This window comes from Vibrio sp. MOR3 (assembly GCF_001557775.1).
Classification (GTDB): domain Bacteria; phylum Pseudomonadota; class Gammaproteobacteria; order Enterobacterales; family Vibrionaceae; genus Vibrio; species Vibrio jasicida.
Map to the genome: position 1 here is coordinate 1 of NZ_LNRD01000001.1, position 115,343 is coordinate 115,343.

Here is a 115,343-nt window from a genome sequence, read left to right on the forward strand (position 1 = left end):
TGAGGCGTTGAGCTAACCTGTACTAATTGCCCGTGAGGCTTAACCATACAACACCCAAGGGGTTTTGATGGACTCAATGCAAGAACGATTGAATGTGTAGTAGAACTTAAAATCAGTTTTCCAGATTTTTTGCCTTCAGTTTTTAGAAAAAGCTGAACGTAAAAGCAAGAATTTGCTTGGCGACCATAGCGATTTGGACCCACCTGACTTCCATTCCGAACTCAGAAGTGAAACGAATTAGCGTCGATGGTAGTGTGGGGTTTCCCCATGTGAGAGTAGAACATCGCCAGGCTTGCTTACTGTTTTTAGATTTTAAAAATCTAAAGGCAAAACTGAGATTTAGCATTATTTAAGTAAGACTAAATTTTAGTAACAATTTGTGGAGAGATGGCTGAGTGGTTGAAAGCACCGGTCTTGAAAACCGGCGTACGTTAATAGCGTACCTAGGGTTCAAATCCCTATCTCTCCGCCACTATTGAGAAGCCTCGCTAGAAATAGCGAGGCTTTTTTCATTTCTGACGTTTGAGAATTAGACGGGATTTGTATTAAGTTCCAGTTAGTCACAACCCTAGGCGAGGCATTCCCGAGCTAGGCCACTACATAGAAAGCCCGCTGAAAAATCAGCGGGCTTTCGTCGTTTTTAGCATTCGAAAGTGGTCTAAGGTTCTATCTTTTATTAGTTTGAAAACTTAGCAGGTCGCGCTGTCACCCAGTTTCTACAATGGCGATAATCCTAAGCTTAACTTGTTGAATTTGAGATACAAAAAAGCCCAAGCGTTCTGCTTGGGCTTTTTATATTTAACGGCTTAGATAGAGTTAATTAAAACTCTTTTGGTGCGAAGCCTGTCATTGCATCTAGGCGAAGTTCTTTACCAACTTTAGTCAGTGGATGAACGATAACTAGACCTTTCACACGCTTCTTAAGTTTGCCGATATCCGCTTGTTCTGCTTTTGTAATTTCACGAGAGAATGGCATATCAAGCAGGCTCTTACGCTCTTTGTTTAGCTCGTATGTTTGCTTGTGCTTAAGTTGATTCAGCTTCTTCGTTAAGTCATCAACTTCATTCGTGAATTTAGTAATCATTTCGTGATCACCACGAGAACGCGCCGCATCAAGTTTACGTTGGCAAGTATCTAAACGGTTGTGCAGCTTTTGAATGTCAGTTTTAATGCTCATGGTAATTAGACTCAAATTTTTTATGGTCGAGGAGTATAGCATAGCTGAAATTCAACGCTCTACTATACTGCTCGATATCCCCACTTTACTTGATCAATTCATTGCCTGAAGCCTGCTCTGAAAAGAACGCTTCGACGTTATTTAGCGTAACAGAGGCGATGTTGTTTAGAGCCTCATGGGTCAAGAAGGCCTGATGCCCAGTAAATAGCACATTGTGGCAAGCTGATAAGCGGCGGAATACGTCATCTACGATGACATCGTTCGATTTATCTTGGAAGAACAGGTCTTTTTCGTTGTCATAAACATCTAAGCCGAGCGCGCCAATTTTGCCTTGTTTAAGCGCTTCAATGGCAGCTACAGAATCAAGTAACTCACCACGACTGGTATTGATGATCATGACACCGTCTTTCATTTGAACGAAGGCTTTTTCATTCAATAGGTGGTAGTTTTCTTCACTCATTGGACAGTGCAGAGAAATGACGTCAGCGTTAGCATAGATCTCTTCAAGAGAGCAGTAACGCGCGCCCATCTCCAACGCAAGAGGGTTTTCATATGGGTCGTAACATAAGACTTCCATCCCCAGCCCTTTAAAGATGCGCATGGTGGCGATACCTATCTTACCTGTCCCTACGACACCAACAGTCTTGCTATAAAAGTTAAAGCCGACTAGACCTTCTAGGTTGAAGTTTGCGTCACGGGTACGCTGGTAAGCTTTATGCAAGCGTCGATTCAGACACATCATCATACCGACAGTGTGTTCCGCCACGGCTTCTGGTGAATAAGCAGGAACGCGGACAACTTGTAGGCCAAGTTCTTTCGCCGCTTCCAAGTCAACCTTGTCGAAACCTGCACAACGCATCGCGATCAGTTTCGTGCCGCCAATGGAAAGTTGTTTTAGAACTGGAGCAGACAGGTCATCGTTTACGAAGGCGCAAACAACCTCGCAACCCTGTGCCATTTTTGCAGTTTTAGACGTTAATCTAAAATCATGATAGTGAAATTCGAAGTCCCGGTTGTTTTTGATTTTGTTGAAAGAGGCTTCGTCATAGGATTTTGCACTGAAAAAAGCAATGTTGAGCATAATACCCTCTCTATTTGTGCTGAATTTGTAAAGTAATCTTCTTATAAAGTAAGCCAATTTTAGTGTAATGAGTAGTTAAATTTGCACACATTAAGTTTGCTTTAGTGTGACCATCTGACTAGCATGGTTGCTCTTTTTCGTGTTCCCCTTAAGTGGATGAGTTAGGCGTTCTGGCGATGTCAGTAAAATGGTTGTCTTTGATCTTGTGTTGTACGTTTATGTCCGGTGCTCACGCAGCGGTCGATTTGGTAAAAGTTGATAAGTCGAAGCGTAGGATGTACCTGATGGAGAATGGCGAGGTCGTTAAAGAGTATCGCATTGCATTGGGTGCTAATCCAAAAGGGCACAAGCAAGAAGAGGGGGACAATAGAACTCCAGAAGGTGATTACACGTTAGATTACGTGATCAACGATTCTGCTTTCTATCGCTCTGTGCATATTAGTTACCCTGACGCGATTGACCGTTTGGAAGCGCATCGAAGAGGTGTGTCACCTGGCGGCGAGATCAAAATTCATGGTCTTAAAAATGGCGAGACGCAATCACCTCAATTTATTCAAAGTTTCGATTGGACTAACGGTTGCATTGCCATTACTAACGAAGAAATGGACGAATTTATCAAGCTAGTCAAAATGGGAACCCCAATTACTATTGAATGGTAATGGAGCTCCCAATATCGACATCTCAGCTATTATATAAAACGACTTGGATGGTCACTAAAGATGCCATCCAAGATTGGCAGATGTTTTAGTTTGTTGGGATTGTTCACTGTGTAACACATCACCTTATAGCCTGCTTGTTGTAGCTTATTGATTTGGCGTGAGCGAACCCAGTTAATATTGAGGTTACAGCTGTAGGCATCTACTTCTTCGAGCAATAATCGGTCTTTTCGACTAAGGAATTCACTTAGCACACCTAGTCTATAACCCTCACAATGCTTGTGCAGTGCTCTAATGACGTCATGGCTAAAACTTGATAAAAGGATGCGTTCTTTAGGTAAAGGGCCGTCTAGAAGAGTTTGAGCCACCATTTGAGCAACGTCATTGGCAGAGTGATGATCTACTTTAACCTCGATGTTAAGGTTTAGGTCATTTTCTGCAGCAAGCTCTAGGAGCTCAGATAGTGTCATGATGGATTCATTGGCGAATTCATCGCTGAACCAACGACCAAAATCTAACGCTTTGAGCTCAGATAATGTCATTTGGTCAACTCGACCTTTACCGTTGCTACAACGGTTCACGGTATGATCATGGCAAACTACCAGTACATTATCTTTGGTCGGTTGTACGTCGACTTCAACCCAATTTAACCCTAAATCAATCGCAGCTTGAACGCTGACTTTTGTATTTTCGGGGAACTTACCTGCCACACCTCGGTGGCCAATCAATAGCGTTGTCATATACGTCTATTCTCAATAAGAAACTGCACAGAATTGTACTCTTTTTTATGGAAAATAGAGTGCGAGTTTTGCTTCTTGTGGTATCCAATAATTATCGATGCATATTAAAGAAAGGTATTTCATCTATAAACAGCGGCGATGAGAGCATAACTAATTGGTTTGTTTAGCCCTTTTTGATAAGGGCTTTTTTTGTATTTTTTATGCTCAAAAACCCTAAAAACTATAGTTGTTTAATCTGCAAATGAGTAATAGAATGCGAACCATTTTTATTTAACTGGTAGTGGATGATGTCACGAATTTTGGTCGTAGATGACGATGTTCCGTTGTGTGAACTATTGGAAGCCGTGTTACAAGAAGAAGGGTATACGGTCTCGTCAGTTCACTGTGGTGAAAGCGCGTTACAGTACATGGAAAAAACGCCTGTTGACCTCGTCTTACTCGATGTGATGTTACCTAACCTCAGTGGTATGCAGGTGGCTCGCCGTATTTGCCAACGATTCGCTACCCCTATACTGATGTTGACAGCATTAAACGATGAGAACTCGATGCTTGATGGCTACCAAGCTGGCGCTGACCAATACATCGGTAAGCCATTCAACGTCCCCGAACTGCTTATGCGTATTAAGGCGATTCTTCGTCGTGTTGGCTTAGAGCGTCAACGACAGGCTATGTGTTGTACTGTACAGAGCATGAGTGACCATCTCAACAGCCTTCCTTTGACTGGTACAGAGGCTGAACTATTGTGCTACCTAGTAAAAAACCAAGGCGTGGTAATCTCTAAGGCGGAACTGCAGACCAAAGTTCTAAAGAAAGAGTTGAGTCCTTTTGACCGTAACCTCGATATGCATATCAGTAATATTCGTCGCAAGTTAGTTGAAGCGGGCTTATCCAAACAGCACATCAAAACATTTCGTGGTAAGGGCTATAGCTACTTAGAGGCTGTGACTGGCTAATGCGATTTGTGTGTCCATCCTACTTTGTGAAACGAAGAGACAGCCTCGCATTTCAGCTTTTTAGTTACATGACGGCTATCGTCATTAGCATCTTGGCTGTTCAAGCGGTTGCCGAACAAGCCCTAGTCAAAGCCATGCTAAAGGTACCTGCTAGTGTAAAGACTGAAATGTTGGACTTAGCGCATCAAGCTAACGTGTTGATCGAAGAAGGTGACATGGACGAGCTGGCCGATTGGGCAAATGCACAGCACTTTTACTTGTTTGTACTCGACGAAAATCAGCGCCCTCTTACACACCGTTTGATGCATCCTCACTTTGAATTCAAGTTGAAATTTAAGCGACGTTTGGACGAACAACTGGAAGGCCGAGTAAGTCGTCCGATATTCAATATTCCTCTTGTCGGAAACAACAGCCTAGTGATTCAGTTGCCTCATCGTTTGCACCCGGCTCATGATTTCATCCTTTATTTCTCTGTATTAAAGGTTGTGATTGCGGCGGTCATCTTGGCGCTGTTCTCTTTGTTAATGGCACGGAATTTACAACAACCATTGGACCGCTTAAGAGAAGCCAGTAAAAAGCTATCGAATGGTGACTTTAACGTCAGTGTGGTGGATGAGCTTAAGTCGAACACCCGCGAATTCAACGAATTAGCGCAAGATTTCGACCACATGACAAAAGAGATTCATTCTCTTGCTGAAAAGCAGCGTCGCTTGATTCGTGATGTTTCCCATGAGTTACGTACACCATTAGCGCGCCAAAATTTAGTGTTACACCTATTGCGCAAGCGAGTAGGGGAAAATGAACAAACCCTAGTGACGCGTATGGAAGAAGAGGCCAATGAGCTGAATCATCTTATTGGTGAAATCTTGGAATTCAGCCGTTTAGAGAATGCTCGCTACGATACGGAATTAAAACGCAGCGATTTAGAAGTACTATTGGCGCCTCAAGTAGAACGTTGCAAAATCGATTTGCAAATACAGCAAAACCTTACGTTTGTTTCTGAGGCGACAAGAACAAAAGCGCAATGTGACGATACGCTCGTCGTGCGTTGTTTGAACAATTTGATTGGCAATGCCATTAAGTATGCTGGTAAGTCAGCCCAGATTGATGTCTCTCTGGCGAACAAAACAACGGACAAGCACAGCTACTTAGCCGTGACGATAGCCGACAATGGACCCGGCATTCCACAAGATAAACTGACAGATATCTTTGACCCGTTCACACGATTAGATGCTTCCCGAGACAAAAAGTTAGGTGGTTACGGTCTGGGGTTGGCCATTGTAAAAGAATCCATGCGAATGATGGGTGGGAAAGCCGTTGCAAGCAATCGTTCAGAAGGCGGGCTTGTAGTGACATTACTTTTTAGACAGTAAAATTCATGTCAAAAGTGCAGATTTAATGTGATCTAGATCTCAATTGTTGGCGAGTATGACCCTTTACCGCTTTACAAAATTTTACGAATGCAAAGAATGTAAATTTAATGCAAATAGTAATAGTTATCACTTATATTCACTCGCGAAATAACTAAGAGGGAACCACATAGCAGTTATGTGCTACCCAATAATCGGAGTGAATGGGTATGTTTTCTAAGAGCCAATTGGCATTAGTGATCGGTGCGGTGCTAGCAGCACCGGCAGTGGCAGAAGTTCAAAATACGGATGAGCACCTAGTCGTAGAAGGTCGCGAATTCGGTTACAAAGCGGATACGAATACAACAGCAATGCGCATGGAAATGACGCAACTGGAAACTCCAGGACAAGTTGCTGTGATTGATGAAGCGGTAATCGATGAGCAGCGTGCAAGCACGTTAGGTGAAGTTCTACAAAATGACGCGAGTGTTAGTGCGGGCGGTACAAGCCGTAACCGTGAGCGTTTCTCGCTACGTGGTTTTGAACTGAGCAGTTCAGACGGCTTCCTACGTGATGGTCGTCAGCATTGGTCACACTACCGTCAACCAATTGAGCTTTTAGAGCGTGTTGAAGTTCTTAAAGGTCCATCAGGTCTACTTTACGGTAAGTCAGAACCCGGTGGTCTTGTGAACATGGTTTCTAAGAAGCCAACAACAGAAACGCAAGCAAGCTTAAGCCAAGATATCGGCTCAAATGATCATTCACGAACTGTACTAGATGTCAGTGGTGCGCTGAATGATGCTGAAACATTACGTGCGCGTGCGATTCTTGCAAAAGAAAGCTACGGCTCATGGCGTAAATACGGTGATGGTACAGAGCCACAAACTGACCGCGTAGTAGGTGGTTTGGTCGTGGAATATGACATCACAGAAAACGTCATGGTTTCAGCACACTATGACCGTACGAAAGATGACGGCGGCGTTGATTCCGGTGCTTACATCGTTGATGGCAAAGCCGTTCGTGGTGACAAGTACATCTGGGATGCACAGTGGTCAGAGATTGACAACGATGTTGAAAACTATGGTATCGACATCAATGCTCAAATGACAGACAACGTGAATGTTAAAGCGGGTTACAACCGTCAAGACTTTAAACGTTTCGATGTAGAGTCTTACCCTAAATTCGATATGTACGAAGAAAACGGTACGATCAAGCACAAGGGTAACGAGCGTTCTGATCACTGGGTATTTGATACTGCTTATGTAGATGTGACGACTGACTTTTCTCTGTTTGGTACAGATAACACTTTCTTAGTCGGTGCAAACTACTTGGATTACAGCTACGACCGTTTTATGGCTTTCCATGATGGCGAGTATGTACCAGCTGGTGAGACGGTTGTGAAGCCAGAGCCAACAAGCTCAAAGAGATGGCCAACAAGCGAATATGATACTTGGGGTATCTACGCACAAAACATGATGACAATTAACGATTACTGGCAGGTACTTGCAGGTGTTCGTTACGATGAAAAACGCAGCGATGAGCTGACAGAAAGTCAGGTGTCACCAAAACTAGGTGTGATTTTCCACCCTGCAAGCAATGGTTCTATTTACGTTCAGTACTCTGAAAGCTTTATGCCTCAAGGTACGGTAAATGGCACAGATTACACCAACGATGGTGAAGAGCTTGATGCAGAACGCGGGATCTCTTATGAGATGGGTACTAAATGGGAGCTGTTTGACGAGCGTCTATTGGTCTCTGGTGCTGTGTTCGATATCACGCTAGAAAACATCGCGCTTGATGTTGAAAATGGCGTTAACGCTGGCGGTGACGTTATGTACAAGAAGACTCAAGATGGTGAGCAAGTACACCGCGGTGCAGAAATCCTAGCTCAAGGTTCTGTTACAGAAGAACTTTCGCTAACGGCTTCTGCAATGTACTTAGACGCAGAAATCACAGAAAGTGCGGATTACAAAGGCAACCGTCCAGCGGACGTTCCTGAGTTTTCAGCAAGTGTTTGGTCGAGCTACAAAGTTCAGAACAACACAGATGTGAACCTAGGTCTGATTTATGAAGGTGAGCGCTACGGTGACGCAGCGAACACATTTAAGAAAGATGGGTATGCACGTATTGATATGGGCGTTGCGTACACTCACAAGTATGATGAGAACTTAGATATTGTGGCTCGATTCAATGTAGAAAACTTGTTTGATACTGACTACCTAGCAGGTGGGGGTAGCACCAACAGTAAACAAGAAGGAGCTAGCGGTGTAGTGATAGGCGAGGGCCGAAACTACATGGCGACAATTCAGTTCAAGTACTGATAACAAACTGATTTTTAAAGGGGAAGAGTTGTCTTCCCCTTTAGTCGTTTTTGGAAAACAGAAAATATAACTCGTATGAATCTAATGAAATCAAGTATCGCTCTGTTGATCACATCGGTTTTGATTCCCGTTCAAGCGGAAAATCTTAACGATGCTCAAGCTGTGCAGAGTAAAACTAACCAAGCGTCTGCGGTAAGCCAGAAGCGTATCAATGCAAGTGCTGAGAAGTCTTTGTCACTAGAAGCTGAAATTGAACAGTTGAATGAAGAAGTCAGCAACTTGACGATTTATCGCGACCACCTTTCAAACCTTGTTGATAGCCAAAACGAGGAAGTGGCAAGTTTGAATGAGCAAATTGAGCAAATCGCTCAAACTCGTCAAGGTGTGGTCCCGCTTATGTATCACATGCTGGATGGTCTAAAGACTATCGTTGCGAATGATAAGCCGATCCGCAAAGCGCAGCGTGAGGAGCGTATTGCGAAGCTTGATGCCATGATGACTCGAGCAGATGTCGCGGATGCTGAGAAGTTCCGTCGTATTCTAGAAGCGTACCAAATCGAAATGGACTACGGCACTAAGATTGGTATCTACCAAGGCAAGATTACATTGGAAGGTAACGACCAAGTTGAGGCTGATATTCTTTACTTAGGTCGAGTGTCGCTAGTTGCACGTAGCCTATCTGGTGAACAGTTCTGGAGTTGGTCACAACAACAGAACGCATGGCAGTCCGTTGGTTCAGAACAAAAATCTGAACTCGATAAAGCGTTTGCTATGGCAAATAAACAGATCGCACCAAGCATGCTAACTCTGCCAGTGTCTCTAAACGTAGCGGAGGGCAAATAAATGATGAAGAAATGGCTATCGGTTGCATTGATTTCTACTGCTGCGCTTTTACCGCATACGACGTTTGCAAGTGACACTCTGCTGCAAAAAGCACAACAAGAAAATCGCCAACAGCAATCCCATAACGTGGCTCGTGAATCTGGTTTTAACAAGACTCAGCAAGAGCTACAGGCAATGAAGAATAAGCTTGTAGCAGAACGTGCGGCGCTACAAGCAGAAGCTGACACGCTTGGTGTTACTTTTAGTGAAAACGAAGCTGAACTGGCGCAACTAGAAGAAAAACTACGTTTAGAAACAGGTAGCTTGGGTGAGTTGTTTGGTGTTGTTCGTCAAAATGCAAAAGAGCTGGAAGCAGAACTTAAGCACTCAGTCACTGGTGTAGATGCGAACACTTTCCAACAAAACATCGATGATATCGTTGCCGCGAAATCCCTGCCTACTTTGCCTCAGCTTCAAGCGATGTGGCGCAGTATGGAAGAACAAGTTAAAGCAAGTGGTGAGATGGCGAAGGTGTCATTCACTCTGCTTGATGGTGAAGGTCGTGAACAAACGGTCAACGGCGTTCGCCTTGGCTCAATGGCACTACTGGATGATGCTGGTTACGTGAAGTGGGATGGCCAACGCGGCGATGCAGTGAGCTACCTCCGCCAACCAGAAAATGGACCAACAGCAAGCTCGTTGAACTCGGGTGAAATCGATTCTTTAGTGATTGACCCATCACGCGGCATTTTGCTTGAGCAATTGGCAAATTCACCGACAATGGCGGATCGCCTGAATGCAGGTGGTGTCGTTGGTCAGATCATTCTTGGCTTGTTAGCGGTTGGTTTGATCATCGCGTTGGTTCGTGGTGTGTCATTGATGGTTGCTCGTCAAAAAATCGCCAAACAGTTAAAGAACCCAACTCAGCCAGAAGACAACCCGCTTGGTCGTATCCTTGCTGTGTACCAAAAAGACAAACATCGTAGCGTTGAAGCATTAGAACTTCGCTTATTAGAAGCGGTAGTTGACGAGCAGACTCACCTTGAGAAGGGGTTGTCGATGCTGAAACTGCTTGCTGCTCTAGCACCGATGCTTGGTCTATTAGGTACGGTAACAGGCATGATCGAAACGTTCCAAGTGATCACTCAGTTTGGTAATGGCGATCCAAAAGTCATGGCAGGTGGTATCTCTATGGCGCTAGTTACAACTGTTCTTGGTCTTGTTGCGGCAATGCCATTGCTTCTTGCTCATAACGTCTTGAGCTCTCAAGCAGAGAACATTCGCAATATTCTTGAAAAGCAAGGCATTGGTCTTGTTGCGGAACAAGCTGAGCGCGATATGCCAAAAGGCAAAAACAACCCTAACACGACAGCGGAGAACGCAGCGTAATGGAGCAGATCCTACTCAACACATTGGGTTTGATCAGTGAGGATTGGGCCTCAACCTTGATGAGCTTTATGCAGCAAGGTGGCCAAATCCTATGGTGGCTAGCGGCCGTTGTTGCGGTGTGCTGGCTACTGGTTATGGAGCGTGTACTTTACCTGACAACGGAGTTTCCGAAGGTGAAGAAACAGCTTTGTGAGCAGTGGCTAGCAAGACCTGACCACCACTCTTGGTACGCGCATCAAATCCGCGAAGGATGGATTGCAAAAGCACACATTGAACTGCGCCAAAACCTATCAACCATCAAAGTACTCGTGGCGATTTGCCCGATGTTAGGTTTGCTAGGTACGGTGACTGGCATGATCACGGTTTTTGATGTGATGGCCACACAAGGCAGTAGCAATCCAAAATTGATGGCTTCAGGCATTTCACTTGCAACACTGCCAACCATGGCAGGTATGGTTGCGGCACTTGCAGGCATGTTTGTCCATGCACGTTTGAGCAAAGTGTGTGAGCGTAAAGCCCTCCAGTTAGAACAATCTTTAAGGAGTCAGAAGTGAGACTCGGACGTAGAAATAATCAACAAGATGAAGCGCAAATCGATCTAACATCGATGCTGGATATCGTGTTCATCATGCTGATCTTCTTCATTGTGACCAGTTCATTTGTACGTGAGTCAGGTGTAGAAGTTAACCGACCACAAGCATCGAACGTGGTTAGCCAAAAAGACGCAGGCATTTTTATTGCGGTAACAGCGGCGAACGATGTGTACATCGATAAACGTTTGGTGGATATCGAACGTGTAGAAGCGACCATTGAGCACTTGTTACTTGAGCAACCAGAGGCATCACTTGTCATTCAAGCGGATGAACATGCATACAACGGAACGGTTGTGAAGGTGATGGATGCAGCGAAAGGTGCTGGTGTGAAGAACATCGCGTTGGCAGCGGAGAAACCTTAATGGGCAGGCTACTACTCGCGCTACCAGCGTCAATTCTGATTGCGGTGAGCTTGTTTAGCTTTATGGCGTGGATGGTCGATAAAGGCAATCAACGCGCACCTGAACCATCAGAGGCGGTGCGCTTTGATATGGTGATGGTCGAAAATGATGCTGATGTTCAACGTCGTCAACGTTCTGTTCCTGAACAGCCAGAACCACCAAAAGCACCAGAGCCGATGGATTTGTCTCAAGCGGAAACCCAAGTAGAGCCGATGAGCCAAGTGACGCCAATCAGCGCATTGGGTTTGAACACTGCGCTGGATGGCATTGCGATCAGTGCTCCTAATTTAAAAGGCACGATGGGTAACCAGCAAGCATTACCTCTGTACCGCGTTGATCCTCGTTATCCGAGCAAAGCACTGAAACGTAAAATGGAAGGTTACGTCATCATGCGATTCACGATAGATGCCACGGGTCGTCCAAAAGATATTGAAGTGATTGATGCCAAGCCAAAGCGTATGTTTGAAAAAGAAGCGATTCGAGCGCTTAAGAAATGGAAATATCAACCGAAAGTTGAAGATGGTGTCTCAATTGAGCAGTTCGGACAAACCGCTAAAGTGGAGTTCAAGTTAGCCAAATGATGAAGCAATTCTTAATCGGTGCGGTATTAAGCCTAAGCGCTTTTACCACCGTCGCGAATGAACTGAGTCAATACACGGCGACTCGTGTTCAACGCGCTCATAACCTAGCGCAAGAAGAAAAGCTGCAAGAAGCCATTTCAACTCTTGAAGGCCTCGATTTATCTCGTGGTTACGATCAAGCGTTTGTGGCGCGAATGCTGGGTATTTTCTACTGGCAGAATGAGCAAGTTAAGTCTGCAATTAAACAGCTAGAGATTGCGGTAAACAGTGGTCTTCTGGAAGATGAGCAAGCTTGGCAAACGCGCAAAATGTTGGCTGATATGTTGCTCAATGAACAACAGTTCTCTAAAGCTTTGCCACATTATTACGATTTGAGTAAGTCCGTTCCTGAGAGCCAAAAGGCGCATGAAATTTGGCTGCGTATTGCACAGTCTCATTACCAGTTAAGTCAGTGGAATAAAGTTCTCTCTGCAATGGCTCGTTATGAGAAATATGGCCAGCCAGACGAAATGGCACCACTGTCCATCAAGCTATCTGCAGAGCTAGAGCTGAAAAAGTGGCAGCCTGCGATTGGCACGATCAAACGTTTGATTGCGATTGAACCTGAGCGTGTGGAATGGTGGCGTCAGCTTGTTGCTCTGTATCTACGTGTGGATGATGATAAGCGTGCTCTTGATGCTTTGGCTCTTGCGAAGCTGAAAGGCGTAGAGTTGAACCAAGATGACCTCAAACTTCTTGCTCAGCTGTATGGCAAGCGCGGTATTCCAGAGCGTGCGGCAAAAGTGCTGGGTGAGTTAAATGAAGTTAACTCAGATAGCAAACTTAAAGCGCAGCAAGCTACGTACTGGCAAATGGCGAAAGAATGGGATAAGTCGATAGCGAGTTGGCGCGTAGCCGCGAAGCTAGATCGCCAATACTATTGGAACTTGTCTCAATTGCTTGTCCAAGAAGGGCACTACAAAGATGCTCTGATTGCATTGGATAAAGTCTCGGGTCGCAAAGCGGATGTGGCATTGGTTAAGACTCGTGCCTACTACAAGCTGAAACGCATTGAAGACGCTCTTGCCAACGCAAAACGCGCCAATGAGATTGAGCCCTCAACTCAAGCTGAGAGTTGGGTGAAATACCTATCTCAGTTGCGTAAAGTGAAAGCGAGCCAGAACAGCTAAGTCCATGTGATAATAGAACATGCATCAACGATCGAAAGACCCGGGTTATATCTCGGGTCTTTTTGTTTGTAAATATTGAGTCTGGTTCGATCTCTTTTTAAATATCATGACGTTATATTACCGTTATCCAGCGATAAGACTGGAACGTCAGCTTTTTTTATAAGGATAATACAATGATTCTCGATTCTGACATCTGGCTATGGTGCCCGTTAATTTTGGCGATAGCAGCGGCTTTTCTCCGCCATACTGGAGTCGCACTCGTATTGCTTGGCATCACCTTGTTTGGCGGCTTTATTCTTGGCCGTATTGAGCTTATTGCCTTGGTCAGCTCTTTGTTTGTGCTTGTCGTGTCATACCGAATTCCCAGTCTCGCTTCAAGGCTAAAAGCGCAGCCAAAAACGAAACCCATTTTCTATTTGGGGTGGGGAATCGTGATTGTTTGGTGTGTCTTGTTGTTTGTCCATCTGATCCCGGGATTCAATAATCTGCAAGTGCTCGACAAGGTATCTGCGGGGCCGTTGAGCGCTCCGTTCTCTATGTACCTTAACTTAGACAAGCCGCTTGCCTTCTTTGCGCTCTTATTGGCTTGTCCTATTTTGTTAGGTGGTGAGTCAAAGGTAAGAGTCAAACCGGCATTGCTGGTGATGATTCCTTTGCTCTTATTGTTGCCTATTGCGTCAGCACTTGGAGCCTTAAAACCTGAATTGAGTTTGCCATCTTGGTGGTGGTTATTTGTTTTGAACAACTTAGTCCTGACTTGTGTGACAGAAGAAGCGCTATTTCGTGGATTTATACAGCAGGCGTTATCCCGTCGCTTTGACTGGCGAGTTGGCTTGGTAGTTGCGAGTCTTTTGTTTGGTTTGGCTCATTTTGCTGGTGGCCCACTATTAATGGTATTTGCCGCGCTTGCAGGGGCTGGGTACGGTTTGGTTTTCCATTTTTCTGGCCGTTTATGGTGCGCTGTGCTCGCTCACTTCGTGTTTAATTTCTGTCACTTGGTTTTCTTTACTTATCCCATTCTCGCTCGATAACGCCCCCTCTTATTTGCTCCCGTCAGTATCGACGGGAGCAATGCTTTTTGACCAAACGTAAACAATGTAAATTAAATGCCAATACGAATGATTATCACCTAAATTACTCCCTCATTTACTGGTGATGATTGTTTTCTATGTTGCTCAAAAGCAAAGGCGTCCAGACTTGGGCACGCCGTCTGCACGTTTATATTTCTATGGCTCTTTTATTGGTGACGCTGTTTTTTGCGGTAACTGGTATTACGTTGAACCGACCAGAATTGTTTGAGCGCAGTGAACCCATCATTCAGCAACACACACTCACAGTTCCTTCCGAGCAACTATTTGCGAATGAAGGAAGCTTCCAACCCAATCGCTCTGCCCTGTTAAGTTTCTTAACACAAGAAACAGACCTACGAGGCACACCATCAGCACTCGATGTGTATACCGAGGTTGAGGATGGTGAATTGATGATTGGTGAACTCTCTTTAGATTTCAAAGGCCCAGGCTACAACGCCACCGTTTTCGTCGATATGACGACGGGTGAAGCTGAAGTTGAAACCACTAACTACGGCATGGTTGCGCTGCTAAACGACCTACATAAAGGTCGCAACAGTGGCGATACGTGGAAATGGTTTATCGACATAACAGCCCTGCTAATGGTGTTTTTTGTGCTGACCGGTGTGTGTTTGCTGCTTCCAAAGAAAAAGACTTTTAGAACATCAATGCAGTGGATGAGTTTTGGGACTGCGTTATCACTCGTTATTTATTTTTTCGCTGTGCCATAACAGCCTATTCAGAGAAAAAACCAATGTTAAACATAGGCCGTATTTTTCGCCGTCACCCGTTTAGTAAAGCCGCATTGATCGCGGCTTTATCTCCTGTGCCGCTTATGGCCGCTCCATTTCCAGATAATGCCAAAGTCGACTTTGAGTTTGAGTTACCAAAGATTGATACCTCGATGTATGCAAGGCCCTATGTCGCAGTATGGATAGAAGATGAAAAGCGTAAACCAGTCAAAACCATTCAGCTTTGGGTAGGTAAAGATGAGTGGTTAAAAGATCTTCGCAGCTGGTGGCGCAAAGTAGGTCGTTACGACCGCGAATTGGTTGATGCCGTAACGTCAGCTACTCGACCTGCAGGCCAATACCGATTCGTTTGGGATGGCACTAATGATGATGGTCAACGACTCGAGCAGGGCAATTACACCTTACATGTCGAAGTCGTGCGTGAACACGGTGGCCGTAATTACTTACGTCAAAAAATGCAGTTAGCGGACAGTGAAGTACGCTACCAAATAAAACCAACGGAAGAGACGGGTGTCATTACCGTCAATTACCAAATTAAGTGATAGAGAAGGAATAACAATGAAAACCAAGATGAAAGCGGTGGCATTAGCAAGTGTAATGGCAATGGGGCTAGCGGCCGCGACAACAGCACAAGCGCACCCTCGTTGGGTTCTCCCTTCTCACTTTACGGTATCAAAAGAAGGCGGTGATTGGCTAACGTTCGACGTGACAGCGTCTCACGGTACGTTTGTATTCGATAAGCCAGCAGGTAGCGAGCAAGCGTTCGTGATCATGCCAGATGGTCGTTCTGAGCGTCCGAACTTTGTGGTACGCGGTAAGCGCCGTTCGATGTTTGACTTCTACTTCGAAGAAGAAGGCACACACAAAGTGGCTATCAATAACCAACCTAGCTACTACACCCAGTACAAAGCAGGCCGTCGTGACACGGTTAAGTGGGCGAAAGCGAGCAAAGCAGATCGCGCAAGTGTGATTTCTGAAAAGGCACGTGATGTTGTTACCCAACTTAGTTACACACGTGCAGAAAGCTATGTAACGGTTGGTATGCCAACAGAAAAGGCGCTAGAGATTGAAGGTAAGCTGTTGGAAATGAAGCCGATTACGCACCCTTCAGACATTATTGAAGGTGAAGAAGTGATATTCCAATTCTTCTTTAACGGCGAACCTCAGCAAGGTGTCACGGCGGAAATTACGCGTGAAGGTACTCTGTATCGCAACCATCAAGAGCAAATCGATGCGGTCAGTGACAAGGATGGAAAAATCACCTTCACGCCAGATGTAGCAGGTCGCTACTTAATGAAAGCAAACTACAAGGGTGAGCTGAAAAACGATCCACTTGCAGACAAAGCAAGCATGAACGTTCACCTAACGTTTGAAACTCAACTTAACTAATCAAAATTTGGCTCAGCCTTACGCTGAGCCAATTTGGATGCATCATGAAAAACGTTTCTATTCTCAAAACCTCAGTGTTGGTTGCTGGTTTTATCTCTTCTCAAGCGTTCGCGCACTTTCCATTGATGAGTTGCCATTTAGAGCAAGATAAAGTGATTTGCGAGGCAGGCTATTCAGACGGTTCTACCGCAGTGGACTATGACGTTGAAATGTACGATTACGACGACAACTTGATCGCCAAAGTAACGACAGATAAACGCTCCATTGCTGAGTTCACACATCCTCAAACCGATTTTTATTTGGTTTTCGATGCGGGGCATGAAAACCCAGTAGAAGTGGATATCGTTGAGTTAAAAGAGAAATGATTACCCAGAAGATCAGACCGGATAACGGCAGTCGAGAAGGTAAATGGGTTGCTCTAACTATCGCAGGTATTCTTGCGGTCTCCACGATTTTGCTGCCTCATCATCAGACAGAAACTGAACATACTGACGTGCAGTCTCATCAAGTGCTCATTACTGATCTTGAACAAGAAGAACTTGCGATGATTGCCGAGCTAAAGTTGGCACATGAAGAGATTCGAGATCTTCATCTAGATGCTGGCGAGTGGCCTGACGTCAGCGAATTGGAAGAATTTTGGGTTGCCCCATTTGTGCAAGACCAAAGCTGGCAGCGAAAAGGCTCTCATCAATGGCAACGCTTAGATGCTGGTATTTACCTTGGTATAAGACAAGATGAAAAAGGGGCGGCTTCAATGCTTCTTGATAGTCGTAATGTACACGCCGACATTTGGTTTATTCAGTCTACAACAAAGGCGTCTGATTTATCTCTTGTGGAGATAAGTGAACGCCAGAAGCAAGGTTGGCAACAAATTGTTCTTGTCCCTGCTACGTCTTCAAATGCTCACGCCCATTAAGCTCAATTTAAACGATAACAACTATGATGAAACGATCTTTTCTACGTCGAATTATAACGGCTAGTGCATTGCTGGCTGTAGCTTCATCGAGCTTTGCAGCAGATAAGCTCAATATTGGTATTACGCTTCAACCTTACTACAGCTATGTAAAAGCTGTAGTCGGTGACAAAGCCGAAATTCTACCTTTGGTGGATGCTGGCTTTAATCCCCACAACTATCTACCTCAACCGAATGACTTAAAGCGCTTGAAGCAAATGGATGTGATAGTCGTCAATGGTATCGGTCACGATGATTTTGCTCTTAAAGTGATTCAAGCTGCACAACGTGACGACCTCGTGGTGATAGAGGCGAACAAAGAAGTGCCACTGCTACCTGCGATGGGTCAATCAGTCGGTAAAGGCGCAGTTAACCCGCATACGTTTGTTGGCTTATCGACCACGATTCAAAAGGTTTACACGATTGCGAGTGAGCTAAGCAAGCTCGACCCAGAAAACGCGGCGTTTTATCGCAAGAATGCTCGCTCTTACGCAAAAACATTCCGCCTTTTGAAGCGTGATGCCATGTTGTCTTTAGGGCAACTTGATACAGCAGGTATGAAGGTCGCTACTACGCACAACGCTTACGGCTATATTTTGCAGGAATTCGGTGTTGACGTCGCAGCAGTTATCGAACCTGCTCATGGTGTAGAGCCAAGCGCAAGCCAGTTACAAGAAACGATAGAGAAGATTCGTCAATCTGGTATTGATGTGCTGTTTTACGAATTAAACATGCCAAACCGCTTTGTGGATACGATTGAAGAAGCTACTGGTGTACAGCTTTACCGTTTTTCTCACATGACTCATGGAGAGTATGAAGCCGACAAGGTGGAAATCGAAATGCGTGAGAACGTCGCAACTCTGATCGAAGCGATGAAGTTCGTTGCAAGCAAGCACGAGCAGGAGAAAGCTTGATGTTAGGGCCTTCTATTTCTCTCGACGGGGTAAGCCTTCAATATGGTGACAACCTGATTCTACAAGACATTCACACCCAATTTGATGCTGGTCAATGCCACGTCATCATGGGGCCAAATGGCGGTGGTAAAACATCTTTGTTGCGTTCTGTATTGGGGCTAACGCCTTTTACTGGCGATATCTCAGTTCATTGGCCGGAACCAGCGCATACGAAAAAAGCGGGCAATATTGGTTATGTTCCACAAAAAGCCATGTTTGAAGCCAGCTTACCGCTTACGGTTATGGATTTTGTTTTACTGAATCAAACTCGTGTCCCGCTGTTTTGGCGACGTAAATCTAAGCAAACTCAACAAGCGCTTGCTCAACTAGAGCGCGTTGGTATGGCTTCGCGTAGTGACCGACGAATGGGGCAGTTATCGGGTGGTGAGCAGCAGCGTGTTTTGTTCGCTCAAGCGTTATTAGACGAACCTAGTCTGCTTGTTTTGGATGAGCCAACGACAGGCATGGATGAGCAAGGGGTTCGTTACTTAGAAGGTTTGATTCATGAAGTGGTTGCTGAAGGTAAAACCGTGCTCGCAGTGCATCATGATGTGACAGCTGTACGTCGTTTGGATGCTCAGGTCCATGTCGTGAATCGTCAAATTGTGGCGTCAGGGCACCACTCAGAAGTATTGAGTCCAGAACGTATCGAGTCGTTGTTTAAGCACTACACAGCAAAAGTGGAGGCGGCGTAATGGATTGGTTAAGAGATCTCGCTCTGCATGGTGTGGAAGCTGGTTGGCTAAGTGACAGTTTTGCTTACGCGTTTATGGTCAACGCGATAGTGGCTGCACTCATTCTTGGTCCCTTACTGGGTGGTTTAGGTACGCTAGTCATTGCGAAGCGTTTAGCGTTCTTTTCTGAGGCCGTCGGTCATGCTGCACTAACAGGTATTGCGATTGGTGTACTGCTTGGTGAGCCACCAGAAAACCCATTCATTGGATTATTTAGCTTCTGCATGATCTTCGCACTGCTGCTGCATTTCGTGCGAAATCGAACCAATGTGCCTTACGATACATTAGTCGGCGTATTTCTAGCACTGGCCCTGGCCGTCGGTGCAGCCTTGCTGATGTACGTGGCACGCAAGATCAATATCCACATGCTGGAGAATGTTCTATTTGGTTCAATTCTGACGGTAACAGACAGAGACATTACGATTCTTGCCGTGAGTTGTTTGATCATCTTATTGCTTTTGATCCCGACATTTAACCGCATATTACTGACTTGCATCAGCCCAGATATTGCGCGTGTCCGTGGATTCAATACCAGCTTCTACGATTACTTGTTCGTCATGATGATCACGCTTGTGACCATTGCAGCGGTGAAGATCATTGGCGCCGTATTAGTCGGGGCATTACTGCTGATTCCTGGTGCAACAGCCCGCCTTCTTACGAAGAGAATGGGGAGCTTTGTGTTGCTCTCATCATTACTGGCGACCATCGCGTGCTTGGTTGGCACTGTCTTACCGATGGAGTTGGAACTTCCAGTTCCATCTGGTGCGTCGATCATCATTGTTTCGGCAATCTTCTTTTTAACTGCAACCATGTATCGCATTGTGCGCAAAGCTTAAATCTGGATATTCGAATATGAACACGAAAAAGATAATTATGGGATTGAGCTTGGCAATAGCGAGTACAGCAGCGCCGTTTGCTATAGCTAAAGACATCGTTACGAGTACTCCTGTGACCTACATGTTGGCTCAGCAGTTGATGCAAGGTACGGATATCGAGACGACTTACTTGCCGCCTAAACGCTACGGGATTGAGCGTTTGGTGAATTGGTTTGCAAGCAAAGGACATGAACAAGTTACCGCAGCAGGAAAAAATGCAACAGTAGCGCTCACATTGGGTGCTGTTTGGCATCAAGACCCTACATTTGTGTATGCGCGTCAGGGAAATGTGCGCTTGATAGAGATTGATGCCTCTCAAGCGATTTCACCGAGAGCGCAAGGTGTTGCGGCATTAACGTTGGATAATGGTGAGACGTCGAAATACGCTTGGATGAATCCGAGCAACTTGATTCGAATGGCGGCGATTGTCGGTGAAGATCTACAGAAGGTATACCCTCAACATCAAGCTCAAATTGAAAAGAACCAGCAAGCCTTGATGCTAGACGTGCGGGAGCTGATCAATCAACAACAAGAAGTAATTTTCGAAAAAGAGATCGATTCGGTGGTATTGTTGGGTGAATCGTTAGAAGATTTTGCATCAGGAAACCAACTGTTTGTGGTCGATCGCCAATTCAAACCAGAATTGGAATGGTCAGAGGCAGAGAAACTATCTTTAAAAGCTCAATTTGAGGAAGATGAAACTCTGTGGCTGATCACTGATAAACGCCCGTCAAAAACGTTAACTTCATTAGTTTCACAGGATCGCATACTGCAAATTGATGTTATTGACCGATGGGGCAGTAAAGGTATCAAAACTGAGAAGCCACTCGCACGCTGGCAGTTGTAACACGCAAAACACCACACAAATTATGAAGGGAACTGAAAAGTTCCCTTTTTTTATGGGATCAAGATCAAAAATCAACCACAAATAACACCAGTTGCATAAGAAAGTATTTGTTTCATTTATATTTCATTACTACTTTGTTATCTGTTCGTTGCGATTGATGCTTTTTTCTTTTGTTGTCGGGGCGAACCAGTACAAACAACTATATGGATGTTAACAATGAAAATGAAAACTCTAGCCGTTGCAGTGGCGGCACTAGCAGGTGGTTCTCAGGTCTTCGCAGCAGAAGTTTACAACAGCGACGGCACATCTCTTTCTATCGGCGGCCACGTATCTGTGGGCGTTGGTGAGTACTTTGAAGAAGAAGTTAAAGTTCACCAAGTATCTCCTCGTATTAACATCGGCGGTAAAAAAGACATCGGTAACGGCGTAACTATCGATGCTAAAGGTGAATGGGCACTTAATTACCTTAATGGTGGCGACACTTCATTCAAAACACGTTTAGGTTACATTGGCGCGACACATGAGCAATACGGACGTGTAGTTGCTGGTACTCAATGGGCACCATACTACGACGTAGCTGGCGTTGCGGATTTACCAATCGCGTTTGCCAATGACTTCTTGTACGACAACCAAGGCAACCTAGGTACTGCACGTGCGGATAAAATGCTTAGCTACCGCAAGGGCTTTCAGTTTGGTGAAGGGTTTAGTCTGAACGTTGGTCTAGGCTGGCAGGGTGAACAATCAATTTATGACCAACGCGGTCAAATCGCTCTAAGTACTGAGCTTGCAGGCTTCGGTCTAGGCTACGTATACAGTGGTGGTGACGTTGAGGTTGGTGCTAAAAACGAGTCAGCAACTTCTCACGTATTCTCTGCTAACTACGGTACTTATGGTTCAGGTTTATACGCAGCACTAGTATATGGCATGAATGACTACTTCTACGATATGCGTGAAGAAACAAGCCAGCTTGAAGGTCTATTGGCTTACGGCGTTAACAATTGGACATTCAGTGTTAACTACGAAGGCGTGGAAGACGAGAAAGACAACAAGACAGTTACTAGCGAAACGGCTCTACAAGCAGAGTATGCAGTGACGCCATCTTTCTACACGTTTGCTGCTTACCAGTTTGATCTAGGTAACGACTACAACAACGAAGAAAACGACTACTGGACTCTAGGTGCTCGTTACTACTTCTAATAAATAGGACAGTTTCTACTGCCTAAACACATTTATTGTGTTAACGCCTACTCGCTGTGAGTAGGCGTTTTTCTTTTTATATCAGCTCAAAAGCAGGCCCTAATAGAGCTTATTTCGTTTCCAACAAATCTAAGAAGAATGCGTATTCTAATGCGTCTTCTTTCAATCGTTTAAATCGACCTGATGCGCCACCATGGCCTGCTTCCATATCAGTTTTGAACAGCAGTACATTGTCATCGGTCTTCATTTCACGAAGTTTAGCGATCCACTTCATCGGCTCAAAGTATTGCACCTGTGAGTCATGCAAACCTGTTGTCACCAACATGTTCGGGTAGTTCTGAGCTTTCACATTATCATATGGTGAGTAGCTCAGCATGTAATCGTAGTAGGTTTTATCGTTCGGGTTACCCCATTCGTCGTATTCGTTGGTGGTGAGAGGTATTGACTCATCCAGCATGGTTGTTACAACGTCTACAAAAGGCACGTGCGCACCAATACCACGGTAAAGCTCTGGTGCTTGGTTGATGATGGCGCCCATCAGTAGACCGCCCGCAGAGCCACCAACCGCAAATACTTTATCTTCTGCCCCGTATCCTTCTTCCACAAGTCCCTTAGTCACATCGATGAAGTCATTGAAGGTATTCTGCTTCGTCAGCTTTTTACCATCTTCATACCAAGGGCGACCAAGCATTTCTGAGCCACGAATATGAGCGATTGCGTACACGAAACCGCGATCAAGTAGGCTGAGGCGAGTTGAGCGGAACGTTGGCTCGATGGTGGAACCGTAAGAGCCGTAACCGTATTGGTAGATTGGGTTGGTGCCGTCTTTCTTAAATAGGTCTTTGCGGTAAACCAATGAGACTGGCACTTGCTTACCATCACGAGCAGTAACCATGATGCGCTCTGATTGATAGTTATCGGCATCAAAATCACCCAGTACTGGCGTTTGCTTCATGATTTCAGATTCACCAGTAGTCAGGTCGAAATCATAGTAAGTTCCCGGTGTGGTCAAGCTGCTGTAATAGATGCGAACTTTTGAGTTATCTAATTCATAGTTGCCTGTTAGGTAAGCCGCAAACGCGCTGTCATTAAATTCAAATGGGAACTCTTTGCCCGTCGATAGTTGGCGAACCTTAACGGTAGATAAGCCGTTTGCGCGTTGCTCGTAGACAAGGTGGTCGTCGAACAAGTCGAAATCGACAAGCTGAGTGTTATCGTCGGCAGCAATGACATCAACCCATTTAGAGCGGTCGTGCATCTCTTCCGTTTTTACTTTCATCAATCGGAAGTTTACGGCTTGGTAGTTGGTGTAGATGTAATACCAATCACCCAGTTTAGCGATGCTGTATTCAATGCCAGTCTCTCTAGGATAGAAAGCTTCGGCTTTAGCGTTCGGATTGTTGGCATCAATCACGGAAACGCCACTTGTCTCTGTACTTGAGTGCCAAATGTAAACTTGCTGACCGTCTTTACTCTTACTTAAGAATGTGTAGTAAGCGCTGTCGGTTTCTTCGTAGATCAGCTCATCGCTTGTTTGAGGTGTTCCCAATACATGGCGGTAAACTTGATAACCTAAAAGTGTTTGCGGGTCTTTCTTGATGTAGTAGAAAGCTTGGTTGTCGTTTTGCCACGCAATCGCACTTGACGCGCCTTCAATTTCATCTTTTAGATATTTGCCTGTCGTGAGGTCTTTGATCTTGATGGTGTAAATACGGCGACTCAGCGTATCTTCGCCATAAGCCAACAAGTTTTCATTTGGGCTGATCGTTAAGCCGCCAATACTGAAAAACTCATGTTCTTTCGCTAACTCATTAACATCTAAGATGACTTGCTTATCTTTACCTGAAAAGTCTTTTGAACGTAGGTGAACTTCGTATTCGTTGTCACCTGTGACTTCGTTCGAATAGTAATAACTGCCTTTACGAACCGGAACGGAATTGTCATCTTTCGCTATGCGACCTTTGATCTCTTCAAAAAGTTGATCTTGCAGTGTTTCTGTATGTTTTAGCACGGTTTCAGCGTACTGGTTCTCTTGTTCAAGGTGTTGCAAGATTTCTGGATTTTGGCGCTCGTCATCTCGCATCCAGTAGTAATCATCGATTCGGGTATCACCATGAATCGTCATTGCATGAGGGACTTTTTTAGCAACGGGAGCTTGGGTTTGTTGAGCGACGAGTTGCGATTGGGAGTAATGGTTCATGGTTGGTAATCCTTGATTGCTGCATCCGGCGACTAGCGCGACCGATACGGCCAACGTGGTTAAAGTGAAACGCATCTGTGTATCCTTATTGTGTACTCTTCTCGTGTTGTTTCGCCATTCATTTATCTTGCGAGTAAAAGTACGTTTGTGTTCTTCCAGTGAATATCATTATATCGAATGGCAAACGAATAATTTCTGTATAAGCAACTGTTCTTTTTAGCAAAGATTGGATGGGATGTTAAATGCAATTGCTGGTGGATGAGAGCTAAAGGGTAAGATGTGTGCAACAAAAAAGGGACACACTTTGCAGCATGTCCCTTTTCTTTATCTTGGTTGGGATGAGAGTCAGATTTTAGATCGCCAATGGCATTTCGTTTGAGTGATCGTGTTTGCGATTAACCCAACGCAAACCAAGCATAGCTATGATCGACATGGTCATCATCAAACAACCTAGCGGCATTTGGTCTTGTGCCGGGAAGAACGAAGCCAACAGCGTCGCGATACCCGCACCTAGGTTTTGCATGCCACCCAAAATCGCACCGCCAGTGCCCGCATGGTATGGGAACGGTGAAAGTGCGCCTGTTGTTGCCGCAGGGAACAAAATGCCCGCACCCAAGAAGTAAATGGTTGCACCGCCAATCAGAGTCAACGCTGTTGTTAGACCAAACAGACCCGGAATCAATACCACTGCTGAGCCAACTAAGATAGCGACTAGACCAACATTCAAAGCACGGCGCTCAGAACGACGTTGCGCGATATAGCTCGATAGACCTGCGCCGACTAAGTAACCTGGAATCGGTAAAACAAACAGTAAGCTTACTGTGGTTGCTGGTAAACCAAGTACGCCGCCTAATAGTACACCGGCTGCTGCTTCAAATACTGCCACGCCTGCGAACGTAGCAACCAACACCAATAAGAAGCCTTGGAAGCGTTTGTCTGAAAGCACGAACTTGTAGCTCTTCGCCACAGATTCATGTTTGCGGCGCTCTTTCGGCAAGGTTTCCATCATGCTTGTCATCATGGTAATGACCACCGCGATACCAAATAGTGCGAGGAATAAGTAGCTAGAGCGCCAACCGAAAGCTTCAGTTAGGTAACCGCCCAGTACAGGGGCCATCAATGGTGAGAAAATCACACACATGCTGATCAAGCTGTTTGCACGGTGTAGCTCTGCGCCTTCAAAACAGTCACGAGTCAGAGTTCGAGACATAGCTCCACCACAGCCGATACCCAAACCTTGGATGAAGCTGCCCGCTAGAAACCATTCGTACTCATGAGCAAATAGCGCCACCAAAGTACCAAGAATGTAGATGATCAAACCAGCAACGATAATTGGTTTACGACCGAGGCGATCAGAAAGCGGACCATAGACGAATTGCGATAGACCGTAAGGGATCAGGTAACACGCCATCACGGCTTGAAGTGACGACGCTGATACCAAGAACTCACCCGCCATATGACCGATAGAAGGCACGTACATCGTTTGAGTCATTTGACCTACGGCAGTCAGAATTGCGATTAAAAAGGTAAGTTTCGCTAATGGAAACGAGGCGGACATTTGCGTATCTCTCTAAAAATTAGGACGTAAAAAGCCTTAGCGCTCCATTAAGGAGAGCCAAATGAATAAGGCGATTAGGGAATCTAGGCGCGAGATATTAGAGCTTGAGTGCCGACTTAGCAATCAAAAAGTGTGAAGTTGAGCAAGATAAAAATCTATGATTTGGATTAGAAAAACTAATCTAATTTTGAGGTGCTTTAAAAACAGAAAAGGGAGCCGAGACTCCCTTTAAAAAACAGCGTTTACTTAAAACAACTTTTGTTATTCGCGACCTGAAGCGTAGGCGTAAAGCAACTCAAGTGCGACAGTTGCGCCAGCCAATGCCGTTACATCGCTGTGGTCGTAAGGAGGGGAGACTTCCACTACGTCCATACCTACGATGTTCATGCCAGCGAAACCACGAATGATCTTCAGAATTTTATCTGAGTTCAGACCGCCACAAACTGGCGTACCTGTACCTGGAGCAAACGCAGGATCCAGACAGTCTATGTCAAAAGTGACATACACAGGCTTATCCGCAACCGTGCGACGAACCTCTGCCAGGATCTCTTCTACCGACATGTCGTTCGCTTGCATTGCGTTGATCACATTGAAGCCGTGATCTTGTTGGTCATATTCAGTACGAATACCAATTTGAACTGAGTTCTTCGCAGAAATCAGACCTTCTTTTGGTGCATGGTAGAACATAGTACCGTGGTCGTAAGAACTGCCGTTTGCGTACGTGTCAGTGTGCGCATCGAAGTGGATCAGTGCCATTTGACCATGGTGTTTTGCGTAAGCTCGTAGGATTGGTAGCGTGATGAAGTGGTCACCACCCAAGCCTAGCATTGTCTTGCCGCTCTTTAGAATCTCACTTGTTGCCGCTTCTAGGCGGTATGTGAAATCTTCAGCATCACCACAATCGAACACAAGGTCACCTGCGTCGATCACTTTCAATTTATCAAATACGTTGAAGTCCCAAGGGAACTTCTTGCCTTCCCAAGCAAGGTTTACTGACGCACGACGGATCGCATCTGGACCCATACGCGCACCAGGACGACCAGAAGTCGCCATGTCCAGAGGAACCCCTAGCACTACAACGTCTGCGTCAGCCGATACTGGATTTTTGATGTACGGTCGACGTAGAAACGACATAGAGTTGGAGTAAAGCGAATAATCGGTTTTAGTAAACAAATCATTCATATCAGAAGTCCTCTAAATAGGTGTAGCCTGCCAAACCTTGTTCTAGTTCAGCTAGGATTTGTTCTTGTTCACTGGCTTCAACACGTGCTGAAACCAATTGTTTGTAATTGTCACGAATCGCATCTACGTCGATGTGAACGTAGCGCATCATGTCTTCTACGCTATCACCTTCGTTGATGTAGCTGATCTCAAACTGACCTTCTTCATCAACGTTGACTACTGCACTGTGGGTATCTCCAAATAGGTTGTGCATGTCGCCAAGGATTTCTTGGTATGCGCCTACTAGGAAGAAGCCCATTAGGTACGGTTTGTCTTTGCTCCATGCTGGTACTGGTAGCGTGCTCTCAATGCCTTGGCCATCAACGTAGTGGTCAATTACGCCATCGGAGTCACAAGTGATGTCCAACATCACCGCACGACGCTCTTCTACATCACCGAGACCAGAAAGCGGCAGAACAGGGAAGACCTGATCAATACCCCATGCATCTGGCAGGGATTGGAAAAGAGAGAAGTTCACGAAGAACTTGTCTGCAAGACGTTCGCTCAACTCATCCAAAATAGGACGGTGGAAACGGTTCTTAGTACTCATTTGACGACTTAGTTCGAAGTAAATGCGTAGTGACAGTTGCTCTGCCCACGCACGTTGTTCAAGGTTTAGTACGCCAGTCGCGAATTGTGAGTGAACCTCTACCAAATCGCTTTGGGTATCGTTGTAAATTTCAATTAATGCACGCGCATCCGTACCATCTTGCAGGTTCTCCCAGTTTCGCCACATGTTTTGTAGCAAGAATGGAGCGTCTGCAGCTGGCTCGAACACTTCTTCCGGTTGGTATGTTTCAGTACCAATGACGTTAGAGATAAGTACAGCGTGGTGTGCAGTTAAAGAGCGCCCCGATTCAGAGATAATCACTGGCATCGGTTGTTCGTACTGCTGACACACATCACCGACGGTATTTACGATGTTGCGCGCATATTCTGCAAGGCCGTAGTTCATCGAGTTCGAAGATTGGCTACGTGTGCCGTCGTAGTCTACTGCTAAACCGCCGCCAACATCGAAGTAATCAATGTTTGCACCCATGGCACGTAATTCACAATAGAAACGTGCTGATTCGTTTACACCATTACGCACGTCACGGATGTTCGCCATCTGTGAGCCAAGGTGGAAGTGAACCAATTGCATGGTGTCCAGTTTGTCTTCGCGTTTTAGGCGATCAATCACGCTCAATACTTGAGACGCAGATAGGCCGAACTTCGATTTCTCACCGCCGCTTGCTTGCCATTTACCCGCACCTTGAGATGCAAGGCGGATACGCAAGCCAAGACGTGGTGTTACGCCCAAGCTTTTTGCTTCTTCAAGTACTAGATCAAGCTCAGATAGCTTCTCTAGTACGATAAATACTTTGTGACCTAGCTTTTCACCGATCAGTGCTAGACGCACGTATTCACGGTCTTTGTAGCCATTACACACGATCACGGAGCTGCCTTGTTGAGCCAGTGCAAGAACTGCCAATAGCTCTGGCTTACTGCCTGCTTCAAGACCCAGCTGTTTATTTTCTAGCTGTGCTTGGCTTGCTAAGATCTCATCAACCACTTCACGCTGTTGGTTTACTTTAATTGGGTACACCAGCAGGTATTTGTTTGGATATTGGTATTCTTCAATTGCTTGGTTGAAAGCTTGGCAAATGCCATGCACGCGTTGGTGTACGATTTGTGGGAAGCGTACTAACACAGGCAGATTCAACTGCTTAGCTTCTAGTTCATTTACAATCGCACTGAAAGGGATTTGGTGTGCACGGTCACTACGAGGAGATACGTATACCTCGCCTTGGTCATCAATTCCGTAGAAGCCTTGGCTCCAGTAATGAACGTTGTAGTCCGCGCGGATGCGGTCTAATTTAGTTGCTTTTTCCAACTCGATTCTCACAAAAATGTATTTAAGCCCTCATTGGAAATAGAGGAGAAAATACAAAAAAGCAAATCATGAGGCGCTAACCTCATACCCTGACACGAACTCCGTGTGCGCGCATTAACGGATAAAACCCAACCAGAGTCTAATGATTAAAATTTGTGCTTTCGATTAACAACTGTTGTCGATGGTTGGTGTAAACATTTATTTAACAGACTGTCCATTCTGCTGTTATAGTTGGTCTGACCAGTAAGGATTTGGTCGACAAAAAATAAGAACAAAGACTCAACAAAACAAGGACATGTTTTGCAGCTGCACAGAATTCAGGGATACATCCAAACCATGTATCTCGCCGAGTATCCAGACAAACTGATGCTGCTTGATGGCGCAAGTCGAGCGGATATTCCTCACCTCAAAGATTTTATCGAGCATCAGCTCAATCGCCCATTCACAGACCTAAAGTTGGTCGTCGTTACCCACATGCACCCAGACCATGCTGGTGCGGCGCACAAGCTAAGAAATTTGACGGGCTGCAAGCTATTGGCAGCCAAACGAGACACACATTGGTATGGCGGTTTTGATGGTTGGCTAATGCATCTTACGGATTTGATTTTGGCACGTTGGATGGCGAACCGAATGCGCAAACCCAAGCGCAACTTATGGTATTCGCGAAAACTAAAGCCGGATATTGAGCTGGTGGATGGAGAGGTGATTCCTGGTTTTGCTGATTGGCAGATATTGGAAACACCGGGGCATACCGACAGGGATTTATCGGTTTATCACGCCGCACAGAGTGTGTTGTACGTGGCGGATTTAATGGTACAGGTAAAAAGCCATTTGATAGCGCCATTTCCTATCTTTCATCCCAACCAATATCGCAGTTCGTTAAAACGCGTTTTTGAGATGAAACCAAGCTGTTTATTGGCGGCACATGGAGGCGAAGTGGAGTTTGATGAAGACGCGTATCAACACATCATCAATACCGCACCGGTTAGACCCATTACGCATTGGCGAGTAACGAAGATAAAACTGAAAGGATTAATGCGTTCTGTTCTGAAAAGGAAGAACGATAGACAGGAGAAGGGCAGCTAGAAAATCAGAGAAGAGCCAGATGAGCGACCACGGAGTTCGCTCATCTGAAGCTACGGGGATTATGGAGCCAATAAATGAGATTGGCTCGGGTCTACCAGAACTTTGTCTGCCATACCCTGACGACCTAACAACATCATGTAAGTCATCTTTTCACGGTTAGTTAGCGTGATGTCGATTGGCCACTCTTGGTCGCCCATGCGCAGCATCGTTGTGATCACGCAGCGGTGTTCGAAGGTACCGTTTGATGATTTCACTTTGCGGTTCGCCTTCAGTGGAGCTTTACAGCGAACGACTTGCTCTAAGTGGTAAACATCTGGGTGTAGATCGAACTCTACGTATGACTGACCGTCTTGTTCAGTGCACTCTAGGTTATCTACGTGCAGAGAAGAAGTCTGTGCGCCTGTATCAATACGCGCTTCAAGGTGAGTAATCCCTAACTCAGGTAAGCAAATTGCTTCGGCGTTCCCAATGATCATTTTCTGATTCATAGTGTCATCCTAGCGATGAGTCAAAAGAGAGCCCTTTATCAGGCCCTCACTCAAACAATTATCAGCCTTTACCGCGAGTACGGTTAGCGTTTGGTTTTGCGTTCTTCTCGATGAAGTCGAAGATCATGCCAGCAACGTCTTTTTCAGTTGCTGATTCGATACCTTCAAGGCCTGGAGAAGAGTTCACTTCCATTACCACAGGGCCATTCTTCGATTGAAGAATATCAACACCGCATAGGTTTAGACCCATCACTTTCGCTGCGTTGATTGCGGTTGCGCGCTCTTCTTTGCTTAGTTTAACAAGCTGAGCAGAACCACCACGGTGAAGGTTAGAGCGGAACTCGCCTTCTTTTGCTTGGCGTTTCATTGCTGCGATAACTTTGTTACCCACTACGAAACAACGGATGTCTGCGCCGTTTGCTTCTTCAATGAACTCTTGCACCATGATGTTTGCTTTCAGGCCCATGAATGCTTCGATAACACTTTCTGCTGCTTTCGTTGTCTCAGCAAGAACAACACCGATACCTTGAGTACCTTCAAGTAGCTTGATAACCAGTGGTGCGCCGCCAACGTTTTTGATCACGTCCTGAATGTTGTCAGGGTGGTGAGCAAAACCTGTGCGAGGTAGGCCAATGCCTTTACGTGATAGCAGCTGCATAGAGCGTAGCTTGTCACGAGAGCGGCTGATTGCTACTGACTCGTTCACACAGAATGTGCCCATCATTTCAAACTGACGTACAACCGCTGTACCGTAGAAAGTGATAGATGCACCGATGCGTGGAATAACCGCGTCGTACTTTGGCAATTCTTCACCCATGTAACGGATCTTAGGGTTGTTACTCGTAATATCCATATAACAGTGCAGAGTATCGATAACATCAACTTGATGTCCGCGCTCTTCACCCGCCTGCTTTAGGCGCATGGTTGAATATAGATTCTCATTACGAGAAAGAATAGCAATACGCATGGCAATTCCTTAGTAAGTCAGTACCAAATTAAAAATGTAAGTATAGAGTATAGTGAGTGGGTGTAATTGATGTGACAGAATCCACTCTCTTCAGCGACTTAGAATTGTGGTTGGACAACCACGTCGTCAGAGGTGCGAACCTTAGGGCGTTTTCTCAGTAGATGAAAACGAAAAAATATCGTCGATACGACAAAAATAATTTATCGAACTCTCACGCCTTGCTGCATGCGACTGTCAAGGGAATGAAAAAGAAAAATGAGTCAAAATTACATCAATTTACTATGGCATAAATCACAAAAAAGCGGCCATTCAGCCGCTTTTTGTTATTGAACTAAGTAATGACTTAAGAAGAGTTCAGCCGTTTGGGTGGCTAAACCCCTAGATTCTTCCAAGTTTAGCGAAGCTCGCATCCCCATCAATTGTGGCCAGAATGCGCTGCCTTTAATTAAGTTGTGCAATTGAATGCTTGCCACGTCCACATCATCAACCTTCAATGTGTTTTTTTCTGATTGCTGCGTGAGCCAACGGTACAAGGCCGTTTCTTGCTTCGACATGTGCTCCGCTTGTTCTTTGAGATCTTCCGGCTTAAACAAGAAATGTCCGAAAGCCACTTTCGCCAGTTCAATATAATCAGGTGCGGTTACCACGATAATTTCGCTGTACAACAATTCGACCAGTTGATCTTTTAGCGGGAGTGTTGGTAAACGTTCAATGTCGCTATCCATCATTGAAGAACGCCATAGTTCGGTTAGTAACTCTGTCACGATCGCTTCTTTAGAAGGGAAGTGGTTGTAGACCGTGCGTTTAGAGACTTGCGCGATAGCAGAGAGCTTATCCATGCTGGTGTTTTGCACCCCAAACTCTTGGAACGCTTGCTTTGCTGCGCACAGGATGGCTTCTCTTTTGGTCTCACTGCGACCTTTTCTTTTTACATTCATAAACTTGCCGAGTTAAGAAGATCATTTTTGGATCTATTTTACACTAAGTAGTTTACTTTTGATAATTAGAATGTAAACTGCACCGTGTAGTTTACTTTTGTTCGGGTTAACTTTTTATGAAAAAAACTTTGCTAGCCACAGTAGGAGCGTTCGCGATGGGTACATCAATGATTTCTTGTTCTAATGTTGATACTGAAAAAGCGCCAACATACCCGGACAAATTTGCCAACACAGAGTTGGAATACAAAAGCAGCTTGGGTGACATGTTCGGCATCATGAAAGCCTACTTTACGACTGAGCGCCCTAATCCAACGCCAACGATTGAAATTCCGGTTCATGCCATGACTGCGAATCAACTATTAGAAGAGCAAGATGACGTTATCTACCGCTTAGGTCATTCAAGCGTATTAATGAAGCTCGATGGCAAACTGGTCATGACTGACCCTGTATTCAGTGATCGCGCGTCTCCTGTGCAATGGGCAGGGCCAAAACGTTTTCACCAAACACCAATCACGCTAGAAGATTTACCAAGTATCGATGTGGTGGTGATCAGCCATGACCATTACGATCACCTAGATAAAGCTTCTATTAAAGTATTAGGCGACAAAGTGGGCACTTTCTTGGTGCCGTTAAAAGTCGGTCAGTTGCTAGTCAACTGGGGCGTGCCTAAGGAGAAAGTGATCGAGCTAGATTGGTGGGAGTCACATTCTGTCGACGGCATTGAATATACACTGACTCCAACTCAGCATTTCTCTGGTCGAGGTTTGACAGATCGTGATACGACACTGTGGGGCAGTTGGGTTATTAATGCACAACAGCACAAAGTGTTCTTCAGTGGTGACTCTGGTTACTTCAATGGCTTTAAAGAGATTGGTGAAAAGTACGCTCCGTTTGATTTCACTATGATTGAAACTGGCGCATACAATGAACTTTGGTCAGACATTCACATGTTCCCAGAGCAAAGTGTTCAAGCACACATTGATGTGCAGGGCAAAGTGATGATGCCGATTCACAACAGTACGTTCGATCTATCGATGCATGATTGGAATGAACCGATGCAATGCGCGTTAGACATTAGTGAAGAGCGCGGTGTAACGTTAGTGAGCCCTGAGATTGGTCAACGTTTGGCGATTGCGGAGCCTCAGCCTGCTAAGGCATGGTGGCAATAATGTCTGAGCTAAACAGCCAAACACCAGAATAGTTAAGTCACTTATTAGTAGTTACGTGGTATTAGTTACTTGCTATTAGTTACGTGGTCAGGGATAAGGATAAAGGTGCGATGAAAGCAAAGTGGACGTTGTTACTTACATTAAGCATTCTGCCTACCTTTGCATTAGCAGGGGTAGAGCAAGATATCTCGACGTTGATAAAGCGAGTTGAGCAATCCTCTTGCACCTTTATCCGCAACGGCAAGGCGTACACTAATCAAGAAGCGGCAGAACACATGCGCAATAAATGGGATTACGCCAAAGATGACGTTGATTCTGTAGATGTGTTTATAAAAGAGGTCGCGTCAAAGAGCTGGTTATCTGGCAAACCCTATTGGGTGGATTGCCAAGATAAACGCATTACCAGCGAAGAGTGGCTAACATCATTGATGAGCCCCACCAATCACATCCAATAATACTTCTTTGATGGTCTGGTATCGCAGTGGCAGTGTGCGGCTGCGTTTTCTCACCAAAAACAAATCTTCGTACACCGGTTGTTTTAACTCAGCCACATACAACTCTTCTCTTAATGAAAAGCTTTCCACCGCACTGTAGGGCAAAACAGTAAAACCAAGCCCTTTGCTGACGGGCAAAAGAATCTGACTGAGTTGGTTAACGTAGCCTGATAATGGCATGTCACTGACCTTGATCTCTTTGAGTAAAGGTTCTGCACATTGGTCGAAAAACAACGTCATATAATGTTCAGCATCTGGGTGACCAATCACACCGCAACTTCGAAGCAGTTCAGGCGTTAACGTTTTTCCATGATAGGACTTTGGTAAGATCAGACACAGCGCTTCTCTGCCAATTTGTTCACTTTGGAAAACACTCTTGTTGGGAGAGTAAGTCACGATGCCCATATCAATACGGCCGTCAGCAACCCCATTTAGAATTGACTGATTCGGTGCCGCTTCCAAGTGAATCGACAATCCGCGATGCTGGGTTTGGTTTTCAAGCAGTGGATCAAACAGCATCAAGGCAAGTGCTCCGGAACAAGCCAGCTTGCAATGACCTGCAAAAGGATCATCGAAGCTCAGATCTTCCAGTAAGTTTTTCTCTTTCTCTTCCAACTCTAACGCGTAGGCATACACCATTCGGCCTTGCTCTGTCAGCTCAAAGCTTTTGTTCTCGCGCTTAATCAATGGGTGCTGACAAGCTTGCTCTAGCTTTTTGATGTGCTGACTGACACCAGGCTGGGTCATATAGAGCTTTTCTGCTGTCTGAGTAAAGTGGCCGACTTCGACAAGAGTTTTGAATGTGTGTAACCAAACTGGATTAAGCATAGGACGTTGTTTGCTCAGCGTTTATTAAAGAAAGCGTTTCGAGAGAAAGTGTAGAAATAATAGCATGATGCGTGGAATAACGCAGAGGAGGATGGTAAATGACAGGCAAAATAAAACCCCGCCTGGTTTCCCAGACGGGGCTTATTCTTTTTCGCAGCAATCCGGCTACTAATAGGTGCTCCCTGCATCTATCCTTGATTGTGGCTAAGTCCTTTAACCGAGTTCCTTGTTCATCGCCTTCCTAGCGGTGTCCATTCTTGCCTATCATCCTGACGGGCGAACTCTATCCTAGAGCTTAACTACATCCTTGCTGACAACTCATCCTAAGCTATCAAATCTTCATCCTGAAGATACCCAATCCTTTAGGCTTTTTTCCTGTTCCCGCCAACATCCTGTCGACACACTTAGTATTGTTGTTTTGCTGATTACTCTCAATCAGCTAGGTAAAAAAACTTTGGCAGCGAATATTGCTTAAAAAAGGATAATTATTAATTTTCAGTTAGTTAGGTTTGTTGTTCGATTTGTTCTTAGTCAAAAATGGTCGTTTTGCTTACATCGCTTGTGAGAGATCTCGCACAAGGTGCCGAGCGAATGTACGAATCGGCGTCTTTTTCGTCTTGTTTAAGAGTTTGCTCAAGATCACAACTCGACTTATAGCCATAAGATTTGGCGATGGTATTGGATGAAATTCCCATTTCCTTTATCGCAAACGCAGCCCACTCATCACGAGTTTTTTGCATGATCTGGCGCAGCTTGGTTTTAAAGTTACTCATAAAAGCTCCTTAGTTAGCTTGTCTTTACAAGAGAAGAATAAGGAGCGTGATGAGGCTTAGTTGATAGTATGCCGCTCAATATCAATACTATTGAGGCGTGATGAAGAATATGTCGGTAATACTGATATTATTTGCGCGTGAAACAATACTATCTTGTGGGGTATCAAATGGCGCACATCGAAAAAGTACCGCAAAGGCCTGGTTTTTCTTGGCGCTACCGCCGTATTGATGAACCAGCGAAAGAATACGATTTTCATTTTCACGATGACGTTTTTGAGTTGGTCATCCACCGTCACTTTACGGGGACTTTGCACATTGGGCATCACGAGCTAGAGGTGACCCACAACCAGATGCTGTTGATTGCGCCAGGTGTGCCTCACTCTATTCACTCCACGTCGGTAGAAAGCAATTGCGAGACTCATGTGATTTGGTTTAAGCGTGAGTGGATCGCGAACCTAATGTTCTATTGTACTGAGTTACGCAAACTAGACCCGTTATTGAAAGCTGCAAATAAAGGAGTGGTGTTCTCTGAGCGAACGGCACAGCAAGTCGTGGATCTTCTGCAAGAGTTGATGAAAGTGCCTGCGATGGAACAATTGTCGAGATTCATTCATATCCTATCTTTGGTCGCCCATGACGAAGCAGCAAAAACTTTGATGACCCATTCATACCTTTCGATGAGTGAACACGAGCAACAAGAAAGAGAGCGCGTCGCAAGTGTGAACGCGTATCTTGAGCAGCATTTTGCCAGCAAGGTGACATTGGCCGATTTAGCTAATTACTTGTCGTTGAGTGAAAGTGCGGTCACACGTTTGTTTCAAAAGCACTTTAAAGAGCCGTTTAGCCAACGCTTGATGAAGCTACGAATCAACCATGCCGCGGATTTGTTGCAATCGACGGAGTTACCAATAGGAATTGTGTTTGAACGAGTAGGTTATCGCAATCAAGCTTTGTTTAATCGCCATTTCAAGACCTACAAGGGGCTGACTCCGAGAGATTACCGACAGCATTACCAGCAGCGAATCCAACCTTAGTTTGAGCATGTGCGTACTTTTGTTGTGTACTAAACTGGAATTTATGTGCAACTGGTATATTATTTGCTAGGTTATCTAAGAATCGTTATTAAGATTCGATGACAGGTTAAATAGGGAACTTGATTGCCATATTTCTGTCATAAGTGATGAGTAAGTTGACCGTATCAACAAGATAAAAGCAGTTTTACTGGTCAAAAAATGACTGCAACGCTTCTACTTTTATCATTATGTTGTGAAATTAGTCACGGTTAATTGATTCGTTCCTCGATAGATTGAAGGGGAATACAACCTTAGACAATAAGCTCAAGATGAGCGTTACCTATATAGATGAGGGAGATTGCTATGAAAAAGATGAGAAGAGCTCAGCTACATCGTGTTCGTATCCAATACTGGAAAGACACAAAGACTGAGACTGCTAAAAAAGCATAGTAAACCATACTCAATGGCACTGAGCTGGCAATGGACGGATAACCTTCCATAAAATGCCAGCTCTAAAATTATCTAGCACATCCATACTTTCCAAGACTCTAAGCTTCCTGCTTTCCTAAACAAAGCTTCCAAAACAACCAAACGTTCCACTCTTTCTAGACTCAACATTTCAGTCCAAAACCATAGCCTTAAATGCAAAAAAGCCAGTCCGAAGACCAGCTTTCTCATTACTTGCTCAACTCTGTTTATTCCAGAGTGATTCTGTAATTACAGGTAGTTTGCGTCAACCAATTCGCCAGCTTTTGCGCTGCTTACTTCTGGGCGAGCTTGTAGCCAAGCTAGAACCTGTGCTTTTTGTTCTTCAGTTGCGCTTTCGTAACGCTCTGTTGAACATAGGAAGCCTTCAAACAGCTCTAGACCGCCACCACCAAAGCATAGGTTTAGGCCATCAATGTAGTCGATAAACTCATCAACGAATGCATCGTAACGGTCGAAGTCGTTGATGTCTGTTTCACAGCTGATTTCAAAGCCTAGGATCGCGAATTCACCTAGGAATAGCTTCTTACGCAGACGACGATTTTTGTTATCGATTTTATCTAGTTTCATGATTATCTCTCGTGGATGATTTGAGTACACCTTATACCCCCAAATCTGGCTTAGCCCAAGTAAAATCGGGAGTACATAGAATAGATGGGTGCTTTATAACATTTTCTAAACACAAAGTTCATAAAGATAGACTAGTTCTGTCACTTTTCTCTTCCAAACTTCCCCTCGCTCAATGATTTACAAACCTATAATTCAACCTAACACTGGGAAAGCAACACCATGAGTAAGGAAACCTTCGACGCGACGCGTTACAACCAGAGTAATAACAAGCCTTTTGAAGAAGTACTGGAAGCGAGCCTATCTCGACGCAGTATCCTGAAAGGTGGCCTAGGTATCAGTGCGATGACCGCTTTTGGCGCATTTGGTCTATCTGGGTGCAACTCTTCTAGTTCAGGCACTTCTGCTGGTGGCGGCTCTGGCGTTTCAAGTGCAGTCCTCAATTTTGATTCGATTCCGGGCTCACTGACGGATGCAGTATCAATTCCGCAAGGTTACGTCGCACAAGTATTGGTGCCATGGGGGACGCCTCTTAACGCGCAAGGTAACGCTTGGAAAGACGACGGCAGCAACACGAGTACCGATCAGCTTAATGCATTGGGTATGCACCACGACGGCATGCACTTTTTCTCGCTAAACGACAGCGACACTGACGGCTTGTTGTGTATCAACCACGAGTACATTGATACCGCAGCTCTGCACCCAAGCGGCCCTACAGCTGTGGGCGGTGTGCGCACTATCGTCGATGAAGTTCGTAAAGAAATTAACGCACATGGTGTGTCTGTGGTTCGCGTTCAACTTGAAGACAACATGTGGAAGTTAGTGGATACCGATCCACTAAACCGCCGTTACACTGGCGCGACAGTCATGGATCTTTCTGGCCCTGTCGCGAATACAGAATTAACTGTGACTCGCTTCTCGCAAGATGGCAGCCAAGCGCGTGGCACACTGAACAACTGTGGTAATGGTTTTACGCCTTGGGGTACTTACCTAACGTGTGAAGAGAACTGGCCGGGTTACTTCGTTAACGCTGGCGTTCGTACTGAAGAACAAGATCGTATTGGTGTTGATGACACAAGCACTCGTTACCTATGGGAAACGTTAGCGGGTAATGCGGAAGAGCGTTTGGACGAGTTCACGCGATTCAATGTAGAACCAAAAGGCGCAAGCGCATTGGACGATTACCGTAACGAGGCGAACGGCCATGGTTACATTGTTGAAATCGACCCTTACACGCAAAACTCGCGTGCGAAGAAGCGTACTGCACTAGGCCGCTTCCGCCATGAAGGCTGTACATTCGGCAAGCTTGAAGAAGGCAAACCAGTGGTATTCTACTCTGGTCACGACTCTCGCTTTGAGTACCTATACAAATTTGAATCTGCGGCAGCGTGGGATCCTGCGGATGCTAACCCTGATAACCGCTTGGCTATGGGTGACAAGTACATGGATGAAGGCACACTTTATGTGGCGCGCTTCAACGAAGACAGCTCTGGTACTTGGCTACCATTGACACTAGACAGCACGACAGTTTCTGGTGGCACACTTGCAGACAGCTTCAATTCTCTAGCAGAAATCATCCTGAATACGGCGGGCGCAGCTGACCTTGTTGGTGCGACGCCAATGGATCGCCCAGAGTGGTGTACCGTTGACCCATTCACAGGCTCGGTTTACCTGACGCTAACGAATAACACTAAGCGTACAGAGGAAACTAACCCTGCAAATCCACGTTTGAACAACAAGTTTGGTCACGTAATCCGTTGGGATGAAGGCGAAGCAGCAACAGACTTTACGTGGGATATCTTCGTGTTTGGCTCTCCGGCAAATGGTGATGCGGACACTAACCGTTCGAGCTTGACCGAGCTTAACCAGTTTGCGAGCCCAGACGGCTTAGCGTTTGATCCTCGTGGCATCCTATGGATTCAAACGGACAACGGTGCAGATGAAGTGACGTCTTACACCAATGACCAAATGCTTGCGGTTGTACCTTCTAAGCTGACGGATGAAAACGGCACACAAGAAGTGATCGGTGCAGAAAACCAAGCTGAGTTGAAACGTTTCTTTGTTGGCCCTAACGGCTGTGAAGTGACGGGCTTTACCATCAGCCCAGATTACAAGTCTCTGTTTGTGAACATTCAGCACCCAGGCAACTGGCCTTACAGCGACAATGCAGCAGAAGAAACACCTGCAGGAATGACACTGCGTCCACGTGCCGCGACGGTGGTTATTCGCCGTGAAGACGGTGGTGAAATTGGTGTTTAACCAATAGGTCATACGACTGAAAATCGGGAATAAGAAAAGCCCTGAATTTGCAGGGCTTTTGTCGTTTTCTATCTAAATAAACATGCACTTTATATCTAGATAAGAACAAACTTAGCTTTCTAAGGAAGCGCCACCAGTGCGAATCACATCTTGATACCAGAAGAAGCTCTTCTTGCGTTTACGTTCTAACGTACCTTGACCATCGTTATGACGATCCACATAAATGAAACCGTAGCGCTTGCTCATCTCAGCGGTCGAGTTTGCGACCAAATCGATTGGTCCCCAACTGGTGAAGCCCATCAGCTCAACGCCATCAAGAATTGCTTCGTGTGCTTGTACAAGGTGGTCGTTCAAGTAAGCGATGCGGTAATCATCTTGAATCTCACCGTTTTCATCGAGTTCATCACGCGCGCCCAAGCCGTTTTCTACGACGAACAGTGGTTTTTGGTAGCGATCGTGAAGGAAGTTCAGCAGAACTCGAAGGCCTTTTGGATCGATTAACCAACCCCATTGGCTCTTTTCAAGGTATGGGTTTGGTACGCTATCGACGATGTTACCCACTTCTTTTTGTTTCGGATCCGCGCTCGCACAGCCACTTGCGTAGTAGCTGAATGAGATGAAATCGACACTTGCCGATGCGATCTCTTCTAAGTCGCCTGCTTCCATCTGAATTTCAATGCCGTTTTCGCGGAAGTAACGCTTCATGTAACCAGGGTATTGACCACGAGTTTGTACATCACCGAAGAACAACCACTTGTTGTTTTCATGCATAGCAGCAAGCACGTCATCAGGATTACAGGTGTATGGATAGTTGATTGCGCCAAGCAGCATGTTACCAATCTTGCCGTTTGGTACGATTTGCTGACACAGTTTTACCGCTTTTGCGTTTGCGACTAGCTGGTGGTGAATCGCTTGGTAAATCTCTTGTTCACTGGCGTCTTCTTGCAAACCAACACCGGTAAATGGTGCGTGCAGTGACATGTTGATTTCGTTGAACGTTAACCACAGCTTCACTTTGTCTTTGTAGCGTTCCAGCACAGTTCGAGCATAACGTTCGAAGAATTCGATGACGCGACGATCGCCCCAGCCACCGTAGTTTTCAACCAGTGCGTAAGGCATTTCGTAGTGAGATAAGGTCACAAAAGGTTGGATGTTGTGCTCGGCAAGTTCGTCAAAAATTCTATCGTAGAACGCCAAACCTTCTTCGTTAGGCTCTTGTTCGTCACCGTTCGGGAAGATGCGGCTCCAAGCCAAAGACAGACGCAGACAGTTAAAGCCCATCTCTTTGAACAGCGCAATGTCTTCTGGGTAGCGATTGTAGAAGTCGATCGCCACGTCTTTGATGCCCGGCGTGCGTTCTTCGCGGGTTTGATGTGGGCTCAAAATACCGTTTGGCAGCATGTCTGATGTCGATAACCCTTTACCCCCAAGGTTGTACGACCCTTCTACTTGGTTTGCAGCAATGGCACCGCCCCAAAGAAAATGTTCAGGAAACTTAATCATGTTTCTCACTCTTTATCGTTCGGAAGTTATTCGTTTTATTTGCTTGAGAATAGTGTAGGTCAAGGAGGGATTCTTGTATCGAGATCGTGTTTTTCTCAAACAGCGGGGATGCCTAGTTCTAATGATGATTTTGTAATCAATATAAACTTAAGCTGATTTGAACAATAAAGTGAAAGTCAGCCCATTTTGTTCATTCTTTTGCACGGTAATTTGTCCGTTCATATCACGCATATTATTAGCTGTGATCGCCAAACCGAGTCCTAAGCCTTCACCAATTTTCTTTGAGGTTTGGAAGGGTTCGAACATGGATTCAAGCATCTCATCTGACACGCCACAGCCATTGTCACTGACGGCTAACTCAACTTGCATTTTAGTTTGATTGACGATGAGGTTGAGCTGTGGATTTTCTGTCTCTTTCATTGCATCCAAAGCATTGGAGACCAAATTGCCAAGGACTTGAAGCAGCCTTTGTTCTTCACCCAGAATATGGGGCAAATCATGGGGAATACGAATTCGCACATCAATATCGGCTAATTGAGTTTGATACACTCGCAGGGTTTCTTCTAAAGCAGCCGTAAGGGAGAGAGGTTGGAGTCGCTCTGGTTTGTTGTAGGCGAACGTCTTCAATTGGCTCGTCATGCTCGCCATACGATCAATCAGTTTTTGCACCAGCACATTGTTGGCTTTCATCATCTCGGTTTCGCCACGTTCTGCTAACAGTTCGTTTGTTGTGAGCAGGGTGCGTAAGCCCGTCAGTGGCTGATTAAGTTCATGAGTAATCGCGCTCGACATGCGACCCAAGGCGGCCATTTTGCTTGATTCAATCAACTGGCTTTGTGCTTCTTTTAGCGCTTGAGTTCGCTCTTCTACCCGCTGCGCCAGTTCTTGGTTGATTTGTTGCAGCGATTGCTCGGCTTTTTTTCGCTTGCTGATGTCGATGATCGTCGCAAGGAAATACTGCTCGCCATGCCAGGGGAAACTGGTCAGTGAGAACAAGACAGGGAAGACGCTTCCGTCACTGCGTCTGGCAATGGTTTCGACCGTGCTGATCTCTGCGAGCTCTTTATGTTTAGGTAAATCCTTAAGCAACTTGAGTGTGGTGGAATTGGGATTGCCTGCATCGAATAACTCCCAAGCAAAAGCGTGTCGATTGACGTTTTCTGGTAAACAGAATAAACGCTTCGCCATTGGGTTGAGATCGAACAGTTGCCCTTGTTCATCAATCAATAGCAAACCAACGTGGGTCTTATTGATCATCTGTTTCAAGCGGCGTTGGGACTCTTCCAACAGAGCTTGAATTCTTTGTTGGTTGATGTGCTTTTGGCGGCGTTGTAAGCCAATGATGACGAGTAATACAACCAATAAGAGCAGCGCTGCTACGCTCCAACCAATCACATTGATGGTTTGTTGAATCGGCTTAGAAGGGGTGAGGTAGCTTACGTACCAATTCAAATCATCTAACTTTACGGTGTGCGCAAAATAGCGTTGCTGATTGAGCGTCCATAGGTTGATATTGGTGTTGTCGTACAAACGTTGAGTTTCTAATTGAACGGTGTTGCTTGGTTCGTTAAACCAATCAGCGTTGTAGAGAGAACTGCTTGATAAGAAAAAGCGTTGTTGTCGGTTCTGTAGCGTGATGATGTCTTGGCTGGTAATGGTCTGTTCGGTCAGCAAGCTTAGGTTAATTTGCACCACCACAATGCCCGCGATATCTAAACCGTCGTAAATAGGGGCTGCCAGATAATACAACGGGCTTGAACCTTTGGTTTTGTTCACCAAGGAGACACCACCGGCTTGATTGTGAATTTGTTCCACAATCGCTTTTCGGTCAGACAGGCTAAAGCGCTCTTCGATCAAACTTGAGACCAATACTTCGCCAGAGTTAGACAGGATTAGCCAACCTTCGGTATTGGCGGCTTTATCGAGTTGTGTTAACTGAGCTTGAATTGGCTCGTAATAAGTTCGGTTTCCTTTCACAAACGCGATGGTTTCAGGATTGTTGGTGACGAGGTAAGGCAGGTGGTAGAAGCGTTTAAGTGCGCGACGAACTTCACCGATATAGTCGAGTAGCTTTTGCTGAGCTTCAGTTTGAGTTTGTACACTCAACCACTGACGGGCAACCTCTCTGCTGGCGCTATAACAAGACAACATAAGCACTGTCGCAATTGCGACCACAAGCCATGTTTTGCCATTCCTTTTGCGCTGCATACTGACTCCATTCAGCTAGTGCGTTCTCACCGACAGTCATTAAAGAGTGCGCCTAACTGGTTGGATATTAAAGACTTGTAAGCAAGAAGTGAGATCTAGCTCCTTTTCTCCTCAGTGGTTTTTGCTACCGTTAATAAAGAGCGATTTCTTTCCCATCCCATAAAGCAGGCAGTAACTCATGGCTTTTGACGACATCCCTAAAATTGCACTTATCGAAGACGATGACATTGTTCGTCAGGCTACCAGCCAATGGCTGCAACTGGCGGGGTTTGATGTGACCGCATTCAGTTTAGGCAAAGAGGGCAAAGCGGCCATTCTTAGCCAAGAATTTGATGCGATTGTCAGTGATGTTCGCCTGCCAGACACCGATGGTTTGTCGATACTAGAAAGCCTGATTGCCAATCACATTCCAACGCCGATTATCTTGATCACCGGACATGGTGACGTTGATATGGCGGTAGGCGCATTACAAAACGGTGCGTTCGATTTTATCGAGAAACCTTTCCAACCAGAGCGCTTATCCCAACGAGTGACCGAAGCGGTAGAAAGCTATCGCGCACAAACTTCTACTCAAGATCGCCAAGAGTATCTATCGAGCGTGAGCGGTTTAGAGGAAGTGCTGATTGGGCGAAGCCGAGTGATGCAACAGCTTAGAGAACAAGTTGCCAAGTTAGCACGCATTGATACCAACGTGATCATTTACGGTGAAACAGGTTGTGGTAAAGAGTTGGTGGCGACCAGTTTGCATAATGAAAGCCAACGTCGAGCTCATCATTTTGTGCCAATCAACTGTGGCGCTATTCCTGAGAACCTGTTTGAAAGTGAGCTGTTTGGGCATGAAGCTGGGGCATTTACTGGAGCAGGTAAAAAGCGCATTGGTAAGTTGGAATACGCGGATAAAGGCACCTTATTTTTTGATGAAATAGAGAGTATGCCGCTATCTATGCAGGTGAAAGTGTTGCGTTCATTACAAGAACATACGGTGGAGCGCGTTGGGGGTAATCAGCAGATCTCGGTTAATTTGAGAGTGATCGCCGCCGCGAAAGAAGATCTCAATGATCATGATGAGTTTCGTCAGGATTTGTATTATCGGCTCAATGTGGCGCAGATCTATTTACCACCATTGCGTGAGCGAGAAGAAGACGCGTTGATCTTGTTCGAACACTTTGCCCTGAAAAGTAACCCTGAGAGTCGTCCATTGAGTGAAGCCGATAGAAAAGCTGTTCTGGCTTATGCTTGGCCTGGGAACGTTCGTGAGTTGAGAAATGTAGCAATGCGGTTTGCATTAGACAATACGGTTTCAGTTATGGAAGTACTCTCTAGTCGGCCATCCTCCACGACCGAAGAAACCCAATCTGGCGTGCCGTTAGCTATTCAGCTGCACAACTTTGAACGTAAGGTACTGCATGACTCGCTAGTTCGACACCAAGGACGAATTACGGATGTGATGGTCGAGCTAGATTTACCGCGTCGAACCCTCAACCAAAAGATGCAGAAGTTTGGTTTGAATCGCTCTGACTATACATAGAAAAAACGGCTTCTAAGGAAGCCGTTTTTTGTTGAGGTACTTTTTGTTGAGGTATTCGCTAATCTAGGCTTGGTTTGCCAACTCGGTATGTTGCTGAGTTGCCTTGCGGGTAAAGACTACACCCACAATCACCATCGCAATCGTCGGAACAATCCAGCTTGCAAAATAGTGGTACAGCGGCATGTTGCTGTCTAACCATTGGTTTGCGGCTTCTGGCATGTAACCTAGGATGTGCAGCGCATCAACGCAGCCAAACGTTAGAGCAGTGAACGCCGTCGCGACGACCATGATTTGCGACATCTTGTTGCGCACTGGTGCCATTATCATCAACGCAATCGCGACTGGGTGAAGCGCCACAACCGCTGGCAATGTGATCGCCAATAGTTGCTCTAGACCTACGTTAGCGATCAAACCTGCCAATACCATGGTCGTGATCACGCAGCCTTTGTAGTTCACTTTGCTGAAAGTGTTGTCGTAAAACTCACTGCCTGCTGTGGTTACGCCGATAGCAGTAGTCAAACACGCCAATACCATCACGGCACCTAGTAATAGTGAGCCAAATGCGCCGAAGTGGCTGAAGGTGAACGCCGTTAAGATGTCGCCACCATTGCTGAACTCAGAACCCAAGTACGAGCTCGTCGAACCAATGTAAGCTAATGAGATGTAAACAAATGCCATGGCAACCGCGTACATCAGAGCTGCGATTAGCGTGTATTTTGCAGTGGCTTTCGGACAATCCACACCCATGCTACGAATCGCGCGGAAGATAATCCAACCAAAACCGATAGAACCTAGCGCATCCATGGTCATGTAGCCTTGGGTCAAGCCTTCAGCAAATGCGCCAGATACGTATGGTCCTGTTGCGGCAGTTAGCTCACCTGCAGGAGAAATCAAAGCCGTCACAGACATGATGATTAAGATAGCCATCAAGGCAGGCGTTAAGCTCTTACCTAGGTTGTCGACCAACTTACCCGGATATAGGGCAAATAGAATGGTGATAGCACAGAAGGCAATAGTGAAAGGCACCAAAGCGGCATCACCAAACATTGGTGCAAAGCTGAATTGGTAAGCGACGGTAATGGCACGTGGTATTACGAACGCAGGACCAATCACGATAAACACCATTACCCAAAAACTGGTCGCCAAAGGTTTAGGTAGGGCAGCGGTTAATTTGTCTGAACCGTTCACGATAGCCACTATCACTAGTGCCATTGCAGGCAGACCTACGCCCGTCAAGAGGAAGCCAGACATCCCGCTCAGAAAGTTTTCACCTGCTTGGTAACCCAAAAATGGAGGGAAGATCAGGTTACCCGCGCCTAAGTACATGGCGAAAGTCATGAAGCCCAAAGCGGCGATATTGCGTGCGCTTAACATTGTTATTCCTCTTATGTTTCGCTTGGAAGAAACTGAAAGGAATGGGAGGAGTATGTGGTGTTCCCGTCAGCTTCTTCTCAAGCTGACAGAAAGTTTAGATATAGCCTGTCAGCTCTAAATCAGTTTCAGAGAGAGCAGGAGGATCGCAGCAGCAACGCCTGATGGGCGTTTTAAAGCGAATTGTAATTGCGCAGTTGCTGACATGGATGATCCTTAATGACGAAAAAATACCAAGGAATACGTTTGCCTTGGCGTGTTTCTACCCTAACGAACATAGGGCTATTGGCACAACCCCGAAGTAGAAAATAAGTTGATACGGTCAACGTTTGTTTCTGAACTGGTGGATCGAACTGCTTTTTAAGTTCAAAATTAGAATAAATGACTTTTCATTTCTGTAACATGGCTTGTTTTGCTGTATTTTTGTGCTATTTGTAGTCGTTTAAGCTATAAACCTCCGCTGATAAAGTGAGCAGTTTAGAATGATGCGCTTTTTCTTCTTATTGTTAAGACGCTCATTAGTTGCAGTTCAATCCAAAATTGCATCGGCAAAATATTGCTTATTAGTGAATCGTGCATTTATTTTGTCTTGATCACATTTTATTAACCTTTTGCGATCTAGGCGTACAACCTTCTTCTCTTCAATGAGCAAGATCTTGCTCATTACTTTGCTATCAAATCAGCATGATTTTGCTCATTTTTGATGTCTTTCAGCACTTAGTTCAATAAATACAAAGGGTTAAAAGTTGGCATTTCAATTGCTCTAGGGAATGTGTTGTTAATAAAGATTTAACATGATGTAAATCCCCAATCGTGAAACGACTACACGGAGAGTAATAATGAAAATGAATAAGTTGGTAAAAGCTTTGGCTGTCGCTGTGACTTCTTTTGGTATTGCTGCTAACGCTGCGGCAGAAGATCGTAGCTACATTCTTGCAACGGCATCGACAGGTGGTACTTACTACCCTGTGGGCGTAGCGTTGGCGACGTTAAGCAAAGTGAAATTGGCACCAAAGCACCACTTCTCCCTTTCTGCAATCAGCTCTGCGGGCTCTGGTGAAAACGTCAAATTGCTGAACGAAAATGAAGCACAGTTCGCGATTCTACAAGGTCTTTACGGTGCGTGGGCTTGGTCTGGCGAAGGTCCTTATGAGAAAAGCGGTCGCCAAGAGCAGCTGCGTTCGGTCTCTATGTTGTGGCAAAACGTTGAGCACTTTATTGTTCGTTCTGACCTAGCAAAAACGGGCACAGTGACTGACCTGAACAACCTAGATGGCAAGAAGTTCTCCATCGGTAAGAAGAACTCAGGTACTGAGAACTCTGGTCGCCAAATCATGAAAGGTCTGAAGGTCGACCCTGATAAATTCAATCTTGCTTACATGGGTTACGGCGGCAGTGCGAGCGCACTTCAAAACGGCACCATTGACGGCATGAACACGCCTGCAGGTGTACCTGTTGGTGCGGTTACTCAAGCTTTTGCTGCGCTGGGTAAAGACATTTCGATTCTTTCGTTTACTGACGAACAAATCAAAGAGGCGAACGGCAATTACAACCTATGGACGAAGTACGAGATCCCAGCGAACACGTACCCAGGTCTAGATAAGCCGATCACCACCATTGCACAGCCTAACTTCTTGGCAGTTCGTGAAGATATCTCGGAAGAAGACGTTTACCAGCTAACCAAAGCGATCTACGAGAACCTGCCTTTCCTACAAGGCATCCACAAAGCAACAAAAGCAATGGCGATTGAGAAAGCGATTGCGGGTTTGCCAGTGCCTCTTCACCCAGGCGCGGCGCGTTACTACAAAGAAATGGGCATCGAAATCCCATCAGATCTAATGGCGAAATAACGCCTACTTAGCCCCCGAGTTTCGGCTCGGGGCATTTTATCCCTACCGATTTCTAAGATGGAAAAAGCCGCCAGAGCTTGGAGTATGAGATGAGCGACTCAATAGAAAAGGAATTACAGAAGTTTGAGCTGCCCACGCGCACTGACTTTCCGTGGGTAACCACCACAATTACAGTGTTTGGCGTGGTGTTGTCTGCTTTGCACATTTGGTTTAATACCTTATCGACCTTACCAGAGTTATGGATTTCCGCGACCCACTTTGCTGGCTTCGCGGTGATTTGTGCGCTTTGGTATCCGGCTCATATCTCTCTCAAGCAGAGTAAGATTGCACTCGGTATCGATGTGTTGATTGCTATGGGCGCGGTCGCGTGTTTGCTCTACATTCCTTATGCCGAAGATGCGTTGTACGAACGCGGTGTGAAGTTCGTGACCAGCGATTGGGTCTTCGCCATCATGGCAATTTTGATTGTTATCGAACTGATTCGACGCACCATGGGCTGGTTTATTCCAGTGTTGATTGTGGTGTGTCTGAGTTACGTTGTGTTTTGGGGTAAGTGGGCGACAGGCATTTTCCACTTCCCGGGTTTGAGCATGGAAACCTTGCTCTACCGCAGCTTTTATTCTTCTGAGGGCATGTTTGGTTCTATCTCGCGCATCAGTTGGACTTTCGTATTCATGTTCATTCTGTTTGGTGCGTTTCTTGTTCGCTCTGGTGTTGGTGATTACATTATCAACGTTGCACGTGCTGCGGCAGGCAAAATCATCGGCGGTCCCGGGTTTTTTGCGGTGATTGGCTCGGGATTGATGGGCTCAGTATCGGGCTCCAGTGTGGCAAATACGGTTTCAACCGGTGTTATCAGTATTCCTTTAATGCAGAAAGCAGGTTTCCCTTCGCGCTTTGCTGCGGGCGTTGAAGCCGCAGCGTCAACAGGTGGTCAGCTGATGCCCCCAGTGATGGGCGCGGGTGCTTTCATCATGGCGTCTTACACTCAAATTCCTTATGTCGATATCATCGCGGTTTCCTTTATTCCTGCTCTTATTTATTTCTTGTCTGTGGCGTTCTTTGTGCGTATCGAAGCCAAACGCAGCGGCGTTCAAAAGATCACGACCAGTGATGAGTCTCTACTAAAAGTAGTGATCAGCGGATGGCACAACCTTATTCCACTGGCGGTATTAGTCACTTTGTTGGTTCAAGGCTTTACGCCGACTTACGCTGCGGGCTTGTCGATCATTTCAGTGGTGGTGGCGTCTTGGTTCTCGAAAGATCACAAGATGGGACCAAAAGCGATCATCGAAGCACTTTCGCAAGGTGCGAAAAACATGGCGACAACCGCCGTATTGCTGGTAGGTATAGGTTTGGTGGTCAACGTGATCAGCACCACGGGCATTGGTAATACGTTCTCATTGATGATCGACGGTTGGGCGAATGGTGACTTGTTCATCATGATCGTTCTGATTGCGCTCGCTTCGCTGGTATTGGGCATGGGGTTACCCGTGACAGCTGCGTATATTGTATTGGGTACATTGTCTGCCCCTGCGCTTTACAAGTTGATTGCGGAAAACCAATTGCTTGAATTGATGGTGTCGGGTCAACTGCCTGAACAAGCAAAAGCCATCTTTATGTTGGCGGCGCCAGAAAAGCTGGAACTGCTTAATGCACCAATGGCGTTGGAAACCGCGAAAGAAATGGTGGCGTTAGTGCCTGCGGACTTTATGGAAACCCTACTAGAGCAAAGTCTGGGTATGGAAGCGGTAGGTTTGGCATTGCTGGCTGCTCATCTCATCATCTTCTGGTTATCGCAAGACAGTAACGTTACTCCTCCAGTGTGTTTGACCGCATTTGCAGCAGCAACCATCGCCAAAACACCGCCAATGCGCACTGGTTTGATGGCGTGGAAAATCGCCAAAGGTTTGTATCTTGTACCGCTGTTGATTGCTTACACAGGCTTGGTGAGTTGGGATGTGACATCGGTGATCACTGTAGGTTTCTTTGCCATCATCGGTACCTATGCATTGATTGGTGCTATTGAAGGCTACTTGGAAGGTCCTCTAAACATTCTGACGCGTCTCTTGTTGGTAGTGGTGGGTACATTGCTGGTTTGGCACGACATACCAATGTTGGTTCGTGTGGCAAGCTGCGCGGTATTTGTCGCGGTGTTCATTTACAGTGGTCGCAAGTTCAAATTGCAACAATCTCAACTATCGGTTTTATAAGAGGTCGTATGAAATCAGTCTATGACTACATCATTGTTGGTGGCGGTATCGTTGGTGTGTCGACGGCATGGCAACTGCAGCAACGTCATCCAGACAAATCCATTTTATTGGTTGAGAAAGAGTCCGGTTTTGCCAAGCACCAAACCGGACACAATAGCGGCGTGATTCATGCCGGGGTGTACTACGCTCCGGGCAGCTTAAAAGCGGATTTTTGTAAGCGTGGGGTAGAGCGAACCATTTCGTTCTGTGCCGAGCACGATATTCCGGTGGAGAACTGTGGCAAGTTACTGGTTGCGACCAATGAGCAAGAAGTCGAACGCATGAATGCCCTCTATGAGCGCTGTCATGTCAACGGCATCGACGTAAAGCTACTCGATGAAGTTCAACTCAAGCTGGCTGAGCCAAACATCACTGGCTTAGGCGCGATTTATGTCAAAACTACCAGTATTGTCGATTATCGTTTGGTCACTCAGCAGATGGCGGAAGAGTTCCAAAAGCTCGGCGGGCAAATTAGCTTGAGAACCAAAGTGGTGGCTGCCGAAGAGAAGGATGAAGAAGTCCAACTGACCTGCATTTCAGACGGGCAAACCATGCAGCTCAATGCCAAGTTCTTGGTCACTTGCAGCGGCTTGATGGCGGATCGCATGACTAAGATGATGTCTATTCCAACCGATTTCCAAATAATCCCTTATCGCGGCGAATACTACCGTTTAGATAGCAAACACGACCAAGTGGTGAATCATCTTATTTATCCAATTCCAGACCCTGATTTGCCATTCTTGGGCGTCCACCTGACTCGCATGATTGATGGCAGTGTGACCGTTGGTCCAAATGCGGTGCAAGGCTGGAAGCGAGAAGGGTACGACAAGGTTAACTTCAGCTTGCAAGATACCATGCAAATGCTCAGTTTCTCCGGCTTTTGGAAGGTGACACAAAAGCATCTAAAAACCGGATTGGATGAGTTTAAGAACTCGTGGTGGAAGCCGAGCTATCTGAAATTGGTCAACAAATATTGCTCAAGCATCAAGGTCGAAGACCTCAAACCATATCCTGCGGGTATTCGCGCGCAAGCAGTGTTATCCGATGGAACCTTAGTTCATGACTTCTTGTTTGCCGAAAGCGCGAGAAGCCTGCATGTTTGCAACGCCCCCTCTCCCGCGGCGACATCTGCAATGCCGATTGGGGAGTACATTTGCGATAAAGTGAATGAGAAGATAGAGGCGAAAACCGAGACGGTTTAACAGTAAAAAGCCAAACTAGAAGTACCCCAGAAAAATAATGACTTTGTTTGTTAGGTTATTAGTGTCGGGTGTGCTGGAAGTTTGGCTTAGCCAATCACAAAGTAGACGTCGTTAAACATGAGCCTGCATGGCGACAGGAGTTTGTTGATATCGTGCGCTATTCTTCGAGTGTGGATTGTATCGCAAGATAACGTAATTTATATGTATAAAGCGATTTAAAGGTGACGTATGGCAGCGTTTAACTTACATTTTTAAGATGTTTTCTAGCTCTTTCTATTTAAATTTGTATTTATTGGAGGAGTTATGATTACGAAGCAACATCTTAGGAAAGTTTGGAAGAATGAAGCGAGAGTTTCAGATGAATATTTACTAGTTATAAGCGAAGAACTTTCATCAAAGCTAGTTGAATGTAAGTTAGATAGCGAATTACGAATATCGCACTTCATTGCTCAATTGGTAAAAGAGGTAGGTCCTTATATCACGCTTGAAGAGAATTTCAATTATTCAGTTCAGGGATTAAAAAATACATTCAAAACCTATCGTAAAAATCCAGAGCTAGCAGAAAAACATGGAAGAAACGCCGCAATCAATCAAAAAGCCAATCAACAAGCAATAGCAAACAATGCGTATGCTATGAGAATAGGGAATGGAAGTGAAAGCACTGGTGATGGCTGGAAGTACCGCGGTAGAGGAATGATACAGCTTACAGGTAAGGGGAATTATGCTGCAATAGAAGGAGTACACGCCAACATCTGGGATGAAGATGTGAGTTTTGTTTCCTCCCCAAACCTTGTGGCTAAACCAAAATATGCAGTAAGGACTGCGATGATTTTTTGGTTAAATAATAAGTTATATTTGAAAGCTGACAAAGGAGCCTCTCGTACTGTCACGGATAGTATTACAGCGGTAGTTAATAAAAATACAGATTCATATGGACAACGACATGAGATTTTTGCAGGGCTGTATAAAAAAGGTACATTCAAAGATATTTTTAGGTAGTTTTTTTTTGACGATGTTGTTGGTACCTACTCCATCTTTAAGTTTTCAAATCTTGAGTTTTAATGATGCATATCTGTTATCAGGTCACGAGTTGGAGTCAGATTATATGGTCTACGTGCCAGGCTCTATGGAAGCAGAAATTACCAATGTGCTTAAATTTGATTGTGAAGGCAGCCGTGTTGAAGCGGTGAAAATTGGTAGCGAAATTAACAACGCAGCGACGTATGGCGAACATCTCCAATACTATTTCTTTCTCGTGAGAGACCATCAGTTTCACGTTCCTCTAAGAATTGTTGAATCTTTTCAAACGGTTGATAAAGAGTCCAAAGAGGTTCTATCGGAACATTTACCATTCACCAAGCATGATGTGTCTGACTTAGTATGTGATTTGATTCGCCCCCAGATTATGAGTTATCAGTTTACACGAGCGTTTGAAGCCGTCGCTAAACCAGAAAAGAACAAAGGCGACTAAACTGTCGCCTTTATTGTATTTGAATCTGGGAATTAGGAGTTGCCGTCTTTCGGGCAGAGTTCGCCTTTTTTGGCGTGTCTCTCGATCATGTAATCGCCGCGAGCACTGTGCAGGACTATCGCGTTCCAGACTTCACCATCTTTTAGCTCAAACTCCATCGCATAGTGTGTACCGCCGACGATTTGAGTTCTCACATCATTGATTTGTTTTAACTTATCCGTCGCATTCATTTGATGCAGAATCATGCTGAGCGAGCGTTCGGCATCTGGTGTCACTTTCGCCACTTGCCAACCTCCAGGGACACCGCCTTTCGAACCGCAGATCGCTTGCATTTTTTTCTTCAAACCAGGAGACATCTGCTTGTCTACGGCCAATGCGTTACCTGCAAATGAAAAAGCGGCCAACGACATCATCGCGGTCCACATCATCCTTAACTTCATAATCCACTCCATTGTTTTGTTATTGATTGAGTATAAGCACGCCTTTCACGGTTTACATAATAGCAAGGTCTTCTGTGCCAGCAGATAAATACGTAATGGGGGAGTTAAACAGGCTAAAAACGATCGCTTTTGATAGCGGCTCGTAACATTCTTTAGAGGAGGAGACGTTATGAGTCTGAAGCATTATTTTGAAAAGGTCTCACCAAAGTTTGAACCGGGAGGCCAATACCACAAGTTCTACCCACTCTTCGAAGCTGTTGAAACCCTTTTTTATACGCCGGGTAAAGTGAACCACGGCGTTACCCATGTTCGAGACAGCATCGATTTGAAGCGCATCATGATCATGGTGTGGTTAGCCGTATTCCCCGCGATGTTTTGGGGCATGTATAACATCGGTCAGCAATCCAGCGATGCTCTGCTGTACGGCCTTGACCAAGCTGTCGCGCAACAAGCCATTGATGCCTCTTGGGGGCTGAGTTGGGTTTGGGGTTCAGTAGAGGCGGCCAGCCAAGCGGGTTGGGCGAGTAAAATGCTGATCGGTGCAACCTACTTTTTGCCTGTCTACGCGACAGTGTTTGTAGTTGGCGGCTTTTGGGAAGTGCTGTTTGCTATCGTCCGCAAGCACGAGGTGAATGAAGGTTTCTTTGTTAGCTCCATTCTGTTTGCGTTAATTCTCCCGCCCACCATTCCGTTGTGGCAAGCCGCGTTAGGTATCACTTTTGGTATCGTGGTAGCGAAAGAGATCTTCGGTGGTACGGGGCGTAACTTCTTAAATCCTGCATTGGCAGGGCGTGCATTCTTGTACTTCGCTTATCCAGCCAATATGTCTGGCGGCGCCGTTTGGGTTTCGGCTGATGGCTACTCTGGTGCAACCCCTCTTAGCCAATGGTACGAAGGTGGTCAGAGCGCTTTGACCAACAATATGACAGGCCAGCCTATCTCTTGGATGGACGCTTTCGTCGGTAATTTGCCGGGTTCTATGGGAGAAGTCTCGACCCTGCTGATCGCGCTTACAGGTCTGGTGCTGATCTTTATGAAGATCGCGTCGTGGCGGATTGTTGCGGGTGTCTTTGTTGGCTTAGCCGTGACGTCGCTACTGCTTAATGCAATTGGATCGAATACCAATCCCATGTTCTCTATGCCTTTCTATTGGCACTTCGTGATTGGTGGCGTCGCGTTCGGTACTTTCTTTATGGCGACAGACCCCGTATCGGCTGCATTCACAAACGGTGGCAAGTGGGCTTACGGTATACTAATTGGCGTGATGACGATATTTATTCGAGTGCTCAACCCAGCCTATCCGGAAGGCATCATGCTAGCGATTTTGTTTGCCAACTTGTTTGCTCCATTGTTCGACTACATGGTCAAAGAGAGCAGCATTAAGCGCAGAATGAAAAGGGCAAGACCTTCGTGAAATGAGGTGAGCTTCACTGAAATTTGATTGAAAACTGCACTATATTGAAAAGGTCAGGGACATGGGGTTTCTGGCTTTTCTTTTTATCAGGAGGACGAAGACGATGAGAGTCAAGAATATTCTTGATAGCCGTTTGGTGCTGTCGTTCTGGTACAACCTAGACTTCTGCCTGTCTCTTCTTAGTAAAATTTCTGGTCGTTAATTTCCTCAATGCTCTCGCATTGAAAAGCAATTTATCTGTTTGTTTTACTCTTCGCTTAAGTGCGTAGGGTCATGCGTATAAGGAAATTAACAATGAAACGTATCCCAGAACCGTTCCGTATCAAAATGGTTGAGCCAATCAAAATGACGACCTTGGCTGACCGAGAAGTTGCCCTCAAGCAAGCGGGTTTTAACCCATTTCTTCTTCGTAGTGATGATGTTTATATCGACCTGCTGACCGACTCTGGCACTGGTGCTATGAGTGACAATCAGTGGGCGGGGATCATGATGGGTGATGAGTCCTACGCGGGTAGCCGCAACTACTACAACTTGTGTGATGCGGTAGAGCACTTCTTTGGTTACAAGCTGACAGTGCCGGCGCACCAAGGTCGTGGGGCGGAGCAAATCTTATTCCCAGCCTTGATTGAACGTATGCGTCAGGTTCGCGGTGGTGAGACACCAGTGTTTATATCAAATTACCACTTCGACACCACAGCGGGTCACATTGAGCTCAATGGCGGTAAAGCGATTAACGTGGTAACAGAAGAAGCATTCGACACTACCACGCCATACGACTGGAAGGGGAACTTTGACCTTAATAAGCTGGTGGCAACGATTGAAGAGCATGGTTCTCACAACATCTGTGCGATCATCACAACGGTTACGTGTAACAGTTCAGGTGGTCAGCCTGTGTCGATGGAAAACATGCGCAGCGTGTACGAAATCGCAACCAAGTACGACATTCCAGTGGTGATTGATTCGGCTCGTTACTGTGAGAACGCTTACTTTATCAAGCAACGCGAAGCGGGCTACGAGACCAAATCGATTCTTGAAATCATCCGCGAGATGTACCAATACGGCGACATGCTCACTATGTCAGCGAAGAAGGACCCAATGGTAAACATTGGTGGTATGTGTTGTATTCGCGACCATCAAGAGCTGTTCCAAGCGGTTCAAACACGATGTGTACCGATGGAAGGCTTTGTGACTTACGGTGGTATGGCTGGCCGTGATATGGAAGCCTTGGCTCGTGGTCTATATGAAGGTGCGGATGAGGATTACCTTCACTACCGCATCAGCCAAGTGCAATACTTGGGTGAGCGTCTACGCGAGGGTGGCATTCCAATTCAATATCCAACGGGTGGTCATGCCGTGTTTGTTGACGCAGCGAAAATATTACCTCATATACCCGCGGATCAATTTCCAGCACAAGTGTTGTGTAATGCTTTGTACTTAGAAGCGGGGATTCGTGCAGTAGAGATTGGTTCACTGTTGCTTGGTCGAGATCCGGAAACAGGTGAACAGAAAGCATCAGAACTCGAATTGATGCGCTTGACCATCCCGCGTCGTGTATATACCAACGACCATATGGATTATATCGCCGATGCCATTATTGAATTGAAGAACCGCTCGCATGAGTTAAAGGGACTCACCTTTGATTATGAGCCTCCGGTACTTCGTCACTTTACGGCCCGCTTTCGCGAGCTGGATTGATCGAGAAAACGTTATGTTTCGATAAGCAAAAGGCCGCGAAATTCGCGGCCTTTTAGAACTTGGCTTACAACGTTAATGGTATGTTTATATCAATCAAACTTACGCTAACTCGAGTGAGATACGTACAAATTGTTCGTCTTGATATTGAACTTCATAATTGAAGGTGTTGCTGGCATAAATGCTACCTAAGAACAGTGAACGTTGACTCATTGGGCCACGGAAAAGCATCGAAATAGGTGCGATCATGGCGTTATTATCATCGAAGTGTTGGTTTAAGTTGTCAGAGAGAACACACAGCAAGCAGCCATGCTGGTCGTGTGATAAATCGACATCTTCAGGACGCGAGAGCAGTACGGTCGTACCGAGTTTTTTCTCTACTTCGTTAATCAGTAGCAAGTAACTATCGAGGTGAGGTTGCGGATTGCTCGGTTTATTCGCACCCACACAGCGTTCAAGCAAAGCTTCAAGGTTGCCATTTTCCCCTTTGGCCTGTTGAGTCAGAGACTTTAACGGCTTTTTAATCAGTTTGTAGCGGTTACTTTTAAGCTTAGGCTTAAGCCATTTTTGCAGTAAGTCGTTACGTTCTTTTAAGGGAATAGGTCGCGAGGACGCATGGAGTTTGAAGTGCAGGTGTAATAGGGCGTGCACTGCAAGCTCGCTTAGAAGTTGGTTAGCATCAGCGGATTGTCTTGCCTGCTTAGAACTTTGCATTACACTCTAAATTTCTTATAGGAAGAATAATGGTGCCGAGAGAGGGACTCGAACCCTCACACCTAAGGCACTAGCACCTCATGCTAGCGTGTCTACCAATTTCACCATCTCGGCATCATGATGCTCTGAATACACAGAGGCTTCGGAAAGAAGCGTTCCAAATTGTATATCCAAAATCCATAGATTGGCGAGAGCAAAATTACTCATTTTTGGACTTTGGTGTTCGATTGAACATTTATTGTCCGTTTTTGGCCGTTTCACCATGCGTTCCCCTCTTAATACCCCTATTTTCACTACAAGTATGAACACAAATTGGCATTCTTGCGCAAAAAATGAACGCTTGAACGTTTGCGTAAATAAATGTGATGAAACTCTCGTTTTGATGGCTATACTTGCGACCCGTTTAAGCGGGAATTAGGGTTCGTTGTTCAGGACCCTTACCCATACAAGCCGTCACATGGAGCGGGATGAGTCGAATACTCTCCAGCAGTGAATGACCCCACGGACCGGACCAGCTAAGTTCAATTGCTTGTATAAGGTAAAAATAAGATGTCGAACTATCCGTTCTGTCGCCATGTTAGATCTACGAGTGCCTTGTCACTCGACACGTTGTCCCTTTCTTTTGCCAATTCCTTTGGTGTTTCTTTCTTTTTCAACGTTCAGTAGGTCTGATTCATGAGTGTTCTATTTAGTTTATTTGGTATTGTTGCACTACTAGGTTGTGCGTTCCTACTGTCAGAGAGCCGTTCTTCAATCAATTGGAAAACCGTATCTCGTGCTTTGTTGCTCCAAATGGGTTTTGCTGCTCTAGTGCTTTACTTCCCTTGGGGGCAAGCCGCGTTGGCCAGTTTGAGTAGTGGCGTTGCGGGTCTTTTAAGTTTTGCTGATGAAGGGATCAAATTCCTCTTTGGTGACCTTGCTTCTACTGGTTTTATCTTTGCTGTCCGCGTTCTTCCTATCATCATTTTCTTCAGCGCTCTTATCTCTGCCCTTTACTACTTGGGTATCATGCAAAAAGTGATTCAATTTATTGGCGGTGCTATCCAAAAGTTTTTGGGTACCAGCAAAGCAGAATCATTGGTTGCAACAGGTAACATCTTCCTATCCCAAGGCGAATCACCACTTCTTATCCGTCCATTTCTACAAAACATGACCCGCTCTGAGCTGTTTGCGGTAATGGCTGGTGGTATGGCGTCAGTCGCAGGTAGTGTTTTGGGTGGTTACGCAGGTCTAGGTGTAGAGTTGAAATACCTAATCGCAGCAAGCTTTATGGCAGCACCAGGTAGTTTATTGATGGCAAAAATCATCGTGCCTGAGCGTCAAACCCCAAGTGATTACAACAACATCGAGCTGGATAAATCAGAAGAAAGCAACGTAATCGATGCGCTAGCGAGCGGTGCGATGGGTGGTATGAAAGTTGCCGTCGCGGTCGGTACGATGCTTATTGCCTTCGTGAGTGTGATTGCGATGGTAAACACGGGTTTAGAAAACTTAGGTGAAATGTTCGGTTTTGCTGGCATCACGCTACAGGCTATTTTCGGTTACCTATTTGCACCTCTAGCATGGTTGATTGGCGTTCCGGGCCACGAAGTACTTGCAGCGGGCTCTTATATCGGTCAGAAAATCGTAATGAACGAATTCGTCGCATTTATCGACTTCGTACAACATAAAGCGACACTGACTGAGCACACGCAAATTATCATTACTTTTGCTTTGTGTGGCTTTGCCAACATCGGTTCGATTGCGATTCAACTTGGTTCAATTGGTGTGATGGCACCAGAGCGTCGTAAAGACGTAGCAAATATGGGACTGAAAGCGGTAGCAGCAGGTACCCTAGCAAACCTAATGAGCGCTTGTTTAGCCGGTATCTTTATTTCTCTTTAAGGGATGCCCGCACATAAAAATAAATCAAAACCCGCTTCCATAGCGGGTTTTTGTTTATAAAACGCTTGAATGAGAGATTGCTTAAATATTTAAGAGAACATTGCTCTGTAATATTATTTTTTGAGCACATTGCCCCCAATATTGAATAGTACTGCCGTACGGTTTACGTTTACTTTCTAAACTATAAATAAGACAAGGAAGTAAAACATGACGTCAAAAGTAGTATCGATCGTGTTAGCCGATAAGGAGAATGGTGGGTTAGAGCCGCTCTCAGGAACGTGCTGTAAATCTATTACCCCATTCGCGGGTGCCCATCGTTTGATTGACTTTGCGTTGAGCAATCTAATTCAATCTGGCATCAAGCGTAATCTTGTCTTAAGTCGATTCCATTGCCCTGCTTTAAATGAACACATTAAGCGTGCATGGAGCAAGTACGAAGCGAACATCGACATTCTTGAGCCGGCATACCCCCATAATAAGTTTTTGCCTGCGTTGCAGTACAATTGGACCAATGCTTTGCTGCAAAACCTAGAGGCCATTAACCGTCCGACTGATGAGCATGTACTGTTAGTTGGTGGAGAACAAATTCATAGGCGCTACCTTTCTTTATTGCTGCAATATCACAGAATCCAAGCGTCTGAGTTAACGCTTGTTGTAGCTCAAGTTCCTACCGAGCGAGCGTCTGCTTATCATGTTGTGGAATTGGATGAGCAAAACCAAGTAACAAGCATTCAGCACCAGCCACAGCAACCTGCAGAGATACCAAAGAAGCCAGGCATCTCTCTTGTGCTTACCGAGAACTATGTGCTTAAGCGTGCGACCTTAGTCAAAGGCTTGTTCACCAATGCAAAAAACTTAGACGGACGACATGATTTAACTTGTGATGTGATTGGTAAACTGGTTCAGAAGGTCAAAGTGGCAATATTCGATTTGGGAGTCGTTGATTCAGACCAAGCCCCTTTGTATTGGCATGGTTTGAATAGTGTTGATGACTATTGGTCGGTGCAAATGGCGATGTTGGTTGAGCAAAATGATACGCAAAAGAAAAGCTCAGAGCCATTGCTTAGTAAAGAAATCGTCTCGCAGCGATCGAGCTTATGTAATGATGCGGGAGGCATTAAAGTTCGCATTAAAGACAGCTATATCGCTTCAGGCTGCCGAATTGAAGGGGCGTGCTCTATCCGCTCTGTGATTGGGGTTGATTGTGATTTAGGTAGAAACAGCATGTTGCATGAGGCGGTACTGATGGCGCGCTGTAAGATTGGAGCAAACAGCCGCATTACACGTGCCATTATTGAAGAGGATGTCCATATCGCTCCAGGGACAGTCATTGGTGAGAAACTTGAGAAAGACAGTGAGCGGTTTTTCGTAACGGAGGGGGGATTGGTCGTGATTCCCAAAGGCAGTCGAGTCGGTTTTGAACAACCACTGACGTCACTGCATGACAATTACCCTGAAGACGTTACAGCGAATACGATTTAAGTCCGGTAAGGTTTATTGTGTTTTTCATTTTACGAAATACTGAAATCTTATCTATTTTAATTAAAAGATTTATAACACATTGATATTGAGCCCAGTTGGCTAGGAGAGAGGATGAAGTTCGATCGTCTTCATTTTGCAAATGCATTGAAGCATTACCGAAAAAAATCAAATTACTCGCAGGATGGGTTGGCCGAACTCCTCTCCTCCGCTCATCGTGTTTTTTCTAGTTTAAACCAAGCTACATTGAGCCAGTGGGAAAGGGGGAAGATTGAACCCACTCTATTGCGCCGCCTCGGGATTGCTCATTTCTTTCAGCAGCCTTATCACTATGATGAACAAGAGCTAAAAAGTGTCAAAAAAGCACTGCAACATCCTGTGAATTTCCAAAATCTGAATACGGTGTATGACTATGAAATCACGCATCGCAGTCATGTTGCTTTTGAGAAGCTGGACGAGGACGACAAACAACTGATCTTCGATTCTCATTTCAGGCAAAATGGCAATGCAGTCACAGATACGTTTGATGCCTTATGTTTGACCCAGCCTAAAGTGTTTTGCTTTTACTATAAGAAGATGTTGGTTGGTCATGTATTGTATGAGCTAAAGCAAGGGGCGATTTATCTTATCAGCGTGGTCTTTCTCACTAAAACCATTCGAACCGCATTACTTAATCATATCGCGGAGATCAGCCGAGGCTTGATGGTGTATTTTCCGATTCGAGACCGCAGCCTCAAGCAGTTTATGAGTGACTGCTTCCTAGAAAAGTGCTGTTATAGCCGCAGCGTCACCTTTTATGCTGGAACCAGTGAACAGTTTTTTGATAACCCGATGATTCTCAGTGTGATGGAAGGCTATCAAGATTTTCGTTTAGTCCGTTATGAACAAGTACAGAAAAAGCAGAAGGTCTAACCTTATTGTTTAAATAGCACCATATTACGATTTCGGAACCAGCCCGTAGGGTAACGATTGAAAAGCGAATGGCTGATTGGCAACCGTCGGAGCTTGGTGAACACCCTTCCAGTCCAATAACATGATAGCCAAGACATTTCTATGCTCTCCATATTTTAAGTCGAAGTCGCCATCGACCGATGGGATCATGCCTTGTTCGAGATTGATTGAGCCTTGAATCGCTTGACGTGTTTTCTCGACGACTGGGTCATTCTCTAGTCCCGCAAGAAGAAACGTAATACCCACTTCGGCAATCACATCTTCTTTAGAGCGTAAGATAATCGTATCGATATTGTCGCGGAAGTAATCGTATATCCATTGATGGTCAGATTCATTGACCTGTTTTTGATAGTACTGAGAATCACCAAAAATAATGTGTGTCATGCCGTAGATTTTGTTGCTGTATTGCTGCGGTGACAACTTCTTATCCTGTGAATCTGGGTAGGTGCTTTTAAACGCTTTGGTGAAGTCATTGACGACATCTTGCTCACCCAGTTGGCGTAGCCAATAAACTTGATTGGCCAGTTGCGCTGCCCATGCCTCGATCATTTCAGGATCGGTCGCGTATTTGGTGAAATCATAACGTCGAATGACGCTTCTTAAGGTCTTATCGTGTTTGTGTTTAAGGCCGTATTCGTCAGCTCTTGCCATTGCACCCAGCAAATCGACCCCTAGATAAAAATACTCAGGTTGATGCTTGGTCACGGTATAGCGGCGCTGGCCTCGTTCGTCTTCTTGGTCATGGTAATTGGCAAGGCGTTTTTCTGAATACAATATGATTTGTTCTGGCGTATTCACATCACTGGCAAAGTGATTCAAACGGCTGGCGACTTGAGCCATGTCTGTCCACACCGCAGGAAGGTATTTATCATCTAGAGTTTGGCGGTACATGCGCAACCCAAAGTGGCCTTCTTTAAATGCTGGTAGGGAATAAAGCTGCGACTCAAACGTATCTTTTATTAACTGTGCAGATTGAGGGTAGCTCAACACGGGTGAGTCCTGGTCGGCTTGAACGTTAAAGACCAACGAACAAGAGAGCAAGATAGCTAAGTTGAGAGGTTTGATACGCATAATTACATTCCACAAAAAGCCCAGAATTCAAACCTAGCATCAATGCTTCTTTGCTATGTAATGCCTCAGTCAATAGTTGGTCACGATATGGCGGAAGGTCAGGTTGATACGTTCACCTTTCGGTTTTGCCGTTTTGGGCACCGCGTGTTTCCAATGATGCTGCAGTTCTCCTGCCATAATTAACAAGGCACCATGGCTAAGTTCATACTCTAGCTGAGTTTTACAATGTAAATTCCGCAGTAAAAAGCGTCGAGTTTCGCCAAGGTTTACAGAAGCGATAACCGGATTTCTACCAAGCTCTGGCTCATTATCTTGGTGCCATCCCATGGAGTCCTGTCCATGACGATATAGGTTTGCTAAGACCGAGTTGAATTGAACGTTGGCAATGGCTTCACAGCGCGCTTTTAGCTCATTGAGATCCGGTGTCCAAGGGTGTGGCGACATGGTTAACCCTGAATATGTATAGGCAACATCGCCATGCCAAGCTTGTAACCGAGGTTGCAGTACTGAGCGGCCGAACATGGTGATGCGCTCTTGTTGCCATGGGAGAGTAGAGCGAAGGTTAGAGAAATAACGATCAGCTTCTAAGTTACTGAGAAAGTTAGGGTCATAGTAAATTCTGCCCTGTGCTACTTCTTGCCAAAATGAGCTTTTAAATAAATCACCTTGTACTTGCATCTCACTTTACCTTTCTCATTTATAAAAATGGTCGATATTTATTACCTTTACGATAGCTATTGGTTATTCTTAAGGTAAATAAGCATTTTAACAATAATGAATAAGTCTCGTTGTAGTCAGGACGAGATAGTGAGGAACAAATGCGCTATTCACCCAGAAAGCAGGGCTATTTTGCATTGTTCTTTCTCACTTTTTTTGCCTTGTGTATTGGGGTAATTGAGCTGTTACATCGGAACCAGCAAAGCCTCTACCAAGAGCGAGTTCAAGTTGAGGCCAAAGAACAACTTTCTATTCTCCGTTCCAATTTGGAAGCGGAACTTATGGCTGATATCTATAAAGCCAGCACCCTTGCCACGCTCATTACTTTGCTGCCTAAAGATGAGGAGCGCAAGCTTAATCTTGCAGCCAATCGAATCCTAAACAAAAGCAAGCACATCACAGTGATTGGCATGGCAGAAAACGACGTGGTCAGCCATATCTTTCCCTTAAAAGGGAATGAAGCCGTGGTTGGCTTGGATTATCGGACTGTGCCAGAACAATGGGTACAAGTTCAAAAAGCTAAGGAAATTGAAGAAATCTTTATCGCTGGCCCTATCGAGCTAGTGCAAGGTGGGAAAGGGTTGATTGTGCGTGTCCCTGTCTTTCGTGATCCACCGATAAACAATGATTATTGGGGCGTGATCAGTACCGTCATCGACTTTGACGGTTTGCTGAGAGATACGGGGGTTATCGAGTTTTCATATCGTTATTACATGACGATTCGTGGCTATGATAGTGGTGGCGAACTTGGCGATGTTTTCTTTGGTCAAACGAGCGAAAACGGCCAAGTGTATGCCAAAGAGCAAGTGCATTTCCCTTATGGCGGTTGGAGTATTACGGTCTATGCCAACGGAGAGTTGGAAAAACAAGTGTCTTGGCACCGACTTCATATTGCACGACTCGTCGGTTATCCCATTGTACTAGCGATGAGCATCGCATTGATGGTGATTTATCGTTTGTACATTGTGGCAGATAGCCGTGCGCTGCATGACGAGCTGACTCAGTTGCCAAATCGACGTTACTTTATGCAGTCGTACAAGCATCAGTTTGAAATCGCAAAGCGTTATAAAAAACGTTATCGCTTCGCTCTTGTGAACATCGATTTAGATCATTTCAAGCACATCAATGACACTCATGGACATGATGCTGGAGACAAAGTACTTGTTGCCTGTGCAGAGCGAATCACAAGCAGCTTGCGTCGCTCTGATATTGTCGCACGTATGGGCGGGGACGAGTTTTTGGTAGTGGTCCATAACCCGAAAACAGAAGAAAATATCCAAACACTTTTGAAAAAGTTAAGAACGGCATTGTGCTCCACACCAGTTATCTATGACGGAGAACTGATTTATCTGCGCACTAGCATGGGTTACGCGATGTTTGATCCTGTCATGACATCGCCAGAACAAATGATGAAAATTGCAGATGAGCGGATGTATCAGCAAAAGCATTATGGCGGGTAATACTTAAACGTTGATAGTGCTTTAAACACAGTCAGTGTCTTCCCGCTTTTGACTGATTTTCATTTTAAAGGGGTGTACTCATCAACGAGGCTATTGCTGATAAAGGGATTAGTAGCAATGCGATCTGTAGCATATTTTGCAGTTCTTTGCATTTTGCAAATGCGATTTGCAAAATGTGTGCTCAATAAATCATCAATATGCATCAGGATCGAAGAAAAAATGGTGTTTTAAAAGTTGGCACGCATCGTGCTTTATACAGATTGACCCTTATTAAGCCGAGGGTCACCTAGCCAACTGACGTTGTTAGTGAATACACATTGTTCACAAGTATATACCGCCAATCACCTTTATTGTGATTGGCGTTTTTTCTTTCTATAGGTCAAGAACTTGCACCTCGTCTCCAGTATCTCCTGAATCACCACACTTGTTATAGCAACTCGGTTGTCTTGGACATACCGCGCCTCTTGAACAAATCAATCTTGCTTGAGTTTGAATTCCTCGTTCAATCCAATTGATATTGAGGATCTTAGCTATCGTCGTCAGATCCTTTTTGATGTGCTGTGGAATCACCGTACTGCCCCCTGAAGAGACACACAGCGATTTTAGCTCTTCTGCAATTGCAATCGCATCCCCACCCTGTGCAGAAATAGCCGGGTTGAGGTCTATGCCAGCACAAAGCACGCGATTGTTTCCTGCTGGATCAAATACATTGACTGATTCACAACAGTAGATGCGTGGTTCATTACCAACATTGAGAATCGAGATCTGTGCTGAGCTGGTATCTAGCGGCTGTGACAGACGACGGAAGACTGCCCAGTGTTGACAAGGGTCATTCACTTTGCGCATGTTCCCCCAAGGGAGTGGAATACCATTACCACGATAAACCGCTTTGAGCTTACCTGGTCCATAAGCATCAAAGTAATGCCAATGTGGGTACGGCGATACCACCGTCATGCGGCGCATTGCGACAGAAGGGGAGACGCCCGCTTTTTTGTGAACATCGATTTCATAACCTGAGCGATCGAGTAATTGGCGAAATGGCACTTTTGGACAGAGTAATGCACCGGCAAAGAAACTCGACTCAAAATCGCGCCATGCCTGGAGGATATCTTGAGAGTTTAGCTCTGAGTTCGACACCGGGCTGTCTGTCTGTTCCCAATTGTTCTGGTGACCAATAGAGAGCACATTGCTCATACCATCACTGCTGTGTAGCACCCTGTGACCAATATACACGGCCAAGTCGTACTTTAAGCGAGTGGGGTAATCACGCATTCGTTTATTCAGGTAAATCGTGCCAGGGGCTTCCATAAAAGAAGTCACGAGTTGTTTGGCACTGACCCCCAGTTCATCAACCACATCTTGAGGGGCGCGATCAATCCAACGAATGTCCAATCCCAAGCTTTTGGCAATGTCGATTAAGTCTTCAACCGATAGATTCAAACGTTTTAAGCCGACTTCTTCTGCCGCTCTTTCTAAGTCTGGAAAGTGGTTTTGATGATTTTCTTGGTGAGCACGAATCAAAAGATGAGCAAACTGACGCCCTGTGATCCCCGTTTGGGAGAGCATCTCTGGTATCGCGATTTGCAGGATATCGTTAGAGAACAAGAAGCTGGGTTCGAGCGCCATCCCGTTAATGCCGCCACGGTTGCCTTTATTGGGCGTGATGGCTTCGAGCTCTGGCTCATCGTCCAAAAACCAAGCGGGTTCTTTTTGGAAAACTTCGGCGATCACTTCCAACATATCGATGCTCGGTACGCGTTTTCCACGTTCGATCATCGATAGGTAAGAAACGGAAGGCGCGTACTCTGGATTTATCCTTACACAACGCGCAGACAAATCCTCCATCGTTAAATGGTTGTTTTTCCTTAGGTTGCGAATTTTCGTACCCAAGAAATGAGATTGGCGAATAAGACTTTTTGACACAGACATTTTGTAAAATTCACATTGTAAAATTTTTGTTGTGAAATTGTAGTCAATATTTCGCTAGTCTACATACTGAGCAGGCAAGGAAATTAACCATCAACTTCACAAATTTGCCTGAAACTTAAACAGAGGTTTTAAGTTTTTACTCTAGGAAGAGTGTTTAAGTGAGAGGAAACGACGATGAATATGCTGAACTTCGATAAAAAAGACATCCAAGAACAACAACGCCCAATTATCGCTGAAGCCGTATTTGCCGTCGAGGCGGTAAGTGCTGAGCAGCAAAGCGAAAAGCAAATTAAGGCGAAGCAACTACTAGACCGAATGTTCCCACTAGAGAATGGGTCACACCAAGATGTATCCAGTTACGTTATCGACTACCGACATGTAATGGCTTACTTCAAAGACGGTACGCACAGTGGCCTTAAAAGTCCAAAGCACTTCGTAGCGTACACTGGTGAGAAAGAAGATCCGAAATCGATTCTGTTTAAAGACGAATCTGGAAGCCACGCTGAAGTGCTGTTTGGTTGTCACAAAGGCACAGGTTGTGTTGAGTTGATGGACATCGACGATATCCAACTAGAAACCCGTACCACGTTTAGCCCTGAGCTGACGGGTAACGCCCCAACAGCCATGCGTCATTGGATCAGCTTGATCAAAGGCGACAAAAAAGGCAAACCAATGGCGTGCAGTGAAGATAAAGAATTTACCGCGAAAAATGGTGAAGATTACTTCTTAAGTTACTGCTACAGCATTGACTGATGCTTTAAGAAGCGAAAAAATAACGATCCAGCCCAAGAAAGCAAAACCCCAAGCACGTGCTTGGGGTTTTGTTTGAGTGTTTTATTTACCGGGAAATCAGTCTTACAGCGGCATGACACGGTTGCGGCCGAGTTGCTTCGCTTCATATAGTTGTTTGTCGGCTTTGTTGACCAAGCTTTCTGGCGTGTCGCCGATTTCAAATTCCGCAACTCCAAACGAGGCAGTAATACTGTGCACTTGGCTACCTGAGCGTTTGTCGCGGACACGCAACTTCTCAATCATTCGTCTCAACGTATCCGCGTATTGACGAGAGATTCTCAATGATTTGTTTGGCACAATCACCGCAAACTCTTCGCCACCAAAACGGTAGGCACTGATGCCATCTCGACAGCTTTGTTGTAAGCGACGCGCAATCGCTTTGATCACCGTATCACCGAATAAGTGACCATAATTGTCGTTAAATGCTTTGAAATGGTCGATATCAAGCATAATCAGTGTCATTGCCTGTTTGCTGTCAATCAGCATACGTAGGTCGTTATCGAAGGCACGACGATTATACAGCTTGGAGAGGCCGTCAAATAAGGCGTCTTTCTGTACTTCAGCAAGCTGATTTTTGAGACGAGAAATTTCTTCGCTCGCATTGGTCAGTTGGCTGTTGAGAAACTTGGTTGAATGGCGAATTTCACGAGACTCAACAACAAGCTGTCGTACAACATTCATGACTTCTTCAATGCTGAGGCTGCTGTCTTCGACTTTCTCTAGCTTATTAAAGCTTTTGTCGACCATGTCAGAAAAGGAGGACGTATCGGTGATGGTGTCTGTCATAGAGCTGGAGACCTCACCTAATAGCACTTCTACGTTGGTTTTAAGATCTTCTATGCTGGTCTCTGCTTTGCTTGCTACATAGTTGTTGTAGAGCAGTTTGTGCATAGCAGGAGGGCATACGTCGTAATTTTCCAGAACCATATCCATTTCTTGGTTCAACTCTGGAATGGTCTTATCTACGTAGGTATACCAAAGCGCGTAGTTGGCTGGTGTTGCCGCTACGTGGTTTTTGATCATCAAGGGCACCGCTTTTTTTAAATTAGCGGTCGATTTTTTAAATTCGTCGGTCATTTCTGCGGTGTTACAAGCAAAATGCAATTGGGCTAAGGGTAACGGATATAAAACAATATCGCTTTAATTTTTGTCATTTTTGTACGGTTTTTTTAAAAAACTTGAGCGAATAATCAAACGGTTTCATGAATTCTTACTTAATCTTTCATAACTTATAAATTTATCCATAACATTTTGTTTACTAAAGAAGTTTGTTTGATGAAGATGTCAGCAATCTAAATGATGCGATGATCGTGACCAATGGTGATGCGTAAAACTTGGCATGCACATAACAGAATAGAGTAGTAAGGAGCGTCACTTGAACAAGACTATAGGATTGTATTGGTTTACCAACAATTTGAGATTGCATGACAATCCGCTCCTGCTCCGAGCCTCTGCTGAGGTCGAAGAGCTCATTTGTATATACTGCTATCCAAAAATGTCGCCCTACCTAAAGCAATACGCACAAACTCCGGAATTTGGGTCCGCCAAACAACAGTTTTTGGACGAGTCATTGCATTGCCTCAGCTTGTCGTTGAATGCACTTAATCAACGTCTACAGGTCGTTGACTTACCTCCTTACCAAGCAATCAAATATGTTACTGACAAGCTTGATGTGACCCATCTCTTTGTAGATGCGGTCTCTGGATCAGATGAGCAAGATGTGGTCGATAAGATTCAAGCACAAGCGCCGCATTTGGCTGTTGTCCAATGTGAAGTTTGCAGCTTGTTCTGTGTCGAAGATTTACCGTTTGAGCTTGAGGCGCTTCCTGACACCTTCACCAAGTTCCGAAAAAAGGTTGAGAAACTCGCTCTAGCTGAACCTGTAGAAGCAGTAACAACGTTGCCTACGCGGCCAGACGAACTCGCACTGCCGACGTTGAGTTTGACCCGCGATGTCCAGCCAAGCCTGTTTACCGGCGGTGAGCGAGCAGGGCTTGAACATTGTCGTCAGTATTTTGCTTCAACACTAGCAAGCGAATATAAACAAACGCGTAACGGTTTAGATGGCATGGATTACTCCACCAAGTTCTCTCCTTGGTTAGCTCATGGGTGTCTTTCTCCGAAAACCATTGATGCCATGTTGAAACGTTATGAAGCCGCGAATGGTGCAAATGATTCAACCTACTGGATTTACTTCGAACTGCTTTGGCGTGAATACTTTTATTGGTATGCCCGTCGATACAAGCGGCAGCTCTTCCGATTTGGTGGCATCCAAAATCAAGCACCACTCACCAGCTTTTACGCGCACCGTTTCCAGCAATGGAAGAAAGGTGAAACGCCATTTCCTATCGTGAACGCGTGTATGCACCAGCTTAATGAAACCGGTTATATGTCGAATCGTGGTAGACAGTTAGTCGCCAGTTGTTTAGTGCATGAGCTTGGCCTTGATTGGCGTTATGGCGCGGCGTACTTTGAGTCACAACTGGTCGATTACGATGTGGCATCAAACTGGGGAAATTGGCAATACCTAGCGGGTGTCGGTGCGGATCCGCGTGGTTCACGACAATTCAACCTCGAAAAGCAAACCGAAATGTACGATCCGCACATGGAGTTCATCGATAGGTGGCAAGGTCGTTGCGCTGGCGCGCATTTGGATAGTGTAGACATGGTCGATTGGCCGATTGTGATGGGCAGCAGTGACAAAGCTTCGTCATCGGAGAAACCGTAATGCAATTTGAAACCATACGATTGATCTTGGGCGATCAACTCAACAGTGAGCACTCTTGGTTTCAGCAACCGGATGAGCAAGTGCTTTACCTGATTGCGGAGCTCAAGCAAGAGAATACTTACGTCACGCACCATATTCAGAAAGTTTGTGCGTTCTTTTCTGCAATGGAACAGTTTGCGAAAGAGCGTCAGAGCGAGGGGCATCAAGTTTTGCATCTCACGTTGGATGACACACAATCCTTCGACGATCTTGAGCAAGTCTTGCAACACTACGTGAGCGAGGTTGGTGCAAGTAAGTTTGAATATCAACGCCCCGATGAATACCGTTTACTAGAGCAGTTAGCCAAACTAAAGCTTGATGGGGTTGTGACGGGTTGTGTCGATTCGGAACACTTTTTGTTGCCGTTTGAAGAAATAGAATCGCAGTTTCCTCAAGGCAAACACATTATGATGGAGCACTTCTACCGCCGGATGCGAAAGCGCTTCGACATCTTGATGCAAGACGGAAAGCCTGTAGGCGGAAAATGGAATTACGATGCCAACAACCGTAATAAGCTCAAAGCCAAAGACATTGAACAACTGCCACAACCTTTGATGTTCAGTACCGACGTCCGCGGCATTCTTGAGCGGTTGGCAGAACATGACATCAAAACCATCGGAAATCTCGAAGGGGACTTGTTGTGGCCGATTAATCGCGCGCAAAGCTTGTCTTTACTCGCGCATTTCTGCCAAGTCTGTCTACCGTTGTTCGGCCGTTTTCAAGACGCCATGACAGGTCAGCACGATGCCAAGTGGAGCTTGTATCACAGCCGTATTTCATTCTCGCTTAACAGCAAATTGCTGCACCCGAGAGAAGTCATTGATGCTTCACTCAAGGCATTTCACTCCAACGCAGATATCGACATTTCTCAAGTCGAAGGGTTTATTCGCCAAATATTGGGATGGCGAGAATACATCCGAGGCGTCTACTGGGCGAATATGCCTCACTACCCGAAAAAGAACGAGTTGAGTGCAGAAAGAAAACTGCCAGACTTCTTTTGGAATGGCGAAACCAAAATGGCCTGTATGCGCAATGCGATTGGTCAGTCCCTCGATTATGCCTACGCACACCACATCCAACGCTTGATGGTCACTGGTAATTTTTGTTTGCTAACCGAAATCGACCCAGACCAAGTGGATGAGTGGTATCTCGGCATCTATGTTGATGCGATTGAATGGGTCGAAATGCCTAACACACGCGGCATGGCATTGTTTGCGGATGGCGGCATTGTTGGCACCAAACCTTACGCGGCGAGTGGTTCCTACATCAACAAAATGAGCGACTACTGCAAGGGTTGCCATTACGACAATAAATCGCGCAGTGGAGAAGGCTCGTGCCCGTTTAACAGCTTGTATTGGCGCTTTATGAACAAGCACGATAAGCGTCTCGCAACCAATCCACGAATCGGGATGATTTTCCGCTCTTGGGACAATATGGAAGAAGAAAAGCGGAATACGATATTACAAACCGCAGAGCATTATATGAAAAACTTGGAGAGCTTGTGATGGAAATACTCATCATCGGTGGTAATGGTGGAATTGGTTTGGCGATGGTTCAAGAAGCCACTGTGTTGTTCCCTCAAGCGCACGTGCATGCCACTTATCGTAAGCAGCAACCAGATTGGCAACATCCAAATGTCTTTTGGCATCAAGTGGATGTATCGCAAGACGAGCAGGTAAAAGCGTTCAGTGAGCAGATTGAACATGTCGATTGGTTAGTGAACTGTGTTGGTATGTTGCACACCCAAGAGAAAGGCCCAGAGAAGAATCTTAATTCGCTCGACGCAGACTTTTTTCAACAAACCATCATGGTTAATACTCTGCCAAGTTTGCTGTTGGCGAAATACTTCACGCCCAAACTAAAACGCAGTACTGCACCTAAATTTGCGACCATTTCGGCCAAAGTTGGCAGCATTAGCGATAACCAGCTCGGTGGTTGGTACAGCTATCGTGCATCGAAAGCCGCATTAAATATGTTCCTCAAAACCATGTCGATCGAATGGCAAAGAATGGTCAAACATGGCACGGTGCTTTCACTTCATCCAGGTACTACGGACACTGCTTTGTCGGCACCTTTTCAAACCAATGTGCCAGAGGGAAAGTTGTTTACACCAGAGCGAGTCGCAAAGGATTTATTAGGCTTGATAGAAAAAGCGACCCCGCAAGATAGCGGGGCGTTTTGGGCTTATGATGGGACGTTATTGCCTTGGTAAGAAAACGCGTACAAACGTTGATACATAGGAAATAGCGTTCTCCAGAGAGGGTCGGAGTGACCTACGTTTTCGTTGATTTATTTCTTCGGCAACGCTCAGAACAATAAACGATTTCCTCCCAATTTCGCGCCCACTTCTTTCTCCAAGAAAATGGGCGCTGACAGACCGGACAGACTTTCATGGGAAGGTTGGATTTAAAACCTTTCATTGCGCTGAATGTTCACTCCTAATTTGGTTAAAACTAGCTACTTATCAAATAGGTACAGATAATCGCCGTAGCCTAAACTCGCCATCTTGTTCGCTGGTACAAACTCCATTGCGGCTGAGTTCATGCAGTAACGTAATCCCGTTGGCTTAGGACCATCTTTAAATACATGACCAATATGCGAATCACCAAACTTACTGCGGATCTCTGTGCGTGGATAAACCAGTTTAAAGTCGGTTTTCTCTACGATGTAGCCTGGGTTAATTGGTCTCGTAAAGCTTGGCCAACCTGTACCCGATTTGTACTTATCCGTTGACGAGAACAATGGCTCACCAGTGACGATATCAACGTAAATGCCTGCTTCTTTGTTGTCCCAATACTTGTTGTTGAAAGGGCGCTCTGTACCTTCTTCTTGTGTCACGTAGTATTGAAGCTCAGTCAATTTAGCTTTGATTTCTTTGTCTGAAGGTTTCTCGTATACCTTCACTTTCGTCACCAACTCTTTTTCGTTGATAAGTTCACGCAGTGTTTTTGGGTTGTCTTTACGATCTTCACCAAACACTTCATCGAGGTACTTATCGCGACCTGATGCGTAGCGGTAGTATTTGTACTTCAGGCTACTATTCTTGTAGTAATCCTGATGGTACGACTCCGCAGGGTAGAACTTTTCAAACTCGATCAGTTCTGTTTTCAACGGTTTTGGATAGATCATCGCCTTGTCGATTTCCATCATAAACTGCTCAGCTATCTGCTTTTGCTCCGCATTATGATAGAAGATCGCCGGGCGATATTGAGGACCACGGTCGACGAATGAGCCTTTGTCGTCAGTCGGGTCGATATGGCGGAAGAAGTAGTCCAGCACTTGTTCGTAGTTCACGACAGCAGGATCGTACTTCACCTCAATCACTTCAATATGGCCTGATTTACCAGAAGAGACTTGTCGATAAGTTGGGTTCTCTAAATCACCACCTGAGTAACCAGAGACAACGTCTAACACGCCGGGCAATTGTTCTAAATCTGATTCCGTACACCAGAAGCAGCCACCTGCGAGTGTTGCGATGTCAGTTTTACCAGATGCGTTCATCTTATCCATGGTATCGGCCGTACCTGTTTTACTTAGCAAGATGAACAGTACAGGGAGTGTGAATGAGAAGCCCACCAATAGCTTAGATACTTTCTTCATAACTTCCTCAAACGTCATTTTTCTCAATGAATGTTACGTAAGAAGACAGAAGTAAGAGCGAAAAAATTGCAGTGATTACGAAAAATTCTTTGCCCTTTCTCACAACAGGGCTACAGTAACGGCACGAAACAAGCGCTCATTGGTAGAAGGTTTCCGATGAGGCAAAAGCAATAATGAGGGAAACCATGCAAGCAAAAGTAAAATGGGTCGAAGACTTTAAATTCCTCGGTCAGTCTCAATCTGGTCACTCAGTCGTGATGGATGGCAATGGCGGTGCAACGGCACCAAGCCCAATGGAAATGGTATTGATGGCTGCTGGTGGTTGTAGCTCTGTGGACGTTGTTGATGGTCTAAAAACAGCAGGTCAGAAAGTGGCTTCTGTCAACGCGAAACTCACCACGGAACGCCGTGAAACGGCTCCACGTATCTTCACTCAGGTGAACATTCACTTTGAAGTCTCTGGTGAAACACTGGACCCAGAAATCGTAGCTAAAGTGGCGGCGGACTCATTAGAAAAATACTGCTCAGTATGTCTGATGTTGGGCGAAGGCGTTGAGATGACTCACAGCTGGGAAATCGTATAACCCCGACGTGATACAACGACAAAATAGGAAAGAGAAAAGCCCGTGCTTTTCTCTTTTTTTATTCCTCTTTTACGCTAATCTATCGTGGTCAAAAGTTGTAGGAATGATCCAGTGACTGAATTAGAAAAAATGATGTCTGGCCAAGTGTTTAACGGTACAGACGAAGAGATCGAAGCGATCCGTACTCACGCAACTCATGCGTTGAAGGCCTTCAATAACAATACCGATGAGTCTCAACGTGATGCTTTGCAAAAGGATCTGTTTGGTAAAGTTGGGATGAGTATGATCCGAGCGCCATTCCATTGTGAGTTTGGTAAGACGATTGAAATCGGTGAAGAGACCTTCATCAACATGAATGTCGTCATGCTTGATGGAGCCAAAATCACCATTGGTAGCCACGTACTTATTGGCCCTAGTGTGCAACTTTACACGGCATCACATTCGTTGGATTACCGTAGCCGACTTAAGTGGGAAACGTTTTGTAAGCCAATCATAATTGAAGATAGTGTCTGGATTGGTGGCAACTCGGTGATCAACCAAGGGGTAACCATTGGTGCTCGCTCAGTCATTGCCGCTAACTCAGTGGTAAACAGCGATGTTCCACCAGATTGTCTATATGGCGGTACGCCTGCCAAATTGATTCGTCGCTTAAACGAGGACGAGTAATCACACATACTCACGGCGCTTATTCCCATAATCAATAAGCGCTTGTTTACATATCGGTTTCATTAATTTATAAATCTCAAGTGCTTATATCGAAAGCTATGACGTTTTTAACGAGAATGAATTCACCCGTTTGAAGTTTAGGGGTTGATATGTCAAATAAGACGGAAGTTGTTATGTGTCCTTCGTGTGGTGTGGAAACGCATCATGTCGTGGTGTTGGTCAGAAAGAAAAGTGCTTTTGAGGGAGATAAGAATCGCAGTAAGAAGGAGTTCATTTCTGGCTTTCTAAAAAGCACAGTATTTGGTGCTTTCCTTGCTTCTATGGATGACTTCTCTCGTCATCTGATCTGCGAAAACTGCGGAAATAAAATCATTCAAGATTGAGCGTAGTAAATCTCCTACTAATCAAAAAAATGAGCTCGGGTGTAGAGCTCATTTTTATCGATGTTTTTTAAGAATGGAAGATCACTTGCTCGTCTTCTGTCATTACAAGCGTCGCTTTGTTTTGCTCGATAAGCTGAGCTGCGTAAGAGGGCGTTACGGCTTGCATCTCGCCTTTTGCTTTTAGCGTCAGTGATTCCCACGCTTGGTCACGATATTTACCCGCTTGGGTGTATTGAATCAGTACTTTCATAGCTTCACACTCCGGTGTGGTTGACGTGCTACTTAAGTTAGCGCTCCTATGATGGTTGCGCACCTGTTAAAAATGAAACATTAGATTAACCAAATGTTATTGCATCAAATGTGATGGAGCATTAGAACCTATCAATAGCGATCCCAGTACGGTGTATCGGTGCCGAGCTTTTCGCTGATGAAGTCAATAAACACACGTACTTTCAATGGCATGTGTTTGCGTTCTGGAAACACTGCATAGATGGCATGCTCAGGAAGGGAGAACTCTTCCATTAGCGGTTTTAAGTTACCGGCTGCAAAGTCTTTCGCGGCGATGAAAGTCGGTAATTGGGCGATGCCAGAGCCTCTTAATAGCAATTGGCGAATTGCTTCGCTGTTGTTGACCACAAAGTTGCCCTTCGGCAGCACCTTATATTCGTTACCGCTGTTGATAAACATCCACTCGACCCCGCCTCGGAAATACGAATAACGCAAACAGTTGTGTGTCACCAAATCGCTTGGTTTGGTTGGTACGCCAAACTCTTCTAAGTATTCTGGAGAGGCGCACAGTACGCTTTTACATGGAGCAAGACGCTTAGCTATAAGGTTAGAAGTCGCAAGTTCGCCAATACGAATTCCGAGGTCAAAACCTTGTTCAACTAAATCCACCATGGCGTCTTCTAGCTGTAAGTCGACCTCAATTTTCGGGTAACGTGCAAGAAATTCGCTGATAAGTGGTGCAACGTGTAAAACGCCAAAAGACATCGGTGCGGTGATTTTGAGCCGACCTTGGGGGGAGCCTTGCAGCTCAGAAACGGCATCGACACCTTGTTGAGCTAGGTTGACTGCCTGTGAAGCGTACTCGAAGTATCGACGTCCAGCTTCGGTTAGGCTGAGCTTTCTTGTGGTGCGATTAAGCAAGCGAATACCGAGGTCATCTTCGAGTTGATTGATGCGTTTACTGATCGCCGATTTGGTGAAGTTTAACTGCTTGGCGGCAAGGGAAAAGCTGCCGCATTCGACGACAGCGACAAATACTGGCAGTGACGCAATGGCATTCACGGCGTGCTCCTAGGTTATTGGGGTTATCTATTGTTGAGAAAAACGATACAATCATTTTCCGATTATAGAGATTATCTTCAAGAAGAAAACAATTAGACTATGCGGCAGAAAACGACCTGGATATTGGAAAGAAGAAAATGAAATACGATTGGATCTTGTTTGACGCTGACGAAACTTTGTTTCACTTTGATGCCTTCAAAGGTTTACAGCTGATGTTTTCTCGCAAAGGCGTAGATTTCACCGAGCAAGATTTTGCCCACTACCAAACGGTCAACAAGCCACTTTGGGTAGATTACCAAGATGGCAAAGTGACGGCAGATGAGCTCAAACACAAACGCTTTACTGAATGGGCAGAAAAGCTCAACACCACAACAGCGGATCTCAACAGCGCATTCTTAGAAGCGATGGCAGACATCTGTACTTTGTTGCCGGGTGCGAAAGAGTTGATGGAAGCGCTGCAAGGTAAAGCGAAGATGGGCATCATCACCAATGGTTTTACTGAACTGCAAGCGATTCGCCTAGAGCGCACAGGTATGAGCGATTACTTCGAGCACGTGGTGATTTCTGAGCAAGTTGGTATTGCTAAGCCGGATCTGGGTATCTTTGAATACGCGATGATGCAAATGGGCAACCCATGTAAGACGCGCGTATTAATGGTGGGTGACAACCTGCATTCCGATATCTTGGGCGGTAACAACTTTGGCATTGAAACGTGTTGGTTGAACACCACAGGTGCGAGTGTGGATGAGCGTATTGCACCAAGCTACACGGTGGAATCATTGAACGAGCTTAAGAGCATCCTCGTCGCTTAAGCTTAAGTGAACAAACAAACGAAAAAAGCGCTGATTTCTCAGCGCTTTTTTGTTTCTATCGATGCTGTTTTGTATTCATCGATTTTGCATATTAGCTAGCGTTAGTTTCCGCCAATTCACGTTGTGCTTGTTGTTCTTTCTCACCAAGTTTGAAGTAAATCTTACCGACGACGACTTCTGAAATCAGGATGGTAAACACCACCGCAAAGAAGGCGACGACACCGTTCCAAGGACCACTAAAGTCAACCTTGTCACCGAACAGAATGTTAATGGCTTCTAGCATCACGAACTTCGAACCGACCAAGATAACGTAAGTCGAGATACCACGGTAAATCTTAGGTGCCGTACCCGGCTTCGATTTAAAGTACTCTGCGATTTTGTGTTCCGCTTTGATAGACAGCTTCAAGAGCAACTGAAGCAGCAATGCCGCGGCGAAAGAAATCGTAAATGAATCAATGGTTACGAAATCCCAATATTCGTCATAGAAGTTCAGTACCGTAAGGTCTACCAATACCGCCAAGGTATAACCAACAAACAGACGTTGTGGAGTGTTGAAACCGTAGACTTTATCCGATGCGCTCATAAGAACCCTCAATCAATAATGAACAAGTTTGCAAAGCCATGCCTTGCGTCGATGGGTTAACTATATGAGTTCCTCGAATTGAAAACTTGCCATTTCGCGCCATCCTAATCATTGCGATGAATGATTGTTTTGATTGGATATATTGAATACCAATAAGCGCGTTGATTTTGAAAACCGTCTACAAACTGACACGCAAACAGCGTTAGAATGGCTTCTAATCCAATAACTAATTTCGAAGAATCAAGCAGTAAGGACTCTCATGGCAGACATCAAGCAGCTCGACAGCAAAGTGGTGTATCAAAACAAATGGATGACGGTACGTGAAGATAAGATCCAACGTCCTAGTGGAGCCGAAGGCATCTACGGTGTGGTCGACAAGCCAGACTGTGCAGCAATTCTGGCGATCGATAACGGCGTGATTCACTTAGTACAGCAGTTTCGTTACACCGTAGGGCAACGTTGTTGGGAAATTCCACAAGGTGCTTGGGAATCAAATCCAGATGCGGATCATCTTGAGCTAGCAAAAGGTGAGCTTCGAGAAGAGACGGGTATGCAGGCCAATAAGATGGAATACGTTGGTGCGCAGTTCATCGCTTATGGGTTCTTAAACCAGACTTGCCATGTGTACTTCGCGAGTGAGTTGTCTGAAGTAGGCAATCAGTTAGACAGTGAAGAGGAAGACTTGATCACACGCTCGTTCTCCGTTGAAGCGTTCGAGCAAATGATGATAGAGGGTGAAATCAAAGACTGCGTGACTATCGCCGCTTATGGTTTGGCGAAATTGAAAGGTTTGGTGTAAGCAAAACGAAGCTACTAAGTTACCCAAGGTGATAAGCTAAAGGCTCGCGATGAGCCTTTTCGTGTTTAATATTGAGATGACTTAGCGCCGCTTTATATTGCCTCAGGTGCTTATCGCCACAGATGCTGGCGTGATGCTATTCACCGCCACCATCCCCACCGCCGTCTCCTCCAAAGTCTCCACCATCTGCATCGAAATCATCCGAATCGGTAGCGGGCTGTTGTTTGTGGCTGTCTTGAATCTCCGCGTAAGTCAGTAAGGCACTGACGCTCACAAGATCCGTCGCTTGGTCAAACAAAGCAAGTGAGACTTCTGATTGGAATTCAGCATGTTCCCCTAGCTCTTGGCTTAGGCCCATCGGCACGTAAGCGGCTTGGCTTATCAACATGCCGTATGCGATCAGGGCAAAGGCATCATCTGTCTTACCATTTTCTTTCAGCGCCCAATCGATCTCTTCCTTCGAGTAATCTGCTTTCTCACCATACTTGAGTGCTAATTTTGGTGTGATGTCCTTTGCGACCTCGCGAATTTGACGGTTTCGTTTCCAATTTCCAAACATAAAACTTCCTTTTCTATGGGTGGTGAATGTTATGGCTATCGCTTCTCTAACACTTCAATCAGCTCATATCGATACAAGCTCGCATCGGCTGGTGCATTCTCTGGGGTAAATCGCTGAGTGCGTTTGATTTTTAACGTGTACTCGGAACCTGATTCAAATTCAAAACCGTCGATTTGATCATAGAAGTAGTTACCATCGACCACCATGCATTTCATTGGCCCGACACCCACACAGTCCACCAGTTCTGGACCTACATTAACGGTCATGATTTTTGCGGTGTCATCGGATTCGTGTTGAGCACAGCCAAATAGCGCTGCTGCCATCATAGGCAACACAACATAGCGTTTTAGATTCATTCTTTGCTCCTTAAAGGGTTACCAAATCATCATAGCAAGATTGACGAAAAGTGATGGTAAACCCGCGATAAAAAAGATAAACCCAAGCTGATAGTTTTTGCTTGTGTCTGTCTCGAAATGCTGTTTGTAGAACCCGACACTGTGCATTCTCGTTGTAGAGACGATTACTCATCGGGAAAAGGGATTGAGAGGATGAGCTTGAACTTTGCGATGGTGGCTTTATAGTACTCCATTCACAAACCTTTTGGCGGAGCAGTAACGTGAAATTATTGGCAGATAAAACGGGCGAGCAATTTTTGCAAATTTTAGATGAGCAAGCTGACGCATTAACGGTGCAATTTATCTCCAACGAAGGCGAGCCAAAAGGACAACCATTCAAAGACTCTCTCAAAGGGTTGAAGCTCGCTGGGTGGTCTCATCGTACGACGTCCACTGCGATTGGTTTATCGCGTTTTAAAAAGGGGTATCTCGAAGATGCGCATGTAAGTTTTGCACTGCATCGTTTGTACCCTTTGGGACGCAAAGTAAAACTGCCAAGCGGCGAGATTGTGCAGATCGCCAGTTACGCCAATACCCACGCAGATGGCTATTACATGTTTGTTCGCCGTGATGATGAGCAAGAGTTGGTGCGTATGAAAATGTCACCAGATTGGCTGTTAATGCCATCAGAGAAGCTACTTGCTCTGCCGTATTATCCGCGTCCTCGTACTCAACAAGAGCTTAATGTGATCGATGATTTCGACAAATGGGCTGGTGGCTTTTAATCGCCAGTCTGTCGATAATCAAACCCAAATCGCGCTAAGTAGTGCCAGACTTTTTTCAAATCTTGCTCGTCAAACGCTTTTGCTTTTACCGCTTCACCAATAATGCGTGGCGTTAGCATGCCATTTTCTGCAACCTGATTTGCGATGTCTAAAATGGCTTGTCCTCGGTAGTCTGGATAAAGATTGATGTCTTCTATTGAGACACAAAAACCACTGTGCCAACGAATCTCAACTGGTAACTCACGAGCGTAACCTTCTACCTCAGTGCCTTTAAATGAAGGGTCGAGCACCAAGGCTTGAATATCTTCCTTCAAGTGCAAATCGCCGTGGATTTGAGTTTCGATATAGGCGTCCAACCTGTCTGGCACTTGTGCGTTTAACTCATCCAACAAGGGGTGAATGCGTTCAATAGTGGCGAAGTGCTCTGGCTCGAAGAAGCTATCTGGATAACAAAATGTCGCTCGCTTGCTGATCTCTGGTTTCAATAAGAAGTAGCTAGAACCAAATCTTGGTGATGCGCCAACTTCTGAACTAGAGAAGTTTAACGCGCCATACTTTGGGCGTTGATTTGGTTGGCTATTGTCGTAAACACCATCAAACACGCGCTGCTCCCAACGCCAACGCTCCCCACCTTCGTAAGCCGTCAGTCCGCCGTTGCTTGTACCGGTTTCAAATTGGGATTTGAGCTTACCATCTTGGGCTATTGCTTTAAGCAGCGGTTCGCCCTCAGAAGTGGTTCGATCGGGATGAAAGTTGATGGTCACTGCGAAAGGATGTGACTGCGGTACTCCTGCGGATTTCGAGCGAATCACATCAAGAGCGCGTTGAGTAAATGGATGATCGAGCACGACATTGACCTCTGGTTTTTCTTTCAACTTACCGAGTTCAGCCTGCTAATTCAATCTCAGACTATGAATGTAAAGAGAGATTTAGAGGACAGAACCTCTCAACATTTGAGAGGTTCTAATAGACCGCTTAGAAAGGGTGGTTTGATAGCTGATCACTGCTTTCTAACATCTTCTCTGCTACGTAACGATGCGTGGCCGTGGTTGGGTGAGTCACATCCCAGAATACAAACTTGTCTGAGCCCGAAGAGGCACACTCAGAACGTAGCGAATGTTTGTACAAGTAGTCTGCTGCCGATGAGCGATTGATGTCTTGGCAGGCTTGGCTTGCATTTACAAACCCATGTTGCTCAGGGTTTGCTGTGAGGCCTTCAAACAGTGCATGAGTATCGTGCAATGTGATGTTTAAACCTTGCGCTGAGTAGTAATCAGCTTGTGCTTTGATAAATTCGTTCATTTCAAGAATTTTTGCTCGAATCGTTGCGATCTCTTCTTGAGTGGAATACTTAAACTGAGGCGCATACGTGGCATCGGGTAGCGTCATCAGGAGAAAGTTTTCTGCGCCTGCATCCGTCAGCTTGATCAAAGCTTCAGCGTAGTCTGATTTTACCTCTGGAACGCTGCGGTTATAGTTCATAAAATCATTCAAACCGAATTCAAGGGTAAATAAGGTATTGGCTGGTTTGTAGTTTTTTGCCAATTTCGCATACGCCAAGTAAGAGGAAACTTGCTCACCCACTCCTGTCAGAGCGATGTATTGGTTTTCACCCGCAGCGCCACCTACAGCCCAGTTGTAGAGCGGTAGGTTCTTCGCTTGAGCAATGTACTCTGTCCATACAAACCCGTTAGAGAAATGCCCTAAGAACCAGCTATTCGGATTCGGGAAGCGCCATTGTGATGCGTTAAAGATGTTGCCCGTGTCCGACAAGCTATCGCCCAACGCGACCACTTTGTTGATCTGAACTGGCTGCATTACAGGATCGTTACTCCAGATCGAATGATTGTATGACCAACGATTATCAGCGGCAAAGAAAGTGATATCGGCGTTTTCATTCGCTAGATCGAGCGTTTCTTCACAACGTTGTTTGATAACATTTTGTGGCGTATCGGTATAGAACATGTTTTTGAATGAGAGTGCGTTCCACCAATAACCGTTAATAGTGAAGTAGCTGCCATCTGGGTTTTCTGCCCATTCCCAATCAGTTGCTGGGTCATCGTGTGAATAACTAGTTCGATACCAGCAGCGAACGTATGTGTAAGTTTGCTTGTCTTGTGTGCTTCTTACTTGTGAAGCACTGATCATCTCCGGAGACAGTGTTGATTCGGCAGCGTGAGCAAGATTGAGTGGTAGTAATAATGCACTAAGTAACGTAATGGTTTTGTTCATGATTCACTCTCTATAATGATTATCGTCATGATTTAGATGAGAAGTTATCTCATCAACTCTCCTCATTCTGGGTAAATACGCTATTCAGTCAAATATCTAATTATTCAAATTGTCAATTTTGGTACCGCAATCGTATTTCAATAGATTTGGTAAATAGAACAATTTTATAAAATCCAGAATAATTACTCACTAACATTAATTTAACATGCACTTTTCTTGTTAATAAGTAATTGCTTTATAAGTAAATTGGTTGATTTTGAATGTTCACCATTTCTGTTTATTAAATGATCTTTTATTAACAATTATGTATTCATAAAATGAATTGTTTGGATTTTTTAACAAATAACCTATAGCTGAATAACTCATGTTAATGAGGTTTGAATGACTTTTCATGAGTAAAAAGTGAATAAAAATCAGCTCAACAAGGAATAGAGCAAATGCATCACACAACAACTAAATTAAATGGCTTGTTTTCATTGTCTGCCGTTGCAGTAGCACTGACATTTTCGATGTCAGCGCATGCGGCTCCTCTAACGGGGTTCGACGAATCTAACTTGCCGACTAAATACATCGTCAAATTTAAAGAAGATACGTCCAGTCCCTCAGCATTGGGTGGGAACTCATTCTGGGGGCCACGCATCGCGCAAGAGTCGGTATTAGATCAGCTCAAAGCGCGTAAAGTGGAAAAGCTAGGAAACCGCGCGATCTACAGCGTGGAGATAGAAGACTCGGAATTGGGGCAATTGCGTAACCGCAGCGATGTGGAATACGTTGAAATTGACCCACCGCGTTATCTGTTAAGTGAGACTATCCCTTGGGGCTATGAGGCGGTGAACGCTCAGCTTCTGGATGACTCGAATGCAGGGAATCGCACCGTGTGTATCATCGACTCGGGTTACGATCTGGCGCACAACGATCTGAGTGGTAACCGAGTGTCGGGTACAAACGACAGCGGTACAGGTTCTTGGAGTGTTCCGGGGAACAACAACGCTCACGGTACACACGTAGCAGGTACGATTGCCGCGATTGCCAACACGGAAGGCATCAAAGGCGTTATGCCAAACCAAAACGTGAATTTGCACATCGTTAAGGTGTTCAATGAAGCGGGGTGGGGCTACTCATCCAGCTTGGTGAAAGCGGTACAAACTTGTGCTGACAACGGCGCGAACGTCGTCAACATGAGCCTTGGTGGTAGCCAGTCGAGTGTGACGGAGAAAAACGCGTTGCAAACTATTTATGATCAAGGCGTGCTGCTGATTGCTGCTGCGGGTAACGATGGTAATACTGCACATAGCTACCCAGCGTCTTACGATTCAGTAATGTCGGTTGCGGCAGTGGATGATAAGCGTGATCACGCGGCGTTCTCTCAAGCGACAGATCAAGTTGAAATCGCAGGTCCGGGCGTAGCAATTTTGTCTACGGTGACAGTCGGCGAGGGTAAGCTTTCAGACATTCGCTTGAACGGTGTTAGCCAGTTCGATCGTGGCATCGTTCCTCACAACCGCTTGATCCAATCGGGCGGCAGTTACGGTCCTGATCCAGTAGCCGGTTCCATCACGGCGACACTAGCAAGCTGTGATGTATCCGGTAGCAGCTTCAGCTGTGGCGATATGTCGGGCAAGATCTGTTTGACCGAGCGTGTGAGTAACCAATCATCGGGCAACTATCCAGAAATCGATGCAGTTCAAGCGTGTTACAACGCAGGCGCAAGTGCGGCGATTGTGTACAGTAACTCTGAGCTACCGGGTTTGCAGAATCCTTTCCTTGTCGATCAAAACAACGCAGCGCGTATTGTGTCTGTAACGGTTGATCGTGCCTTCGGTCAGGAACTGTTAGGCTATGTTGGTCAAGACATCACGGTATCGACCACAAAAGGTGAAGATTACGAGTACTACAACGGTACTTCGATGGCGACGCCACACGTAACGGGTGTTGCGGGTTTGGTGTGGAGTTACCATCCAACTTGTACCGCTGCGCAAGTACGTAACGCACTGATCAAGACAGCAATGGACATCGACGTAACAGGTCGTGATAACCGCACTGGTCATGGTCTTGTGAATGCTGAAGCCGCGAAACAATACCTAGACGCTGGCTGTAATGGTCCGGATGGCGGCGGCTCTGGCAACGACAACGTTCTAGAAAATGGCGTGGCGAAGACGCAGCTTTCTGGTGGCAGCAAATCAAGCACTGTATTTGTGTTTGACGTCCCTGCGGATGCAACGCAAGCGACATTCAACATGAGTGGCGGCTCTGGTGATGCTGACCTTTACGTGCGTTTTAATGGCACACCAAGCACCAGCACTTACGACTGTCGTTCATGGGCGGGCGGTAATGGCGAAAGCTGTAGCTTGAACGTATCTGGCGCAGGGCAATATGAAGTATTGGTTTACGGCTACAGTGCATACTCTGGTGTTTCTCTTGTTGCAGCGCACAACGGTTCGGGCGATTCATCAGGTGGCGGTTCTGCACCTTCTAGCTACACCAACTCGAATGTAGTAGCGATTCCTGACAACAGCTCTGCGGGTATCGTAAGCCCAGTAGATGTGGCTCGTACTGGCGATGCAGGTTCAGTGACTATCGACTTGGATATCACTCACACCTACATTGGCGATCTTCGTGTCACGCTAACGTCACCTGACGGTGGTCAAGTAGTACTGCACGACAATGCGGGTGGTGGTGCAAACGACATTAAAACCAGTTTCCAAGCGGATTTCTCTGGTTTTGAATCACAAGGCACATGGGAACTTAAAGCGGTGGACAATGCCAGAAGAGACACAGGCACCATCAACAGTTGGACTCTGACCTTTCAATAAGGAGTGACTATGAAGAAGTTGACCTTACTTTCTTTGTCTGCGGTAGGTGCTACCGCACTATTGGCAATCGGACTGAGCTCAAGCAGCTTGGCAAACAATCAAGGATTTCCTCTCGTGGATGAACGCCAAGATCAAGCCGAGCAGCAACCTGCACGTTACTTTGTTAAGTATCATGAAGGAAAAGAGAGCGAAGTGAGAGCGCTTCTTCGTCAGCACAACATTGAAGTGGTCGACGCTCTGGTGAAACAACACGTGTTGATTGTGGTGGGTGAACAGGCGGAAGTCGATAAGCTCGCGGATCAAGATGCGGTCGAATACACCGAGCAAGAGCCGACAAGGAAGCTGCTATCTAATGGAAGTACGCTTCAATAAGCCAAAGCTCCTTAAGATAGTGCCAAAAAGAAAAACGCCCCTCACGTGAGGGGCGTTTGTTTTCATTTATTGGTGGAAAATGAAGACTACGGACGCTCACCTGCCGCTAGGCGACGTTCGATATCTGCAACCACTTCTGGGAAGTCAGCAATGGTGTCGATGAGGTAATGCGGCGAGCTCATGAGCAATTTTGCACGCGCTTTTTCACGAGCAGCATTAAGTGTTGTTTCGTCCGCAGCTTGGTATTCCTCAAATGTCAGACCCGCTTCGTTACCAGAAAGCAGCAGACCAACGGTCCACATACCGGCGTTGTGACCTTCATCGATGCCCGGGGCGGCGTCATCCACTTTGATACACGCATTAACGTCGGTAACATTCAGCTCAATCACGTTTTTCAGTGCCATAAATGGTGCAGGGCGACCACCTTGAGGCAGGTCATCCGTTGCTACTACGTAATCTGGTTTGTAGCCGTAATCCGCTGCCACTGGAATCAGTACGTCCATCACTTCGCGAGGGTAACCAGAACAAGAACCGATCTTGATGCCTTTGTCTTTCAGGCCGTTCACAACTTCAATCGCATTGAGGATTGGCTCTGCGTGGTCAGCCACTTTCGCTTTTTGCAGAGGCATAAATGCTGCGTAGATCGCGTCGATGTCTTCGCTGGTCATTGAGCGACCGAACTTCTCATTCCAACGCTTATCAACGGCAGGAATACTACCCACAGCTTGGATGTGATCCCACTTACCAAGTCCCATTGGTTCGCGCGCTTCTTCAAGGTCGATTTCAAAATCAAAGCCTTGTTTGAACGCTTCCACAAAGATGCTAGTTGGCGCAAAAGAGCCGAAATCGACGATAGTGCCTGCCCAGTCAAAGATCACTGCTTGAATTGGTGAGTTGCTCATGTTCAATCCTTTTTCTTGCTTGCCAGAGCGCTTGCCTACACGTTGGAACCGCGCTCTGGATAAATGGGTTTTTGTTGAGGTCTATTGACTCTAGGTTTTGTTGACCTTTTGCGGTTAAATTTTGTTCGAGATAAAAGCGTTTTAATCGCGGCGAGAGGTTTGTAGCCTATCATTCTAAGCACAACACCTCACAACAAAGAGTAAAACGCTTTTAGCCGAACCCTTCGGGCAGCGTTTGTGGTTCCTTTCTTCTGCGTTATCGGCTTATCAGGTAGAACAGCTACAACTCAAAGCCTCTGCCTTGCATAAAGAACCCACAAACTGCTGCAAAAATCAGCTCAAAAGGTCAACAAAACCTAAATGTAGTTAAAGTCTTTACACACTTTGGCGATGGCTTCTTCGAAGATCGCCAACGCTTCTGTTAGTTGTTCGCGAGTGATGATCAGCGGTGGGCTGAGTTGAATCACGTTACCTTGCGATACCTTGAAGCTCACGCCATTGTTGAGGCATTGGTACAGCACAGCTTCCGCTTCGTCATACGCGCGTGCTTTGCTTTCGTGGTCAGTGACCAGTTCAATGCCCCATAACATGCCGATGCCACGCACATCACCAATCACTGGGTATTTGGCTTTCATCTCTAGCAGCTTTTCACGCATGAACTGGCTGTCGGCTTTGGCTTTATCTAGCAAGTCGTCTTGTTCAATGGCTTCCATGGTTGCCAGTGCTGCAGCACAACCGATAGGGCTTTTCTCATGAGTGTAATGACCCATGGAGATTTGCTCAGCAGTGTTGTATTTGTCTTTGGTTACCATGGCAGCGATAGGCACTAACCCTCCGCCCAAACCTTTACCGATGCAGAGCATATCTGGCTCGATGTCATAGGCTTGGTAGGTAAACCATTCACCACTGCGACCCATGCCGTTAGGGATGTCGTCGATGATCAGCATGACATTGTGTTTGTCACAGATTTCACGGATGCGTTTCCAGTAGGCTTTGCTCGGCACTTGTACATCCGTGTTGCGAACCGCTTCTGCGATAAACGCGCCCACGCCACCTTCTTTCTCAATCACGTACTCAAGGTAGTCGGCGTAATGCACGTCGCTGCCGTCGGCAACGGGGAAAGCGCCACGGTAAGATACGGCTGGTGGAATGCGTTCAACACCTGCCATTAATGGTCCCATGCCTTCGCGGAAACACGCTTCGCCACCCACTGAGATAGCATCCAACGATGCGCCGTGGAAGGAATCCCACAGAGACACCACCTTGTAGTTGCCCGTGATGTGGCGTGCTAATTTAAGCGCCATGCCCACTGCAGATGTGCCACCCGGCGCAAACAGCACGCGATTCAACTCGCCGCCACAGATTTGGGTGAGTTTTTCGGCACATTCAACCGCGGTTTCATTGGTAAAACGACGTGGTGAAAACGGCAGTTTGGCAATTTGCTCTTGCACACGTTTAATCACATGCGGATGACCGTAGCCCAGCTGATGGACGTTATTGCCATGGAAGTCCATGTACTTTTTGCCGGTAGCATCTTGGATGTAGATGCCTTCTGCTGCTTCCAAGGTATCTAAGCAAGGTGTCGACATAGCTTGATGAAGAAAGACCTCCGAATCACGCTTCAATAATGCTTGCGTGCGTTCGTCATCCATCGATGCATTCCAAGCTTGGCGCGCTGGCGTCGTGTTGACATCGCCTTCGCTGCGGAAATGGGTCGGTTTGATATTCTGAGTCATAACGCTCTCTTAATCAGAAGGCTGCTTTACGCAACTTGCCAGTACATTGCTTTTTCAATTGCACCGATTAAGCGCTCGATATCTGCTGGGTAAACTTCGCCAATGTTGCCGATACGGAAGCAATCTGCGTTCGATACCTTACCCGGATAAATCACGAAGCCCTGCTCTTTCAAACGTGTGTAGAACGCTTTGAACTGGTAATCACTGTGCGTCGGAGAGTAGAAAGAAGTGATGATTGGCGAGTGAAGGTCATCACTCAGCAGTGGTTCGAAACCCAGAGAACGCATACCTGCAACCAGCGTTTTCTGGTTAGTTTGGTAACGGTTATGACGCGCTTCAATACCGCCCTCTTGTTCCAGTTCTAACAAGGCTTGGTAGAAAGCGCGAACCGTGTGCGTTGGAGACGTGAAACGCCACTTGCCGTGGTTCACTTCCATGCACTGCCATTGGTCGTAAAGATCAAGGCTCAAAGAACGCGCCTGACCTTGGCACTTTTCTAGCTCAGTTTGTTTTGCAATCACAAAGCCAAAACCCGGCACGCCCTGAATACATTTGTTTGCAGAGCTGATCATAAAATCGATGCCTAGGTCGGCGATATCAATAGGAATGCCACCAAAGCTCGACATGGCATCGAGAATCACCACTTTACCGTGTGCTTTTGCCGCAGAAGCAAATGCCTCAATTGGGTTAAGCATGCCAGTGGTTGTCTCACAGTGAACAATCGCCACGTGTGTGATCGCAGGATCCGATGCCAATGCAGTTTCCACCTCGTTCAAGTGTGGCTGTGATGTTTCGCCTGGGGAAACTACATGGCATGGAATATTTAGGTAGTCAGCGATCTGAGCGATACGCGCACCATACGCACCGTTGTCGACAACCAACAACTTTCCATCTTTGCCAATGGCACTGCCAATCGTTGCTTCTACTGATGCAGTGCCGCTACCTTGCATTAGTACGCTGGTGTAGCCGTCTTGCTCCGTCGCCAGTTTTACAAGCTTAGTGCGGATCACTTCTACAATGTCTTTGTTGTATTCATCATCCCAAGTACACCAGTCTTTCAGCATGGCTTCACGTACCGTTTCAGAAGTAGATAGAGGACCAGGAGTCAGTAGTAGGTATTCGTTTTTCATCTCGATTTCCATCAGAATAAGCTAATTGGTCTACACCAAATTTCAAGTTCACTCTAACGAGGAAGAAAAGGGCAGTAAATAGGCGAATATCCAATTTCATAAAACTTTAACATCCAGAAAATGGCGGATCAATTGAACGATTATTCATCGCAAATTTTCGTAAAACTGCCATTTAATGGTCATGATTTCGTCACAAAGGCTCAGTAGGGTGTATATCGTCAACTGGTACAGACCAAATAAAAACTTAGCCAAATTAACTGGAGAAAATGATGAAAAACCGTTTGATGAAAGGATCGCTGGCTGCACTTGTCTCTCTGCTAGCTACGAATGCAATGGCAGCACAGGAAGTCACGGTTTACACCGCTTTCGAAACTGACATTCTTGCTAAATACAAGTCTGCGTTTGAGAAAGATAACCCAGATATCAAGATTAAGTGGGTTCGCGATTCCACCGGTATCATGACGGCGAAATTGCTGGCCGAAAAGAACAACCCTCAAGCGGAAGTGGTTTGGGGTCTGGCTGGCTCGTCAATGGCACTGCTTAAAGATGAAGGTCTTCTTAAGCCTTACACACCAAAAGGTTTGGGAGAGCTGCACGCGAACCTAAACGACCCTCAATTAAACCAAGCTTGGTTCGGTAACGATGCGTTCTTTAACGCAGTTTGTTTCAACGAAGCGGTAGCGAAACAACTTAACCTACCGAAACCAACGTCTTGGGAAGACCTAACAAAGCCGGTTTACAAAGGTCACATTGCAATGCCTAACCCAGCTTCTTCAGGCACTGGCTACATGCAGGTTTCTGCTTGGTTACAAAACATGGGTGAAGATCAGGCATGGAACTACATGCGTGACTTAGACAAGAACATTGCACACTACACGCACTCGGGTTCTAAGCCATGTGTTCAAGCGGGTATGGGTGAAGTGGCTATCGGTATCTCGATGGCGAGCCGCGGCGCGAAGCTGAAAACACAAGGTGCACCACTAGCGGTTATCACACCAAAAGGCATCGGCTGGGAATCAGAAGCCGTTGGTCTAGTAAAAGAGTCTGATGCAGCGAAGCGCGTTGTCGACTGGTCAATCTCTAAAGCGGCAAACGAGCTTTACGTAGAAATGTACCCAGTGGTTGCACATAAAGAAGTGAAAGCTAAGGTTTCTAACTTCCCGAACGTTCAAGAGAACATGGCGAAGATGGACTTCGCACAAATGGGCAGCAAGCGTGCAGAGATTCTAGCGGCTTGGTCTGAGAAGTTCGACGCGAAATCAGAGCCAAAGTCTTAATTGAATTTGCTTTGAGTTGAATACTGAAATCCACCTCGGTTGAGGTGGATTTTTTGTTTTTGTAAGAGGCGAAAGTCAAAAGCTTAAAAGCAGCAACCCCACCTAACCTCCCCTTGACTTTAACTTCGAGGGACTGCAACAGTCACGCTGGTAAAGGGGAGGGACAGGTTCTGCATTCGCGAAAAATTCAATTCACAATGCAACATCCAACGCGCTTCAAGTAGATTCTGAATACTCGCCTAGGCTCCTTCAGAATGACGTTGGGAAAGCACTGAGCTTACCGCAGCAAAGAACAGCTCTCCCCCTTAATTACGACATTCAAATGCTTGGCAAACCATGTCAAGAAAAGGGGGAGTTGGAGGGGGTTGCAAGCGTAGAAACAAACCTCATCGCCCTTCATCTATTTGTCATCTTCTGGCTATAAATTTGTCATTGGAACGTAACACTCCAAAACTAAAATTGGTATATACCATTTGGAGCGTGTGTTATGTCAACTAACCAACATTACCTAAATATCGAAAATGTAGTGAAGCAATTCGGACAGTTCACTGCATTAAAGAAAATCTCGCTAGCGATTGAGAAGGGCGAGTTTGTTTGTTTTCTTGGTCCTTCTGGCTGCGGTAAAACCACTCTGCTACGTGCCATTGCAGGTTTAGACTTGCCAACGTCTGGTGCGATTTTTCAAAACGGTCAAGAGACCACATTCCTACCACCAGAGAAGCGCGATTTCGGCATCGTATTCCAATCTTACGCGCTGTTTCCGAACCTAACTGTGCAAGAGAACATTGCGGTGGGTTTGAAAAACCAAGGTATGTCGACCAAAGAAGCGTTAGAGAAGGTGGATTACTGGCTAGAAACCATTGGTCTTCCAACCTCTGGAGAGAAATTCCCTAACCAACTTTCTGGTGGTCAACAACAACGTGTTGCTTTGGCTCGTGCATTGGCGCTATCTCCGGGTCTACTGCTACTTGATGAGCCGCTGTCAGCGCTGGATGCAAAAGTACGTGTTCACTTACGTGATGAAATTTGTAAGCTGCAACGCAAGCTGGGCATCACCACCATCATGGTTACGCACGATCAGGATGAAGCGTTGTCGATGGCGGATCGTATCGTGGTAATGAACCATGGTGTGATTGAGCAAGTCGGCACTCCTCAAGAGATCTATCAACAACCAGCCACGCGCTTTGTTGCTGAGTTTGTCGGCAGCATGAACTTTATTGAAACCTCAGTAGCGACGGACTCCCAAGTGCGCATTGCAGAAACCTTGATGCCAGCGCCAAGCTTGACCAATCGTAAGATCCAACGTGGTGATCGCTTCGACCTTGCGGTGCGTCCTGAAAGCATCAAGTTCGTTGAAAACTACACCAACTCTTTACCAGTGCGAGTTACGGCTACCGAGTTTCTGGGGGCGTTTTTCCGCATTGATTGCGTATTGCAAAACGACAGCTCAACGAAAACCATCGTCGTGGATGTGCCCGTGGAAACGGTTCAAAAACTCAATATCAAAGCGGGCGATGTACGTTACATCCAGTTTGCTGAAGAAGGGCTGCATGGTTACGCCGTGCCCTCGGTTGATAAAGCGCTAGCAGCGTAGGTGTAAACATGGATGCGAAGACAATGACGATGAATAGCCTAACCACACAAGACAAAGCAAAATCCCTACTCGGACGTGTTAGCCGCGACAACCTTGTGTTGTTCGGTTTGCTCGCTGGCTTGTCGACCATGATGGTGCTATTCATCTTGATGCCGCTTTGGGCAATGTTGACCAAGAGTGTGCAAAATGCCAATGGCGAATTTGTCGGATTGGCAAACTTTGCGACGTACTTTTCTTCTTCAAGCTTGTGGGTGTCGGTGGGCAACACCTTCACTTTAGGCGTGATTGTGACCTCGGTAGTGGGTGTGCTTGCGTTCGGTTATGCCTACGCGCTGACTCGTTCATGCATGCCGTTTAAAGGTTTGTTCCAAATCCTAGGTACTGCGCCAATTCTTGCGCCTTCGCTGTTACCAGCGATCAGTTTGATCTTCCTTTTCGGTAATCAAGGCATTGCCAAAGAGATGCTGTTAGGAAACTCGATCTACAGCGTGATTGGTATCTCGATGGGTTTGATTTTCTGGACCTTCCCTCATGCATTGATGATTTTGACCACTTCGCTGCGCACTTCAGATGCCCGTTTGTATGAAGCAGCCCGCGCACTTAAAACTTCACCCATCAAAACCTTCTTTATGGTGACGTTACCTGCGGCGAAATACGGTTTGATCAGTACGCTTATCGTCGTCTTTACGCTGGTTATCACGGACTTTGGTGTGCCGAAAGTGATTGGTGGAAGCTACAACGTTCTGGCGACTGACATCTTCAAGCAGGTTGTGGGACAACAAAACTTTGCCATGGGTGCGGTGACCAGCATTATGCTGCTATTTCCTGCGGTAATGGCATTCGGCGCAGACCGCTGGGTTCAGAAAAAGCAAAAGAGCTTATTCGACACACGTTCAGTGCCTTACCAGCCAGAGCCTAACAAGGTGCGCGACAACATTTGTTTGGTTTACTGCAGCATCATTTCTATCGCAGTGTTGGCGGTGCTTGGCATGGCAGTGTATGGCTCGCTAGTTACGTTCTGGCCTTGGAACAAAGCACTGACGCTAAACAATTACAACTTTGCCGAAATGAGCACTTACGGTTGGAGTCCATTCTTCAACTCACTAACGTTGGCAGGTTGGACGGCGGTTATTGGTACAGCCATCATCTTTGTCGGTGCTTACTGCATTGAGAAAGGGCGTGCATTTGGTCCAATTCGTCAAGTGATGCAAATGCTCAGCGTGGTGCCAATGGCGGTTCCGGGTATGGTGCTTGGCTTGGGTTACATCTTTTACTTCAACGATGCGAACAATCCTCTGAACGTGCTTTATGGCACCATGGCATTCTTGGTGATTAACACGGTAGTGCATTACTACACCGTGGGTCACATGACTGCACTGACAGCGCTAAAGCAGTTGCCATCGGAGGTTGAAGCCACGGCGGCATCGGTGAAGCTTCCTCAATACAAGTTGTTCTTTAAAGTGACATTACCTGTGTGTTTACCTGCGATTTTGGACATTGCGACTTACTTGTTTGTTAATGCATTGACCACCACTTCTGCGGTAGTATTCCTTTACTCAACCGATACGATTCCGGCTTCGGTCTCGATTCTGAATATGGACGATGCAGGTCAAACTGGCGCTGCAGCGGCAATGGCTGTCATGATCATGATGGCTGCCGCAATTGCGAAGATTGTTCAGATGACTTTGGGTAAATTGTTAGAGAATCGCACACAAGCTTGGCGCAAAAGATAAGGACACTTCGTGCAATACGTAAAAATTAAAGATTCGATTGTTGAACAGATTGAAGCGGGCATGCTATCGCCGCGTCAAAAACTGCCAGCAGAGCGTAAGTTGGCGGAGTCGTTCGATACTACACGCGTCACTCTACGTGAAGCTTTATCATTGCTAGAAGCGGAAGGTCGAATCTATCGCGAAGATCGCCGAGGTTGGTTTATCTCACCTGAGCCATTGCGTTACGACCCAACCCAAACGCTGAACTTCCCGAACATGGCGAAAGCGCAAAATCGCGTGCCAAAAACGGAGTTGGTCGCAGCAAAAGGGACGTTGGCAAACAAACAAGCCGCGCGCTTGCTGGACTTGCAACCTTTCTCGGACGTGTATCGAGTCGACCGTGTGCGATACCTTGAAGACAGACCTGTGGTATTCGTAACAAACTACATTCGCCCAGAGCTGTTTCCGAACCTGCTGGACTACGATTTATCAAATTCATTGACGGACATTTATCGCGATCATTATGGCGTTACATATCAAAAGATTCGCTACCGCATTTCAACCAGCACTTTGTTGGGGGAAATGGCCCAAGCATTGCGCGCGACAGCCGGCACGCCAGCGATGGTGGTGGAGCGCATCAACTATAACCAACACGGTGAGTTAATTGATTGCGATATCGAGTATTGGCGACACGATGCCATCAGCATTGAATCTCTGGCGGAACTCAATCGTTAAGTGGACTTTCTCATTATCTAAGGCTCCATCTCGGGGCCTTTATTTTATTCAGACAGGAACATTGAAATGGATTTGTTGGCGATTGGTCTCGTCGTTTTTTCTGCTGTTCTCCATGCGGGTTGGAATATCCTTGGTAAAAGCAACTCAGGCTCAGGGCTCGCGTTTACCATGGCCGCCAGCTTTTCTGCATGTTTCATCCTTACCCCTTATTTGATTTGGTATTTGGTAACCATTGGCTGGGCATCATTACCGAGTGAATTTTGGGGATTGCTGTTCATTAGCGGCATTTCACAAATGGTTTATCTGGTCGGTTTGATTGTCGCTTATAAGCACGCAGATGTGGGTGTGGTTTATCCGATTGCTCGGGCGCTGCCTGTGATGATGGTCGGCGCAATCAGTGTGGCATTGGGACATGAATTATCTAGTCAGCAGTGGCTTGGATTCCTGCTGATAACCCTTGGTTGTATGTTGGTACCACTGACGAATTTTCGTCAAATGACATTGGGTTCTTATTTGAATGTCGGTGTGTTCTGGGCATTGATTGCCGCAATAGGCACAACGGGTTACTCCGTGGTCGACAAAGAAGCGCTGAGTATACTCACAGGACAAGCGTCCGAGATCTTGAATGATCAGTACAGTGCGATCTTCTACTTGGGTGTGCAGTTTTGGGCAATTGGTATTCCTGCCCTTTTGTGGTGCTTGGTTACGGGCAAACCAGATGAGATTAAGACAGCTTGGCAGATCCGCAAAACCGCCAGCATGGCAGGGGTAATGATGGCATCCACCTACGGCTTGGTGCTGTTTGCGATGACCATGACAGACAACGTTAGCTTGGTCGTTGCACTAAGGCAAATCAGCATTGTGTTTGGATTGTTTATGGGGATTTGGTTTCTGTCTGAGAAATGGTATCTCACCCGAGGACTTGGCGTTACTTCGATCGTGGCGGGGATCATTCTTGCGCTGACGAACTGACACATATTGATGAAAGAAAAAGGCAGCGACTCAGGCCATCGCTGCCTTTTTGTTTATTTGGATGGTGTTAAAAGCGAACTTGAGCGCCAAACATCACACCGCCAGAATCAAAATCGCGGTTTTTGGAATACGCGTATTCCGCATTTAAACCAAGGTGTTTGTAACTCCAGCCAATACCAGCCGCGGCTTCTCCGCCGATGCTCGACTCTTCGATATTTCGACTCTGCCCGTTTACTTTATAAGTGTACTCCAGTGTGTAGGCGGTGATGCCAGCTTTGCCGTACAACTCAAACCCTGCCCCAAGTGGATAGCTCGCATAGCCACTTAGCCTAGGCCCAGAAAAGCTGGTATCCGTAACCTCAGAAATTGGGCTGACAAGTATCGAGCCGATACCGTCAAAAGCGCCTTTAAAACCCGCTTCGATACCAATGTTTTGCGTTAGCATGTATCGGTAGTAAACCTCACCGAGGAACATATCGCCGGACTCTTCGCTTGTTGGAGCATCGTAATTGACAACGCCGTAACCTAAATTTGTACCAACAATGTGTTTATTGGTTGTTGCGTGCACTGACAAAGAAAGAGTCGACAACACCAAAGCCGTCACGAGTGAATAACGCATGTGACTTTCTCCTTAGTTCTTTGGCTTTTTAGCCTTTTAGCTTTTTAGTTTCTTAGTACTTGTTCGAATGTGGCTTTGGTGTTGTCTAGCCATTCATAACGACGACGATACATCGAGCGTTTTGAGCGAGACATATCTTCGATATCACGTCTTGGGGCATTCACCGCAAGGGAGTAGAAGTTCCGGTCGAACTCTATCCCGCCCAACTCTTGCCAGAGTGCGTCATAGTCGGTTTTGATTCGTCCTTTGCTGTAGCGTCGCGCGGCGTAAGTGTGGGAGTCGGTTTTGACCGCCAAAATTGTTTCTACACCCCAGATTTGCGCCAGAATAGTCAGTAAACTCACCATCAGGCTTTTTGGACGTTGACCGTAAAGTTTACGTGTTAGCTTTTTGATTTTTGCGCTGCTGGTTTCATTACTGCGTGGACCTTGTAAGCCGCCAATCATGATGCAACGAGCGCCATTCTCGTGCCCGAGCGTAAAAGAGATAGTGTAAAAGTTTCCGTCTTCTTCGCTATGTAATACCAAGCTCATCTCACCTTCTTTTTGGTAGCGAGCTTCATAAACAAGTCGAACCGTATAGAGGATCTCATCAATCTCAAATGTCATCAGAGTTTGGCCTTTAGCATCGGTATAGATTTGTTCAATCAGCTCTGAAGAGAGCAGCTTCGACACCGTATTGTAGTGATCAACCACAAGTTCAGAGCGATCGATTGCTGGGCTATTTTTGATGATGTAAGGACGAAACGGCTTTTCTAAGAAACGATGCGTACGAGAACAAAGCATCTCTAGAAGTGACGCCTCAATATTGTCCGCCAGATAGTTGAATGACTTGCGATAGAACAGTGCACGCGCGATAAACTTAGCGCGGTATGTCCAAATAGGGTGATAGATCTCAGCGTACTCGTCTGAGTAAATGGTTTTGCTGTGATGAAGGATAGATTTATTCATGTCATTTCACTCCAGACTGGCTTTTCGGCGAGCCTAAGTTCGTTATCTGTGCAGTGCCTTGTTGGTCATGGTCGAAAAACACCAAAAGATAAAGAGGACGCCGAGGCATCAAAAGGTGGTGTTCTGGTGTCAGACGCAGTGCCATTACGATCGTTTTGAACGGTGTTCGTTTGTGCAGAATTCTAAGAGAAAAGGGGCAAGAGGTATTGTATGGCTTGGTAAGGGAGTGTCATGGCTGAGTGGCAAAGGAGCCATAAAGGTTTCTTTATAAGACAATAAAAGCTATTTAGTGACTGCTTTTTAAGATATTTTTATTATGAATAATAAATGGCAGTTTTATGCCTTACGTTCAATTAAAAATAACTTGAAAAATAATTGAATGTTTTTTGAAATTAATTTGACGAGCTAAAGGTCTCTATACGTAACCTACATTCATCGAGTATTTGGAACTCGATATTTTAAAAGGTAAGTAAGGAGCATATTATGAAACGTTTAATCTCTCTAGTCAGTCTTATCGTATTAACTGCCACTCCTGTCGCGGCATTCGCTGGTGGTTACCAATGGACGAATAACAGCAAAACGATCCAAGGTAATGTTGTGGATAGTAAGCAAGCTGCCTACGACATGGGCTTTGAAATGATTAAAAACTACCAAAGCAAGTCTTCTAAAGAGCTACGAGATGAGTTTAAGAGTGCATTTGATATGGTAGACCGTCAGTCGTTTTCCATTACTAATGCAAAAGTTACCGTTGATGAGTTTCTTCAAGATAACGGTCAGATTGCCTATCAACCAATATTGAATGTGAAATATGAATACCGCATGCGTGAGCCAGGTAATCGTTAATACATCTACTCGCTAGCAAAATATTTTGTTTTCAATATTATCGTTGCCATATATTTATTCTTATTGAATTTGGGGAGTTTTGCTCCCCTTTTTTATTATTTAAACATACCCCTGATGAATGTGTTTCTTGAATTTAATATCTCATAAGAACCTATCTCAATAGGTGTTGTCTGAGTTAAATCAACATCTATTTAAAATACTGTAAATGAGTTCAACACAATACCTAATCTCCGATGCGCTCTGGGAAAAATAGAGCATTGTTGCCCGTTCACAAGGCTAACCATCCTCTCGCTACGCATCGAAAACGAGTCGATAATCGTGATGCGATGAACGGCATTCTTTTTGTTCTCAGAACTGGTTGTCAATGGAATGCGCTTAACGCAACGGGTATTTTTACCTCTAGCTCTGCGCATCGTCGCTTTAAAGAATGGTGAGATGCAGGCGTTGTTGAGCGATTTTGGCAAAATGGCCTGATTTACGAGGGTGTTGATTGGCGTTCTATATCAATGGATGGCTGCCAAACTAAAGCGCCTTTTGCTGGCTCTGTTTCGCTGACTTAACACCACGGCCTTGCCATTATTTTCTGTTATAGTGCTGGTACCATAAACAACAATAACACCAGTTGATGAGAAAAATTATCTTACCACTTGTCATGGTTGGATTTTTTGCACTTCCCACTGCGCTTCAAGCCAATACGGAAAACAATGCGTGCAACGATACAACTACCGCTAAAACGCGAGCACTATTTCTAAAGCATTATAAGAAAAAAGATTACACAGCCGCCTACTACGCAGCTTATCTTTATGCTGATAGTTGCCCAGCCTTGTTTTTGGCGCATTCACCGTCAAAAGAAACACTATGGCTGCTTAGCGACTATTCTCTCGCGGCATCACGAACCGATAATCAAAAAGCATGTGACGACATAGCCTCCCTTATTAAGGCCGATACGTTACAGCAACATCCCCGTATCGCCCAAGCAATACAAACCAACCTTGGTCTATGTTCACTCAAGCAAACCGAATCACGGATTGATACACGACTTACTCGCTCAAGCTGTGCTCTTGACAAAAATTTCCTTGCCGTTCCGGCATCTTGGCAAGGCAACGTCGCAAATTATGAGTCGATAGAATGTATTGGCCCTAAAACCTTAACACAAGGTACATCGCTAACCTTACTAAAGGTGGACACCGACAATAAAGCAATTCGCATTCCCTTCGACGATGTTATACCCAACGACGGCAAGACTCGTCTTCTCTTCCTTGGCAACGAACGCCCTATTATGGTTGCCAATGTCTTTAACACAGAAGGCCTCCTGCAACCCCAAACCGTTAACAAACGTACCGAATACTATTCATTACGCGCTTATCAAACCAATGAAACAACGCAACAGCAAGTCGCACAACTCAATACCGGTATGGTACAGAGCAAAAGTGACAACGATTACTCACCGGAATACCTTACTGAGCTAGAAAAAACAATAACGACAGATTTTATCGTCGATCCATACAACTGGTGGGGACACAAAGCGCTCATCGACATCAATGAAATGGCTAATGAGGAAAACTTTCTTGTCGCTCAATATAAGGGCCATATAGAGCTAGTTTATAATCTTGGCAATGATATAAAGACACTTGATTTGCTAACGGGTAACAAAAAGACCGTATTCACAGCACCTGAACCAGTCTATGTTAATAGTATCGAAGAATCACTGCTGTATATAAAAAACAAACAGGATGATTATTTTGAGCTAGAACTCACTGCGGCAACCCCCTCTCTGGTACATGTTCCTTATGCGCCACCTCCGCACAAAGGACGTTATTCGTCCGTACCGCTAGTATCAACCGACCAACAAAGTCAAATAAACAACGATGATGGCCAATTGCTCGTTGAGAGCCTCTACCATAGAAGCATTCTGATTAATGATCACTACGAAAACTGGGTGATCAATAACCTTTCTTGGGGGGGCGATAGTAATGAAATCTATTTTGATAACTCATCAGCCTATGCCTGTATCTGGCGGGTTGATTTACTTAACCGTAAAATCGAACGAGTTATTCCGATAGAAGCTGCCGTTGAACCCTATGGATTTCGTGTTGGCAATGTCCCTTATGTGGTATATGTCGATCGAGACAAAGATAAACTCTATTTAGCGACCCCAATGTAATACTCAATCGTTGAATACCCAAGTGATATCACAGCCTTCGAGCTAAGAACCTATCTCAATAGGTGTTGCCTGAGTTAAGTCAACACCTATTGAAAATACTGCAAATGAGTTCAACACAATACCTAATCTCCGATGTGCTCTGGGAAAAAATTGAGCCATTGTTGCCCGTTCACAAGACTTACCATCCTCTCGGTACGCATCGAAAACGAGTCGATAATCGTGATGCGATGAACGGCACTCTTTTTGTTTTCAGAACTGGTTGTCAATGGAATGCGCCTAACGCAACGGGTATTTGTACCTCTAGCTCCGCGCATCGTCACTTTCAAGAGTGGCGAGATGCAGATGTTTTTGAGCGATTTTGGCAAAGTGGCCTGATTTACGAGGATGTTGATTGGCGTTCTATATCAATGGATGGCTGCCAAACTAAAGTGCATTTAGCTGGCTCAAAAAACAGGAAAGAACTCCAACAGACAGAGCGAAATAAGGCGTAAAGCGCAGTTTGTTGACGGATGCTAATGGATTGCCACTTGCTGTAGTCACCGATAGTGCCAACGTTCACGATATCAAATTGGTACTTCAAACTTTAGATGCATTAGAGTGCTATCGACCACCTTTACAAGTGCCACTGTATCTAGACAAAGGTTATACAGGGCAGTGGTTACATGATGAACTGGTTACTTTGAACTACATCCCTCATGTTCAATCACGAGCAGAAGAGGCAGCGAGCTTAAAATAATCGGATGATTTTAAGGCTCATCGTTGGATAGTAGAGCGAACCCATAGCTGGTTAAACTGTTATCGTAAATTGCTTGTTCGTTGGGAGAAGAAAATAAAAAACTAAGAGGCCATGTCACATTTTGCTTGTGCCCTCATTGTTCGGAATAAATCACTTTTGGGATAGGATCTAAATATTTTCTAACGCTCAGCGTCAGTTTTTCTAGCTCGTTGATGATTTGGATCGTTTGTAAAGTGGCAACAAAGCAACATTGTATGCGCACACTTACAAAGGATACGTAATGACTCACCCTTCATATTGGTTTAAGCAAGCGCTTGAAGCCGAGCAACCAGAAACCGCCAAACCACTTCAACAAAATATCCAAGCTGATGTCGCCATTGTTGGTGGTGGATACACTGGGCTCTGGACGGCAATCATGATCAAGCAACAATCGCCGGAGAAACACATAATAGTGGTTGAAAAAGGCTTGTGCGGTAGCGGTGCTTCCGGGGCTAATGGCGGTTGCATGCTGACATGGTCGACTAAGTTCCCTACATTAAAGCGTTTATTTGGTGAAGAACACGCAGCGTGGTTGGTGAAGGAATCGGAGCAAGCGGTATTGGAGATTGACGAATTCTGTCAGCAGTACAATATCGATGCGCAATTGTCGTTAAAAGGCGTCTACTACACGGCAACCAATCAGTCTCAGACGGGGGGAATGCAGCCAGTGGTAGACGAGTTAAAGCGTCTAGATGTGAACAGCTGGCGCCGCTGTCAATCTGAGGAATTGCGTGCCAATGCAGGATCGCCGCGCAATATAGAAGGCTTTCACTCTCCGATTGCAGCCAGTGTTCAGCCTGCTTTGTTGGCGAGAGGATTAAGACGCGTCGCAATGGAGTTGGGTGTTGAGATCTATGAGAACACTCCGATGACGCGTTTAGATTATGGAAAACCTGCTACTGTTTCTACACCTAAAGGGAATATTCAAGCGCAGCAGGTGGTGTTGGCATTAAACGCTTGGATGGTGGAGCAGTTTAAGCAATTCAAAAGCAGTATCGTGGTGGTTTCTTCCGACATGGTGATCACCAAACCGCTTGGTGACGCGCTGACTCAATCTGGTTGGCAGTCAGGTTCTAGCGTGTTGGATTCACGTATCTTCGTCCACTATTACCGAGATACGCCAGATGGCCGTTTGATGTTGGGGAAAGGCGGCAATCAGTTCTCTTTCAACAACCAAGTCAACGCGATGTTCAACAAGCCAACGCGCTATCAAGATCTACTGCGTAAGTCGTTCGATAAGTTGTTCCCGCGTTTGAAAGGGGCTGAGTTCGCTTATTCATGGACAGGCGGTTCAGATCGCTCCGCAACTGGTTTTCCATTCTTCGGTGAGTTAGATAACCAAAGCAATATCTTTTATGGCTTTGGTTATTCGGGTAATGGGGTAGCGCAGACTCGAATGGGCGGAAAAATCTTATCTTCATTGGTATTGGGAATCGACAATGTATGGACGAAAAGCGGTTTAGCCAAAGGGCCGTTGGGGCATTTCCCGCCAGAGCCATTCCGTTGGACGGGAGCAATGATGGTGCGCAACGCGGTACGTCGAAAAGAGGAAGCAGAAGATAACGAGCGGACGCCATTCATCTGGGATAAGTGGCTAGCAAAACTCGCAGGACCAGCAGGCAAAGCGGATAAGCTCGACTAAACTGAATATTTTGATCGCAAACGGATAGGGAAGAAGTGAAAGTGTTAGAGGCACCTCTTCCCTTTGTGTTAGCCTCAGTCTTTCAAGCTCAGATGCAAAAGGTGAGTAATAAAATGAAAGTATTCAGCAACTTTGACAGCGGCAGCATTCACGTAGTGAAAGCGGACGACAAAAACGACATCCAACTCAAAATTCCTAACGACAACATGTCGGAATTCTACCAGTGGTTCCACTTCCGTCTAGAGACAGAAGCCGAGCAATCACACACCATCAAACTTCTTGATCTTGCGAAATCAGCTTACCCTGAAGGCTGGCAAGGCTACGACGTGGTTGCGTCTTACGATCGTGAAGAGTGGTTCCGAGTACCGGCAGAGTTCGATGGCGATGCGCTGACTTTCACTGTTATCCCTGAGCGAAGCTCAATTTACTTCGCGTACTTTGCACCTTACACGTACGACCGTCACCTAGACCTGTTACACATGGCACAAAGCGCGCATCACTGCCAACTTGAGACGCTGGGCCACACATTAGACGGCAATGATATGAGCTTGCTAACGTTTGGTGAGCCAGAAGAAGGCAAAAAGAAAATCTGGATGATTGCGCGTCAGCACCCAGGTGAGACGATGGCAGAATGGTTCATGGAAGGCATGATCCAACGTTTGCTAGATGAGAACGATACGGTTGCGCGTGCACTACTTGAAAAAGCAGTACTCTACGTTGTACCAAACATGAACCCAGACGGCGGTGTGCGTGGGCATCTACGTACTAACGCGGTTGGCGTAAACTTAAACCGTGAATGGCAAACGCCATCAATGGAAAAGAGCCCTGAGGTCTTCTTGGTTCGTGAGCGAATGCTAGAAACAGGCGTGGATATGTTCTTAGATATCCATGGTGATGAAGCTATCCCTTACAACTTCGTGGCGGGCTCTGAAGGTGTTCCTTCTTATGACGAAGGCATGGCTGAATTGGAAAGTGCGTTTAAACAAGCACTTCTGACTATTACACCAGAGTTCCAAGACGAGATTGGTTACGATAAAGATGAGCCGGGCAAAGCGAACCTAACCGTTGGTTCTAACTGGGTTGCTGAGCAATTTAAGTGCTTGTCTTACACCATCGAGATGCCATTCAAAGACAATAATAACCATCCCGACCCACTTTACGGCTGGTCTCCGGAACGTAGTGTGTTGTTTGGCCAAGATGTATTGGCGGCAACGTTGGCGGTTTCAGACAAGATTTAAAGCAATTAGTTCACAGCCTGCTTTTTGTAGGCTGTGTTTTTTGTGCGTTTTTTCCTACCTCAATGTCTGGTGACTGTAAATTTTTTCGCCAATAAAAACAAAAAACCTTCAGTTTCTGGTGCTTATGTGGCTATCGATAAAAAAAACTAATCGTCACGATAAGAAATCTAATTTATGAAAGCGAAGGTTGTTCTGTTAAAGTCTGTTTTGAGATTTATGTCACAAAAGTTATCTCATCTCAATCATTTAGCAATCTTATGCTTTAGCGCCCTTTGTAGGCACAGTAGCTAAAAATAAAATATAGCTGCTATGTACTATTGCGCCTAGCTTAGGATAATTCGCATTTTGGTGTTCTGTTTTTGGAACGGTTTGTCCGTTTTGTTTGTGCTCTGAATCATTCGGAATGCGCCAAACAATCGGAGGCTCGTTTCGGATCTGAGCTCTGAGAAAAATGCTTGAAGATAAGTGCTCATTCCAGATGTCTGATGACGTTTTGATTGAGACCAATGGCATAGTTTTTAATCACTCGAAACAGTGTAGGTTCTGACTTGCGTGATGGCAGCTGTATAGTTGTGGATAGTAGTCGGGTCGCCTTCGCATTAAAGGTAAAATAATGAAAAAAATCGCTCTTGCAGTGGCTACCATTCTAGCTGGTGGCGTAATGTCGAATGTTGCTCTTGCTGATACTTACGTTGGCGGTAAACTAGGTTACAACGCACTAAACGACGCTTGTCACCTTGACGCTCCATGTGATGACGATAGCTTCGCAGCTGGCATGCACATCGGTTACAACTTCAACGAATACGTTGCTGCTGAATACGGCGTTGATTACCTAGGTAACTTCACAGCTAACTTCAACAAAGCTGGTCTAAACACAGTAGATGGCGACCTATGGGCAATCACTCTTGCTCCTAAGTTCAACCTACCACTAACAGATTCTTGGAACCTATTTGCTAAAGTAGGTGCTGCATACATGATGGCTGGTGACGAGAAAGATTTCGTACCAACTGGCTCTCTAGGTGCCGAATACCAAATCAACTACAACTGGAGCCTACGTGCTGAGTACCAACGTTACCAAGATATGTCTGACGACATCATCAACGATATGGACGCAGACTTCTTCGGTATTGGCTTCAACTACAAGTTCGGTTCTGAGCCAGTAGTTCAAGAAGAAGTAGTTGAAACTCGTCCAGCGACTCGCATCGTTGAAAACGAGTACCCAGCTCAAACTACAACTCTACAGTTCGGCCTAGAAAGTGCAGAAGTACAAGATGCATCTTCTCTAAACGGCACTGTTGAGCTAATGAACACTTACCCACAAGCTCAAGTTGAAATCAGTGGTTACAGTGACACAACAGGTTCTGAAGCTTACAACCAAGAGCTAACTGAAAAGCGTGCACAAGCAGTTGCTGACCAGTTCCAAGCTGAAGGTATCGCAGCAGACCGTATGACTGTTAAAGGTATGGGTGAAGCGAACCCAGTAGAAAGCAACGAAACTCGTCAAGGTCGTGAAGCGAACCGTCGTGTAGAAGTTGTTGTTCCTGCGTTCCAATACCAAACTGAAGAAGCTGCTCAATAATTCTTTATTGAATTAGCTACTTTGAAAGCCAGCGTCTAACGCTGGCTTTTTTGTATCCTTTCATTTATCTGTCACAGCCCCGTCATAGTATTTTCTTACTTGTTCGCGTGGAGCCTGACATGCAAAACTTACCACCTTTAAATTCCCTTAAAGCGTTCGAAGCCACAGCACGCTTACAAAGCTTTACCAAAGCGGCAGAAGAACTCAATGTCACACGTGCTGCCGTCAGTCAGCAAGTGAAATCCTTGGAAGTTTATCTCGATGCGACCTTGTTTGAGCGCAATGGAGCTAAGCTACTTTTGACACAAGCCGCACACGATTATTTGCCTGTCGTTAGTCATGTATTTCAAAGTCTTTCTGTAGCGACTCTGCACTTGTTCTCACGTCAAAGGCACACTCAATTAACCTTACATGTTGCACACAGTTTTTGTGTCCAGTGGTTGATACCACGCCTAGCCGATTTTCATCGTCAGTACCCTGATATTCGGTTTAAGATTTCGACGACGGCCAATGCTGTACCGAGTAGCAGCGATGTTGCCGATGTCGAAATTATCAACGGGTATGGGAACTGGCAGTCAAAACAAGCTGTAAAGTTGACGGATGAAAACTGGATTGTGGTAGCCAGTCCTGGCTTCTTACATCTCAACCCAATGTCGAATTTGTCTGAATTGGCACATACTGCCAAGCTGGCGACGGGTGGGTATCAGGAAACATGGCAATCTTGGTTTGCTTATCATGGTTATCAAGGGAGGCTGGCTCCAATGGTCGCAGAATTCGAGCACTCTTTATTATCGATTGAAGCGGCGGTGAATCAGTTAGGGGTATTATTGGTGAGAGACTTCTTGGTTGACGAACATCTGCGACAAGGAAGCTTGGTTCGCATAGGAGAGTGGTCCATGCCGAGCCGTGGTGCGCATTATATGATGGTCAAACACGGAGAAAAACCACATGTTGACGCGTTTACCAAATGGTTATTGAACAGTTTATGATATGGGTTAACTCATTGACCTAAGCCGCTCGAGGTTACTTGGGTATAATGGTATAAAGCGAATACGTTTCAAGTCGTCGTTACTCATGAGCGGTTTGCTCGACTTTTCAAGGAGGGGTCATGGAAACGTTACAAGGTGGCCGAGAAGGGGCTATTTATCGTAAAGGAGACTTGGTCAGCCGACCTGCAAGTCTTTGGACCATAACCATTCATCAATTACTTCATCATCTTCATGCCAACGGTTTTCATGCTTGTCCTAAAGCGGTGTCAATTGAAGGTGGAAAAGAGTTGCTGACCTTCGTCGATGGAGAAAGCTATAACTATCCTTTGCAGGGAGAGATTGCTTCGCTCTCGGCTCTTACTTCGGCAGCAAAACTGCTCCGACAACTGCATGATGCTTCTCAAGACTTCCTTTTCAGACATCAAGATGAAGTTTGCCACTGGATGCTGCCAACTCGCTTGCCACACGAAGTCATCTGCCATGGCGACTTTATGCCCTATAACGTTGCGTTAAAGGATGGCGCTGTCGTGGGCATTTTTGATTTTGATACGGCACACCCAGCTCCAAGAATTTGGGATGTGGCTTTTTCAGTCTATGGTTGGGCGCCATTTAAGACCGATGAAAATGACAAAATGGGCACGCTTGAAGAGCAGATTAAACGAGCAAAGCGTTTCTGTGACGCCTATGGTTGTTCAAGGTTAGAGCGAGAAGAACTGGTGGATACGATGACGCTGCGTTTGACTGCACTGGTAGACTTTATGCGTACGTCTGCTGCCACTGGCGATGCGCAATTTCAAGCGAACATGGATGATTGCCACCATACGGCTTATTTACAAGACATTGAGTATCTTAAGAAACATCACCAAGCGATCACACTCGGTGTGTTAGGTGAAGCACCGTTTTAATCGGGTTTTGAATGCTTCGCGATGATCGTTTGGATGACATTGAATAGCCATTGATTTTGCGGGTCATGCTGCTGAGAGCGACGGCAACTCATAACAAAGCTAACACCCAACTCCAACCCGTTTGGTAAATCTATACTACGGCAACGTTCTGGAACATTACCGCTCATGGTGATCCCAAAATGATCGGTTTGCATGATGATGCTATGAATCATTGCGGGGTGCTCCACTTCCACTTTAGGCGTGACATCGAAACCAATGTTCTTTAAACGATCGAGCAATGGGTATTTATGATCATTCCACCCCGGCGTTTTGAACAGTAGTAAGGCGTAGTCACTTAATGATTGGAAGTCTCGTGCTGGATGGTCGTTTCGCACAAAGAACACCGCTTTTCCTTTCCCCAATTCTTTCTGAGCGATTGACTGAGGTAAGTCTTCATCAAAGTAGTGAATTGCAATAGCGTTTTCACCATCGATGATTCGATTACGGGCATCTGCTCCCCATCTTAAAAACGCATATCTCGCGTTAGGTGCTTGCTTGATAAGTTCAATGTACAGTTTGTCGCCAAAGCGATCCCAGAACAGGGTATTGGCGTAAATGGATACTTCACCAGTAAAGTGAGTGGGTGAAAACTCTTGTGGTTTGATGGCATCCACGCTTGCTAGAATCTGCTCAAAATGAGGCATGTTGGCTTCGACAAACGAGGTCGGCTCAAAGCCATTTTTGGTTTGAATGAACAAAGGATCGTCCAGTTGCGCTTTCATCTTGGTTAAGTTCTTACTGATGGCACCTGAGGTTTTCCCCATCGATTCTGCCACTAAACGAACATTACGCAGCTCATACATGCGCTTTAATACCAAAACGTTTTGCATATCCAGATTCATTGTCATTCTTTTACTCCAGCCAACGTTGCCACGGCATCATAACTCCGCCTGTCATAAAAAAAGACAGGGGATGGTCAATTCTAAGTTTATGGCAGAAAAGCGTTTTTTGACCGAGGATTTCCATTTGGTAAATTCGGGTTTTCCTCGTGCTACTTTGGAACTGTTGCTACAGTTTCTTCATCGAAACGATGTACCACAAATAATCGAGGTGACGTATGAAAAAACTAATCGCACTAGTAGGCTTAATGGCTTGTTCAATGAATGTAGCATTCGCTGGCGATGGCTCATACACGGGTACCATTGATATGGCTACTAGCCAAACAAACCAAGTTAATGTGGAGCGTGCGGATTCTAACCTGACTCTTAAAGGTCGTAATGACGCTACTTACGGTGGTGTGATGATTCAAACAGACGCTTCCAACCAACCGATTCAATTACGCGGCCGTCGCGACTAAGTAATCGAAACCATCCCCCGCTTTCAATGCCGCGTCTAACGCGGCATTGTTGTTTTTGGTCGATGGCAAGCCAAATTCAACAGAAATCTTTGATAGCTTTTGTTTATCGATAATTAAAAATTAATTGTTGAAATCTTAATTACCGTTTTTGTGCACCTAAATGATATTGATTCTCATTTGGGTGGGCGTATGATTCTTCTCATCGACTAGAGAGGAATATCGTCATGAGTAATGTATCGATAAATAATGCATCCATACATTTAGATGCCGCCACAACATCAAAAGTTTCGGCATTCAACAAAATCAAACGCAAAATGCTGATGTTAGGCCCGGCGTTTATTGCCGCGATTGGTTACATCGACCCAGGCAACTTTGCGACAAATATTGAATCAGGATCTTCATTTGGTTACCAGCTTCTTTGGGTAGTGCTATGGGCAAACCTAATGGCGATGTTGATTCAGTATTTATCCGCCAAGCTAGGTATCGTTACAGGCAAAAATCTAGCGGAGCATCTACGTGACCACTTACCAAACAAATGGGCGGTAGGCTTCTACTGGATCCAAGCTGAAATCATCGCGATAGCGACAGACCTTGCCGAGTTTATCGGTGCAGCAGTCGGCTTTCAGTTGGTGTTTGGAATTAGCTTAATGGAAGGAGCGATGATCACTGCGGTAGCAACCGTGATGATTTTGATGCTTAACCAGAAAGGTCAAAAACCGCTAGAAGTCGTGATCGGTTCACTTTTGATGTTGGTGGCGGTTATCTACATTGCTGAACTGTTTTTTGCGCACCCTGCGGGCGGTGAAATGGTGAAAGGTTTGCTGACTCCAACCTTTACGGATTCACATCAAATCTACCTTGCTGCGGGTATTCTAGGCGCGACTGTAATGCCTCACGTGATCTATCTTCATTCTGCACTGTTCAAAAACAGCTATGGCGAAAGCACCAAAACTCGCCTTCGCACCACTCGCTTTGATGTGTTGATTGCGATGGTAATTGCAGGCTTTGTGAATATCGCAATTGTGGCGATGGCTGCTGCCGTGTTCCATTACTCAGGCAACCAACATGTGGCGGAAATTGAAACAGCGTACATGACGCTAACGCCATTGGTAGGTAAAGCCGCATCTGTGTTGTTTGGTGTTTCGTTGATTGCTTCAGGCCTGTCTTCTACCGTTGTTGGAACAATGGCAGGTCAGGTGGTGATGCAAGGCTTTGTCCGCTTCTCTATTCCAATGTGGGTACGACGCTTTATTACTATGGCACCTTCGTTTGTGGTGATTGGTTTAGGCATGAACACCACCGATATCTTGGTGATGAGCCAAGTGGTGTTGAGCTTTGGTATTGCGTTGGCGATTATCCCATTGCTTATCTTTACCAACAGCGAACGCTTGATGGGTGAGTTCAAAAATAACAAATGGGTCTCTTATGTCGGTATGGTTATCGTTACTTTGGTACTGGCACTCAACGGTTATCTGATGGTTACTTTAACCGCTTAATGATTTCTCTATCCTTCTTCTTTGTCGATAAAAAAACGGAAGCCGCTTGGCTTCCGTTTTTCGTTTGCTGCTGAGAGAGAATTAGTTTTGCTCAACCACTTCCAATTCAGCTTCACTTTGTTTTGCTGCTTCAAGCATCTTACGAATGATGAACGATGCACCAAGTGCGATAGCCACCATTACCACCGCTAGGATAGTCAGCAGTTGGAAGTATTCGCCGTAAACGTGTTGTACGATCTCTTGGGTGATCTCTTGACCTTTCTCTAGTGCGATAGACGTAGAGAACGCAGCACCAACGATACCACTTAGTGCGATTGCTACAGAGAACAAGCTTACTGAGAAGTTTTCGATGTGCTTAGGTGCCACAGATAGAATGAACGCAACTACCATTGAACCTACGATAACTTCCGCAATTGCTTGGAAGAAGTGAATCGCTAGGAAGATTTCAGGCATGATGATAACGTCTTCGCCAACAGTCGTTACCGCGAACGTTAGGATGCCGAATGCGATAGCGGTTAGCACGAATGCCAATGCAATCTTAGTCGCGGTTGATAGGTGAATATCACGTTTTTCTAGCATGCCAAAGAAGCCAGCAACGATAGGGCCACCAACCATACACCATAGTGGGTTCATTGCCATTGCTGCTTCAGGCTCTAGTGGGATGAAGCCAAATAGAGAACCTTTCAGAGTGTTGATCGCTACCATGTTCATTGAAGTCATCATTTGACCGTAGTAAACGAAGAAACACGTGGTTAGGAAGGTAACGATAAGGATAGTACCCATCTTCAATGATTCTGCTTTGCTTGCTTTCAACATCAAAGAAACAAAGTAAAGAATCGCTGCACCGCCGATGGCGTAAACGATGTTTTGACCGATATCCATGTTAGAGAACATGAAGAATACCAGTGCAATCATCGCCGCTGAGATAATCGCGAAGAAAATCCAGTTCTTCATGCTTACGCTTTGACGATCCAGATCAGAAGCAACGCCAACCAAGCCTTTGCGGAACACAAGTAGCATCACCAATGCTGCACCAGCCATCACTGCTGAAATAGTGAAACCACCATTAAAGCCGATGATAAGCACAATCATAGGGAATAAGTATTGGCCTAGGAAAGCGCCCACGTTGTTCACTGAGTAGTTAATTGGGTAGCCTTTCTCGAAGTCTTCTTGTGACTTAAAGGTACGTTTGTACAAGCTAGGGTAAGAAGGAGACATTAAACCACGGCCGTAACTTGCTAGCGCGATACCACACATTGAAAGCGGTACGTTGGTTGCCGAAGCACCAAGAACAAGCAGTACGTAGCCAGATGCGAATGCTAAGAAGGCAATCGATAGAGAGCGGTAAGCACCTAAAAATTTGTCAGCGATAAAGCCGCCAGCAATCGCAAATAGAGGGCCAATCGCCGAAAATGCACCGACGATCATCATGGTATCAGCTTCGTTGTAATTCAGATCCTCTAAGAAGAAACGCGTCAGACTGACTAACACGCCGTAAAATGATAAGCCAAACATCATTTGGCAGAACATCATAGATTTATTTAGTTTATTCCACATAATTAAATACTCACTATTGCGAGAAAGGTAGTTATTATTTCTGTTAAATGTTACTTAAACGCTATGTTACATATTGAAACAATTGTCGCATAAACTGGATTTAATGCACTAAAATTTCTAATGCGAAACGTTTGCCTCACTAATGTGTTGTTCTAGATCAACTAGAAATTATGTGAATAAATGACCAAAAAGTAACAATTTATAAGATGATTGTTCTCATATGGTTTTTAAGGTTTTGAAAAGTCGTTGAAATAATAAACAGACGGGAGAGTTTGAGTAAATAAGGTGGTTTTTGATAAGAAAACAGGCGTTGGCGGAATTTTGTCCGCCAACAATGAAAAGTATTAATTAGCAATAACTGATATAAAGTATGCTATTCGCATGGTGGGGCCATATGAATCACCGCGAGTCCACCAAGTGATGTCTCACGATATTTCTTATTCATGTCTTTGCCCGTTTGGTACATGGTTTCGATAACTTTATCTAATGAAATAAGGCATTTGCTGGTGCGTTTCAGTGCCATGCGTGATGCGTTAATGGCCTTCATCGCGCCCATCGCGTTTCGCTCAATACACGGCACCTGAACCAGACCGCCAATTGGGTCACAAGTCATGCCAAGTGAATGCTCCATGGCGATCTCTGCGGCAATACAGATTTGCTCATTGCTGCCTCCACGCAGTGCCGTTAAGCCTGCGGCCGCCATCGAAGAAGATACGCCGACTTCGCCTTGGCATCCGACCTCTGCTCCTGAGATGGAAGCGTTGGTTTTGTACAAGATGCCAATTGCCCCCGCCACGGCTAAGAAGTCTTTCAGTTGCTTGTTATCGAGCTCTTTAATGAAGCGATGGTAGTACATAAGCACGGCAGGAATAACACCGGCAGCACCATTGGTTGGTGACGTCACTACCTGACCACCTGCAGCATTCTCTTCACTCACTGCGAAAGCAAACAGGTTAATCCAATCCATGATCTCCATTGGATCGTTCTCGACTGCCGCATTGGCTTCGAGTTTTTTGAGTAGGTTTGGCGCTCGGCGAGTTACGTTCAACCCGCCTTCGAGAATGCCTTCGGTATCAAAGCCTCGTTGCATGCACAGCGACATCACTTTCCAGATCTGCTCAGCTTTTTGATCGATCTCTTCCTGTTCGCGAAAAGCCAATTCGTTTTGTAGGATCATGCCTCCTAGACTGAGGCCATTGAGCTCTGCGTTTTCCAACATTTCGTCGGCAGAAGAAAACGGAAAGCGTACTTCAACTTGAGCATCATTGCTGCCGTGTTCCAGTTCCGCTGCCGTAGCGATAAAGCCACCACCAATAGAGTAGTAAGTTTCAAACGCCACCTGATCACCAGAAGCATCATAAGCCGTGATGGTCATGCCATTTTCATGAAGAGGAAGGTTATCACTGTGGAAGACAATATCGTGATCATAGCTAAACACGATCTCATGAACACCTGCAACCGAGAGTGTGCCATGTTCAATGGTATGTTGTAGCGCCGCTTTTGCACTGGTCATTTTAATGGTATCGGGTTTATTGCCCATTAAACCAAGGACGGTAGCGCGGTCTGTATGGTGGCCTTTGCCAGTCAGCGATAAAGAACCGTAAAGGTCAACTTGCACCTTGTGCACTTTCGCCATAGAGTCGCTAAGTAATTGAGTGAAATGGTAACCTGCGAGCATTGGGCCATTGGTGTGGGAGCTAGATGGACCGACACCGACCTTAAAAATATCGAAAATCGACAGCATAATTGACTTCCTTTCTCTACGGACCTTTATTCAGGTCTCTAAAATGACATTGTTAATTAGATGTTAATACCTGTGAGAGTATTGGCAAAGCAGATTTTTGTATACAAATTGTTCGCTAAAGTATGAGTAATTGAGATCTGGGTAATGAAGTTAAATAAGGTAGTGATCATTTTAGGTAAGCGGTTGGTGCACGATCAGTTAAGTGCTGAAGGTCGCTCACGCGTGGAAGCGCTGTTGAATGTTTTAAACGAATTTTGCTTTGAGACGACTGCCTTGGTTTTTTGTGGCGGTGTGACCCAAGGACAAACCGTCTCAGAAGCGGGTGCGATGTACCGCTACTTTTACCAGTTAGCTAAGGCTAGGGAAATCGATTTTCCTGAGCAGCAGGTCATCATCGAGAATCGTTCACTCAATACGGTGCAGAACATGCAAAATGCCGCTGCTGAGTTATTGAGAAGTGGCCTTTGCGAGGCAGGGCAAACCATTGACGTCACTTTACTCTCCAATGACTACCATCTAGAGCGCATCATCGAGATTCAAACCTTAATGGATGAACAGGGTTTATTACGCGTATTGAAGTCGCGCTGTGCAGAAATGGGCGTAAAGCTCAACATTTCACTCGACCTCTCACACCATGTGAGTGTGCCTTACCCTAGTACAGGCGTTTTAGCGGAAGCATTTTTGTTGTTTGATGAACTCACGACTTACCGCGTGTATCTAGAGGGAGTTAAGCGTGGCGCCTTTGAACGTGATCTCGCTGAGGTACGAGCAAAGCCTTTAGACATTGGCCTTAGTGCGATAGAAAAGCTTCAAGCGCTCGATTTAGAGCCTGAAGTGCGAGGGCAAATTGCAGAGATGAAAAAGGCCATCGAAATGACGGCCTTTGATGATTCAGTGGTTGCAGCAGAGCAAGCGTTAGCAGTGTTTCATCCGATATTAACGACGTTGAACCTGCAACTTGACCCCGAAGCGAATAGCTAGTTAAGCCACTTCAACTTACTGACGCTTAAGTTCGCGACGTG

General features: G+C 45.6%; 105 protein-coding genes, 2 tRNA genes, 1 rRNA gene and 2 pseudogenes (1 of these 110 running past the window's edge). 69 read left to right on the plus strand and 41 right to left on the minus strand.

Annotated features, from left to right (window positions below):
* Positions 1 to 175: 175 nt before the first annotated feature.
* Together rrf and ATB76_RS00015 are read left to right on the plus strand one after the other, a co-directional pair.
* Positions 176 to 292 (plus strand): 5S ribosomal RNA (rrf, locus tag ATB76_RS00010).
* Between the two features lie 89 nt (positions 293 to 381).
* Positions 382 to 472 (plus strand) — tRNA-Ser (locus tag ATB76_RS00015).
* Positions 473 to 820: 348 nt separating this feature from the next.
* Here the strand turns inward: ATB76_RS00015 and ATB76_RS00020 are convergent.
* Positions 821 to 1,177, minus strand: a complete 357-nt coding sequence (locus ATB76_RS00020; protein WP_038868502.1) for a YibL family ribosome-associated protein — start codon at positions 1,175 to 1,177, stop codon at positions 821 to 823.
* Between the two features lie 85 nt (positions 1,178 to 1,262).
* The gene (locus ATB76_RS00025; RefSeq protein ID WP_038868503.1) at positions 1,263 to 2,258 is read right to left on the minus strand and encodes a 2-hydroxyacid dehydrogenase; all 996 of its coding nucleotides are present in this window, start codon (positions 2,256 to 2,258) and stop codon (positions 1,263 to 1,265) included.
* Positions 2,259 to 2,434: 176 nt separating this feature from the next.
* Here ATB76_RS00025 and ATB76_RS00030 point away from each other — a divergent pair, with 176 nt between their 5' ends.
* A complete protein-coding gene (locus ATB76_RS00030; RefSeq protein ID WP_045405821.1) occupies positions 2,435 to 2,917 on the plus strand; it encodes a L,D-transpeptidase family protein in 483 nt (160 codons plus the stop codon).
* Between the two features lie 29 nt (positions 2,918 to 2,946).
* Here ATB76_RS00030 and ATB76_RS00035 read toward each other — a convergent pair whose 3' ends face one another.
* Positions 2,947 to 3,654 (minus strand): glycerophosphodiester phosphodiesterase family protein, encoded by a 708-nt coding sequence (locus tag ATB76_RS00035; protein WP_061034349.1) that lies wholly within the window; start codon positions 3,652 to 3,654, stop codon positions 2,947 to 2,949.
* Between the two features lie 287 nt (positions 3,655 to 3,941).
* Here ATB76_RS00035 and ATB76_RS00040 point away from each other — a divergent pair, with 287 nt between their 5' ends.
* From ATB76_RS00040 to ATB76_RS00135, 20 genes are all read left to right on the plus strand, one after another.
* Positions 3,942 to 4,607: a response regulator transcription factor gene (locus ATB76_RS00040; RefSeq protein WP_038868505.1), complete on the plus strand. Its 666-nt coding sequence runs from the start codon at positions 3,942 to 3,944 to the stop codon at positions 4,605 to 4,607.
* On the plus strand, positions 4,607 to 5,980 hold the full coding sequence (locus tag ATB76_RS00045; RefSeq protein ID WP_038868506.1) for a sensor histidine kinase: 1,374 nt from the start codon (positions 4,607 to 4,609) through the stop codon (positions 5,978 to 5,980). Before ATB76_RS00040 ends, ATB76_RS00045 begins: the two co-directional genes overlap by 1 nt.
* Before the next feature lie 206 nt (positions 5,981 to 6,186).
* Positions 6,187 to 8,277 (plus strand): TonB-dependent siderophore receptor, encoded by a 2,091-nt coding sequence (locus ATB76_RS00050; protein ID WP_061034740.1) that lies wholly within the window; start codon positions 6,187 to 6,189, stop codon positions 8,275 to 8,277.
* A 75-nt stretch (positions 8,278 to 8,352) separates the two neighbouring features.
* On the plus strand, positions 8,353 to 9,120 hold the full coding sequence (locus tag ATB76_RS00055; RefSeq protein ID WP_061034350.1) for a DUF3450 domain-containing protein: 768 nt from the start codon (positions 8,353 to 8,355) through the stop codon (positions 9,118 to 9,120).
* Entirely contained in the window at positions 9,121 to 10,488 is a 1,368-nt protein-coding gene (locus tag ATB76_RS00060; protein WP_061034351.1) for a MotA/TolQ/ExbB proton channel family protein, read from the plus strand.
* Positions 10,488 to 11,042 carry a MotA/TolQ/ExbB proton channel family protein gene (locus ATB76_RS00065; protein WP_009705136.1) on the plus strand — a complete coding sequence of 185 codons (555 nt, stop codon included), beginning with the start codon at positions 10,488 to 10,490 and terminating at the stop codon, positions 11,040 to 11,042. The genes ATB76_RS00060 and ATB76_RS00065 overlap by 1 nt, the downstream gene beginning before the upstream one ends.
* Positions 11,039 to 11,443 (plus strand): biopolymer transporter ExbD, encoded by a 405-nt coding sequence (locus ATB76_RS00070; protein ID WP_005438299.1) that lies wholly within the window; start codon positions 11,039 to 11,041, stop codon positions 11,441 to 11,443. The genes ATB76_RS00065 and ATB76_RS00070 overlap by 4 nt, the downstream gene beginning before the upstream one ends.
* On the plus strand, positions 11,443 to 12,063 hold the full coding sequence (locus tag ATB76_RS00075; RefSeq protein ID WP_039976087.1) for an energy transducer TonB: 621 nt from the start codon (positions 11,443 to 11,445) through the stop codon (positions 12,061 to 12,063). Before ATB76_RS00070 ends, ATB76_RS00075 begins: the two co-directional genes overlap by 1 nt.
* Positions 12,060 to 13,232, plus strand: a complete 1,173-nt coding sequence (locus ATB76_RS00080) for a hypothetical protein (RefSeq protein WP_061034352.1) — start codon at positions 12,060 to 12,062, stop codon at positions 13,230 to 13,232. The genes ATB76_RS00075 and ATB76_RS00080 overlap by 4 nt, the downstream gene beginning before the upstream one ends.
* Positions 13,233 to 13,405: 173 nt before the next feature.
* Entirely contained in the window at positions 13,406 to 14,263 is an 858-nt protein-coding gene (locus ATB76_RS00085; protein WP_038882201.1) for a CPBP family intramembrane glutamic endopeptidase, read from the plus strand.
* A 137-nt stretch (positions 14,264 to 14,400) separates the two neighbouring features.
* The gene (locus tag ATB76_RS00090; RefSeq protein WP_039976082.1) at positions 14,401 to 15,030 is read left to right on the plus strand and encodes a PepSY-associated TM helix domain-containing protein; all 630 of its coding nucleotides are present in this window, start codon (positions 14,401 to 14,403) and stop codon (positions 15,028 to 15,030) included.
* A gap of 23 nt (positions 15,031 to 15,053) precedes the next feature.
* Positions 15,054 to 15,593, plus strand: a complete 540-nt coding sequence (locus ATB76_RS00095; RefSeq protein WP_061034353.1) for a DUF2271 domain-containing protein — start codon at positions 15,054 to 15,056, stop codon at positions 15,591 to 15,593.
* 16 nt (positions 15,594 to 15,609) lie between these two features.
* On the plus strand, positions 15,610 to 16,440 hold the full coding sequence (locus ATB76_RS00100) for a DUF4198 domain-containing protein (RefSeq protein WP_061034354.1): 831 nt from the start codon (positions 15,610 to 15,612) through the stop codon (positions 16,438 to 16,440).
* Between the two features lie 44 nt (positions 16,441 to 16,484).
* Positions 16,485 to 16,805, plus strand: coding sequence for a hypothetical protein (locus tag ATB76_RS00105; protein ID WP_005438283.1), 321 nt, complete (start codon positions 16,485 to 16,487; stop codon positions 16,803 to 16,805).
* Positions 16,802 to 17,356: a hypothetical protein gene (locus ATB76_RS00110; protein ID WP_061034355.1), complete on the plus strand. Its 555-nt coding sequence runs from the start codon at positions 16,802 to 16,804 to the stop codon at positions 17,354 to 17,356. The genes ATB76_RS00105 and ATB76_RS00110 overlap by 4 nt, the downstream gene beginning before the upstream one ends.
* A 23-nt stretch (positions 17,357 to 17,379) precedes the next feature.
* Positions 17,380 to 18,306: a zinc ABC transporter substrate-binding protein gene (locus ATB76_RS00115; protein ID WP_061034356.1), complete on the plus strand. Its 927-nt coding sequence runs from the start codon at positions 17,380 to 17,382 to the stop codon at positions 18,304 to 18,306.
* Positions 18,306 to 19,040 (plus strand): metal ABC transporter ATP-binding protein, encoded by a 735-nt coding sequence (locus ATB76_RS00120; protein WP_061034357.1) that lies wholly within the window; start codon positions 18,306 to 18,308, stop codon positions 19,038 to 19,040. Before ATB76_RS00115 ends, ATB76_RS00120 begins: the two co-directional genes overlap by 1 nt.
* Positions 19,040 to 19,915 (plus strand): metal ABC transporter permease, encoded by an 876-nt coding sequence (locus ATB76_RS00125; protein WP_009705126.1) that lies wholly within the window; start codon positions 19,040 to 19,042, stop codon positions 19,913 to 19,915. The genes ATB76_RS00120 and ATB76_RS00125 overlap by 1 nt, the downstream gene beginning before the upstream one ends.
* A 16-nt stretch (positions 19,916 to 19,931) precedes the next feature.
* Positions 19,932 to 20,801 (plus strand): zinc ABC transporter substrate-binding protein, encoded by an 870-nt coding sequence (locus ATB76_RS00130; RefSeq protein ID WP_061034358.1) that lies wholly within the window; start codon positions 19,932 to 19,934, stop codon positions 20,799 to 20,801.
* A gap of 216 nt (positions 20,802 to 21,017) precedes the next feature.
* The gene (locus ATB76_RS00135; protein WP_061034359.1) at positions 21,018 to 21,998 is read left to right on the plus strand and encodes a porin; all 981 of its coding nucleotides are present in this window, start codon (positions 21,018 to 21,020) and stop codon (positions 21,996 to 21,998) included.
* A gap of 109 nt (positions 21,999 to 22,107) precedes the next feature.
* On the opposite strand, the gene ATB76_RS00140 is transcribed toward ATB76_RS00135, so the two are convergent.
* The 4 genes from ATB76_RS00140 to speA form a co-directional block, all read right to left on the minus strand.
* Positions 22,108 to 24,273: a S9 family peptidase gene (locus ATB76_RS00140; RefSeq protein ID WP_061034360.1), complete on the minus strand. Its 2,166-nt coding sequence runs from the start codon at positions 24,271 to 24,273 to the stop codon at positions 22,108 to 22,110.
* Between the two features lie 277 nt (positions 24,274 to 24,550).
* On the minus strand, positions 24,551 to 25,756 hold the full coding sequence (gene emrD / locus ATB76_RS00145; RefSeq protein WP_061034361.1) for a multidrug efflux MFS transporter EmrD: 1,206 nt from the start codon (positions 25,754 to 25,756) through the stop codon (positions 24,551 to 24,553).
* A 261-nt stretch (positions 25,757 to 26,017) separates the two neighbouring features.
* Positions 26,018 to 26,938, minus strand: a complete 921-nt coding sequence (speB, locus tag ATB76_RS00150; RefSeq protein ID WP_039976066.1) for an agmatinase — start codon at positions 26,936 to 26,938, stop codon at positions 26,018 to 26,020.
* Position 26,939: 1 nt separating this feature from the next.
* Positions 26,940 to 28,850 carry an arginine decarboxylase gene (speA, locus tag ATB76_RS00155; RefSeq protein ID WP_038868570.1) on the minus strand — a complete coding sequence of 637 codons (1,911 nt, stop codon included), beginning with the start codon at positions 28,848 to 28,850 and terminating at the stop codon, positions 26,940 to 26,942.
* A gap of 336 nt (positions 28,851 to 29,186) precedes the next feature.
* Here speA and ATB76_RS00160 point away from each other — a divergent pair, with 336 nt between their 5' ends.
* On the plus strand, positions 29,187 to 29,936 hold the full coding sequence (locus ATB76_RS00160; protein ID WP_061034741.1) for an MBL fold metallo-hydrolase: 750 nt from the start codon (positions 29,187 to 29,189) through the stop codon (positions 29,934 to 29,936).
* Between the two features lie 59 nt (positions 29,937 to 29,995).
* Here ATB76_RS00160 and ATB76_RS00165 read toward each other — a convergent pair whose 3' ends face one another.
* From ATB76_RS00165 to ATB76_RS00175, 3 genes are all read right to left on the minus strand, one after another.
* Positions 29,996 to 30,424: a RimK/LysX family protein gene (locus tag ATB76_RS00165; RefSeq protein WP_005432588.1), complete on the minus strand. Its 429-nt coding sequence runs from the start codon at positions 30,422 to 30,424 to the stop codon at positions 29,996 to 29,998.
* 61 nt (positions 30,425 to 30,485) lie between these two features.
* On the minus strand, positions 30,486 to 31,391 hold the full coding sequence (rimK, locus tag ATB76_RS00170) for a 30S ribosomal protein S6--L-glutamate ligase (RefSeq protein WP_005438260.1): 906 nt from the start codon (positions 31,389 to 31,391) through the stop codon (positions 30,486 to 30,488).
* A 323-nt stretch (positions 31,392 to 31,714) separates the two neighbouring features.
* Positions 31,715 to 32,329 carry a TetR/AcrR family transcriptional regulator gene (locus ATB76_RS00175; RefSeq protein WP_039976063.1) on the minus strand — a complete coding sequence of 205 codons (615 nt, stop codon included), beginning with the start codon at positions 32,327 to 32,329 and terminating at the stop codon, positions 31,715 to 31,717.
* A gap of 155 nt (positions 32,330 to 32,484) precedes the next feature.
* Here ATB76_RS00175 and ATB76_RS00180 point away from each other — a divergent pair, with 155 nt between their 5' ends.
* Positions 32,485 to 33,498, plus strand: coding sequence for an MBL fold metallo-hydrolase (locus tag ATB76_RS00180; RefSeq protein WP_061034362.1), 1,014 nt, complete (start codon positions 32,485 to 32,487; stop codon positions 33,496 to 33,498).
* Between the two features lie 110 nt (positions 33,499 to 33,608).
* On the plus strand, positions 33,609 to 33,953 hold the full coding sequence (locus ATB76_RS00185) for a DUF5329 family protein (RefSeq protein ID WP_045398874.1): 345 nt from the start codon (positions 33,609 to 33,611) through the stop codon (positions 33,951 to 33,953).
* On the opposite strand, the gene ATB76_RS00190 is transcribed toward ATB76_RS00185, so the two are convergent.
* Positions 33,921 to 34,820: a LysR family transcriptional regulator gene (locus ATB76_RS00190; RefSeq protein ID WP_061034363.1), complete on the minus strand. Its 900-nt coding sequence runs from the start codon at positions 34,818 to 34,820 to the stop codon at positions 33,921 to 33,923. The genes ATB76_RS00185 and ATB76_RS00190 overlap by 33 nt on opposite strands.
* 527 nt (positions 34,821 to 35,347) lie before the next feature.
* Positions 35,348 to 35,593, minus strand: a complete 246-nt coding sequence (locus ATB76_RS00195) for a hypothetical protein (protein WP_045499657.1) — start codon at positions 35,591 to 35,593, stop codon at positions 35,348 to 35,350.
* Between the two features lie 167 nt (positions 35,594 to 35,760).
* Here ATB76_RS00195 and ATB76_RS00200 point away from each other — a divergent pair, with 167 nt between their 5' ends.
* On the plus strand, positions 35,761 to 36,627 hold the full coding sequence (locus tag ATB76_RS00200; protein WP_005438244.1) for a helix-turn-helix domain-containing protein: 867 nt from the start codon (positions 35,761 to 35,763) through the stop codon (positions 36,625 to 36,627).
* A 696-nt stretch (positions 36,628 to 37,323) separates the two neighbouring features.
* Here ATB76_RS00200 and ATB76_RS00205 read toward each other — a convergent pair.
* A complete protein-coding gene (locus ATB76_RS00205; protein ID WP_005438242.1) occupies positions 37,324 to 37,662 on the minus strand; it encodes a YggL family protein in 339 nt (112 codons plus the stop codon).
* 219 nt (positions 37,663 to 37,881) lie between these two features.
* Here ATB76_RS00205 and ATB76_RS00210 point away from each other — a divergent pair, with 219 nt between their 5' ends.
* Positions 37,882 to 39,918, plus strand: a complete 2,037-nt coding sequence (locus ATB76_RS00210) for a PhoX family phosphatase (RefSeq protein WP_061034364.1) — start codon at positions 37,882 to 37,884, stop codon at positions 39,916 to 39,918.
* 111 nt (positions 39,919 to 40,029) lie between these two features.
* On the opposite strand, the gene ascB is transcribed toward ATB76_RS00210, so the two are convergent.
* Entirely contained in the window at positions 40,030 to 41,421 is a 1,392-nt protein-coding gene (gene ascB / locus ATB76_RS00215) for a 6-phospho-beta-glucosidase (protein WP_061034365.1), read from the minus strand.
* 147 nt (positions 41,422 to 41,568) lie between these two features.
* Complete coding sequence (locus tag ATB76_RS00220) at positions 41,569 to 43,629, minus strand: ATP-binding protein (RefSeq protein WP_061034366.1); 2,061 nt, start codon at positions 43,627 to 43,629, stop codon at positions 41,569 to 41,571.
* A 178-nt stretch (positions 43,630 to 43,807) separates the two neighbouring features.
* On the opposite strand from ATB76_RS00220, the gene ATB76_RS00225 reads away from it, so the two are divergent.
* Positions 43,808 to 45,157 carry a sigma-54 dependent transcriptional regulator gene (locus ATB76_RS00225; protein ID WP_061034367.1) on the plus strand — a complete coding sequence of 450 codons (1,350 nt, stop codon included), beginning with the start codon at positions 43,808 to 43,810 and terminating at the stop codon, positions 45,155 to 45,157.
* 63 nt (positions 45,158 to 45,220) lie between these two features.
* Here ATB76_RS00225 and brnQ read toward each other — a convergent pair whose 3' ends face one another.
* The gene (brnQ, locus tag ATB76_RS00230) at positions 45,221 to 46,531 is read right to left on the minus strand and encodes a branched-chain amino acid transport system II carrier protein (RefSeq protein ID WP_061034368.1); all 1,311 of its coding nucleotides are present in this window, start codon (positions 46,529 to 46,531) and stop codon (positions 45,221 to 45,223) included.
* Between the two features lie 836 nt (positions 46,532 to 47,367).
* On the opposite strand from brnQ, the gene ATB76_RS00235 reads away from it, so the two are divergent.
* The 5 genes from ATB76_RS00235 to ATB76_RS00255 all read left to right on the plus strand — a co-directional run bounded on the left by ATB76_RS00235 (position 47,368) and on the right by ATB76_RS00255 (position 53,303).
* Positions 47,368 to 48,378, plus strand: a complete 1,011-nt coding sequence (locus ATB76_RS00235; protein ID WP_005374185.1) for a TAXI family TRAP transporter solute-binding subunit — start codon at positions 47,368 to 47,370, stop codon at positions 48,376 to 48,378.
* Between the two features lie 89 nt (positions 48,379 to 48,467).
* Positions 48,468 to 50,591: a TRAP transporter permease gene (locus tag ATB76_RS00240; protein ID WP_061034369.1), complete on the plus strand. Its 2,124-nt coding sequence runs from the start codon at positions 48,468 to 48,470 to the stop codon at positions 50,589 to 50,591.
* An 8-nt stretch (positions 50,592 to 50,599) separates the two neighbouring features.
* Positions 50,600 to 51,832 (plus strand): L-2-hydroxyglutarate oxidase, encoded by a 1,233-nt coding sequence (lhgO, locus tag ATB76_RS00245; RefSeq protein WP_061034370.1) that lies wholly within the window; start codon positions 50,600 to 50,602, stop codon positions 51,830 to 51,832.
* Positions 51,833 to 52,135: 303 nt separating this feature from the next.
* Complete coding sequence (locus ATB76_RS00250; protein ID WP_050568801.1) at positions 52,136 to 52,831, plus strand: hypothetical protein; 696 nt, start codon at positions 52,136 to 52,138, stop codon at positions 52,829 to 52,831.
* A 106-nt stretch (positions 52,832 to 52,937) separates the two neighbouring features.
* Positions 52,938 to 53,303, plus strand: coding sequence for a hypothetical protein (locus ATB76_RS00255; RefSeq protein WP_227741113.1), 366 nt, complete (start codon positions 52,938 to 52,940; stop codon positions 53,301 to 53,303).
* 32 nt (positions 53,304 to 53,335) lie between these two features.
* Here the strand turns inward: ATB76_RS00255 and ATB76_RS00260 are convergent, their stop codons facing one another.
* A complete protein-coding gene (locus ATB76_RS00260) occupies positions 53,336 to 53,743 on the minus strand; it encodes a cystatin (RefSeq protein ID WP_032802191.1) in 408 nt (135 codons plus the stop codon).
* Between the two features lie 169 nt (positions 53,744 to 53,912).
* Between ATB76_RS00260 and ATB76_RS00265 the strand changes: the two genes are divergently transcribed.
* Positions 53,913 to 55,157 carry an NADH:ubiquinone reductase (Na(+)-transporting) subunit B gene (locus ATB76_RS00265; protein WP_061034371.1) on the plus strand — a complete coding sequence of 415 codons (1,245 nt, stop codon included), beginning with the start codon at positions 53,913 to 53,915 and terminating at the stop codon, positions 55,155 to 55,157.
* A 294-nt stretch (positions 55,158 to 55,451) separates the two neighbouring features.
* Positions 55,452 to 56,852: a tryptophanase gene (locus tag ATB76_RS00270; RefSeq protein WP_039976044.1), complete on the plus strand. Its 1,401-nt coding sequence runs from the start codon at positions 55,452 to 55,454 to the stop codon at positions 56,850 to 56,852.
* Between the two features lie 99 nt (positions 56,853 to 56,951).
* Here ATB76_RS00270 and ATB76_RS00275 read toward each other — a convergent pair whose 3' ends face one another.
* Both ATB76_RS00275 and ATB76_RS00280 read right to left on the minus strand, forming a co-directional pair.
* Positions 56,952 to 57,563, minus strand: a complete 612-nt coding sequence (locus ATB76_RS00275) for a DUF2913 family protein (protein ID WP_038868549.1) — start codon at positions 57,561 to 57,563, stop codon at positions 56,952 to 56,954.
* A 30-nt stretch (positions 57,564 to 57,593) separates the two neighbouring features.
* A tRNA-Leu gene (locus tag ATB76_RS00280) sits at positions 57,594 to 57,677 on the minus strand.
* Positions 57,678 to 58,238: 561 nt separating this feature from the next.
* Between ATB76_RS00280 and ATB76_RS00285 the strand changes: the two genes are divergently transcribed.
* The 3 genes from ATB76_RS00285 (at position 58,239) to ATB76_RS00295 (ending at position 61,838) form a co-directional block, all read left to right on the plus strand.
* A complete protein-coding gene (locus tag ATB76_RS00285) occupies positions 58,239 to 59,447 on the plus strand; it encodes a NupC/NupG family nucleoside CNT transporter (RefSeq protein ID WP_038875278.1) in 1,209 nt (402 codons plus the stop codon).
* 207 nt (positions 59,448 to 59,654) lie between these two features.
* Positions 59,655 to 60,929, plus strand: coding sequence for a sugar phosphate nucleotidyltransferase (locus ATB76_RS00290; protein ID WP_061034372.1), 1,275 nt, complete (start codon positions 59,655 to 59,657; stop codon positions 60,927 to 60,929).
* Positions 60,930 to 61,040: 111 nt separating this feature from the next.
* Complete coding sequence (locus tag ATB76_RS00295; RefSeq protein ID WP_061034373.1) at positions 61,041 to 61,838, plus strand: helix-turn-helix transcriptional regulator; 798 nt, start codon at positions 61,041 to 61,043, stop codon at positions 61,836 to 61,838.
* 24 nt (positions 61,839 to 61,862) lie between these two features.
* On the opposite strand, the gene ATB76_RS00300 is transcribed toward ATB76_RS00295, so the two are convergent.
* Positions 61,863 to 62,948 (minus strand): DUF3541 domain-containing protein, encoded by a 1,086-nt coding sequence (locus ATB76_RS00300; RefSeq protein ID WP_038868553.1) that lies wholly within the window; start codon positions 62,946 to 62,948, stop codon positions 61,863 to 61,865.
* Positions 62,949 to 63,017: 69 nt separating this feature from the next.
* Positions 63,018 to 63,626, minus strand: coding sequence for an alpha-ketoglutarate-dependent dioxygenase AlkB (locus ATB76_RS00305; RefSeq protein ID WP_039976038.1), 609 nt, complete (start codon positions 63,624 to 63,626; stop codon positions 63,018 to 63,020).
* A 140-nt stretch (positions 63,627 to 63,766) separates the two neighbouring features.
* Between ATB76_RS00305 and ATB76_RS00310 the strand changes: the two genes are divergently transcribed.
* A complete protein-coding gene (locus ATB76_RS00310) occupies positions 63,767 to 65,125 on the plus strand; it encodes a diguanylate cyclase (protein ID WP_061034374.1) in 1,359 nt (452 codons plus the stop codon).
* 372 nt (positions 65,126 to 65,497) lie between these two features.
* Here ATB76_RS00310 and ATB76_RS00315 read toward each other — a convergent pair whose 3' ends face one another.
* Positions 65,498 to 67,054, minus strand: a complete 1,557-nt coding sequence (locus tag ATB76_RS00315; protein WP_080774276.1) for a DUF3612 domain-containing protein — start codon at positions 67,052 to 67,054, stop codon at positions 65,498 to 65,500.
* A 174-nt stretch (positions 67,055 to 67,228) separates the two neighbouring features.
* Here ATB76_RS00315 and ATB76_RS00320 point away from each other — a divergent pair, with 174 nt between their 5' ends.
* The gene (locus ATB76_RS00320; protein WP_038868558.1) at positions 67,229 to 67,807 is read left to right on the plus strand and encodes a malate synthase; all 579 of its coding nucleotides are present in this window, start codon (positions 67,229 to 67,231) and stop codon (positions 67,805 to 67,807) included.
* Between the two features lie 102 nt (positions 67,808 to 67,909).
* Here the strand turns inward: ATB76_RS00320 and ATB76_RS00325 are convergent, their stop codons facing one another.
* Positions 67,910 to 68,923 carry a GGDEF domain-containing protein gene (locus ATB76_RS00325; RefSeq protein WP_038868575.1) on the minus strand — a complete coding sequence of 338 codons (1,014 nt, stop codon included), beginning with the start codon at positions 68,921 to 68,923 and terminating at the stop codon, positions 67,910 to 67,912.
* Between the two features lie 298 nt (positions 68,924 to 69,221).
* On the opposite strand from ATB76_RS00325, the gene ATB76_RS00330 reads away from it, so the two are divergent.
* From ATB76_RS00330 to ATB76_RS00340, 3 genes are read left to right on the plus strand one after another with little or no spacing between them, the layout of a single operon-like run.
* Positions 69,222 to 70,574, plus strand: a complete 1,353-nt coding sequence (locus ATB76_RS00330) for a DASH family cryptochrome (RefSeq protein WP_061034375.1) — start codon at positions 69,222 to 69,224, stop codon at positions 70,572 to 70,574.
* Positions 70,574 to 72,118, plus strand: coding sequence for a cryptochrome/photolyase family protein (locus ATB76_RS00335; RefSeq protein ID WP_061034376.1), 1,545 nt, complete (start codon positions 70,574 to 70,576; stop codon positions 72,116 to 72,118). The genes ATB76_RS00330 and ATB76_RS00335 overlap by 1 nt, the downstream gene beginning before the upstream one ends.
* Complete coding sequence (locus ATB76_RS00340; RefSeq protein WP_061034377.1) at positions 72,118 to 72,825, plus strand: SDR family oxidoreductase; 708 nt, start codon at positions 72,118 to 72,120, stop codon at positions 72,823 to 72,825. The genes ATB76_RS00335 and ATB76_RS00340 overlap by 1 nt, the downstream gene beginning before the upstream one ends.
* 61 nt (positions 72,826 to 72,886) lie before the next feature.
* On the opposite strand, the gene ATB76_RS27000 is transcribed toward ATB76_RS00340, so the two are convergent.
* Together ATB76_RS27000 and msrB are read right to left on the minus strand one after the other, a co-directional pair.
* Positions 72,887 to 73,033 (minus strand): DUF2256 domain-containing protein, encoded by a 147-nt coding sequence (locus ATB76_RS27000; protein WP_005374142.1) that lies wholly within the window; start codon positions 73,031 to 73,033, stop codon positions 72,887 to 72,889.
* 37 nt (positions 73,034 to 73,070) lie between these two features.
* Positions 73,071 to 74,213 (minus strand): peptide-methionine (R)-S-oxide reductase MsrB, encoded by a 1,143-nt coding sequence (gene msrB, locus ATB76_RS00345; RefSeq protein ID WP_061034742.1) that lies wholly within the window; start codon positions 74,211 to 74,213, stop codon positions 73,071 to 73,073.
* A gap of 185 nt (positions 74,214 to 74,398) precedes the next feature.
* Here msrB and ATB76_RS00350 point away from each other — a divergent pair, with 185 nt between their 5' ends.
* The 3 genes from ATB76_RS00350 (at position 74,399) to ATB76_RS00360 (ending at position 75,846) form a co-directional block, all read left to right on the plus strand.
* Positions 74,399 to 74,797 carry an OsmC family protein gene (locus ATB76_RS00350; protein ID WP_061034378.1) on the plus strand — a complete coding sequence of 133 codons (399 nt, stop codon included), beginning with the start codon at positions 74,399 to 74,401 and terminating at the stop codon, positions 74,795 to 74,797.
* A gap of 111 nt (positions 74,798 to 74,908) precedes the next feature.
* Entirely contained in the window at positions 74,909 to 75,463 is a 555-nt protein-coding gene (locus ATB76_RS00355; RefSeq protein WP_038868563.1) for a sugar O-acetyltransferase, read from the plus strand.
* A 149-nt stretch (positions 75,464 to 75,612) separates the two neighbouring features.
* Complete coding sequence (locus tag ATB76_RS00360) at positions 75,613 to 75,846, plus strand: hypothetical protein (protein WP_038868564.1); 234 nt, start codon at positions 75,613 to 75,615, stop codon at positions 75,844 to 75,846.
* A gap of 67 nt (positions 75,847 to 75,913) precedes the next feature.
* On the opposite strand, the gene ATB76_RS00365 is transcribed toward ATB76_RS00360, so the two are convergent.
* On the minus strand, positions 75,914 to 76,096 hold the full coding sequence (locus ATB76_RS00365) for a hypothetical protein (RefSeq protein WP_009705084.1): 183 nt from the start codon (positions 76,094 to 76,096) through the stop codon (positions 75,914 to 75,916).
* 131 nt (positions 76,097 to 76,227) lie between these two features.
* Positions 76,228 to 77,136, minus strand: coding sequence for a LysR family transcriptional regulator (locus ATB76_RS00370; protein WP_061034379.1), 909 nt, complete (start codon positions 77,134 to 77,136; stop codon positions 76,228 to 76,230).
* A 137-nt stretch (positions 77,137 to 77,273) separates the two neighbouring features.
* On the opposite strand from ATB76_RS00370, the gene yjjG reads away from it, so the two are divergent.
* On the plus strand, positions 77,274 to 77,948 hold the full coding sequence (gene yjjG, locus ATB76_RS00375) for a pyrimidine 5'-nucleotidase (RefSeq protein WP_042599945.1): 675 nt from the start codon (positions 77,274 to 77,276) through the stop codon (positions 77,946 to 77,948).
* A gap of 91 nt (positions 77,949 to 78,039) precedes the next feature.
* Here yjjG and ATB76_RS00380 read toward each other — a convergent pair whose 3' ends face one another.
* Positions 78,040 to 78,531: a hypothetical protein gene (locus tag ATB76_RS00380; RefSeq protein WP_042599944.1), complete on the minus strand. Its 492-nt coding sequence runs from the start codon at positions 78,529 to 78,531 to the stop codon at positions 78,040 to 78,042.
* Positions 78,532 to 78,790: 259 nt separating this feature from the next.
* Between ATB76_RS00380 and ATB76_RS00385 the strand changes: the two genes are divergently transcribed.
* Positions 78,791 to 79,330, plus strand: coding sequence for an NUDIX hydrolase (locus ATB76_RS00385; RefSeq protein ID WP_038873125.1), 540 nt, complete (start codon positions 78,791 to 78,793; stop codon positions 79,328 to 79,330).
* Between the two features lie 136 nt (positions 79,331 to 79,466).
* Here the strand turns inward: ATB76_RS00385 and ATB76_RS00390 are convergent, their stop codons facing one another.
* On the minus strand, positions 79,467 to 79,889 hold the full coding sequence (locus ATB76_RS00390; protein WP_042599943.1) for a hypothetical protein: 423 nt from the start codon (positions 79,887 to 79,889) through the stop codon (positions 79,467 to 79,469).
* 35 nt (positions 79,890 to 79,924) lie between these two features.
* On the minus strand, positions 79,925 to 80,245 hold the full coding sequence (locus ATB76_RS00395; protein WP_009705071.1) for a DUF4377 domain-containing protein: 321 nt from the start codon (positions 80,243 to 80,245) through the stop codon (positions 79,925 to 79,927).
* A gap of 260 nt (positions 80,246 to 80,505) precedes the next feature.
* On the opposite strand from ATB76_RS00395, the gene ATB76_RS00400 reads away from it, so the two are divergent.
* Positions 80,506 to 81,009 carry a hypothetical protein gene (locus ATB76_RS00400; protein WP_042599941.1) on the plus strand — a complete coding sequence of 168 codons (504 nt, stop codon included), beginning with the start codon at positions 80,506 to 80,508 and terminating at the stop codon, positions 81,007 to 81,009.
* On the opposite strand, the gene ATB76_RS00405 is transcribed toward ATB76_RS00400, so the two are convergent.
* Together ATB76_RS00405 and ATB76_RS00410 are read right to left on the minus strand one after the other, a co-directional pair.
* Positions 81,006 to 81,857 (minus strand): DUF3626 domain-containing protein, encoded by an 852-nt coding sequence (locus tag ATB76_RS00405; RefSeq protein WP_042599993.1) that lies wholly within the window; start codon positions 81,855 to 81,857, stop codon positions 81,006 to 81,008. The two genes, ATB76_RS00400 and ATB76_RS00405, sit on opposite strands and share 4 nt — an antisense overlap.
* 127 nt (positions 81,858 to 81,984) lie before the next feature.
* Entirely contained in the window at positions 81,985 to 83,244 is a 1,260-nt protein-coding gene (locus tag ATB76_RS00410; RefSeq protein WP_104026013.1) for an SGNH/GDSL hydrolase family protein, read from the minus strand.
* Between the two features lie 434 nt (positions 83,245 to 83,678).
* Here ATB76_RS00410 and ATB76_RS00415 point away from each other — a divergent pair, with 434 nt between their 5' ends.
* Both ATB76_RS00415 and ATB76_RS00420 read left to right on the plus strand, forming a co-directional pair.
* Positions 83,679 to 86,054, plus strand: a complete 2,376-nt coding sequence (locus ATB76_RS00415) for a S8 family serine peptidase (protein ID WP_061034380.1) — start codon at positions 83,679 to 83,681, stop codon at positions 86,052 to 86,054.
* Positions 86,055 to 86,063: 9 nt separating this feature from the next.
* Positions 86,064 to 86,426 carry a hypothetical protein gene (locus ATB76_RS00420; protein WP_038875223.1) on the plus strand — a complete coding sequence of 121 codons (363 nt, stop codon included), beginning with the start codon at positions 86,064 to 86,066 and terminating at the stop codon, positions 86,424 to 86,426.
* 86 nt (positions 86,427 to 86,512) lie between these two features.
* Here ATB76_RS00420 and phnX read toward each other — a convergent pair whose 3' ends face one another.
* The 3 genes from phnX to phnW all read right to left on the minus strand — a co-directional run bounded on the left by phnX (position 86,513) and on the right by phnW (position 90,194).
* A complete protein-coding gene (gene phnX / locus ATB76_RS00425) occupies positions 86,513 to 87,328 on the minus strand; it encodes a phosphonoacetaldehyde hydrolase (RefSeq protein WP_042599938.1) in 816 nt (271 codons plus the stop codon).
* A gap of 356 nt (positions 87,329 to 87,684) precedes the next feature.
* The gene (locus tag ATB76_RS00430) at positions 87,685 to 89,064 is read right to left on the minus strand and encodes an aspartate aminotransferase family protein (protein WP_042599937.1); all 1,380 of its coding nucleotides are present in this window, start codon (positions 89,062 to 89,064) and stop codon (positions 87,685 to 87,687) included.
* Positions 89,065 to 89,090: 26 nt separating this feature from the next.
* Entirely contained in the window at positions 89,091 to 90,194 is a 1,104-nt protein-coding gene (gene phnW, locus ATB76_RS00435; protein WP_061034381.1) for a 2-aminoethylphosphonate--pyruvate transaminase, read from the minus strand.
* A gap of 266 nt (positions 90,195 to 90,460) precedes the next feature.
* Here phnW and ATB76_RS00440 point away from each other — a divergent pair, with 266 nt between their 5' ends.
* The 5 genes from ATB76_RS00440 (at position 90,461) to ATB76_RS00460 (ending at position 96,484) form a co-directional block, all read left to right on the plus strand.
* On the plus strand, positions 90,461 to 91,471 hold the full coding sequence (locus ATB76_RS00440; RefSeq protein ID WP_042599935.1) for a putative 2-aminoethylphosphonate ABC transporter substrate-binding protein: 1,011 nt from the start codon (positions 90,461 to 90,463) through the stop codon (positions 91,469 to 91,471).
* A gap of 487 nt (positions 91,472 to 91,958) precedes the next feature.
* A complete protein-coding gene (locus tag ATB76_RS00445; protein ID WP_005432488.1) occupies positions 91,959 to 93,065 on the plus strand; it encodes a putative 2-aminoethylphosphonate ABC transporter ATP-binding protein in 1,107 nt (368 codons plus the stop codon).
* Between the two features lie 8 nt (positions 93,066 to 93,073).
* On the plus strand, positions 93,074 to 94,798 hold the full coding sequence (locus ATB76_RS00450; protein WP_061034382.1) for a putative 2-aminoethylphosphonate ABC transporter permease subunit: 1,725 nt from the start codon (positions 93,074 to 93,076) through the stop codon (positions 94,796 to 94,798).
* A gap of 9 nt (positions 94,799 to 94,807) precedes the next feature.
* Positions 94,808 to 95,512: a phosphonate utilization transcriptional regulator PhnR gene (phnR, locus tag ATB76_RS00455; RefSeq protein WP_005442366.1), complete on the plus strand. Its 705-nt coding sequence runs from the start codon at positions 94,808 to 94,810 to the stop codon at positions 95,510 to 95,512.
* Between the two features lie 66 nt (positions 95,513 to 95,578).
* Positions 95,579 to 96,484, plus strand: coding sequence for an EamA family transporter (locus tag ATB76_RS00460; protein WP_042599933.1), 906 nt, complete (start codon positions 95,579 to 95,581; stop codon positions 96,482 to 96,484).
* Positions 96,485 to 96,551: 67 nt separating this feature from the next.
* On the opposite strand, the gene ATB76_RS00465 is transcribed toward ATB76_RS00460, so the two are convergent.
* Positions 96,552 to 97,103, minus strand: a complete 552-nt coding sequence (locus ATB76_RS00465) for an outer membrane beta-barrel protein (RefSeq protein WP_042599932.1) — start codon at positions 97,101 to 97,103, stop codon at positions 96,552 to 96,554.
* 44 nt (positions 97,104 to 97,147) lie between these two features.
* Positions 97,148 to 98,053, minus strand: a complete 906-nt coding sequence (locus ATB76_RS00470) for a VirK/YbjX family protein (RefSeq protein WP_042599931.1) — start codon at positions 98,051 to 98,053, stop codon at positions 97,148 to 97,150.
* Between the two features lie 483 nt (positions 98,054 to 98,536).
* On the opposite strand from ATB76_RS00470, the gene ATB76_RS00475 reads away from it, so the two are divergent.
* The 9 genes and pseudogenes from ATB76_RS00475 to ATB76_RS00520 all read left to right on the plus strand — a co-directional run bounded on the left by ATB76_RS00475 (position 98,537) and on the right by ATB76_RS00520 (position 108,188).
* Positions 98,537 to 98,896, plus strand: a complete 360-nt coding sequence (locus ATB76_RS00475; protein WP_038868241.1) for a DUF3316 domain-containing protein — start codon at positions 98,537 to 98,539, stop codon at positions 98,894 to 98,896.
* A gap of 205 nt (positions 98,897 to 99,101) precedes the next feature.
* A pseudogene (locus tag ATB76_RS27005) lies at positions 99,102 to 99,441 on the plus strand (transposase); the annotation flags it as partial.
* 80 nt (positions 99,442 to 99,521) lie between these two features.
* A complete protein-coding gene (locus ATB76_RS00480; RefSeq protein ID WP_061034383.1) occupies positions 99,522 to 101,060 on the plus strand; it encodes a hypothetical protein in 1,539 nt (512 codons plus the stop codon).
* A gap of 104 nt (positions 101,061 to 101,164) precedes the next feature.
* A pseudogene (locus ATB76_RS27010) lies at positions 101,165 to 101,901 on the plus strand (IS5 family transposase).
* Between the two features lie 175 nt (positions 101,902 to 102,076).
* The gene (locus tag ATB76_RS00495; RefSeq protein WP_042599927.1) at positions 102,077 to 103,477 is read left to right on the plus strand and encodes an FAD-dependent oxidoreductase; all 1,401 of its coding nucleotides are present in this window, start codon (positions 102,077 to 102,079) and stop codon (positions 103,475 to 103,477) included.
* A 113-nt stretch (positions 103,478 to 103,590) separates the two neighbouring features.
* Positions 103,591 to 104,715 (plus strand): M14-type cytosolic carboxypeptidase, encoded by a 1,125-nt coding sequence (locus ATB76_RS00500; RefSeq protein ID WP_042599926.1) that lies wholly within the window; start codon positions 103,591 to 103,593, stop codon positions 104,713 to 104,715.
* 613 nt (positions 104,716 to 105,328) lie between these two features.
* A complete protein-coding gene (locus ATB76_RS00510) occupies positions 105,329 to 106,294 on the plus strand; it encodes an outer membrane beta-barrel protein (protein ID WP_042599924.1) in 966 nt (321 codons plus the stop codon).
* Positions 106,295 to 106,413: 119 nt separating this feature from the next.
* Positions 106,414 to 107,283, plus strand: a complete 870-nt coding sequence (locus ATB76_RS00515; RefSeq protein ID WP_042599923.1) for a LysR substrate-binding domain-containing protein — start codon at positions 106,414 to 106,416, stop codon at positions 107,281 to 107,283.
* Positions 107,284 to 107,402: 119 nt separating this feature from the next.
* Entirely contained in the window at positions 107,403 to 108,188 is a 786-nt protein-coding gene (locus ATB76_RS00520; RefSeq protein ID WP_061034384.1) for a phosphotransferase, read from the plus strand.
* On the opposite strand, the gene ATB76_RS00525 is transcribed toward ATB76_RS00520, so the two are convergent.
* A complete protein-coding gene (locus ATB76_RS00525) occupies positions 108,185 to 109,075 on the minus strand; it encodes a LysR family transcriptional regulator (protein ID WP_045498363.1) in 891 nt (296 codons plus the stop codon). The genes ATB76_RS00520 and ATB76_RS00525 overlap by 4 nt on opposite strands.
* Positions 109,076 to 109,284: 209 nt before the next feature.
* Here ATB76_RS00525 and ATB76_RS00530 point away from each other — a divergent pair, with 209 nt between their 5' ends.
* Positions 109,285 to 109,524 carry a hypothetical protein gene (locus tag ATB76_RS00530; RefSeq protein ID WP_009705043.1) on the plus strand — a complete coding sequence of 80 codons (240 nt, stop codon included), beginning with the start codon at positions 109,285 to 109,287 and terminating at the stop codon, positions 109,522 to 109,524.
* A 224-nt stretch (positions 109,525 to 109,748) separates the two neighbouring features.
* Positions 109,749 to 111,020, plus strand: a complete 1,272-nt coding sequence (locus ATB76_RS00535) for an Nramp family divalent metal transporter (RefSeq protein ID WP_038868255.1) — start codon at positions 109,749 to 109,751, stop codon at positions 111,018 to 111,020.
* Positions 111,021 to 111,101: 81 nt separating this feature from the next.
* Here ATB76_RS00535 and ATB76_RS00540 read toward each other — a convergent pair whose 3' ends face one another.
* Together ATB76_RS00540 and ATB76_RS00545 are read right to left on the minus strand one after the other, a co-directional pair.
* Positions 111,102 to 112,577, minus strand: coding sequence for an MFS transporter (locus ATB76_RS00540; protein WP_038876517.1), 1,476 nt, complete (start codon positions 112,575 to 112,577; stop codon positions 111,102 to 111,104).
* Between the two features lie 373 nt (positions 112,578 to 112,950).
* Positions 112,951 to 114,321 (minus strand): L-serine ammonia-lyase, encoded by a 1,371-nt coding sequence (locus tag ATB76_RS00545; RefSeq protein ID WP_042604894.1) that lies wholly within the window; start codon positions 114,319 to 114,321, stop codon positions 112,951 to 112,953.
* A gap of 144 nt (positions 114,322 to 114,465) precedes the next feature.
* On the opposite strand from ATB76_RS00545, the gene ATB76_RS00550 reads away from it, so the two are divergent.
* A complete protein-coding gene (locus ATB76_RS00550) occupies positions 114,466 to 115,302 on the plus strand; it encodes a YdcF family protein (RefSeq protein WP_061034385.1) in 837 nt (278 codons plus the stop codon).
* A 15-nt stretch (positions 115,303 to 115,317) separates the two neighbouring features.
* On the opposite strand, the gene ATB76_RS00555 is transcribed toward ATB76_RS00550, so the two are convergent.
* Positions 115,318 to 115,343, minus strand: partial view of a hypothetical protein gene (locus ATB76_RS00555; protein WP_038868264.1) — the 3' end only. Its footprint extends 634 nt past the window's final position; 26 of the gene's 660 nt are visible here — the last part of the coding sequence; its start codon lies beyond the right edge, outside the window — the gene reads right to left on this strand; it ends in the stop codon at positions 115,318 to 115,320.

What these genes read in the sequence shown, in the direction of transcription:
- ATB76_RS00130 (WP_061034358.1), top strand. Translation starts at nt 19,932, where the DNA reads ATGAACACGAAAAAGATAATTATGGGATTGAGCTTGGCAATAGCGAGT.
- ATB76_RS00540 (WP_038876517.1), bottom strand. Translation starts at nt 112,577, where the DNA reads ATGTGGAATAAACTAAATAAATCTATGATGTTCTGCCAAATGATGTTT.
- ATB76_RS00445 (WP_005432488.1), top strand. Translation starts at nt 91,959, where the DNA reads ATGTCAACTAACCAACATTACCTAAATATCGAAAATGTAGTGAAGCAA.
- ATB76_RS00335 (WP_061034376.1), top strand. Translation starts at nt 70,574, where the DNA reads ATGCAATTTGAAACCATACGATTGATCTTGGGCGATCAACTCAACAGT.
- ATB76_RS00025 (WP_038868503.1), bottom strand. Translation starts at nt 2,258, where the DNA reads ATGCTCAACATTGCTTTTTTCAGTGCAAAATCCTATGACGAAGCCTCT.
- ATB76_RS00180 (WP_061034362.1), top strand. Translation starts at nt 32,485, where the DNA reads ATGGGTACATCAATGATTTCTTGTTCTAATGTTGATACTGAAAAAGCG.
- ATB76_RS27000 (WP_005374142.1), bottom strand. Translation starts at nt 73,033, where the DNA reads ATGAAAGGTTTTAAATCCAACCTTCCCATGAAAGTCTGTCCGGTCTGT.
- ATB76_RS00100 (WP_061034354.1), top strand. Translation starts at nt 15,610, where the DNA reads ATGAAAACCAAGATGAAAGCGGTGGCATTAGCAAGTGTAATGGCAATG.
- ATB76_RS00045 (WP_038868506.1), top strand. Translation starts at nt 4,607, where the DNA reads ATGCGATTTGTGTGTCCATCCTACTTTGTGAAACGAAGAGACAGCCTC.
- ATB76_RS00545 (WP_042604894.1), bottom strand. Translation starts at nt 114,321, where the DNA reads ATGCTGTCGATTTTCGATATTTTTAAGGTCGGTGTCGGTCCATCTAGC.
- ATB76_RS00430 (WP_042599937.1), bottom strand. Translation starts at nt 89,064, where the DNA reads ATGACTCAGAATATCAAACCGACCCATTTCCGCAGCGAAGGCGATGTC.
- ATB76_RS00250 (WP_050568801.1), top strand. Translation starts at nt 52,136, where the DNA reads ATGATTACGAAGCAACATCTTAGGAAAGTTTGGAAGAATGAAGCGAGA.
- emrD (WP_061034361.1), bottom strand. Translation starts at nt 25,756, where the DNA reads ATGTCCGCCTCGTTTCCATTAGCGAAACTTACCTTTTTAATCGCAATT.
- ATB76_RS00305 (WP_039976038.1), bottom strand. Translation starts at nt 63,626, where the DNA reads ATGCAAGTACAAGGTGATTTATTTAAAAGCTCATTTTGGCAAGAAGTA.
- ATB76_RS00320 (WP_038868558.1), top strand. Translation starts at nt 67,229, where the DNA reads ATGAATATGCTGAACTTCGATAAAAAAGACATCCAAGAACAACAACGC.
- ATB76_RS00475 (WP_038868241.1), top strand. Translation starts at nt 98,537, where the DNA reads ATGAAACGTTTAATCTCTCTAGTCAGTCTTATCGTATTAACTGCCACT.
- ATB76_RS00235 (WP_005374185.1), top strand. Translation starts at nt 47,368, where the DNA reads ATGAAAATGAATAAGTTGGTAAAAGCTTTGGCTGTCGCTGTGACTTCT.
- ATB76_RS00095 (WP_061034353.1), top strand. Translation starts at nt 15,054, where the DNA reads ATGTTAAACATAGGCCGTATTTTTCGCCGTCACCCGTTTAGTAAAGCC.
- ATB76_RS00295 (WP_061034373.1), top strand. Translation starts at nt 61,041, where the DNA reads ATGAAGTTCGATCGTCTTCATTTTGCAAATGCATTGAAGCATTACCGA.
- ATB76_RS00140 (WP_061034360.1), bottom strand. Translation starts at nt 24,273, where the DNA reads ATGCGTTTCACTTTAACCACGTTGGCCGTATCGGTCGCGCTAGTCGCC.
- ATB76_RS00265 (WP_061034371.1), top strand. Translation starts at nt 53,913, where the DNA reads ATGAGTCTGAAGCATTATTTTGAAAAGGTCTCACCAAAGTTTGAACCG.
- ATB76_RS00085 (WP_038882201.1), top strand. Translation starts at nt 13,406, where the DNA reads ATGATTCTCGATTCTGACATCTGGCTATGGTGCCCGTTAATTTTGGCG.
- ATB76_RS00325 (WP_038868575.1), bottom strand. Translation starts at nt 68,923, where the DNA reads ATGACCGACGAATTTAAAAAATCGACCGCTAATTTAAAAAAAGCGGTG.
- ATB76_RS00270 (WP_039976044.1), top strand. Translation starts at nt 55,452, where the DNA reads ATGAAACGTATCCCAGAACCGTTCCGTATCAAAATGGTTGAGCCAATC.
- ATB76_RS00480 (WP_061034383.1), top strand. Translation starts at nt 99,522, where the DNA reads ATGAGAAAAATTATCTTACCACTTGTCATGGTTGGATTTTTTGCACTT.
- ATB76_RS00050 (WP_061034740.1), top strand. Translation starts at nt 6,187, where the DNA reads ATGTTTTCTAAGAGCCAATTGGCATTAGTGATCGGTGCGGTGCTAGCA.
- ATB76_RS00275 (WP_038868549.1), bottom strand. Translation starts at nt 57,563, where the DNA reads ATGCAAAGTTCTAAGCAGGCAAGACAATCCGCTGATGCTAACCAACTT.
- ATB76_RS00210 (WP_061034364.1), top strand. Translation starts at nt 37,882, where the DNA reads ATGAGTAAGGAAACCTTCGACGCGACGCGTTACAACCAGAGTAATAAC.
- ATB76_RS00390 (WP_042599943.1), bottom strand. Translation starts at nt 79,889, where the DNA reads ATGTTTGGAAATTGGAAACGAAACCGTCAAATTCGCGAGGTCGCAAAG.
- ATB76_RS00220 (WP_061034366.1), bottom strand. Translation starts at nt 43,629, where the DNA reads ATGCAGCGCAAAAGGAATGGCAAAACATGGCTTGTGGTCGCAATTGCG.
- ATB76_RS00500 (WP_042599926.1), top strand. Translation starts at nt 103,591, where the DNA reads ATGAAAGTATTCAGCAACTTTGACAGCGGCAGCATTCACGTAGTGAAA.
- ATB76_RS00460 (WP_042599933.1), top strand. Translation starts at nt 95,579, where the DNA reads ATGGATTTGTTGGCGATTGGTCTCGTCGTTTTTTCTGCTGTTCTCCAT.
- ATB76_RS00125 (WP_009705126.1), top strand. Translation starts at nt 19,040, where the DNA reads ATGGATTGGTTAAGAGATCTCGCTCTGCATGGTGTGGAAGCTGGTTGG.
- ATB76_RS00260 (WP_032802191.1), bottom strand. Translation starts at nt 53,743, where the DNA reads ATGAAGTTAAGGATGATGTGGACCGCGATGATGTCGTTGGCCGCTTTT.
- ATB76_RS00535 (WP_038868255.1), top strand. Translation starts at nt 109,749, where the DNA reads ATGAGTAATGTATCGATAAATAATGCATCCATACATTTAGATGCCGCC.
- ATB76_RS00465 (WP_042599932.1), bottom strand. Translation starts at nt 97,103, where the DNA reads ATGCGTTATTCACTCGTGACGGCTTTGGTGTTGTCGACTCTTTCTTTG.
- ATB76_RS00285 (WP_038875278.1), top strand. Translation starts at nt 58,239, where the DNA reads ATGAGTGTTCTATTTAGTTTATTTGGTATTGTTGCACTACTAGGTTGT.
- ATB76_RS00420 (WP_038875223.1), top strand. Translation starts at nt 86,064, where the DNA reads ATGAAGAAGTTGACCTTACTTTCTTTGTCTGCGGTAGGTGCTACCGCA.
- ATB76_RS00515 (WP_042599923.1), top strand. Translation starts at nt 106,414, where the DNA reads ATGCAAAACTTACCACCTTTAAATTCCCTTAAAGCGTTCGAAGCCACA.
- ATB76_RS00340 (WP_061034377.1), top strand. Translation starts at nt 72,118, where the DNA reads ATGGAAATACTCATCATCGGTGGTAATGGTGGAATTGGTTTGGCGATG.
- ATB76_RS00550 (WP_061034385.1), top strand. Translation starts at nt 114,466, where the DNA reads ATGAAGTTAAATAAGGTAGTGATCATTTTAGGTAAGCGGTTGGTGCAC.
- ATB76_RS00195 (WP_045499657.1), bottom strand. Translation starts at nt 35,593, where the DNA reads ATGAGTAACTTTAAAACCAAGCTGCGCCAGATCATGCAAAAAACTCGT.
- brnQ (WP_061034368.1), bottom strand. Translation starts at nt 46,531, where the DNA reads ATGTTAAGCGCACGCAATATCGCCGCTTTGGGCTTCATGACTTTCGCC.
- ATB76_RS00530 (WP_009705043.1), top strand. Translation starts at nt 109,285, where the DNA reads ATGAAAAAACTAATCGCACTAGTAGGCTTAATGGCTTGTTCAATGAAT.
- ATB76_RS00175 (WP_039976063.1), bottom strand. Translation starts at nt 32,329, where the DNA reads ATGAATGTAAAAAGAAAAGGTCGCAGTGAGACCAAAAGAGAAGCCATC.
- ATB76_RS00225 (WP_061034367.1), top strand. Translation starts at nt 43,808, where the DNA reads ATGGCTTTTGACGACATCCCTAAAATTGCACTTATCGAAGACGATGAC.
- ATB76_RS00110 (WP_061034355.1), top strand. Translation starts at nt 16,802, where the DNA reads ATGATTACCCAGAAGATCAGACCGGATAACGGCAGTCGAGAAGGTAAA.
- ATB76_RS00510 (WP_042599924.1), top strand. Translation starts at nt 105,329, where the DNA reads ATGAAAAAAATCGCTCTTGCAGTGGCTACCATTCTAGCTGGTGGCGTA.
- ATB76_RS00415 (WP_061034380.1), top strand. Translation starts at nt 83,679, where the DNA reads ATGCATCACACAACAACTAAATTAAATGGCTTGTTTTCATTGTCTGCC.
- ATB76_RS00055 (WP_061034350.1), top strand. Translation starts at nt 8,353, where the DNA reads ATGAATCTAATGAAATCAAGTATCGCTCTGTTGATCACATCGGTTTTG.
- ATB76_RS00470 (WP_042599931.1), bottom strand. Translation starts at nt 98,053, where the DNA reads ATGAATAAATCTATCCTTCATCACAGCAAAACCATTTACTCAGACGAG.
- ATB76_RS00205 (WP_005438242.1), bottom strand. Translation starts at nt 37,662, where the DNA reads ATGAAACTAGATAAAATCGATAACAAAAATCGTCGTCTGCGTAAGAAG.
- ATB76_RS00165 (WP_005432588.1), bottom strand. Translation starts at nt 30,424, where the DNA reads ATGAATCAGAAAATGATCATTGGGAACGCCGAAGCAATTTGCTTACCT.
- ATB76_RS00380 (WP_042599944.1), bottom strand. Translation starts at nt 78,531, where the DNA reads ATGAGCGCATCGGATAAAGTCTACGGTTTCAACACTCCACAACGTCTG.
- ascB (WP_061034365.1), bottom strand. Translation starts at nt 41,421, where the DNA reads ATGATTAAGTTTCCTGAACATTTTCTTTGGGGCGGTGCCATTGCTGCA.
- ATB76_RS00360 (WP_038868564.1), top strand. Translation starts at nt 75,613, where the DNA reads ATGTCAAATAAGACGGAAGTTGTTATGTGTCCTTCGTGTGGTGTGGAA.
- ATB76_RS00030 (WP_045405821.1), top strand. Translation starts at nt 2,435, where the DNA reads ATGTCAGTAAAATGGTTGTCTTTGATCTTGTGTTGTACGTTTATGTCC.
- ATB76_RS00520 (WP_061034384.1), top strand. Translation starts at nt 107,403, where the DNA reads ATGGAAACGTTACAAGGTGGCCGAGAAGGGGCTATTTATCGTAAAGGA.
- ATB76_RS00060 (WP_061034351.1), top strand. Translation starts at nt 9,121, where the DNA reads ATGATGAAGAAATGGCTATCGGTTGCATTGATTTCTACTGCTGCGCTT.
- ATB76_RS00350 (WP_061034378.1), top strand. Translation starts at nt 74,399, where the DNA reads ATGCAAGCAAAAGTAAAATGGGTCGAAGACTTTAAATTCCTCGGTCAG.
- speB (WP_039976066.1), bottom strand. Translation starts at nt 26,938, where the DNA reads ATGAATGATTTGTTTACTAAAACCGATTATTCGCTTTACTCCAACTCT.
- ATB76_RS00135 (WP_061034359.1), top strand. Translation starts at nt 21,018, where the DNA reads ATGAAAATGAAAACTCTAGCCGTTGCAGTGGCGGCACTAGCAGGTGGT.
- ATB76_RS00090 (WP_039976082.1), top strand. Translation starts at nt 14,401, where the DNA reads ATGTTGCTCAAAAGCAAAGGCGTCCAGACTTGGGCACGCCGTCTGCAC.
- ATB76_RS00525 (WP_045498363.1), bottom strand. Translation starts at nt 109,075, where the DNA reads ATGACAATGAATCTGGATATGCAAAACGTTTTGGTATTAAAGCGCATG.
- ATB76_RS00395 (WP_009705071.1), bottom strand. Translation starts at nt 80,245, where the DNA reads ATGAATCTAAAACGCTATGTTGTGTTGCCTATGATGGCAGCAGCGCTA.
- ATB76_RS00495 (WP_042599927.1), top strand. Translation starts at nt 102,077, where the DNA reads ATGACTCACCCTTCATATTGGTTTAAGCAAGCGCTTGAAGCCGAGCAA.
- ATB76_RS00035 (WP_061034349.1), bottom strand. Translation starts at nt 3,654, where the DNA reads ATGACAACGCTATTGATTGGCCACCGAGGTGTGGCAGGTAAGTTCCCC.
- ATB76_RS00190 (WP_061034363.1), bottom strand. Translation starts at nt 34,820, where the DNA reads ATGCTTAATCCAGTTTGGTTACACACATTCAAAACTCTTGTCGAAGTC.
- msrB (WP_061034742.1), bottom strand. Translation starts at nt 74,213, where the DNA reads ATGAAGAAAGTATCTAAGCTATTGGTGGGCTTCTCATTCACACTCCCT.
- ATB76_RS00065 (WP_009705136.1), top strand. Translation starts at nt 10,488, where the DNA reads ATGGAGCAGATCCTACTCAACACATTGGGTTTGATCAGTGAGGATTGG.
- ATB76_RS00120 (WP_061034357.1), top strand. Translation starts at nt 18,306, where the DNA reads ATGTTAGGGCCTTCTATTTCTCTCGACGGGGTAAGCCTTCAATATGGT.
- ATB76_RS00040 (WP_038868505.1), top strand. Translation starts at nt 3,942, where the DNA reads ATGTCACGAATTTTGGTCGTAGATGACGATGTTCCGTTGTGTGAACTA.
- ATB76_RS00105 (WP_005438283.1), top strand. Translation starts at nt 16,485, where the DNA reads ATGAAAAACGTTTCTATTCTCAAAACCTCAGTGTTGGTTGCTGGTTTT.
- ATB76_RS00365 (WP_009705084.1), bottom strand. Translation starts at nt 76,096, where the DNA reads ATGAAAGTACTGATTCAATACACCCAAGCGGGTAAATATCGTGACCAA.
- ATB76_RS00020 (WP_038868502.1), bottom strand. Translation starts at nt 1,177, where the DNA reads ATGAGCATTAAAACTGACATTCAAAAGCTGCACAACCGTTTAGATACT.
- ATB76_RS00440 (WP_042599935.1), top strand. Translation starts at nt 90,461, where the DNA reads ATGATGAAAAACCGTTTGATGAAAGGATCGCTGGCTGCACTTGTCTCT.
- ATB76_RS00315 (WP_080774276.1), bottom strand. Translation starts at nt 67,054, where the DNA reads ATGTCTGTGTCAAAAAGTCTTATTCGCCAATCTCATTTCTTGGGTACG.
- ATB76_RS00160 (WP_061034741.1), top strand. Translation starts at nt 29,187, where the DNA reads ATGTATCTCGCCGAGTATCCAGACAAACTGATGCTGCTTGATGGCGCA.
- ATB76_RS00080 (WP_061034352.1), top strand. Translation starts at nt 12,060, where the DNA reads ATGATGAAGCAATTCTTAATCGGTGCGGTATTAAGCCTAAGCGCTTTT.
- yjjG (WP_042599945.1), top strand. Translation starts at nt 77,274, where the DNA reads ATGAAATACGATTGGATCTTGTTTGACGCTGACGAAACTTTGTTTCAC.
- ATB76_RS00075 (WP_039976087.1), top strand. Translation starts at nt 11,443, where the DNA reads ATGGGCAGGCTACTACTCGCGCTACCAGCGTCAATTCTGATTGCGGTG.
- ATB76_RS00290 (WP_061034372.1), top strand. Translation starts at nt 59,655, where the DNA reads ATGACGTCAAAAGTAGTATCGATCGTGTTAGCCGATAAGGAGAATGGT.
- phnW (WP_061034381.1), bottom strand. Translation starts at nt 90,194, where the DNA reads ATGAAAAACGAATACCTACTACTGACTCCTGGTCCTCTATCTACTTCT.
- lhgO (WP_061034370.1), top strand. Translation starts at nt 50,600, where the DNA reads ATGAAATCAGTCTATGACTACATCATTGTTGGTGGCGGTATCGTTGGT.
- ATB76_RS00240 (WP_061034369.1), top strand. Translation starts at nt 48,468, where the DNA reads ATGAGCGACTCAATAGAAAAGGAATTACAGAAGTTTGAGCTGCCCACG.
- ATB76_RS00255 (WP_227741113.1), top strand. Translation starts at nt 52,938, where the DNA reads ATGGTCTACGTGCCAGGCTCTATGGAAGCAGAAATTACCAATGTGCTT.
- ATB76_RS00115 (WP_061034356.1), top strand. Translation starts at nt 17,380, where the DNA reads ATGATGAAACGATCTTTTCTACGTCGAATTATAACGGCTAGTGCATTG.
- rimK (WP_005438260.1), bottom strand. Translation starts at nt 31,391, where the DNA reads ATGCGTATTGCTATTCTTTCTCGTAATGAGAATCTATATTCAACCATG.
- ATB76_RS00310 (WP_061034374.1), top strand. Translation starts at nt 63,767, where the DNA reads ATGCGCTATTCACCCAGAAAGCAGGGCTATTTTGCATTGTTCTTTCTC.
- phnX (WP_042599938.1), bottom strand. Translation starts at nt 87,328, where the DNA reads ATGAGCAACTCACCAATTCAAGCAGTGATCTTTGACTGGGCAGGCACT.
- ATB76_RS00450 (WP_061034382.1), top strand. Translation starts at nt 93,074, where the DNA reads ATGGATGCGAAGACAATGACGATGAATAGCCTAACCACACAAGACAAA.
- ATB76_RS00385 (WP_038873125.1), top strand. Translation starts at nt 78,791, where the DNA reads ATGGCAGACATCAAGCAGCTCGACAGCAAAGTGGTGTATCAAAACAAA.
- ATB76_RS00185 (WP_045398874.1), top strand. Translation starts at nt 33,609, where the DNA reads ATGAAAGCAAAGTGGACGTTGTTACTTACATTAAGCATTCTGCCTACC.
- ATB76_RS00200 (WP_005438244.1), top strand. Translation starts at nt 35,761, where the DNA reads ATGGCGCACATCGAAAAAGTACCGCAAAGGCCTGGTTTTTCTTGGCGC.
- ATB76_RS00300 (WP_038868553.1), bottom strand. Translation starts at nt 62,948, where the DNA reads ATGCGTATCAAACCTCTCAACTTAGCTATCTTGCTCTCTTGTTCGTTG.